Source organism: Amycolatopsis sp. DSM 110486 (genome assembly GCF_019468465.1).
Classification (GTDB): domain Bacteria; phylum Actinomycetota; class Actinomycetes; order Mycobacteriales; family Pseudonocardiaceae; genus Amycolatopsis.
On record NZ_CP080519.1, the window covers coordinates 6,001,674 to 6,113,420 of the forward strand.

Annotated in this window: 114 protein-coding genes and 2 pseudogenes (2 of these 116 running past the window's edge); 73 read left to right on the plus strand and 43 right to left on the minus strand. The window is 71.7% G+C overall.

Going from position 1 to position 111,747, the window contains the following annotated elements; translation table 11 throughout:
- The 5 genes from K1T34_RS29145 to K1T34_RS29165 all read left to right on the plus strand — a co-directional run.
- Nucleotides 1-646 carry the 3' portion of a bifunctional SulP family inorganic anion transporter/carbonic anhydrase gene (locus K1T34_RS29145; RefSeq protein ID WP_220237963.1) on the plus strand. It extends 1,529 nt beyond the left edge of the window, so 646 of the gene's 2,175 nt are visible here — the last part of the coding sequence; its start codon lies off the left edge, out of view; its stop codon occupies nt 644-646.
- Nucleotides 647-703: 57 nt separating this feature from the next.
- Nucleotides 704-1,423, plus strand: a complete 720-nt coding sequence (gene bioD, locus K1T34_RS29150) for a dethiobiotin synthase (RefSeq protein WP_220247475.1) — start codon at nt 704-706, stop codon at nt 1,421-1,423.
- 94 nt (nt 1,424-1,517) lie between these two features.
- On the plus strand, nt 1,518-2,540 hold the full coding sequence (bioB, locus tag K1T34_RS29155) for a biotin synthase BioB (protein WP_370643847.1): 1,023 nt from the start codon (nt 1,518-1,520) through the stop codon (nt 2,538-2,540).
- Nucleotides 2,527-2,733: a hypothetical protein gene (locus K1T34_RS29160; protein WP_220237965.1), complete on the plus strand. Its 207-nt coding sequence runs from the start codon at nt 2,527-2,529 to the stop codon at nt 2,731-2,733. The genes bioB and K1T34_RS29160 overlap by 14 nt, the downstream gene beginning before the upstream one ends.
- 56 nt (nt 2,734-2,789) lie before the next feature.
- Complete coding sequence (locus K1T34_RS29165; RefSeq protein ID WP_220237966.1) at nt 2,790-3,395, plus strand: DUF2567 domain-containing protein; 606 nt, start codon at nt 2,790-2,792, stop codon at nt 3,393-3,395.
- A gap of 4 nt (nt 3,396-3,399) precedes the next feature.
- Here the strand turns inward: K1T34_RS29165 and K1T34_RS29170 are convergent, their stop codons facing one another.
- Nucleotides 3,400-4,122 carry an LON peptidase substrate-binding domain-containing protein gene (locus K1T34_RS29170; protein ID WP_220237967.1) on the minus strand — a complete coding sequence of 241 codons (723 nt, stop codon included), beginning with the start codon at nt 4,120-4,122 and terminating at the stop codon, nt 3,400-3,402.
- A gap of 39 nt (nt 4,123-4,161) precedes the next feature.
- Nucleotides 4,162-4,797, minus strand: a complete 636-nt coding sequence (locus tag K1T34_RS29175) for an NUDIX domain-containing protein (protein WP_220237968.1) — start codon at nt 4,795-4,797, stop codon at nt 4,162-4,164.
- Between the two features lie 113 nt (nt 4,798-4,910).
- Between K1T34_RS29175 and nadA the strand changes: the two genes are divergently transcribed.
- From nadA to K1T34_RS29200, 5 genes are all read left to right on the plus strand, one after another.
- A complete protein-coding gene (gene nadA, locus K1T34_RS29180) occupies nt 4,911-5,921 on the plus strand; it encodes a quinolinate synthase NadA (protein ID WP_220237969.1) in 1,011 nt (336 codons plus the stop codon).
- Nucleotides 5,918-7,558, plus strand: coding sequence for an L-aspartate oxidase (locus K1T34_RS29185; protein WP_220237970.1), 1,641 nt, complete (start codon nt 5,918-5,920; stop codon nt 7,556-7,558). Before nadA ends, K1T34_RS29185 begins: the two co-directional genes overlap by 4 nt.
- The gene (nadC, locus tag K1T34_RS29190) at nt 7,555-8,454 is read left to right on the plus strand and encodes a carboxylating nicotinate-nucleotide diphosphorylase (protein ID WP_220237971.1); all 900 of its coding nucleotides are present in this window, start codon (nt 7,555-7,557) and stop codon (nt 8,452-8,454) included. The genes K1T34_RS29185 and nadC overlap by 4 nt, the downstream gene beginning before the upstream one ends.
- Before the next feature lie 72 nt (nt 8,455-8,526).
- Nucleotides 8,527-9,699, plus strand: coding sequence for a S8 family serine peptidase (locus tag K1T34_RS29195; protein ID WP_220237972.1), 1,173 nt, complete (start codon nt 8,527-8,529; stop codon nt 9,697-9,699).
- A 35-nt stretch (nt 9,700-9,734) separates the two neighbouring features.
- Nucleotides 9,735-10,064, plus strand: coding sequence for a hypothetical protein (locus tag K1T34_RS29200; protein ID WP_255637663.1), 330 nt, complete (start codon nt 9,735-9,737; stop codon nt 10,062-10,064).
- A 30-nt stretch (nt 10,065-10,094) separates the two neighbouring features.
- On the opposite strand, the gene K1T34_RS29205 is transcribed toward K1T34_RS29200, so the two are convergent.
- The 6 genes from K1T34_RS29205 to K1T34_RS29230 all read right to left on the minus strand — a co-directional run bounded on the left by K1T34_RS29205 (nt 10,095) and on the right by K1T34_RS29230 (nt 14,231).
- Nucleotides 10,095-10,457 carry a hypothetical protein gene (locus K1T34_RS29205; RefSeq protein ID WP_220237974.1) on the minus strand — a complete coding sequence of 121 codons (363 nt, stop codon included), beginning with the start codon at nt 10,455-10,457 and terminating at the stop codon, nt 10,095-10,097.
- On the minus strand, nt 10,454-11,755 hold the full coding sequence (locus tag K1T34_RS29210) for an alpha/beta hydrolase (RefSeq protein WP_255637664.1): 1,302 nt from the start codon (nt 11,753-11,755) through the stop codon (nt 10,454-10,456). The genes K1T34_RS29205 and K1T34_RS29210 overlap by 4 nt, the downstream gene beginning before the upstream one ends.
- 16 nt (nt 11,756-11,771) lie before the next feature.
- Nucleotides 11,772-13,073 carry a WXG100 family type VII secretion target gene (locus K1T34_RS29215; protein WP_220237975.1) on the minus strand — a complete coding sequence of 434 codons (1,302 nt, stop codon included), beginning with the start codon at nt 13,071-13,073 and terminating at the stop codon, nt 11,772-11,774.
- Complete coding sequence (locus tag K1T34_RS29220; RefSeq protein ID WP_220237976.1) at nt 13,070-13,468, minus strand: hypothetical protein; 399 nt, start codon at nt 13,466-13,468, stop codon at nt 13,070-13,072. The genes K1T34_RS29215 and K1T34_RS29220 overlap by 4 nt, the downstream gene beginning before the upstream one ends.
- A gap of 97 nt (nt 13,469-13,565) precedes the next feature.
- Complete coding sequence (locus K1T34_RS29225; RefSeq protein WP_220237977.1) at nt 13,566-13,865, minus strand: hypothetical protein; 300 nt, start codon at nt 13,863-13,865, stop codon at nt 13,566-13,568.
- 21 nt (nt 13,866-13,886) lie between these two features.
- Nucleotides 13,887-14,231: a WXG100 family type VII secretion target gene (locus K1T34_RS29230; protein WP_220237978.1), complete on the minus strand. Its 345-nt coding sequence runs from the start codon at nt 14,229-14,231 to the stop codon at nt 13,887-13,889.
- 225 nt (nt 14,232-14,456) lie between these two features.
- On the opposite strand from K1T34_RS29230, the gene K1T34_RS29235 reads away from it, so the two are divergent.
- The 3 genes from K1T34_RS29235 to K1T34_RS29245 all read left to right on the plus strand — a co-directional run bounded on the left by K1T34_RS29235 (nt 14,457) and on the right by K1T34_RS29245 (nt 17,761).
- The gene (locus tag K1T34_RS29235; protein WP_220237979.1) at nt 14,457-15,416 is read left to right on the plus strand and encodes a hypothetical protein; all 960 of its coding nucleotides are present in this window, start codon (nt 14,457-14,459) and stop codon (nt 15,414-15,416) included.
- A gap of 55 nt (nt 15,417-15,471) precedes the next feature.
- Nucleotides 15,472-16,935, plus strand: a complete 1,464-nt coding sequence (locus K1T34_RS29240; RefSeq protein WP_220237980.1) for a class I adenylate-forming enzyme family protein — start codon at nt 15,472-15,474, stop codon at nt 16,933-16,935.
- A gap of 454 nt (nt 16,936-17,389) precedes the next feature.
- Entirely contained in the window at nt 17,390-17,761 is a 372-nt protein-coding gene (locus tag K1T34_RS29245; protein ID WP_220237981.1) for a hypothetical protein, read from the plus strand.
- Between the two features lie 7 nt (nt 17,762-17,768).
- On the opposite strand, the gene K1T34_RS29250 is transcribed toward K1T34_RS29245, so the two are convergent.
- Nucleotides 17,769-18,248: a nucleotidyltransferase domain-containing protein gene (locus tag K1T34_RS29250; protein ID WP_220237982.1), complete on the minus strand. Its 480-nt coding sequence runs from the start codon at nt 18,246-18,248 to the stop codon at nt 17,769-17,771.
- Nucleotides 18,249-18,335: 87 nt separating this feature from the next.
- The gene (locus tag K1T34_RS29255) at nt 18,336-19,043 is read right to left on the minus strand and encodes a trypsin-like serine protease (RefSeq protein ID WP_220237983.1); all 708 of its coding nucleotides are present in this window, start codon (nt 19,041-19,043) and stop codon (nt 18,336-18,338) included.
- Nucleotides 19,044-19,293: 250 nt separating this feature from the next.
- On the opposite strand from K1T34_RS29255, the gene K1T34_RS29260 reads away from it, so the two are divergent.
- Entirely contained in the window at nt 19,294-19,734 is a 441-nt protein-coding gene (locus K1T34_RS29260) for a hypothetical protein (RefSeq protein WP_220237984.1), read from the plus strand.
- A gap of 292 nt (nt 19,735-20,026) precedes the next feature.
- On the opposite strand, the gene eccCa is transcribed toward K1T34_RS29260, so the two are convergent.
- Nucleotides 20,027-23,980, minus strand: coding sequence for a type VII secretion protein EccCa (eccCa, locus tag K1T34_RS29265; protein WP_220237985.1), 3,954 nt, complete (start codon nt 23,978-23,980; stop codon nt 20,027-20,029).
- Between the two features lie 135 nt (nt 23,981-24,115).
- On the opposite strand from eccCa, the gene K1T34_RS29270 reads away from it, so the two are divergent.
- Genes K1T34_RS29270 through eccD form a run of 6 tightly spaced genes read left to right on the plus strand, consistent with a single transcriptional unit; the run spans nt 24,116 to nt 29,584 of the window.
- Entirely contained in the window at nt 24,116-24,892 is a 777-nt protein-coding gene (locus K1T34_RS29270; protein WP_220237986.1) for a WXG100 family type VII secretion target, read from the plus strand.
- A 28-nt stretch (nt 24,893-24,920) separates the two neighbouring features.
- Nucleotides 24,921-26,018 carry a WXG100 family type VII secretion target gene (locus K1T34_RS29275; RefSeq protein ID WP_220237987.1) on the plus strand — a complete coding sequence of 366 codons (1,098 nt, stop codon included), beginning with the start codon at nt 24,921-24,923 and terminating at the stop codon, nt 26,016-26,018.
- Between the two features lie 3 nt (nt 26,019-26,021).
- The gene (locus K1T34_RS29280) at nt 26,022-27,374 is read left to right on the plus strand and encodes a hypothetical protein (RefSeq protein ID WP_220237988.1); all 1,353 of its coding nucleotides are present in this window, start codon (nt 26,022-26,024) and stop codon (nt 27,372-27,374) included.
- Nucleotides 27,375-27,381: 7 nt separating this feature from the next.
- Nucleotides 27,382-27,888, plus strand: a complete 507-nt coding sequence (locus K1T34_RS29285; RefSeq protein ID WP_220237989.1) for a hypothetical protein — start codon at nt 27,382-27,384, stop codon at nt 27,886-27,888.
- Nucleotides 27,885-28,208, plus strand: a complete 324-nt coding sequence (locus K1T34_RS29290) for a YbaB/EbfC family nucleoid-associated protein (protein ID WP_220237990.1) — start codon at nt 27,885-27,887, stop codon at nt 28,206-28,208. Before K1T34_RS29285 ends, K1T34_RS29290 begins: the two co-directional genes overlap by 4 nt.
- Nucleotides 28,205-29,584, plus strand: coding sequence for a type VII secretion integral membrane protein EccD (gene eccD / locus K1T34_RS29295; RefSeq protein ID WP_220237991.1), 1,380 nt, complete (start codon nt 28,205-28,207; stop codon nt 29,582-29,584). The genes K1T34_RS29290 and eccD overlap by 4 nt, the downstream gene beginning before the upstream one ends.
- On the opposite strand, the gene K1T34_RS29300 is transcribed toward eccD, so the two are convergent.
- The 3 genes from K1T34_RS29300 to K1T34_RS29310 are packed head-to-tail and all read right to left on the minus strand — an operon-like array spanning nt 29,581 to nt 32,092.
- Entirely contained in the window at nt 29,581-30,372 is a 792-nt protein-coding gene (locus tag K1T34_RS29300) for an SAM-dependent methyltransferase (RefSeq protein WP_220237992.1), read from the minus strand. The genes eccD and K1T34_RS29300 overlap by 4 nt on opposite strands.
- A gap of 13 nt (nt 30,373-30,385) precedes the next feature.
- Nucleotides 30,386-31,087, minus strand: a complete 702-nt coding sequence (locus K1T34_RS29305; protein WP_220237993.1) for a GNAT family N-acetyltransferase — start codon at nt 31,085-31,087, stop codon at nt 30,386-30,388.
- Nucleotides 31,088-31,117: 30 nt separating this feature from the next.
- Nucleotides 31,118-32,092 carry an Lrp/AsnC family transcriptional regulator gene (locus tag K1T34_RS29310; RefSeq protein ID WP_220237994.1) on the minus strand — a complete coding sequence of 325 codons (975 nt, stop codon included), beginning with the start codon at nt 32,090-32,092 and terminating at the stop codon, nt 31,118-31,120.
- Between the two features lie 97 nt (nt 32,093-32,189).
- Between K1T34_RS29310 and K1T34_RS29315 the strand changes: the two genes are divergently transcribed.
- Complete coding sequence (locus K1T34_RS29315; protein WP_220237995.1) at nt 32,190-33,530, plus strand: MFS transporter; 1,341 nt, start codon at nt 32,190-32,192, stop codon at nt 33,528-33,530.
- Here K1T34_RS29315 and K1T34_RS29320 read toward each other — a convergent pair.
- A complete protein-coding gene (locus tag K1T34_RS29320; RefSeq protein ID WP_370643396.1) occupies nt 33,485-34,570 on the minus strand; it encodes a type VII secretion protein EccE in 1,086 nt (361 codons plus the stop codon). The genes K1T34_RS29315 and K1T34_RS29320 overlap by 46 nt on opposite strands.
- 145 nt (nt 34,571-34,715) lie before the next feature.
- Here K1T34_RS29320 and eccB point away from each other — a divergent pair, with 145 nt between their 5' ends.
- Genes eccB through K1T34_RS29335 form a run of 3 tightly spaced genes read left to right on the plus strand, consistent with a single transcriptional unit; the run spans nt 34,716 to nt 37,505 of the window.
- Entirely contained in the window at nt 34,716-36,137 is a 1,422-nt protein-coding gene (gene eccB, locus K1T34_RS29325; protein ID WP_220237996.1) for a type VII secretion protein EccB, read from the plus strand.
- A 14-nt stretch (nt 36,138-36,151) separates the two neighbouring features.
- Nucleotides 36,152-36,835, plus strand: coding sequence for a response regulator transcription factor (locus K1T34_RS29330; protein WP_220237997.1), 684 nt, complete (start codon nt 36,152-36,154; stop codon nt 36,833-36,835).
- Nucleotide 36,836: 1 nt separating this feature from the next.
- Nucleotides 36,837-37,505, plus strand: a complete 669-nt coding sequence (locus K1T34_RS29335) for a response regulator transcription factor (RefSeq protein ID WP_220237998.1) — start codon at nt 36,837-36,839, stop codon at nt 37,503-37,505.
- Between the two features lie 374 nt (nt 37,506-37,879).
- Here K1T34_RS29335 and K1T34_RS29340 read toward each other — a convergent pair whose 3' ends face one another.
- A complete protein-coding gene (locus K1T34_RS29340) occupies nt 37,880-38,674 on the minus strand; it encodes a carbon-nitrogen hydrolase family protein (protein ID WP_220237999.1) in 795 nt (264 codons plus the stop codon).
- 84 nt (nt 38,675-38,758) lie between these two features.
- Between K1T34_RS29340 and hisD the strand changes: the two genes are divergently transcribed.
- From hisD to hisB, 3 genes are read left to right on the plus strand one after another with little or no spacing between them, the layout of a single operon-like run.
- Nucleotides 38,759-40,084 carry a histidinol dehydrogenase gene (gene hisD, locus K1T34_RS29345; RefSeq protein ID WP_220238000.1) on the plus strand — a complete coding sequence of 442 codons (1,326 nt, stop codon included), beginning with the start codon at nt 38,759-38,761 and terminating at the stop codon, nt 40,082-40,084.
- The gene (locus K1T34_RS29350; protein ID WP_220238001.1) at nt 40,081-41,199 is read left to right on the plus strand and encodes a histidinol-phosphate transaminase; all 1,119 of its coding nucleotides are present in this window, start codon (nt 40,081-40,083) and stop codon (nt 41,197-41,199) included. Before hisD ends, K1T34_RS29350 begins: the two co-directional genes overlap by 4 nt.
- Nucleotides 41,196-41,795 (plus strand): imidazoleglycerol-phosphate dehydratase HisB, encoded by a 600-nt coding sequence (gene hisB / locus K1T34_RS29355; protein WP_220238002.1) that lies wholly within the window; start codon nt 41,196-41,198, stop codon nt 41,793-41,795. The genes K1T34_RS29350 and hisB overlap by 4 nt, the downstream gene beginning before the upstream one ends.
- Nucleotides 41,796-41,828: 33 nt before the next feature.
- On the opposite strand, the gene K1T34_RS29360 is transcribed toward hisB, so the two are convergent.
- Nucleotides 41,829-42,332: a GNAT family N-acetyltransferase gene (locus tag K1T34_RS29360; RefSeq protein ID WP_255637668.1), complete on the minus strand. Its 504-nt coding sequence runs from the start codon at nt 42,330-42,332 to the stop codon at nt 41,829-41,831.
- 161 nt (nt 42,333-42,493) lie between these two features.
- Here K1T34_RS29360 and K1T34_RS29365 point away from each other — a divergent pair, with 161 nt between their 5' ends.
- Nucleotides 42,494-42,652 (plus strand): hypothetical protein, encoded by a 159-nt coding sequence (locus K1T34_RS29365; RefSeq protein ID WP_220238003.1) that lies wholly within the window; start codon nt 42,494-42,496, stop codon nt 42,650-42,652.
- Between the two features lie 27 nt (nt 42,653-42,679).
- On the opposite strand, the gene K1T34_RS29370 is transcribed toward K1T34_RS29365, so the two are convergent.
- Nucleotides 42,680-44,881 carry an MMPL family transporter gene (locus K1T34_RS29370; protein ID WP_220238004.1) on the minus strand — a complete coding sequence of 734 codons (2,202 nt, stop codon included), beginning with the start codon at nt 44,879-44,881 and terminating at the stop codon, nt 42,680-42,682.
- Between the two features lie 207 nt (nt 44,882-45,088).
- Here K1T34_RS29370 and K1T34_RS29375 point away from each other — a divergent pair, with 207 nt between their 5' ends.
- Nucleotides 45,089-45,664 (plus strand): TetR/AcrR family transcriptional regulator, encoded by a 576-nt coding sequence (locus K1T34_RS29375; protein WP_220238005.1) that lies wholly within the window; start codon nt 45,089-45,091, stop codon nt 45,662-45,664.
- Here K1T34_RS29375 and K1T34_RS29380 read toward each other — a convergent pair.
- Both K1T34_RS29380 and soxR read right to left on the minus strand, forming a co-directional pair.
- On the minus strand, nt 45,661-46,206 hold the full coding sequence (locus tag K1T34_RS29380; protein ID WP_220238006.1) for an RNA 2'-phosphotransferase: 546 nt from the start codon (nt 46,204-46,206) through the stop codon (nt 45,661-45,663). The genes K1T34_RS29375 and K1T34_RS29380 overlap by 4 nt on opposite strands.
- 61 nt (nt 46,207-46,267) lie before the next feature.
- A complete protein-coding gene (gene soxR, locus K1T34_RS29385) occupies nt 46,268-46,729 on the minus strand; it encodes a redox-sensitive transcriptional activator SoxR (protein ID WP_220238007.1) in 462 nt (153 codons plus the stop codon).
- Nucleotides 46,730-46,782: 53 nt separating this feature from the next.
- Here soxR and K1T34_RS29390 point away from each other — a divergent pair, with 53 nt between their 5' ends.
- Together K1T34_RS29390 and K1T34_RS29395 are read left to right on the plus strand one after the other, a co-directional pair.
- Nucleotides 46,783-47,469 carry a thiamine pyrophosphate-dependent enzyme gene (locus K1T34_RS29390; protein ID WP_220238008.1) on the plus strand — a complete coding sequence of 229 codons (687 nt, stop codon included), beginning with the start codon at nt 46,783-46,785 and terminating at the stop codon, nt 47,467-47,469.
- Nucleotides 47,470-47,474: 5 nt separating this feature from the next.
- Nucleotides 47,475-48,374, plus strand: coding sequence for a transketolase family protein (locus tag K1T34_RS29395; RefSeq protein WP_220238009.1), 900 nt, complete (start codon nt 47,475-47,477; stop codon nt 48,372-48,374).
- Between the two features lie 51 nt (nt 48,375-48,425).
- Here the strand turns inward: K1T34_RS29395 and K1T34_RS29400 are convergent, their stop codons facing one another.
- Together K1T34_RS29400 and K1T34_RS29405 are read right to left on the minus strand one after the other, a co-directional pair.
- A complete protein-coding gene (locus K1T34_RS29400) occupies nt 48,426-49,598 on the minus strand; it encodes an acyl-CoA dehydrogenase family protein (RefSeq protein ID WP_220238010.1) in 1,173 nt (390 codons plus the stop codon).
- A gap of 44 nt (nt 49,599-49,642) precedes the next feature.
- Entirely contained in the window at nt 49,643-49,837 is a 195-nt protein-coding gene (locus K1T34_RS29405) for a hypothetical protein (RefSeq protein ID WP_220238011.1), read from the minus strand.
- Nucleotides 49,838-49,977: 140 nt separating this feature from the next.
- Between K1T34_RS29405 and K1T34_RS29410 the strand changes: the two genes are divergently transcribed.
- The 4 genes from K1T34_RS29410 to K1T34_RS29425 all read left to right on the plus strand — a co-directional run bounded on the left by K1T34_RS29410 (nt 49,978) and on the right by K1T34_RS29425 (nt 52,756).
- On the plus strand, nt 49,978-50,862 hold the full coding sequence (locus tag K1T34_RS29410; protein ID WP_220238012.1) for a hypothetical protein: 885 nt from the start codon (nt 49,978-49,980) through the stop codon (nt 50,860-50,862).
- Nucleotides 50,863-50,904: 42 nt separating this feature from the next.
- The gene (gene hisH / locus K1T34_RS29415) at nt 50,905-51,525 is read left to right on the plus strand and encodes an imidazole glycerol phosphate synthase subunit HisH (protein WP_220247479.1); all 621 of its coding nucleotides are present in this window, start codon (nt 50,905-50,907) and stop codon (nt 51,523-51,525) included.
- Between the two features lie 71 nt (nt 51,526-51,596).
- Nucleotides 51,597-52,328 carry a bifunctional 1-(5-phosphoribosyl)-5-((5-phosphoribosylamino)methylideneamino)imidazole-4-carboxamide isomerase/phosphoribosylanthranilate isomerase PriA gene (priA, locus tag K1T34_RS29420; protein ID WP_220238013.1) on the plus strand — a complete coding sequence of 244 codons (732 nt, stop codon included), beginning with the start codon at nt 51,597-51,599 and terminating at the stop codon, nt 52,326-52,328.
- Between the two features lie 86 nt (nt 52,329-52,414).
- A complete protein-coding gene (locus K1T34_RS29425) occupies nt 52,415-52,756 on the plus strand; it encodes a DUF1330 domain-containing protein (RefSeq protein WP_220238014.1) in 342 nt (113 codons plus the stop codon).
- Nucleotides 52,757-52,799: 43 nt separating this feature from the next.
- Here the strand turns inward: K1T34_RS29425 and K1T34_RS29430 are convergent, their stop codons facing one another.
- From K1T34_RS29430 to K1T34_RS29440, 3 genes are read right to left on the minus strand one after another with little or no spacing between them, the layout of a single operon-like run.
- A complete protein-coding gene (locus K1T34_RS29430) occupies nt 52,800-53,186 on the minus strand; it encodes a PPOX class F420-dependent oxidoreductase (RefSeq protein WP_220238015.1) in 387 nt (128 codons plus the stop codon).
- Nucleotides 53,187-53,205: 19 nt separating this feature from the next.
- Nucleotides 53,206-54,135 (minus strand): hypothetical protein, encoded by a 930-nt coding sequence (locus K1T34_RS29435; RefSeq protein ID WP_220238016.1) that lies wholly within the window; start codon nt 54,133-54,135, stop codon nt 53,206-53,208.
- On the minus strand, nt 54,132-54,641 hold the full coding sequence (locus K1T34_RS29440; RefSeq protein ID WP_220238017.1) for a SigE family RNA polymerase sigma factor: 510 nt from the start codon (nt 54,639-54,641) through the stop codon (nt 54,132-54,134). Before K1T34_RS29440 ends, K1T34_RS29435 begins: the two co-directional genes overlap by 4 nt.
- Before the next feature lie 78 nt (nt 54,642-54,719).
- On the opposite strand from K1T34_RS29440, the gene K1T34_RS29445 reads away from it, so the two are divergent.
- The 13 genes from K1T34_RS29445 to K1T34_RS29505 all read left to right on the plus strand — a co-directional run bounded on the left by K1T34_RS29445 (nt 54,720) and on the right by K1T34_RS29505 (nt 63,687).
- Nucleotides 54,720-55,160, plus strand: a complete 441-nt coding sequence (locus K1T34_RS29445; RefSeq protein ID WP_255637671.1) for a GbsR/MarR family transcriptional regulator — start codon at nt 54,720-54,722, stop codon at nt 55,158-55,160.
- Nucleotides 55,157-56,242 (plus strand): FAD-dependent monooxygenase, encoded by a 1,086-nt coding sequence (locus K1T34_RS29450; protein ID WP_220238019.1) that lies wholly within the window; start codon nt 55,157-55,159, stop codon nt 56,240-56,242. Before K1T34_RS29445 ends, K1T34_RS29450 begins: the two co-directional genes overlap by 4 nt.
- A gap of 58 nt (nt 56,243-56,300) precedes the next feature.
- Nucleotides 56,301-57,074 carry an imidazole glycerol phosphate synthase subunit HisF gene (gene hisF, locus K1T34_RS29455; protein ID WP_220238020.1) on the plus strand — a complete coding sequence of 258 codons (774 nt, stop codon included), beginning with the start codon at nt 56,301-56,303 and terminating at the stop codon, nt 57,072-57,074.
- On the plus strand, nt 57,071-57,436 hold the full coding sequence (gene hisI, locus K1T34_RS29460; protein ID WP_220238021.1) for a phosphoribosyl-AMP cyclohydrolase: 366 nt from the start codon (nt 57,071-57,073) through the stop codon (nt 57,434-57,436). Before hisF ends, hisI begins: the two co-directional genes overlap by 4 nt.
- Nucleotides 57,433-57,795, plus strand: coding sequence for a DUF1304 domain-containing protein (locus K1T34_RS29465; RefSeq protein WP_220238022.1), 363 nt, complete (start codon nt 57,433-57,435; stop codon nt 57,793-57,795). The genes hisI and K1T34_RS29465 overlap by 4 nt, the downstream gene beginning before the upstream one ends.
- 68 nt (nt 57,796-57,863) lie before the next feature.
- Complete coding sequence (locus tag K1T34_RS29470; protein ID WP_370643397.1) at nt 57,864-58,532, plus strand: DUF3592 domain-containing protein; 669 nt, start codon at nt 57,864-57,866, stop codon at nt 58,530-58,532.
- Between the two features lie 329 nt (nt 58,533-58,861).
- Entirely contained in the window at nt 58,862-59,545 is a 684-nt protein-coding gene (locus K1T34_RS29475; protein WP_220238024.1) for a DUF3592 domain-containing protein, read from the plus strand.
- A gap of 143 nt (nt 59,546-59,688) precedes the next feature.
- Nucleotides 59,689-60,357, plus strand: coding sequence for a DUF3592 domain-containing protein (locus tag K1T34_RS29480; RefSeq protein ID WP_220238025.1), 669 nt, complete (start codon nt 59,689-59,691; stop codon nt 60,355-60,357).
- Between the two features lie 117 nt (nt 60,358-60,474).
- Complete coding sequence (locus tag K1T34_RS29485; RefSeq protein WP_220238026.1) at nt 60,475-61,293, plus strand: DUF3592 domain-containing protein; 819 nt, start codon at nt 60,475-60,477, stop codon at nt 61,291-61,293.
- A 96-nt stretch (nt 61,294-61,389) separates the two neighbouring features.
- On the plus strand, nt 61,390-62,037 hold the full coding sequence (locus K1T34_RS29490) for a DUF3592 domain-containing protein (RefSeq protein WP_370643398.1): 648 nt from the start codon (nt 61,390-61,392) through the stop codon (nt 62,035-62,037).
- Nucleotides 62,027-62,851, plus strand: a complete 825-nt coding sequence (locus tag K1T34_RS29495; protein WP_220238028.1) for a DUF3592 domain-containing protein — start codon at nt 62,027-62,029, stop codon at nt 62,849-62,851. Before K1T34_RS29490 ends, K1T34_RS29495 begins: the two co-directional genes overlap by 11 nt.
- Nucleotides 62,848-63,135 carry a hypothetical protein gene (locus K1T34_RS29500; RefSeq protein WP_220238029.1) on the plus strand — a complete coding sequence of 96 codons (288 nt, stop codon included), beginning with the start codon at nt 62,848-62,850 and terminating at the stop codon, nt 63,133-63,135. Before K1T34_RS29495 ends, K1T34_RS29500 begins: the two co-directional genes overlap by 4 nt.
- A gap of 3 nt (nt 63,136-63,138) precedes the next feature.
- Nucleotides 63,139-63,687 (plus strand): hypothetical protein, encoded by a 549-nt coding sequence (locus K1T34_RS29505; RefSeq protein ID WP_220238030.1) that lies wholly within the window; start codon nt 63,139-63,141, stop codon nt 63,685-63,687.
- Here K1T34_RS29505 and K1T34_RS29510 read toward each other — a convergent pair.
- Entirely contained in the window at nt 63,684-64,292 is a 609-nt protein-coding gene (locus K1T34_RS29510) for a TetR/AcrR family transcriptional regulator (RefSeq protein WP_220238031.1), read from the minus strand. The two genes, K1T34_RS29505 and K1T34_RS29510, sit on opposite strands and share 4 nt — an antisense overlap.
- A 96-nt stretch (nt 64,293-64,388) precedes the next feature.
- Between K1T34_RS29510 and K1T34_RS29515 the strand changes: the two genes are divergently transcribed.
- The 7 genes from K1T34_RS29515 (at nt 64,389) to K1T34_RS29545 (ending at nt 71,116) form a co-directional block, all read left to right on the plus strand.
- The gene (locus K1T34_RS29515; RefSeq protein WP_220238032.1) at nt 64,389-65,951 is read left to right on the plus strand and encodes an anthranilate synthase component I; all 1,563 of its coding nucleotides are present in this window, start codon (nt 64,389-64,391) and stop codon (nt 65,949-65,951) included.
- A gap of 82 nt (nt 65,952-66,033) precedes the next feature.
- Entirely contained in the window at nt 66,034-66,546 is a 513-nt protein-coding gene (locus K1T34_RS29520; protein ID WP_220247480.1) for a Trp biosynthesis-associated membrane protein, read from the plus strand.
- A 154-nt stretch (nt 66,547-66,700) separates the two neighbouring features.
- Nucleotides 66,701-67,510 carry an indole-3-glycerol phosphate synthase TrpC gene (trpC, locus tag K1T34_RS29525; protein ID WP_220238033.1) on the plus strand — a complete coding sequence of 270 codons (810 nt, stop codon included), beginning with the start codon at nt 66,701-66,703 and terminating at the stop codon, nt 67,508-67,510.
- A complete protein-coding gene (trpB, locus tag K1T34_RS29530) occupies nt 67,507-68,727 on the plus strand; it encodes a tryptophan synthase subunit beta (protein ID WP_255637672.1) in 1,221 nt (406 codons plus the stop codon). The genes trpC and trpB overlap by 4 nt, the downstream gene beginning before the upstream one ends.
- On the plus strand, nt 68,724-69,518 hold the full coding sequence (gene trpA / locus K1T34_RS29535) for a tryptophan synthase subunit alpha (RefSeq protein ID WP_220238034.1): 795 nt from the start codon (nt 68,724-68,726) through the stop codon (nt 69,516-69,518). Before trpB ends, trpA begins: the two co-directional genes overlap by 4 nt.
- A 49-nt stretch (nt 69,519-69,567) precedes the next feature.
- Nucleotides 69,568-70,395 (plus strand): MarR family transcriptional regulator, encoded by an 828-nt coding sequence (locus tag K1T34_RS29540; protein ID WP_255637673.1) that lies wholly within the window; start codon nt 69,568-69,570, stop codon nt 70,393-70,395.
- A 52-nt stretch (nt 70,396-70,447) separates the two neighbouring features.
- The gene (locus K1T34_RS29545) at nt 70,448-71,116 is read left to right on the plus strand and encodes a peptidoglycan recognition family protein (RefSeq protein ID WP_220238035.1); all 669 of its coding nucleotides are present in this window, start codon (nt 70,448-70,450) and stop codon (nt 71,114-71,116) included.
- Nucleotides 71,117-71,118: 2 nt separating this feature from the next.
- On the opposite strand, the gene K1T34_RS29550 is transcribed toward K1T34_RS29545, so the two are convergent.
- Entirely contained in the window at nt 71,119-72,483 is a 1,365-nt protein-coding gene (locus K1T34_RS29550; RefSeq protein WP_220238036.1) for a glutamine synthetase family protein, read from the minus strand.
- Between the two features lie 89 nt (nt 72,484-72,572).
- Between K1T34_RS29550 and K1T34_RS29555 the strand changes: the two genes are divergently transcribed.
- The 4 genes from K1T34_RS29555 (at nt 72,573) to lgt (ending at nt 77,503) form a co-directional block, all read left to right on the plus strand.
- Entirely contained in the window at nt 72,573-74,012 is a 1,440-nt protein-coding gene (locus K1T34_RS29555; protein WP_255637674.1) for an APC family permease, read from the plus strand.
- Nucleotides 74,009-75,148 carry an amidohydrolase family protein gene (locus tag K1T34_RS29560; RefSeq protein ID WP_220238037.1) on the plus strand — a complete coding sequence of 380 codons (1,140 nt, stop codon included), beginning with the start codon at nt 74,009-74,011 and terminating at the stop codon, nt 75,146-75,148. The genes K1T34_RS29555 and K1T34_RS29560 overlap by 4 nt, the downstream gene beginning before the upstream one ends.
- Nucleotides 75,145-76,320 carry a M20 family metallopeptidase gene (locus tag K1T34_RS29565; protein WP_220238038.1) on the plus strand — a complete coding sequence of 392 codons (1,176 nt, stop codon included), beginning with the start codon at nt 75,145-75,147 and terminating at the stop codon, nt 76,318-76,320. The genes K1T34_RS29560 and K1T34_RS29565 overlap by 4 nt, the downstream gene beginning before the upstream one ends.
- 91 nt (nt 76,321-76,411) lie before the next feature.
- The gene (gene lgt, locus K1T34_RS29570) at nt 76,412-77,503 is read left to right on the plus strand and encodes a prolipoprotein diacylglyceryl transferase (RefSeq protein ID WP_220238039.1); all 1,092 of its coding nucleotides are present in this window, start codon (nt 76,412-76,414) and stop codon (nt 77,501-77,503) included.
- 69 nt (nt 77,504-77,572) lie between these two features.
- Here lgt and K1T34_RS29575 read toward each other — a convergent pair whose 3' ends face one another.
- The 4 genes from K1T34_RS29575 to K1T34_RS29590 all read right to left on the minus strand — a co-directional run bounded on the left by K1T34_RS29575 (nt 77,573) and on the right by K1T34_RS29590 (nt 81,114).
- On the minus strand, nt 77,573-78,415 hold the full coding sequence (locus K1T34_RS29575; protein WP_220238040.1) for a hypothetical protein: 843 nt from the start codon (nt 78,413-78,415) through the stop codon (nt 77,573-77,575).
- Between the two features lie 14 nt (nt 78,416-78,429).
- On the minus strand, nt 78,430-79,236 hold the full coding sequence (locus tag K1T34_RS29580) for a hypothetical protein (RefSeq protein ID WP_220238041.1): 807 nt from the start codon (nt 79,234-79,236) through the stop codon (nt 78,430-78,432).
- Between the two features lie 629 nt (nt 79,237-79,865).
- Nucleotides 79,866-80,195, minus strand: coding sequence for a hypothetical protein (locus tag K1T34_RS29585; protein ID WP_220238042.1), 330 nt, complete (start codon nt 80,193-80,195; stop codon nt 79,866-79,868).
- Nucleotides 80,196-80,328: 133 nt separating this feature from the next.
- Nucleotides 80,329-81,114: an SDR family oxidoreductase gene (locus K1T34_RS29590; protein WP_220238043.1), complete on the minus strand. Its 786-nt coding sequence runs from the start codon at nt 81,112-81,114 to the stop codon at nt 80,329-80,331.
- Nucleotides 81,115-81,486: 372 nt separating this feature from the next.
- Here K1T34_RS29590 and gltB point away from each other — a divergent pair, with 372 nt between their 5' ends.
- The 4 genes from gltB (at nt 81,487) to K1T34_RS29610 (ending at nt 89,784) form a co-directional block, all read left to right on the plus strand.
- A complete protein-coding gene (gene gltB / locus K1T34_RS29595; protein WP_220238044.1) occupies nt 81,487-86,028 on the plus strand; it encodes a glutamate synthase large subunit in 4,542 nt (1,513 codons plus the stop codon).
- Nucleotides 86,021-87,529, plus strand: a complete 1,509-nt coding sequence (locus tag K1T34_RS29600) for a glutamate synthase subunit beta (protein WP_220238045.1) — start codon at nt 86,021-86,023, stop codon at nt 87,527-87,529. Before gltB ends, K1T34_RS29600 begins: the two co-directional genes overlap by 8 nt.
- 369 nt (nt 87,530-87,898) lie before the next feature.
- A complete protein-coding gene (locus K1T34_RS29605) occupies nt 87,899-88,213 on the plus strand; it encodes a hypothetical protein (RefSeq protein WP_220238046.1) in 315 nt (104 codons plus the stop codon).
- A 179-nt stretch (nt 88,214-88,392) separates the two neighbouring features.
- A complete protein-coding gene (locus K1T34_RS29610) occupies nt 88,393-89,784 on the plus strand; it encodes a class II 3-deoxy-7-phosphoheptulonate synthase (protein ID WP_220238047.1) in 1,392 nt (463 codons plus the stop codon).
- Between the two features lie 4 nt (nt 89,785-89,788).
- On the opposite strand, the gene K1T34_RS29615 is transcribed toward K1T34_RS29610, so the two are convergent.
- The 5 genes and pseudogenes from K1T34_RS29615 to K1T34_RS29635 form a co-directional block, all read right to left on the minus strand.
- Nucleotides 89,789-91,114: a wax ester/triacylglycerol synthase family O-acyltransferase gene (locus K1T34_RS29615; RefSeq protein ID WP_220238048.1), complete on the minus strand. Its 1,326-nt coding sequence runs from the start codon at nt 91,112-91,114 to the stop codon at nt 89,789-89,791.
- Nucleotides 91,115-91,961: 847 nt separating this feature from the next.
- Nucleotides 91,962-92,576, minus strand: a pseudogene (locus K1T34_RS29620) (hypothetical protein); the annotation flags it as partial.
- A 3-nt stretch (nt 92,577-92,579) separates the two neighbouring features.
- Nucleotides 92,580-94,082, minus strand: a complete 1,503-nt coding sequence (locus tag K1T34_RS29625) for a flotillin family protein (protein ID WP_220238049.1) — start codon at nt 94,080-94,082, stop codon at nt 92,580-92,582.
- Between the two features lie 47 nt (nt 94,083-94,129).
- Complete coding sequence (locus tag K1T34_RS29630; protein ID WP_220238050.1) at nt 94,130-94,339, minus strand: hypothetical protein; 210 nt, start codon at nt 94,337-94,339, stop codon at nt 94,130-94,132.
- The gene (locus K1T34_RS29635; protein WP_220238051.1) at nt 94,336-96,393 is read right to left on the minus strand and encodes a Stk1 family PASTA domain-containing Ser/Thr kinase; all 2,058 of its coding nucleotides are present in this window, start codon (nt 96,391-96,393) and stop codon (nt 94,336-94,338) included. Before K1T34_RS29635 ends, K1T34_RS29630 begins: the two co-directional genes overlap by 4 nt.
- Nucleotides 96,394-96,496: 103 nt before the next feature.
- Between K1T34_RS29635 and K1T34_RS29640 the strand changes: the two genes are divergently transcribed.
- Nucleotides 96,497-96,865 (plus strand): Rv2175c family DNA-binding protein, encoded by a 369-nt coding sequence (locus K1T34_RS29640; RefSeq protein ID WP_220238052.1) that lies wholly within the window; start codon nt 96,497-96,499, stop codon nt 96,863-96,865.
- Nucleotides 96,866-97,019: 154 nt separating this feature from the next.
- Here the strand turns inward: K1T34_RS29640 and K1T34_RS29645 are convergent, their stop codons facing one another.
- The 5 genes from K1T34_RS29645 to merB form a co-directional block, all read right to left on the minus strand.
- A complete protein-coding gene (locus K1T34_RS29645) occupies nt 97,020-97,808 on the minus strand; it encodes an LLM class F420-dependent oxidoreductase (RefSeq protein ID WP_220238053.1) in 789 nt (262 codons plus the stop codon).
- Nucleotides 97,809-97,811: 3 nt separating this feature from the next.
- A complete protein-coding gene (locus tag K1T34_RS29650; protein WP_220238054.1) occupies nt 97,812-98,735 on the minus strand; it encodes a phytoene/squalene synthase family protein in 924 nt (307 codons plus the stop codon).
- Entirely contained in the window at nt 98,732-100,210 is a 1,479-nt protein-coding gene (crtI, locus tag K1T34_RS29655; protein WP_220238055.1) for a phytoene desaturase family protein, read from the minus strand. The genes K1T34_RS29650 and crtI overlap by 4 nt, the downstream gene beginning before the upstream one ends.
- Nucleotides 100,207-101,298, minus strand: coding sequence for a polyprenyl synthetase family protein (locus tag K1T34_RS29660; protein WP_220238056.1), 1,092 nt, complete (start codon nt 101,296-101,298; stop codon nt 100,207-100,209). Before K1T34_RS29660 ends, crtI begins: the two co-directional genes overlap by 4 nt.
- A gap of 195 nt (nt 101,299-101,493) precedes the next feature.
- Complete coding sequence (gene merB / locus K1T34_RS29665) at nt 101,494-102,174, minus strand: organomercurial lyase (protein WP_220238057.1); 681 nt, start codon at nt 102,172-102,174, stop codon at nt 101,494-101,496.
- A 101-nt stretch (nt 102,175-102,275) separates the two neighbouring features.
- On the opposite strand from merB, the gene K1T34_RS29670 reads away from it, so the two are divergent.
- From K1T34_RS29670 to K1T34_RS29680, 3 genes and pseudogenes are all read left to right on the plus strand, one after another.
- On the plus strand, nt 102,276-103,160 hold the full coding sequence (locus tag K1T34_RS29670) for a methylenetetrahydrofolate reductase (protein ID WP_220238058.1): 885 nt from the start codon (nt 102,276-102,278) through the stop codon (nt 103,158-103,160).
- Between the two features lie 42 nt (nt 103,161-103,202).
- A pseudogene (locus K1T34_RS29675) lies at nt 103,203-104,874 on the plus strand (DUF885 domain-containing protein).
- 458 nt (nt 104,875-105,332) lie between these two features.
- Nucleotides 105,333-106,247, plus strand: a complete 915-nt coding sequence (locus tag K1T34_RS29680; protein ID WP_220238059.1) for a DMT family transporter — start codon at nt 105,333-105,335, stop codon at nt 106,245-106,247.
- On the opposite strand, the gene K1T34_RS29685 is transcribed toward K1T34_RS29680, so the two are convergent.
- Together K1T34_RS29685 and K1T34_RS29690 are read right to left on the minus strand one after the other, a co-directional pair.
- Nucleotides 106,186-106,758, minus strand: coding sequence for a GNAT family N-acetyltransferase (locus tag K1T34_RS29685; protein ID WP_220238060.1), 573 nt, complete (start codon nt 106,756-106,758; stop codon nt 106,186-106,188). The genes K1T34_RS29680 and K1T34_RS29685 overlap by 62 nt on opposite strands.
- On the minus strand, nt 106,755-107,279 hold the full coding sequence (locus K1T34_RS29690; protein ID WP_220238061.1) for a YbaK/EbsC family protein: 525 nt from the start codon (nt 107,277-107,279) through the stop codon (nt 106,755-106,757). Before K1T34_RS29690 ends, K1T34_RS29685 begins: the two co-directional genes overlap by 4 nt.
- Nucleotides 107,280-107,499: 220 nt before the next feature.
- Between K1T34_RS29690 and K1T34_RS29695 the strand changes: the two genes are divergently transcribed.
- From K1T34_RS29695 to K1T34_RS29720, 6 genes are all read left to right on the plus strand, one after another.
- Nucleotides 107,500-107,961 carry an SAV_6107 family HEPN domain-containing protein gene (locus tag K1T34_RS29695; protein ID WP_220238062.1) on the plus strand — a complete coding sequence of 154 codons (462 nt, stop codon included), beginning with the start codon at nt 107,500-107,502 and terminating at the stop codon, nt 107,959-107,961.
- The gene (locus tag K1T34_RS29700; RefSeq protein ID WP_220238063.1) at nt 107,951-108,718 is read left to right on the plus strand and encodes a maleylpyruvate isomerase N-terminal domain-containing protein; all 768 of its coding nucleotides are present in this window, start codon (nt 107,951-107,953) and stop codon (nt 108,716-108,718) included. Before K1T34_RS29695 ends, K1T34_RS29700 begins: the two co-directional genes overlap by 11 nt.
- Nucleotides 108,719-108,776: 58 nt before the next feature.
- On the plus strand, nt 108,777-109,433 hold the full coding sequence (locus tag K1T34_RS29705; protein WP_220238064.1) for a VOC family protein: 657 nt from the start codon (nt 108,777-108,779) through the stop codon (nt 109,431-109,433).
- A 212-nt stretch (nt 109,434-109,645) separates the two neighbouring features.
- The gene (locus tag K1T34_RS29710) at nt 109,646-110,527 is read left to right on the plus strand and encodes an oxaloacetate decarboxylase (protein WP_220238065.1); all 882 of its coding nucleotides are present in this window, start codon (nt 109,646-109,648) and stop codon (nt 110,525-110,527) included.
- Nucleotides 110,524-111,315 carry an SDR family NAD(P)-dependent oxidoreductase gene (locus K1T34_RS29715; protein ID WP_220238066.1) on the plus strand — a complete coding sequence of 264 codons (792 nt, stop codon included), beginning with the start codon at nt 110,524-110,526 and terminating at the stop codon, nt 111,313-111,315. Before K1T34_RS29710 ends, K1T34_RS29715 begins: the two co-directional genes overlap by 4 nt.
- On the plus strand, nt 111,312-111,747 hold the 5' portion of the coding sequence (locus K1T34_RS29720) for a GntR family transcriptional regulator (protein ID WP_220238067.1). 260 nt of this gene lie beyond the right edge of the window; only the first 436 of its 696 coding nucleotides appear in the window; the start codon lies at nt 111,312-111,314; its stop codon lies off the right edge, out of view. Before K1T34_RS29715 ends, K1T34_RS29720 begins: the two co-directional genes overlap by 4 nt.

Sequence of the window (111,747 nt, forward strand, 5' to 3'; positions counted from 1 at the left end):
CGTCCGCCTGCCCGGCCAGCGGACCCACCGCGGCGCCACGGAGTTCCAGCGCCGGGCCGCGCCGCTGCTGAAGGAGACGCTCTCGGGCCTCGCCGACGGCCAGCGCCCGCACACGCTGTTCATCACCTGCGGCGACTCGCGCATCGTGCCCAACCTGATCACCACGTCGGGGCCGGGCGACCTGTTCACCGTCCGCAACATCGGCAACCTCGTGCCGCCCGCGCAGGCCGACCCGTCGATGAACGCCGCCGTCGAGTACGCGGTGGGGGTGCTGCACGTGCGCGAGATCGTGGTGTGCGGGCACTCCTCGTGCGGCGCGATGGGCGCGCTCGCCGACGGGCCGCCGGCCGGCACGGCGCTGGAGGGCTGGCTGCGCCACGCCGAGCCCAGCCTGCGCCGCGGCGGCCCGGTCACGCTCGGCGGCGAGCTTCCCGCCCGTGAACCCGACCGGTTGGCCCTGCACAACGTGCTGCAGCAGCTCGACCACCTGCGCGCGTACCCGCTGGTCGCCGAGGCCGAAGCCCGCGGCGAGCTGCTCCTCACGGGCCTGTACTTCGACGTCGGCGCGGCCCAGGTCTACCTGTCCGACCCGGTGGCGGGCGCGTTCGTGGCGGCGGGGACGCCGGTCACCCCACATCGTGGGTGATCCCACCCGGACGTGGTGCGCACCGGGTGCGGGTGACTAAGTTGATGGCCCGTGACCATGCTGGTGATGACGGGGACCGGGACCGAGGTCGGCAAGACGATCACCACGGCGGCGATCGCGGCGCTGGCGCTCGGGCAAGGGCAGCGCGTCGCGGTGCTCAAGCCGGCCCAGACCGGGGTCGTGCCGGGCGAGGCGGGCGACCTCGACGAGGTCGTGCGCCTGGCCGGCAAGGGCGTGACCACGCGTGAGCTGCGGCGCTACCCCGACCCGCTCTCCCCGGAGGCGGCGGCTCGGCGCAGCGGCCTGCCGACGCTGGGCCCGGGCGAGATCGCGGCCGCCGCCACCGCACTCGACGCCGAGCACGACCTCACGCTCGTGGAGGGTGCCGGTGGCTTGCTGGTGCGCTTCGACGCCGACGGCAGCGGGCTGGCCGACGTCGCGTGGGCGCTCGGCGCGCCGATCGTGATCGTGGCCCAGCCGGGCCTCGGCACGCTCAACGCGACGGCGCTGACCGCTGAGGTCGCGACGCGGCGCGGCCTCAATGTCGTGGGTGTGGTGGTCGGCGCGTGGCCGGCCGAGCCGGATCTCGCGTCCGTGGAGAACCTGCACGACCTGCCCACCGCGGCAGGGGCACCCCTGCTCGGGGTGCTGCCCGGGGGGCTGGCGGCGACGGATCACGATACGTTCGTGGAACGGGCGCGCGCCGGGCTCTCGCCGTGGTTCGGCGGGGAGTTCGACCCGGAGGCTTTCACGCGGGCCGCTTCCGTGAATAAGTGACGGGCGTCGCAGCCCAGGCGGCGGGCTCTCAGGCACCATGACCGGAGAGCGCGTCCGTGCAGAAGTTCGACAGACAGGAGACGTCGTGACCGCAGTGGCGGGAAAGCCGGCCCAGGACATTTCGGACGTGCTGGCCGTCGCGCGCGAGCAGGTGCTCGAGCGCGGGGTCGGATTGTCTGAAGAACAGGTGCTGGCCGTGCTCCGGCTGCCCGACGAACGGCTCGGCGAGGCGCTGCAGGTCGCGCACGAGGTGCGCATGCGCTGGTGCGGCCCGGAGGTCGAGGTCGAGGGCATCGTCAGCCTCAAGACCGGCGGCTGCCCCGAGGACTGCCACTTCTGCTCGCAGTCGGGCCGCTTCCCCTCGCCGGTGCGCTCGGCGTGGCTCGACATCCCCGGCCTGGTCAAGGCCGCGCGCCAGACCGCCGAGACGGGTGCGACCGAGTTCTGCATCGTCGCCGCCGTGCGCGGTCCGGACAAGCGGCTGCTCTCGCAGGTCCGTGAGGGCGTGCAGGCGATCCGTGCCGACGGCAACGACATCCAGATCGCGTGCTCGCTCGGCATGCTCACCCAGGAGCAGGTCGACGAGCTCGTCGAGATGGGCGTGCACCGCTACAACCACAACCTCGAGACGGCGCGCTCGCACTTCCCGGACGTCGTGACCACGCACTCGTGGGAAGAGCGCTGGGACACCCTGCGGATGGTCGCCGAGGCCGGCATGGAGGTCTGCTGCGGCGGCATCATCGGCATGGGGGAGACCGTCGAGCAGCGCGCGGAGTTCGCCGTGCAGCTCGCCGAGCTGAGCCCGCACGAGGTGCCGATGAACTTCCTCATCCCGCAGCCGGGCACGCCGTACGAGAACTTCGAGATCGTCGAGGGCAAGGACGCGCTGCGCACGGTCGCGGCGTTTCGGCTCGCCATGCCGCGCACGATGCTGCGCTTCGCCGGCGGCCGCGAGCTGACCCTGGGCGACCTGGGCGCGGAGCAGGGCATGCTGGGCGGGATCAACGCGATCATCGTCGGCAACTACCTGACGAACCTCGGCCGGCCCGCGAGCGCGGACCTGAAGATGCTCGACGAGCTGAAGATGCCGGTCAAGGCCCTCAGTGACAGCCTCTGACCCACCCGCCTACTGCGTCCACTGTGGACAGGCGTCGCCCGGCGGCGCCGATCACGACGCCTGCCAAAACCCGCGCACGGCGCTCGAACCGCCGCGGTTCTGCGTGTTCTGCGCCCGCCGGATGGTGGTGCAGGTGACGCCCGTCGGCTGGACGGCGCGGTGCAGCAGGCACGGCGAGACCGCCAGTGGTTGACCGCGGGTGCTGACCGGTTACGCTCGGTCCGCACAAACGCAGGGAGGGAGTCCGGGGTGGTCGATTCCGCGGGCAAGGCAGCACACCGGTCGTCCGCCGTGGCCGACGCCTGGTCGGTGCCGAACCTCTTCTCACCGCACCGCGCGCGGCCGAAGGTCGTGGTGAAGGCCGACCTGCTGCCGGCCGTGAGCGTGCTGTCGACGGCGGGCCTGCTCGGCATCCCGCTCGGCTGGCTGTGGTCGCTGATGGCGCCGCCGCAGCGCGAGCGCGTGGTCACCGCCGACGGGCAGCGGGTGCCGCTGGAGCTGGAGAGCTGGCACCGCTTCGACGACCTCGCCATCTACGGCTTCCTGGCACTGGCCACGGGGCTGCTGATCGGTGTGATCGTGTGGCTGATGCGCGAACGCCGGGGCCCGGTCGTGTTCGTGGCCGCCGCCGGGGGCGCCGCGCTGGCCGGCTGGCTCGGCACGCAGATCGGCGTGGCGTTCGTGAACTCGAAGTACGCCATCGACACCGCACCCGCGCTGGGCGCGGTGATCTCGGCGCCGCCGCAGCTGGAGTCCGGGTGGATCTGGCTGGCGGCCCCGTTGGTGACCTCGCTCGTCTACGCGCTGCTCGCGGCGTGGAACGGCCGCGAGGACCTGGGCCGTCGGCTCGGCTGAGGCGCTAGTTGAGGTTCGCCGGCTTCGAGAAGTCGGCGAACTCGGTCGGCGGCAGCGGCACGGCGCTGAGCGTGTCCAGGAACCACGCCTCGCGGGTGAGCAGCCGGCAGACGATGCGCAGGCGCCGCAACGGGTGCGTCTCCTCCAGCAGCAGCTGGCGGTCTTCCAGCGGCAACAGGCAGTCGGCGGCGAGCTGGTAGGCGAGCTCGTTGACGTCGGCGTCGTCGTCCGGCGTGCTCCAGTCGTCGTCGTGCCAGGCGGCCTCGCAGTAGCGACGGTGGGCCGCGCGCGCGACTTCGCCGAGTCGTTGCCCCGGTTCGACCGCGCTGGCGGGCACGGCGTCGTCGGGCAGCCAGTCGACCACGCCCAACAGGTAGGGCGCCGACGTGCAGTCGAGCTCGCGCAGGCGGAAGCGCCGGGCGGCCTTGGTGACCACGTCGTAGCGCCCGTCCGGCAGCCGCTTCGCTTCGCGCAGCACGGTGCTGCAGCCCACGTCGTACACATGGTCCAGACCACGCACTTCACGCACGAGCGGGGCACGCAGCGAGACCACGCCGAACTCGCGCCCCGGCACGGCGCCGCCCACGAGGTCGGCGGTCAGCTGGCGGTAGCGCGGCTCGAAGATGTGCAACGGCAGGTGCGTACCGGGGAGCAGCACGGTCTGCAGTGGGAACAACGGCAGTGTCGCCGTCCCACTGGGGTTCTGCTCCTGCTCCGGCTCGGTCACGCGTCCACCGTACGGGTACCGGGGCACGCTCGCAGTCCATCACCTTTTCGGCGGCGGCTTGAGGACTGCGAACGGGTCTGTGATCTGCATCCCTTTGCCCGCGAAGGAGAACAGCGCCGCCGGGCGCCCGCCGGCCCGACCGGGTGACGCGGTGTCCCCGGTGGGCACGAGGAGTCCCCGACGCGAGAGCACGCGTTGCAGGTTCGTCGCCGACACCCGGTAGCCCAGCGCGGCGGAGTAGAGCCCGCGCAGGGCCGAGATCGTGAACTGCTCGGGCGCCAGGGCGAAGCCGAGGTTGGTGTAGCTGAGCTTCGAGCGCAGCCGGTCGCGGGCGCGCAGCACGATCGCCTCGTGGTCGAACGCGGTGCGCGGCAGCGCGGTCACGTCGTGCCACTGCGTGTCCTCGGGGATCTCCGGGTCGACGTCCGACGGCACGAGCCCGAGGAACGCCGTGGCGACCACGCGCGGCCCCGGCACGCGGTCAGGCGCGCTGAAGACCGAGAGCTGCTCCACGTGCTTGAGCTGGCGCACGTCGACCTTCTCGGCGAGCTGGCGGCGGATGGACGTTTCGACGTCCTCGTCGGGGCGCAGCCGGCCGCCCGGGAGCGACCAGCGGCCCAGGTGCGGGTCGAGCGCGCGGCGCCACAGGAGCACGCGCAGTGTGTCCGAGCGCACTTGCAGGACTGCTCCCAGAACCTCGTGGGCCAAGGGGGTCTGGGTGTTAAGATGACTTCGCACGGTTTTCGATTATAAGGCGAAAACCCGTCGACGGTCCAGGAGGGCCACACATGACCACCACGGTTGAGCAGAACCTGACTCCGTACGGCGGGGTCGAGGCGAACGCGGACTGGGCGGAGGAGGTGCGCGAGCTCGCTCGTCAGCGCGACGCGGTGCTGCTGGCGCACAACTACCAGGTCCCCGAGATCCAGGACATCGCCGACTTCACCGGCGACTCGCTGGCGCTGAGCCGCATCGCGGCGAGCAGCGACGCGTCCACGATCGTCTTCTGCGGCGTGCACTTCATGGCCGAGACCGCGAAGATCCTGGCGCCGCAGAAGACGGTGCTGATTCCCGACGCGCGGGCCGGCTGCTCGCTCGCCGACTCCATTTCCGGCGCCGAGCTGCGGGCCTGGAAGGCCGAGCACCCGGGCGCGGTCGTGGTGTCGTACGTGAACACCACCGCCGAGGTGAAGGCGGAGACGGACATCTGCTGCACGTCGTCGAACGCGGTCGACGTGGTGGCTTCGATCCCCGCTGACCAGGAAGTTCTCTTCCTTCCCGACCAGTTCCTCGGCGCGCACGTGAAGCGCATGACGGGCCGGCAGAACATGCACATCTGGGCCGGCGAGTGCCACGTCCACGCCGGCATCAACGGGGCCGAGCTGGCCGCGCGGGCCGAGGAGAACCCCGACGCCGACCTGTTCATCCACCCCGAGTGCGGCTGCGCGACGTCGGCGCTCTACCTCGCGGGCGAGGGCGTGGTGGCGCCGGAGCGGGTGAAGATCCTGTCCACCGGCGACATGGTGCACGCGGCTCGGGACACGAAGGCCCGCTCGGTGCTGGTGGCGACCGAGATCGGCATGATCCACCAGCTGCGCAAGGCCGCGCCGGAGATCGACTTCCGCGCGGTGAACGACCGGGCGTCCTGCCGGTACATGAAGATGATCACGCCAGCCGCGCTGCTGCGGAGCCTGCGCGAAGGCGCGGACGAGGTCCACGTGGACCTCGAGACCGCCGCCAGGGCGCGGGCCTCGGTGCAGCGGATGATCGAGATCGGGCAGCCCGGCGGCGGCGAATGACCACCCCGGTTAACGCTTCACAGGCGAAAACCCCGGCGTGGGAAGCCCGTGCGGACCTCGTTGTCGTGGGCAGCGGGGTGGCCGGGCTGACGGCCGCGCTGCGGGCGCAGGAGCTCGGCCTGCACGTGCTCGTGGTGACCAAGGCCGCGGTGTCCGACGGCAACACGCGCTGGGCCCAGGGCGGCGTCGCGGTGGTGTTGGAAGGCGAGCACGACCGCGACGACTCGGTCGCGAAGCACGCCGAAGACACCTTCACCGCGGGCGCCGGCCTGTGCGACGAGGACGCGGCACGATCGATCCTCGACGGCGGCCCGGCGGCCGTGGAGTGGCTGCGGGCCAGCGGCGCTCAGTTCGACGCCGGTGCCGAAGGCTTGGCGCGCGCTCGCGAGGGCGGCCACAGCGCGTTCCGCGTGATCCACGCGGGCGGCGACGCCACAGGCGCCGAGGTGGAGCGCACGTTGGTGGCGCAGGCCGGCGACCGGCGCGTGCCGGTGCTGCAGCACCACATCGCGGTCGACGCGTTGCTCACGCCCGTGGGTGAGGTGGCGGGCGTGACCGTGCTGGACCGCGACGGCGTGCCCGGCGTGGTGCGGGCCTCGGCCGTGCTGCTGGCCAGCGGCGGGTTCGGCCAGCTCTACCAGGCGACGTCCAACCCGGAGATCGCGACCGGCGACGGTCTCGCCCTTGCCTTGCGGGCGGGCGCGACCGTGGCCGACGTCGAGTTCGTGCAGTTCCACCCCACGGTGCTCTACACGCCGGGGGCTCGTGGCCGGTGCCCGCTCGTCACCGAGGCCGTTCGCGGTGAGGGAGCCACGCTCGTCGACGGCGCCGGCCAGTCGGTGATGGCCGGCGTGCACCCGCTGGGCGACCTGGCGCCGCGCGACGTCGTGTCGGCCGCGATCACCCGGCGGATGGGGCTGGCGCCGGGCGGGGTCGACGACCACGTTTTCCTCGACGCCACCGGCATTTCCGGCTTCGCGAAGCGGTTCCCGACCGTGCACGCGGCCTGCGCGGTGCTGGGCCTCGACCCGGCCGTGGACGCGATCCCGGTGACACCCGCGGCGCACTTCGCGTGCGGCGGAGTGGTGACCACTGTGGACGGACGGTCGAGCGTCACCGGGCTGTACGCGGCGGGCGAGGTGGCCCGCACCGGGCTGCACGGAGCCAACCGGCTGGCGTCCAACAGCCTGCTCGAAGGCCTCGTGGTGGGGCACCGCGTGGCGCAGGCCGTGGCCGCCGACCTCGCGGCCGGGCTGCTGCCGGACCCGTCGCGTGGGCGCTTGCCCTCGCGGACGTCGGCGCCGGCGGCCGAGCGCGACGCTTTGCAGCGCGTGATGAGCCGCTACGCCGCGATCGGCCGCGACGCCGATGGCCTGGCGGCGGCGGGTTCCGTGCTGGACCTGTCCACGCAGGACAGTCCGTTGTGGACGCACGTGGCCGTGGAGGACGCGGCGCTCACCGTGGTGGCGCAGGCGCTGCTCGCCGCGGCGGCGCGGCGCACCGAATCGCGCGGCTGCCACGTGCGGTCCGATTTTCCCGAGCGGGCAGAGGGCTGGCGGCGCAGCCAGCTCATCCGGCTCAGCCCTTCCGGCCAGCCCGTGCTGGCCGACCCGATCGCTCTGGAAGGTGTGGCATGACCGAGTTGTTCCCGTTTTCCGACGCCGTCTCACGCGCCCTCGTGGACGCGGGGCTCGAGGTCGCCGACGTCCGCCGCGTGGTGACCACGGCGCTCGAAGAGGACCTGCGGTACGGGCCGGACGCCACCACGGCGTCGACGGTCCCGGCCGACGCGCGCGCGGTTGCCGAGCTGACCCCGCGTTCGCCAGGTGTCGTGGCCGGGCTGCCTGTGGCCCTGGCGGTGTTCGACGCGGTGCTGGGTTCGGACTACGAGGTGGTGTCCAGCCGGCCCGACGGGTCGCGGGTGGCGGCGGGCGAGCCCGCGCTCGCGGTGCGGGGCACCGTACGCGGCCTCCTGACGGCCGAGCGGACGGCCCTGAACCTCGTCTGCCGCCTCTCGGGCATCGCGACGGCGACCGCCCGGTGGGTGTCCGAAGTGGAGGGTTCGGGCACGGCGATCCGCGACACCCGCAAGACGACGCCGGGCCTGCGGTTGCTGGAGAAGTACGCCGTGCGTTGCGGTGGCGGCGTGAACCACCGCATGGGTCTGGGCGACGCCGTGCTGATCAAGGACAACCACGTCGTCGCCGCGGGTTCCGTCACGGCCGCGCTGGCGGCGGCGCGCGAGCACGCGCCGGAGCTGGCGTGCGAGGTGGAGGTCGACAACCTGGCGCAGCTGGAGGAGGCGCTCGCCGCGGGCGCCGACGAGGTTCTGCTGGACAACTTCACGCCGCAGGACTGCGCGAAGGCCGTGGAGCGGCGCAACGCCGTTTCGCCGAAAACGCGGCTGGAATCCTCTGGTGGCCTCACCCTCGACCGTGCTAAGGCCTACGCTGAGTCCGGTGTGGACTACTTCGCGGTGGGGGCGCTCACGCACTCCTCGCCCGCGTTGGACCTTGGGATGGACCTGCGCTGAACCTGTTGCCGCGGCGCCCGCTCGACTAGAATCCCGTTGTCGGACAGCGAGATTCTCCGGGAGGGTGCCGCGGTGAGGTGGCCAGCCGTCTTCGCCGTGGCCGGTCTCGTGGCCGTGTCTTCCCTGTCTTCCGTCGGAGTCGCCGGGTCCGCGAGCGCGGTGGGGGCGTGCGCGAACCCGTCCGGCACCTACACCGGCGCCGTGTCGTGGGGCCAGCGGCTCGTCGACCCGCAGCGCCTGTGGCCGCTCACGCGCGGGGACGGCCAGGTCGTGGCCGTGATCGGCACCGGCATCGACGCGCAGAACGGCCAGTTCGCGCCCGGCCAGGTCCTCACCGGCCCCGGAACGGCCCCGTCCGACTGCGACGGCCGCGGCACCATCGCCGCGGGGATCGTCGCCGCGCAGCCTTCGGGGGAAACGACTTTCGTCGGCGTCGCACCGGGCGCGAAGCTCGTGCCGCTGCAATACGTCGACGCTTCGTCCCACGACGGCGGCGACCCGGGCGCTCTGGCGGGCGCCATGAACACGGCCCTCGACCGGGGCGCGGGGGTTTTGCTCATCGCGGTGCCGGCGGCTTTCGACAGCCCGGCTTTGGACGCGGCGGTCGCGCGCGCCCATTCCCGCGGCGCCGTCGTGGTCTCCGCCGCGGCCGCCACCCAGCAGGGCGCGCACACCTATCCCACCGCTTCGTCGGGTGTACTCGCCGTCGGCTCCACGAACCAGGCGGGCGCCCCGGTCCAGACCGAAGCCGGCGACTACCTCGGCGTCGCCGCCCCGGGCGCCGACCTCGTCAGCACCTCGGCCGGCGCGGGCGGCGCCGTCGCGCACCGCTGGCCGGTGACGGACCCGGGCCTGGCCGCTGCGTACGTCGCCGGCGTCGCCGCCCTGGTGCGCGCCGCCCACCCGGACTTCACGGGCGACCAGGTCGTGACCCGCTTGACGCTGACGGCCTCGCGCCCTCCGTCGGGCGGCCACGACCCTCGCCGGGGCTGGGGCGTCGTGGACGCCTACGCCGCCGTCTCGTCGACGCTGCCCGCTTCCGTCGCGGGCCCGGGCGGCTCGGTCGCTCCGATTGCTTTGCCTGCGGTCGTCCCTGCCCCGGCCCCCGTTGACGCCGGTGTGGACATCCCCGCCGCCGCCATCGCCCTCGGCGGGGTCGTCCTGGCCGCCGCCGCGGGCCTCGCCGTCGCCACCGTGCGCCGCGGCCGCCGCCGCTCGTGGCGCGCCTCCCGGTTCGGGTCTTGATTCCCGTGCCTCAAGGCCGCGTCCTGGTCATCGGCTTGGACCCCACCCGGCTCGACGGCTGGGACCCCGCCCCGGTCCAGGCCGCCATCGTGCGCGGCCAGGCCACTTTCGCCACCCACGGCCTGGAATCCGACCTCTGCCTCGTCGCCCCGGACGACAATCCGTTGTCTGCCATCGAATCCGCTCTGACCCGAGCCGACTACGCCTGCGTCGTCATCGGCGGCGGCATCCGCGGCTACGAGCCTTTGCTGGAACTCTTCGAGCAGGTCGTCAACCTCGTCCACCGCCTCGCGCCCGCCGCGGCCATCGCCTTCAACCGCACACCCGAAGACACCGCCGAAGCGGCCCTGCGCTGGCTGCGTTAGCTCCGCGGGGTCGGCGTGACGCCCGGTGATTCAGACCGGCACCACGCAGCGCGTCGAGCCGATGATCGCCACCCCGCCGCCGGCGCGGGCGACGTGGACGGTGAAGTCGGCGCCGTCGCGGTTGAAGCGGGCGATGAGTTCACGGGGGGTGCTGCGGTCGTGCGCGGACCAGCCCGCGGCTTCCAGCGAGGGCAGCACGGACTCCGCCAGCCGGTGTTCCGCGTCGCCGCAGTGGTCGAGTCGGACGCCGTACTGCCAGCACACCAGGGTGCCCGGGTGGGCGGGGTCGCAGTCGAGCTCGCCGGCGACGGTGGGGGTCACGTCGGGGCCGAAGGTGGCGGCGACGTCGTCGATGACGGCCGTGAGCTCGTGGGCCAGCAGCGAGAGGGTCATCGCTGCACCCCCGGCACCGTCGTGAGCGCGCCGCCGGTGAGGACGCCGTAGATGTTGGTCCACGAGTCGGAGCCGGGCTTGAGCACGTCGCTGTGCGAGGACAGGCCCCAGAGCTCGTTGCCGGCCGCGTCGTTGCCCGTCGTGAGGTCGGTGACGCCCGGGAACGTGTCGGGGTCGGCGCCGTGGCCGATGCCGGTCCACTCGGCGCCCCAGGCGTTGCCTTGGGCGAGCACGATGGGGTCGAGCGGCGCCGTCATCGAGAAGCGCTGCACGCCCGCCTGGCTCGCGGGCAGGTCGGCCGGGTTCCAGACGCCGTGGCCCATGCCCGCAGACTCGACGTGCAGCACGCGGTCGACGGCCAGGCCTTGTGAATCGGCCAATCCGACGGTCGCGCCGCCGTAGCTGTGGCCGATGGCGGTGATGGTCGCGGCGCCGCCGGTCTGGGTGTCGACCTGGCCGCGCAGTTCGTCGCCGAACGTCTTGAGGTCCGGGGCCATCGCCTGCGCGTAGCTCGCGTCCGGGCCCTCGACCAGGGGGTTCTGCGGGAAGTCGCCGTCGGCCCACACGACCATCGCCGTGCGGCCCGTCGGGTCGGCGGCCACGAGGCTGCGGCCGAGGTCGGCGTAGCCCTGGAAGTTGTCCAGCCGCGTGTTCACACCCGGCACGAACAGCCCGACGTTGCGCGTCCCCGGCTGGATCGAGCCCACGAGCTCGGCGATCCGGCCGTCGGCCGCGGGGTCGAACCGCAGGATCTGGCGGTTGTTCGCCAGAATGTCCTGGTACAGCGCGATCCTCCGCTGCGAGCTCGCGATGTCGTCGGCGCTGCCGCCAGAAGACTGAAGCTGTTGCAAACGCGTCTGCTCCGCCGTCAGCGCGTCCGAAACCTTGGTGCGGTTCGCAGCGATCGCATTCGCCCAGGTCCCGCTCGCCGCCGCCCCGACGGGGCCGCTCACCGCCGGCAGCGGATCCTCCGGCAGCAGCGACCGGTACGAAGCCGCCACCTGCTCGTCCGTGCGCCGGTAGCCCGCGGCCGACGCGGTGAGCCCGTTCTGCAGCACCTTCGCGCGCTGCACCTGTCCGTCGATCTTCTCGCCGAGCTCGGACAACGTCTTCTTCAACGTGGCGGCGCAGTCCGCCGAAGCGGACACCTGGCCGAAGGCCGTGGCGGGCACGGAAACCCCCGCCACGGCCTTCTGCGCCGTCTCGAGCGCGCCCGCGCGGCCGCCCAGGTCCGCCGCGGCCGCGTCGAGCTTGGCGGGAGCGACCCGGTAACCCCCGGAGTCCACTGCAGCAGTCACCGAGCCGTCCTCCCGATCAGTAGGTTTCCGGCTCTTCGCCGATCACCGACGGAGCCACGGGCGCCTGCTGGCCCCATACGTTCTCCGTCTCCACGAGCCACGCCGGGATCCGCCGTCCGGAGCCCATGTCACCGCCGGCTCCCATGCCCATCGGCATCATGGGCATCATCGGCATCGCGCTCTTCGCCGCCGCGCCCGCGGCACCGGCCGCGCCGCCCGCGAGTCCACTGAGGACGTTCGAAGCGCCGCCGTCGCCCGCGAGGCCGGAGTGCGCCGCCGGGGCGTCGCTGCCGCCGGAAAGGCCGCCGCCGCCGGGGATTCCGCCGCCGTCGAGCGAAGGCGCGTCACCGCCGCCGATCGGGATGCCGCCGCCGGCACCGCCCTCGGTGCCCGCGCCGCCACCGAGCTTCGTGCCCGCCGGCTCGTCCTTCTTGTCGTCGGAGTCCTTTCCGGACGCCCACGAAGGCACCTTCGGCATGATCGAGCCGAACCGCCCGAACGCCGCCGCCGAAGCCGCCGCGAGACCCGCGGTGAACATGTCGCCGAACAGCGGACTGCCCGAAGTCGCCGGGTCCGAGCCCGGAGCCCCCGGTGCGCCCGCCACCGAGCCGTCGGCCGGCAGCGGATGCGAGTCGTCTGGGGTGCCGACGACGAGACCCGGGTCGGCCAGGCCGTTGCCGGTCGCACCGCCACCGGACGCGCCGCCGCCGGCCGGGGGAGCGGCCGGCGTGTCGACCGCGTTGGGCGAGACGGGGATCGAGTCCTCGGCGGTGGTGTAGTTCGTGGCCAGGTTGGTCATGACCACGATCGCCTTGGCGTGCGCGGAACCCGCGGCGTTCGCGGCCTGCTGCTGCGCCTCGACGTCGGCGATCGCCTGCTGCCGCTGCTGGGCCGCGGCGGCGAGAGTGGCCGGCGACGAGTCGGACGGCAGCAACGGCGGGTTCACGGCCAGCGCGACCTGGCCGGGCGAGACGTCGGGCACCGAGACCGGCGGCGGCATCTCGGCCTTGGCCTTCACGAGCGCGTCGGCAGCGTCCTCGAGCATGTGCTGCATGCCCTGCGCGGTCTGCGCGACCTTGCGGATGCCGCCGACGAGGTCGGTGATCATGTGCGAGTACTGGTCCGCCGCGCCGCCGGTCCACTCGCCCGAGAAGTCCGACAGCTCCTTCGACAGGTTCTCGGCCTGCTCGTGCAGCCCGATCGCGGTGGAGTTCCACTGGTCGGCCGCGGCCTGGGCGCTGCTGGGGTCACCGGCCTGCAGCATCGCGTACAGCTGCTGGTGCGTGTACGCGGCGAAGTTGGTGTGCGCCCCGCTCATGCGTCCGTCCCCCCGGAGTTGTTCGAGCCACCGGACCCGAGGCCCAGCAGCGAAAGCAGCGGATCGAGCAGCCCGGTCTCGCTGCCCGACTGGTGCAGGTCGCCGGCCACCGACTGGTCCGCCTGCTCGTAACCGTCGGCGACGGTGGTGGTCACGTCCTGCGCGAACGTGATCGCGCTGCGGACCTGTTCGAGCAGCCCCCGCATCTCCGCGACGGCGGCGCGGTGGGCGTCGACGAGCGAGCCGGCTTCCCCGAACTCCCCGAACAGCAGCGGGTGGTCGCCGAGCGTGCTGAGGAAGTCGTTGGGCTTGGACATCGCGTGGATCTGGGTTTCCAGTTCCCGCACGAAGTCCTTCAGCGATTCGAGGTGAACGTAGTACGACTGGTCGTGCATCGGTCCCGGCCCTCTCGTGCATAACGGACGCTGGAAAGCCGGCCGGCCGGTGCGAGCGGGGGGTTTCCCGCACCGGCCGACCGACGTCGGGAGCGGATCAGGCGAACAGACCCTGGTTGCGGTTCTCCAGCTGCGACTGCAGGTCGTGGGCGTCGCCCACCTTGCCGCCGAACTGCGCGATGATCGCGACGATGTCGGCGGTGGCCTGCCGCAGCCGCGTCTCGGCCGCACGGGCGGCCTCACCGGCGGAGCTGCCGGAGGCGTACCACGTGGCCGTGATCGGCTGGAGGTTCTGGTGCAGCTGCTCGAGCTGCGAGGTCAGTGCCTTGGCCTTGGCGGCCAGCGACGCCGAGCTGTACTGCAGCGCGGCGAAGTTGATTTCGACGACGTCAGCCATCTTGCCGGTCCTCTCCGTGACTCAAAGGTTGAGGCGAGGGATCACCGAAGCGCCCTCGAGGTTGTGGCCGACGCTCTGGAAGCTCTGGTGCACGTCCGAGTCGCCGGTGTTGTAGTTCGTGTGGCTCGTGTGCACGAGCTGCGACATGGTGTCGAGCTCCTTCACAGCGGCCGTCATCTTCTCCTGGAGCCGGCGCTGCAGGTCCCAGAACGCCACGGCCTGGTCGCCCTTGTAGTTGCGCAGAGTCTCGGTGAGCTCCGACTCCAAGCTGGCCATGGTCGTCTTCGCGTTCGACGCGGTTTCCTCGAAGCCCTGGACGGCGCGCGTCATCGCAGCGGAATCTGCCTGGAATCCCGGACTGGACATGACGGGCCACCTCCTTCCCTCTCGCGGAAGATCCCGGTGCGCGAGAGGCTTGCCCCTGCCCGCGCGTTGTGAATGTCACGCTAGAAAACCCGGAGGTGTGGTCAAACGGCACAACTGCCGGTCGCGTTGACGGCACTATTACCTACACGGGGTGGGGCGCGCCCCACCCCGCGGACGGGGGCGCTCTCCAGTGCCCTTTCCCGCCGGTCTCGCGACCCTGAAGGCATGACGACTGGGGGAATTTCACTCGCTCGGCTGCACCGCCCGCTCGTGGTGCTCGCGGGGGCGATGGCACTGCTGCTCGTGGTGTCGGCGGTGGGGCTGGTGTTCGATGATCGCACGCTCGTCAACGCGCCGCTGTGGGCGAAACCGTTCAAGTTCGCGGTGTCGGTGGGGATGTATGCGCTGACGCTCGCGTGGCTCCTCACACTGCTGCGGCGCGGCCGGCGGGCCGGGTGGTGGATCGGCACGGTGTTCGCCGTCGGCATCGGGATGGACATGGCGCTGCTGGTGTGGCAGGTCGTGGTCCGCGACCGGACGCTGCACTTCAACAAGGCGACACCGAGCGACATCACGATCAACAACGTGGTGGCCACGGGCGCGTTCACGGCGTGGGGTGCTACCGCCGCGGTCGTCGTGCTGCTGCTGTTCCAGAAGTTGCCGGACCGTGCGCTGGCGTCGGCGCTGCGGTGGGGGACGGCGTTGTCGGCGGTGGGGATGGGCCTGGCGTTGCTGATGTTCACGGCGACGCCGGACCAGAAGGCGATGTACGCGGCGGGGGAGCGGCCGCCCACGTTCGGCGGGCACACCGTGGGCCTCGCCGACGGCGGCCCGGGCCTGCCGCTGCTCGGCTGGAGCACGGTGGGTGGTGATCTGCGGATCCCGCACTTCGTGGGCATCCACGCGATCCAGGCGCTGCCGCTGATCGCGTTGGGCCTGGCGGCGCTCGCGCGGCGGTATCCGGTGCTGTCGTCGGACCTCGTGCGCCGGCGGCTGGTGTGGACCGCGGTCGTCGGCTACGCGGGGGTGCTCGCTCTGGTGACGTGGCAGGCGTTGCGCGGCCAGTCGATCGTCCGGCCGGACTTCTGGACGCTGTCCGCGGCGGCGGGGCTGATCGTGGTGGTGACGGCGGGAGTGGCGCTGTCGCTGCGCTCACCGAGAGTGCATGCTCTGACGGAATTCTGAGATCTTTCGGGTAGGGATGGTCCTGCGTTTTCCGGGTCGGACAAAGGACGGTGCGATGGTCTTTCCGCAGGCGGTGCTGGACGCGCTCGGTTCGGAGCCGGACGCGGTGGCGTTCGAGCACGGCCCGCGGAAGGTCACGCGGGGTGAAGCGCGCGACCTGATCGGCCGCTTCGTCGCCGCCCTGCGGGGCGCGGGCGTCTCGCGCGGTGACGGCGTCGGGGTCGCCACCGCCGTGACGCCCGAGGGGTGGGCCGCGCAGATCGCCGCGCAGACGCTGGGGTGCCGCACCGTCGGCATCCGGGCGGGCCTGCCTGTCGCGCACCTGCGGACGGTGGTGGGCGACCTGGCGGCGGTCGTGGTCGACGAGGCCTCCGAGACGCCGGAACTGCGCGCGACGGCGGCGGGGGCGAAGATCCTGCGGGTCGGGCCGGAGTTGTTGTCGGTGTTCGAGGAACCCGTGCCGAGCGGGCGGCCGTCCGACATCGGCTGGGTGGTGTTCACCAGCGGCAGCACAGGGTTGCCGAAAGGCGTGACGTACAGCTTCGAAGCCTTGACGGCGCAGGGGATCGAGCAACGCCCTGAGGAGACGCCCGCGGATCTGGCCGCGCGGTACCGGCGTTTCCTGCTGTTCGGCACCTTGACGAGCGCGGTGATGATCACGCACTTGCGCTCGTGCCTGCTGGCGGGCGGGACGGTGGTGATTCCCGAGGCGTTGCCGGATTTCCCGTGGATCCTGCCGCGCCTCGACATCACGGCGGCTCTGACGACGGTGCCGCGGCTGTACAAGATCCTCGACGTGCTGCGGACTTCGTCGGTGGATGTCAGTTCCGTGCGGATGCTGGTGGTAGCCGGCTCGCCCGTCGCTCCCGGCCTGATGGCGGAGGCGTTTTCCCGCGTGGGGCCGGGAATGCAGCAGGCGTACGGCCAGACCGAGGTGGGCAAGCTGACCGTGCTGACGCCGGCCGACGTCGCCGCGTTCCCGGACGCGCTGGGCTCCGCGGGCCGCCCTTGCGCGGGCGTCGAGATCTCCGTGCGCGACTCCTCGGGGACTGACGTTGAGGCCGGCGCTTCGGGTGAGATCTTCGTCCGGTCGGCCGGCCAGTTCTCGGGCTACTGGGGCAATCCTTCGCAGACGGGGGAAGTCCTGCGCGACGGCTGGGTCCGTACGCAGGACATCGGCCACGTCGACGCTGACGGTTTCCTCCACCTGACTGGTCGGACTCGCGACGTCGTGATCGTCAACGCGGTCATCCACTACACCGGCCCGATCGAACGCGCCCTCGCCTCGCACGCCGACGTGGATCAGGCCTACGTCGTGGCGGCTCCCGACCCTTCCACCGGCGAAGCGGCGCACGCTTTTGTGGTCCCGGCTCCGGGGCGGGTCCCGGACGTGACCGAGCTGCGCGGTGTGGTGGCAGGGTTCGTCGGCGAGGCGGCGGCGTCGGTGAAGGTGATCGACGAGGTGCCGGTGGCCGCGTCGGGGAAGCCGGACGAGCAGGCGCTGCTGAAGCTGGTGTAGGGGTGCGGCCGATCTCGCTACTCAGGCGAGATTAGATTTCCGAATATCAATCAAGGTTGCGGCCGGCCGAGACATCTGGCTGCTCGCTTATCCGCATTTCGCTGCTGCTCTGAATTCCTCGTTGAGGGTGCTTGAGCCGTTTGGCGGCAACTTTCGAACGCGTGCCTGTCAGACGTCCGAGAAAAGAAATTTTTCCGTTATGACCGAGTGGCTATCGTTGTAGGGCTGCGAGGTGCAGCTATCGTCAATCGGCGGCAGTCCATTACGCGCATACATTTTAACCTGGATGGTATTAATGATCCGGTGCATTTTGCTGATAGTGGAATTGGCGTGGATCCGCGGGTCGACTATGAGGGATTGACCGCCTGGGAATTGAACCAGATCCGCCAGAACCCCGACTGTTGGAGTAGGGTGACCTTTTACCGGGGTGGTCGAGCGTTGGAGGAAAATCCCTTTGAGTGACGAACCGAAGACGTTGTGGTCGAGTGACCGAGATCTTCAGCTGTGGCACTACGGGGTCGGCCACTTGCAGCTGTCCTTGCGGACTCCGTGGTCGGACGACTACCCGGACGTCGTTCGACTGGCGTTCTCCAGTGTTCTGAGAGTCGAGTTGTCGACGCACTACCGCGGTCCGGTCCGGCTCCTGTTGGTTGATCGGCACGGGCCTTACCCGGAAGCATTGAGCAGGCCCGCGAAGCTCGTGGAGATCCACGGCGCCGACGCCGAGGGCTTTCTGGCGGCGGGCACGATGCGGATCACGCGCGAGACGCGCGAGGGCACAGTGCTCGAGGTCCTCGTGTCGGAGAACATGTCGTCGGAGTGGTAGCGACCGTTCAGGGCCGACCGAAGGCTGCGCGGAGGGCTGCGACGTCGGCGAGGTCGTGGGGCCTTGGTTCGTAGCCCTCGTGGAACAGAAGTTGTTGCGCCACCGACAGGCACGGCACTGTGACGCCGTCGATCTTCCCCGTGACGAAGCAGCCCACCGGGTAACGGAAAAGGCCGCCGGTGGAGTCGGCCTCTTGGGTGGCCGAGCCGTCGTCGGTGAAGTGCAGCGGGTGCAGGTCGAGAGAAGCGCCGTCGGGGCGGGTGAGGACGAAACGCACCGGGCGGAAGTTCGCGGACTCCGTGAAGTCGTTCAGCGCGGCCAGAACCGTGGGCTCCTCCTCGAACCGGTGCAGCAGGTCCAGGTCCGAATGCGCGCGGGTTTCGCGGCCCAGCAACGCATCGACACCCCAGCCGCCGGCGATCCAGGCGTGGCAGCCGGCAGCGCGCAGACGGGACAACACGTCCAAGGCGATCTCGGCGGTGAGCACGGAACCGAGTGTGCCGAACCGGCCCGGCCGGCGCATCGCAATAAACGAGCCGCCCGACGCGGCGGGCGGCTCGCTATTGCAACGGAGTCAGACGCCCGCGGTCTGCTTGATCCAGTCGCGGCTCGCGGCGACGCTCGCGTAGTTCTGGGTGCCGTTCTTGTCGCTGCCGGAGTTCTCGCCGGTGGAGCACACACCGACCTGCACGCCGTCGGCGAGCTGGGGGCCGCCGGAGTCGCCGTGCCAGGAGGCACCCGTGACGCCCTCGCTGGTGATGGCCGTGCCGTTGAACGCGTCGGTGCCCTGGCCCGTGACCTTGACGTCCGCGGTCTTCAGCGTGTCGGACGGCGGGTTGTTGCCCTCGGTGCGGCCCCAGCCGTAGATCTGGTTGGTGGCACCGGTTTCCGGGTCGGCGTCGCCGAGTTTCATGAACGTCGCCTCCACCGCGGACGACAGGTGCAGCAGCGCGATGTCCCCGTCGGGAGAGGCCTTCTGCTGGTCCACGGCCGCCTCGGTGCCCTGGCCGAGCGCCACGTTGCCGACCTTCACGTGCATGCCGGGGGCGTTCAGGCAGTGCTGCGCGGTGAGCACCCACTGCGCCGCGATGATCGTGCCGGAGCACTCGAAGCCGCCGAAGTCCGTTGCGTCGTCCCAGAAAACCTGCGCACCCCACGGCGCCGAGCCCACCGTCTCCCCGCCGATGATCCGCGGCCCGGCCGCGCTCGCCGCCCCCGCCGACACGACGCCGAACACCGCGGCCGCCCCGGCCACCACGGCCACTGCCTTCGCGAAACGCATGTAAGCCCCTCTACGTTGATGAAATGATTTCACCAACGTAGGCGGCATGTGGAAACTTGATAACCTACTTCAGTCGGGTCTCGCACCGACGGAAGTAGGGTGCTGACAACGTTGTGCCACCGGGAGATCGTGGTCGTAGGCGTGGACGATCTTGCCTCAGAGGTGTCCCGCGGTGAGGGGCGCGCACGGATTCGCGGTTGTGTGGGTCCGTACCGTTGGTTCTGGCGAAGGCGTTTGTTCGGGGGTCGTGATGAGTGAGTTCCGTTGGCCGGACTGGCTGCGTTGGCCGCGCAGACCGAACATGGAGCCGGTCATCGAGCCGGTCATCGAGCCGGTGGTCTGGCGGTCGATCAAGGTTTCCGCTGAAGCCCGGGCTTGGCCGCTCTGGGTCCACGACCCGAACCTGTCCGGTGTCGACAATGTCGACCCTGCCTCACCGGAACTCGGGCTGACCCCGGACCTGGCCCGCGATCTCACGGCCTGGCAACACGACTGGGACGCCATCTTCGACTGGGACGATCCAGGCTCGGCAGCCTTCCCCTCGGACGAGGCCGAACGACTCTTCGATGAACGCGGCTGGGAACTGGCCCGACGGGTGCGGCGCGAACTCGACGAAAACTGGGACGTGACCTACAGCAGCGGTTCGCCCAATGGCGAGGTCGACATCCGGAACCCGGCGACACCCCTCTGACATGACTCAACAGATACGGCTGGCCGATGCCTGAGTTTCATCGATGCCTACGCCTTGTGGTGGCGGGTCCCATTCCCTGCCGCCACAAGGAATGTCGTGCTGATCTCTTCAACTTCAATGTGATGAGGTCACGTTCCGTGATGGTGGTGCGCGAGCATCGCGAATGAAATCCAGCTGTACTGCGTGACCGGGGGCCCGCCCCCAGTGAGGGGTTCGATGCTCTCCTTTCGCGAGTGTCCGCCGACGGTCCGGAATTTCGCGTGAGTGACCGCAGTTCCGGCGACGGGCGGCCCTACGACTCCACGGGTTTCGTCCACGCCACCTGCACTAGCCCCGTGCCATGCCGACGCGACACCAGCGTCCCCCGGCCCGGGGGCTGCGGCGAAGGCTTCACATCCCCCAGCAACGGGCCCTCCTCCTTCGTGCCCGACATGATCAGGCCCGGCGAGCCCAGTTCCCGCACCCGCTGCAGCACCGGCTCGTACAACCCCCGCCCCGCCCCACCGGAAGCGCGGGCGATGATCAAATGCAGGCCGATGTCCCGAGCCTGCGGCAGGAACTCCAGCAACGGCAACAACGGATTCTTCCCCGAAGTAGCCACGAGTTCGTAGTCATCGATCAACACATACAGATCCGGTCCCCGCCACCAAGACCGCGAACGCAGCTGCTCCGGCGTCACATCCGGGCCCGGCAACCGGTTCCGCATCGCAGTCGCACACTGGCCCACCAGGTCCGTCAAGGTGTTCTCCGCGCCGGCGTAACCCAACAGGTGCGGCTGGTCCACGGCGCCCAAAAGGCCCCGCCGGTAGTCGCCGACCAGCATCAGTGCCTGGTCAGGAGTAAACGCGGCAGAGATGCCCGACGCGATGGCCCGCAGAAGAGAACTCTTGCCCGCCTCCACATCCCCGAACGCCAGGAAGTGGGGATCCGAAGAGAAGTCCAGGTGAACCGGCCGCAGGGTCGACTCGGCGATGCCCAGGACAACCCGCCCGGAGGGCGCCGCGGGAAGCGACTCCAGAGGCACCTCGGAAGGCAGCAAACGCACCTGCGGAGCACGAGAACCGGGCCATGCGGCAGTAATCCGACGAACCAGATCCAGGCCACCGGCACCGATCGTCTCCGGGCGCTGGTCACCATCGACACGCGGCAGGGCGGCGAGGAAGTGCAACTTGTCGGCAGTCAGACCACGACCAGGCCGATCAGCGGGAACGTTCAGAGCCACCTTGCGATCGATGGAAGAATCCGCCGGATCACCCAGACGCAGCTCGAACCGCGTACCGATCGCGTCGCGCAGCTGAGCCCGCACGCCGATCCACTGGTTCACCGTCACGATCACGTGGATGCCGAAACCCAGACCCCGCGCGGCAAGCCCGGTGATCTGTTCCTCCAGCTGCTCGTACTCCTGCCGGATCGTGGTCCAGTTGTCCACGAAGAGGAACACGTCACCGAACTCTCGGCCGTCGGTGCTCTCGACCAAATCGGCACGCCGAGCACGGAACGCGGCCATCGACTCCAGACCCTGAGCCGCGAAGAACTCCTCGCGCTGCTCCAGCAACGTCGTCAGTTCGGCCACCACACGCCGGCAACGCTGGGCATCACGCCGCGTCGCGTAACCCGAGACGTGGGGCAGGCCGGCGATCGGTGCCAACGCGCCGCCGCCCATGTCCAGCACAAAAAGCTGCACTTCCGAAGGGGTGTGGGTCAGGGCGAGCATCGCCGCGATGGACTTCAACAAAGTCGACTTGCCGCTTTGCGGTGCGCCCACGACCAGGGCGTTGCCGGCCGCGCCGGAGAAGTCGGCCCAGAGCATGTCGCGGCGTTGTTCGAAAGGTTTGTCCACCAGGGCGACGGGGATGGTCAGCTTGCCGTTGCCGCCCCAGCCCAGCGGACACAAGCCGCGAGCAACGTCCGTGCCCAGTGGTGGCAGGAGCTGGTCCAGGGTGGGTGGTTCGGACAGCGGCGGCAGCCAGATCTGGTGGGCCTCCGGGCCGCGGCCTTCCAGACGGGAAAGCATTGCGCCGATGATGGTTTCCCCGGTGCCCTTCTCGACCGTCTCGGCCACAGGAACCGACGCCGCCAGCGGCACCTCCACTGCCTCGAACGTGAACGGCAGCACCCCCACCTGCTGTCCGTCCTCACGCACGATCGTGCTGCGCGGCGGAAGCTCACCGGACACGTAAGCAGCCTTGAACCGCGTCAAAGTGTCGTTGTCGGACTTCAGATACGCCGACCCGGGCACCGGCGGCAGGTGATACGCATCGGCCACCCCGAGCACCGCCCGGCTCTCCGAAGCGGAAAACGTCCGCAGCCCGATCCGGTACGACAGGTGGGAATCGAGCCCGCGCACCCGGCCCTCCTCGAGCCGCTGCGAAGCCAGCAGCAGGTGGATCCCCAGCGAACGCCCCAGCCGGCCGATCGCCACGAACAGGTCGATGAACTCGGGCCGCGACGAAAGCAGCTCGGAGAACTCGTCGATGATCACCAGCAGCGACGGCAACGGCTGCAGCGGCACCCCGTCGGCGCGCGCCTTCTCGTAGTCGCGCACCGACGCGTAGTTCCCGGCGGAGTGGAGGAGTTCCTGACGCCGCAACAGTTCGCCGTTCAACGCGTCGGCCATGCGGTCGACGAGCGTGAGGTCGTCGGACAGGTTGGTGATCACCGCGCACACGTGCGGCAGCCCGGTCATGCCCGCGAACGTCGCGCCGCCCTTGAAGTCGATGAGCGCCAGGTTCAGCTTCTCCGACGAGTGCGTCACGGCCAGCGCGGTCACGAGCGTGCGCAGCAGCTCGCTCTTGCCCGAACCCGTCGCGCCGATCACCAGCCCGTGCGGGCCCATGCCGCCCTCGGCCGACTCCTTGAAGTCCAGCTCCACCGACCGGCCCTCAGGGTTCACGCCCAGGGGAATGCGCAGCCGGTCGCGGGCCGCGCGTGGCGCCCACGTCACGGTCGTGTCGGTGTCGCGCGGGTCGCCGATGCCGAGCAGCCCGGCCAGCCCGAACGTCGCCGACATCGGCTTCTCGCTGACCACTGCCGTGCCCTGGTACAGCGGCGTCAGCGTGCGCGCGAGCGCCTCCGCCGCGCCGCGGTCGAGCTGGTCGGGTGTGCCGAGGAAACCCAGCCGTGCCTCGGTGCCGCCGTCGAGCACGACCATGCCGAGCTGGTCGGGGGCCACGTGCAGGCTGAGCAGCTGCTCGTTCGACGCGGCGCGCGGCTGTTCTCCGCCGACCTCCAGCACGGTGATCCCGAGCCGGCCCTCCTCGGCGAGCAGCCGCGGCTCGCCCTGGGTGCCGCCGCCGTCGACCACGACCACCACGTGCGGGAGGTCCTGCGGCGTGCCCGGCCGGCGCGTGAACGCGGGACGGTCGCCCAGGTCCGGGCCCAGCAGCTCGGCCAGCTCCACCGGGCCGGACGCCACGAGCCGGCGCCGGCCCGTCGCGTCGGTCAGGGCGGGCGCCGTGGCGTGCGGCAGCCACTTCGCCCACTCCCAGTCGTGCCGCCGGTCCGGGGCCACGCAGAACGCGACGCGCAGGTCGGTGGGGGAGTGGAAGGTCACCAGCTGCGACAGCAGCGAACGCGTCATCCCGAGCACCTCGGGGCGCCGGCCCGAGAGCGTCGTCGCCGCGTACGAGCGCAGCGACACCGAAACCGGCAGGCCCTCCACAGTGGAGTACGTGCGGATGAAGTACTTGAGGTTCGTCGACGAGACCGGGTCGAGGTCCTCCAGCGGCACCGTCTGCGGCGCGCGCAACGGCGTCGCGAGCGGTTGCGGGCCGGTGGCCGCGCGCACCAGCGCGAAGTGCCGGTCGCCGCGGCGGCGATCCCAGTACTGGCCCGTCTCCACGTACGCCCACAGGTCGGCCGGGTCGGGCTGCTGCGCGATGAGCGCCGCGCGCTGCTCGTCGGCGACCGCGCGCACCTTCGTGCGCAGGCCGGCGAGGTAACGCTGGTAGTCGCGGCGCTCCTCGTTGATCTGCGCCTTCTTGGCCATCCCGCCGCGCCCGAGCGACATCACGACCATGCCGCCCATCGCGGTCACGAACAGAGCGCCGAAAATCCAGGTCATCACCCCGCCGTCGCGTCCGATGTAGACGAACGACATCGCGCCCATGCCGAGCATCATCGGCAGGAACATCATGAGCTGGACCAGCCCGCCCGAGCCGCTCTTGGGAAGCATCGGCGGGGACTGCAACATGATCTCCCCGGGCTGCTCGCCGAGCAGGTCCAGGCGGTCGACCGACGGGCTCATACCCCGTATTTTCGCCACCACCGCGGCCGTCCTGGTGGGTACTTTTGCCGTCCGCTCGCTGCCGGAAGCGCTTTTACGCTCTGCCGAGGCCACCCCCACGGGGGAGGCAGCACGCCGCACCCAGGAAGGAGAGCCATGGTCACCGCGGGCGAGTACCGGGCGGAACCCGAGGCCATGCGCTCGATCGTGGGCAACGTCGGCGGCATCGTCGCCCACGGGATCAACGCGGTCGCCGACCTCGAGAAACTCGTGGTCCAGCCGACGTCGTTCGCGGCCTTCGGCAGCGCCGTCGCGGCGGCCAACTCGGCGCTGCAGTCGACCCAGGTCACGGCCGTGCGCACGCTGTTGCAGCTGCTGCAGCAGATCAACGGCCTGGTCAAGACCAGCGCCGACGCCTACCAGGCGGCCGATGAGGCCGCGGCGAGCGGTTACGGCGGCGGCACCTCCACGGCGGCAGCGCCCTCGTCGTCGATCTGGGGCACCCCGCACGCCGGCGAGCTGGCCACCATCGCGATCAACGACAGCGCCGGCGCCCACGGCGAGCCGAGCTCCGTCGGCAACGTGCTGCGCTATCTCGGCGACGCCGACCTCGGCAAGCTGGGCGAGCACCCGATCACCGACGCCCGCTTCCACGGCGTCGCCGACTTCAACGACTGGCTCGCCGGAGACGCCGACAACCAGGCCCGGGTCGGCCTGATCGAGGTCTACGCCGGCACCGCGCGCACCTTCGGCGACGTGCCCGGCGGCGTGCACGCGGGCGACGTCGTGGTGGTCGAACCCCTGCTGTTCGCCGACTCCGGCCCGGTGATCGGCGTGGCCGGCGACGGCGGCGCCCTCTACAACCACGGACTCGTCGACCCCGGCCTCGGCGGCCTGGCCAAGCTCAGCGTCTACCGGCCCGCATCCGTCTGACTCCCGACTCCCGAGCAAGTGAGGTCCGATGCTGACATTCCCGAACTCCAGCGCGATGGACGCCACGGCGTCCTCGGGCGGCCCGATCACCACGCTGCCGCAGATCGTCACCGGCCAGCCGGAGCAGATCGCGAAGCACGTGCTCGACCTGCTGCACAAGGCGAGCGAGTTCGCGTCGCTCTACACCGAGCTGAGCAAGGCGGCCGACCAGCTGGGCAAGGTCTGGTCCGGCACCGCGTCGGAGTCGGCGCTGAAGAAGATCACCGATTCGCTCGACCAGCTCACGAAGATCATCGGCGTGATCGAGAAGGGCGCGCAGCTGCTCGGCGTGTCGGGCACGCTCGTGAAGACGGCGCAGGAGGCCTACCGTTCGGTGGTCTCGGCGGTGAACCCCACCGTCGCGTCGCTCATGTCGAACTGGTGGACCTACGGCGCCGCCGTGGCACTGTCCACGGCCACGAGTGCTTCGCTGAAGGCGTTCATCACGGCGATCGGCGCGCTGCTCAAGGCGCTCGGCGCGGGTGACCTCGCGAACCAGATCACGCAGGTCGCGCAGATCATCGGCGAGATCGAGAAGCTTTTCCACGGCGGTGACGCCGGTTCGGCCGCCGCGGCCGGCGCCACCGGCAACACGGCCGTGTCGAGCACCCCGGTCACCGCTCCGCAGGCGCCGCCGTCGGTGGCGAGCGCGGCCGGGCAGCAGACGATCGCCGGTGGCACCGGCGGCGGTGTGGGCGGTGGGGCGACGGCGCCGGCCGGGCAGCCGCCGTTCACCAACTACACGCCGCCCGCGCTGGCCGGGACCACGGGAACCACCCCGACCACACCGGTGACGGCCAACGGCACTCCGCTCGACCCGGCCAACAGCTGGATCGCCGTCGACCCGAGTACTTCGGCGCCGAGCACGACGCCGATCCAGCCCACCGCGCCCACCGCTCCGCCGGGCGGCACCGTCAGCCCGATCGCCCCCGCCGGCGCAGGAGAGGTCGTGATCCACACCGACCTGTCCACCGGCCAGTCGACCGTCGAGGCGCCCGCCGGCCAGGACCTCGACATCAACCTCGACCTCACCTACAACGGCCAGCACTTCCAGCAGCACGTCGACATCGACGCGAAGGGCGCCTAGGCCATGGCCGTCGACGCCTCCGGGGTCGTCAGCTCGGTCCTGTCGTCCTACCGGCAGGTGCTGGTCGAGTGCCAGCGTCGGGTCACGGGCGACCCGGCGGCGCTGAACACCGCTTCGCAGCAGTGCGGTACGCAGGCGTCGACGGTGTCCGGCAAGGCGACCGAGATTTCCCAGGCGGCCAAGGACCTGCACACCGACTGGGACGGCGCCGCCTACACCGCCTACGCCACGGCCGCGCAGAAGTCGGCCGACGAGCTCACCGAAGACGCCACCTTGCTGGCCGACCAGGCCAAGCGCCTGGCCTCTGCCGCGCAACTGCTGCAATGGGCCCGCCAGGCGCTCGACTCCGTGCTCGCGCAGTTCGACCAGTACGGCGCCCAGCTCACCAGCCAGGCCAAGGCCGCCAACCCCAACGCCGTCGGCGCGTTCATCTCCGCCGCGCGCCAGCTCGGCGAGCAGGCCGTCGCGATGGCGAAACAGGTGGCCGACGAGCTTTCCGAAGCGCTGGCACAGCTTTTCCCGCCCGAAGGAGTCGGCCGGCTGGAACACGAGCTGGGCAAGTGGAGCACGGGCGCGCTGAGCTGGCTCAACGGCGAACCCCTCGACGGGCGCAAACGGCCGCGCACCGTGCCCTCGTGGTTCGGCAACTCCGGCTGGAAGAAGCTCACCTGGGACGGCCTGCGGGGCACGCGCGCGCCGAAGAAGGCCGACACGCCCTTCGGCCAGCCGGAGCCGGAAACCTTGAAGGACAAGGCATTCAAGAACACCGAGATCACCTACCTCAAGACCAAGCACGACCAGGACGGCTTGTCTCCCGAGTACGACGGGAAGATCACCTCCGAAGGCTGGGACGCCAAGGCCTCGGGCCACGCCCAGCTCGCCGCGCTCGACAAGGACGTGGACGGCAAGCTCGAGTACGGCGTCGCGGAGGCCCAAGGGAAGGCCTCGGTCTTCGCCGGCGGTGAGGTGAGCGGTTCGGCGCAGCTGGGTGCCCACGGCTTGGGGCTGCACGGCAACGCGTTCGTCGGCGGCAAGGTCGAAGGCGAGGTCTCGGCCGACGTCGCGGGCGTCGGGGTCGGCGCCAACGGCACGCTGCAGTACGGCCTCGGCGCGCAGCTCGACGGCCAGGCCGTGTACGACGCGGGGCACATCAAGGTGAACTTCAAGGCGGGCGTCGCGCTCGGCCTCGGCGCGGGCGTGGGGGCCAAGATCGACATCGACCTGCCGAAGCTGGGCCACACCATTGGCGAGTACGGCGGCGCGGCGGTCGACGCCGTCGGCAGCGCCGCGAACGAGGCGGCGGACTACGTCGGCCACACGTGGGACGACGCCGTGAACTACGTGGGATCTTGGTGAAAACACCGTGACTGTCCCTGAAACCGTCTCGCTCCCGCTGGGTTTCGACGTCCCCGAGGGGTGGATGCCGCTCGACCCGGCGGGGGCGGGCGCGCCGGGCGTCGCGTTCGTCGCGGTGCACCCCGAAGCGGGCTTCACGCCCAACATCACGCTCGGCGTGCGTCAGCGCCCCGACCCGGCAACGCTGGCCGAGATCGCCGACGAGGCCGTGGAACGCCTGGGCCGCACCATGGCGCTGCTCGACGTGGTGAGCCGCCACGACGTCGGCGACACCACCGCACCCGGGCTCACGCAGGTGCTGCGCATGCGCACCGGCGAGGGCACGGATCTGGTGCAGACACAGGTGTTCCTCACCGTGCCGGGTGCCGACGGGCCGATCGCGCGCGTGGTGCTCGAGCTCGTCTTCACCGCCGAACCCGAGGCGGCGCAACGCCTCACGCCCGACTTCCGCCGATTCGTCGCCGGCGTGCACGTCCGCCGCAACCACCCCGCAGGAGAAGGAGAACAGCTGTGACCGACCCGTACGCCGTGCCGGACATGGACGAGCTGCTGGCGCAGGTCCGCCGGCAGACCGAAGAGGTGCAGCGCATCCAGCGCTCGGTCGAGGCCATGGAGGTCAAGGCGGCTTCGCGGCAGAACGAGGTCACGGTGTCGCTGCGCGGCGACGGCCGTTTCACCTCCATCGACATCGACCCGCGTGCGATCCGCGAGTACGACGCGCGCAACCTGTCGGAGATCGTGCTCGAGGCGGTGAACGCGGGCCTGCAGAAGCTGGCCGAGGCGAGCAGCGCGAAGTTCGCCCCGGTGATCGAGGCGTCCAGGTCCGTGCAGTGAGCGCCCCGGCGCTGGCCGGGTCCACCCGGCGCGTGACGATCGTGACGCCGCGCGCCCGCGTGGACGTCGCGCTGCCGCAGCAAAGCACGTTCGCGGAGCTCGTGCCGCAGCTCGTGCGGCTCGCCGGTGCGACGGGCCAGGCCGCGGCCGAGCACCCGGGGTGGGTGCTCTCGCGGCTCGGCGGCGCGCCGCTCGCGCTCGGGCTCACCGTGGCCGCCGCGCAGGTGCGCGACGGTGAGGTGCTGCACCTGACTCCGCGAGAACGTCCGCGCGGACCCCTGCTGTTCGACGATGTCGTGGACTCGATCGCCAGCGTCGGCGACGCCGCGTCCACCGCGTGGGGCCCTCGCATCGCGCGGCGCGCGGGCATCGCGGCGGCCGTAGTGCTGCTGGCGGCCGGTGGGCTGCTGGTGCAGGCGTCGACGGCGGGCAGCGTGCTGGCGCCGATCGCGACGGGGCTGTTGTCGCTGATCCTTCTGCTCGGCGGCGGCGCGTTGAGCCGCGCCTACGGTGACTCGGGCGCGGGTGCGGCCGGTGCGGTGGCGGGGGTGTTCGTCGCACTGCTGGCGGGGATGTCGATCCTGCCACCGCATGGCGTGATCTCCCTGTCGGCCGGTCCGTTGGCCGCGGGTTTGGCCGCGGTGACGGTGTACGGCGTGCTGGCCGCGGTGTCGGTGGCCGACCGGCTGCCGATTTTCGTGGCCATCACGGGTTCGGCCGGTCTTGGTGCGCTGACGACCGGCGTGGTGTTGCTGTCCGGGGTGACGCCGGTCGCCGCGGCGGCTGTCGCTGCGGTCTTGGCGACGGCGTTGGCGGCCGTGACGCCGATGCTCGCGCTGCGCCTGGGCCGGCTGCCGCTGCCGCGGGTGCCGGACGACATGGAATCCTTCCGTGCCGACGAACAGCCGTCCCTCGGCGCGGAGGTCATCGGCCGGACCACGTATGCGCAGATGTTGCTGACGGCGTTGCTCGTGGCTTTGGGTCTCGTCGTCGTGGCTTCGGCGGTGACGCTCGCCGCTTCGGGCGGGCCGTGGGAGGCGGGGCTGGCGGCTTTGGTGGGCGTCGCGTGGGTGCAGCGATCGCGTTCCTACGCGGGCCGGCAGCAACGCCTGGCGCTGGCCGGTTTCGGCGTGGTCACGGTGCTCACGGCCGGCGCGTGGCTGATCGCGACCGACAACCGCACGCTGCTTCTTGCTGCCGGCGCGGCTTTGCTGATCGCCGCCGTGGTCTGTCTGGTGTACGCGACGCGGGTGGCGAAGGGCGTGCGGTCGCCGTATTGGTCGCGTTTGCTGGACGTTTCCGAGTTCCTGGTGCTGCTGGCGTTGGTGCCGTTCGTGGGGATGATCGCGGGGGTGTACGAAGCCGTGCGTGGCTAGGTAGTCGCGGTCACGAAGTGGGTGCGGCCGGGGACGACGCCTCCGGGCTGGGGGTGGAGACGGCCGTGGTTCGCGTCCGCAGCGCCGGGGGCGGTGAGGTGGTCCGCGGTCCAGCCGCCGGCTCGGCACAGCGCGGCCGGGTCGTCGGAGCCGAACGGTGGTGGGAAACCGTTGTCGGCGCACCACTTGCGGTAGGGCTGCATGGCGGGGGAGTCGAGGCCGGTGGTGCCGGAGACGTCGGCGGCGAAGCGGCTGCCCGGCGCAGACAACTGTGCCGCGGTCTTCAGCAGCGCGACGATCTGGTCTTCGGCGAAGTAGAAGAACAGCCCCTCGGCGAGCCACAGCGTTCGCGCGCCGGGTTGGTAGCCCGCGTCGAGCAGAGGCGTGGCCCAGTCGGCGTTGAGGTCGGCCGCGACGGTGTGGCGGCGGCACCGAGGGGCGGCCTGCGCGAGGACGGGTTCCTTGGTGGCGAACACTTCCGCACGGTCCACTTCGTACCAGTCGAGCGTGGCCGGCAGGTCCAGCCGGTACGGGCGGGTGTCCAGGCCCGCGCCCAGCAGCACGACCTGCGTTACGTCCCGTGCTGCCGTGGCCAGGTCGTCGAACCAGCGGACGCGGACGGGGAGGTACGGGTTCTCGCCGCCGGTGGCGCGTTCGGAGGCGGCCATCGTCGCGAAGCCGCGCTCTCCGGCCAGTTCCCGGGCGAAGGGGTCGTCGAAGAGCCGGTCCGCGCGCTCGGACTCCCGAGCGCGGGCGGCGGCGATCCAGAAGGCACTGCCCACGGTCATGGCGCCAACCTACCTAGGACCACCAGGTGGCCGAGCCGACCGTCGTGAAGCCGAGGGATTCGTAGAGCGGTTTGCCGGGTTTGGCGGCGGTGAGGGTGACGGTTCGTCCGTCCACTTCGGACAGCACGGTGTGCATGAGGGCGCGGCCGACGCCGCGGGAGCGGTGGGCCGGCAGGGTCGTGACCCAGTAGAGGCCGACGGCCGCGCCGTCGTCGATGACGAGGCAGGCGCCGGCGGGTTCGGCGTCGCGGGTCACGAGCCAGGTGGTGACGCCGTCGCGCGCCAGCAGGGCGGGCGGGAAGACCTCGCCGCGGACGTAGGGCTGGTGGCGCCCGAGCGGAAAGCCGTGGACGACCACGTTTTCCACCGTCGCGAGCAGGTCTGGGGTCTCGACGCGGAGGGCGCTGCGCTCACCGAAGCCGGGGCCCGTGCGGGTCATCACGGGCAGCTGGCGCGACGTGAGGCCGAGCAGCGACATGTCGACAGTGCCGTACGCGTCTTCGACCAGGACAGTTGGCGCGTTCTTCGCCAGCTCGGTGAGCTCGGCGACGTCGTCGGCGCTCGGGGTGGCGGTCCTCAGCACGATCCGCATCCCGCTGCGCTCGCTGCCGTGCACGCACACGAAGCCGGGCCGCGTGGTCACGGCGTGGCCGCGGCTCTCGGCGACGATCGTCCAGAAGGCGGCCGCGTTCGCCACCGCGAGGTTGAGCGCCATGCGTTCGACCCTAACCGGCCGGTGGCACTCTCAGAAGGGCCGATTCAGGCCGGCGAACGGAGGGCCAATCGGACTGGCTGACTTGAGCGTCCGGAGCACCGGCGCCGTCTCGCAGGTGCGGATGCCGTCGATCGTGCCGAGGCGTTGCGTGAGGTACCGGTGCAGGTCGGACGCGTCGGTGCACAGGGCGTGGGCGAGCAGGTTGGTGGGACCGGTCGTCGCGGCGACGACCGCGAGCTCGCGGTGCCCGGCGAGCGTCGTGCCCACCGCGTCGAGGTCCGCCGGCGCGACGGCCATCCACAGCAGCGCCTGCGTGGTGGCGCCGAAGAGGCCCGCGTCGATCTCGACGTCGAAGAACAACGCGCCGGCCGCCCGCAGGTCCGCGAGCCGCCTTGCGACGACGGCGGGGGAGCGTCCGGTGGCGGCCGATAGCTCGGCCTGGCCGGCGCGGCCGTCTTGGCCGAGTGCGGTGAACAGCGGTGTGTCGGCTTCGGTGAGCGGGACCGGGCTGGGGCTGACTTCTTGGGTCAGCCGCGCTTGCTGCTCCTCGGTGAGCCCGTCGACGCGGCCCTGCCACGCGGACGGGCCGCCGAGGTAGGTGTGCAGCATCCGGTGCGCTGAGACGCCGGTGATGCCCGCCGTGCGCGGGATGTCGCGCAGCAGCAGGGAATGGTCCCGGTCGGTCGGCGTGACGACCACCGTGCAGATCTCGGTGCCGCCGCCGGCGAGCTTCACCCACGTCGTGTCCGTGCGGCGCACCAGAGCCGTGGCGACGCGCTGGGCCACGCCGGGCACCACGGTCAGCCGCACGAGCCACTGCGCCTGCCCGGTGCGGTGCGGGTCGGCGAGCCCGACCACGCGCAGGCCCGCCTCCGCGCGCAGCCGCCGGTAGCGGCGCGCGACGGTCTGCGTCGAGACGCCGAGCACCGCACCGATCCGGGCGAACGGCGCGCGGCCGTCGAGCTGGAGGGCGTGGACGAGAGCGCGGTCGAGGTCGTCGAGCATGGAGTAATTCTGCGCTCGATCGGGCACTGGTGGAATCTTTGTCCACAAATCGTCTTGTGGCTGGAACGATCTCGCTGCTCTCCCCAAGCTCGGTGGCATGCCGAATCACCACCGCTGGGCCGCACTCGCCGTCCTGCTCGTCGCCGAGGCGATGAACTTGCTCGACGCGACGATCGTCCAGGTCGCCGCACCCGCGATCCACGCCGAGCTGGGCGGCCCGGCGACCACGATCAGCTGGTACAGCGCGGCGTACACCCTGCCGTTCGCCTTGCTGCTCGTCACCGGCGGCCGCCTCGGCGACATCGCGGGCCGGCGCCGGGTGTTCCGGATCGGCGTGGCGGTGTTCACGCTGGCCTCGGCGGCGTGCGCGCTCGCGCCTTCGCCGGTGCTGCTGCTGGTGTTCCGCGCGATCCAGGGCGCCGCGGCCGCGCTGGTGATCCCACAGACCATCGGCCTCATCCGCGCAATGTTCGACGGCCCGGACCGCGCCAAGGCGCTCGGCGCGATCGGTCCCGTGATGGGCCTCGCCGCCGTGTGCGGCCCGGTCCTCGGCGGCGTCCTCACGCAGGCCTGGTCGTGGCGCGCGGTGTTCCTGGTGACGGTGCCGCTGGGGCTCGCGGTGTTCGCGGCCGCGGGGCTGCTGGTGGAAGACCGGGCTTCGGCGCGGCCGCGCCTGGACCTCGTCGGCACCGCACTCGTCGCGGCGGGTGCGGGCCTGGTCGTCTACCCGCTCGTGGCCGGCTGGCACCTCGGGATCTTCGCGGGTGGCTTGGTGCTGCTCGTGGTGTTCGGCTTTCACCAGCGTTGGCGCCGCGACCGCAGCCCCCTCATCGAAGCCGGCCTCTTCCGCGACGCGGGTTTCCCCGCCGCGCTGCTCACTTCCGTGCTGTTCTTCGCGGTGATGAACGGCCTCATGCAGGTCGTCGTGCTCCACCTCCAGGTCGCCGAACACGCCGGCCCCCGCACGGCGGGTCTGACGCTGCTGCCCTGGTCGGCCGGCCTCGCGGTGTCGTCCTGGGTGGCCGGCACCTACTTCGTGCCCCGTTTCGGAGGGCGGTTGTTGTTCGCCGGCCTCGCCCTCCTGGCGGCCGGCGTGGCGGGCCTGGCGGCGGCGTTCGCGGCCGGTTGGTCACCACTGGTGCCCCTCGCCGTCGGCGGCTTGGGGATCGGGCTGTTCACCGTGCCGTTCTTCACCGTGGCCCTGCACCGTGTGCGGCCAGAGGAAACGGGTTCGGCCGCGGGCCTGCTCAACGCGGTGCAGCAACTGGGCGCCACCCTGGGCGTCGCGTCTCTCGGCAGCGTGTTCTTCTCCGCGGGCGCGCCCACCGCGTGCTGGATCGCGGTGGCGCTGCTGGCCGCCGCCGCGGTGACCGGCGTCGGGATGACCCGCGATCAGGTCAGGGCGAGCGGGAGCGTCCGCCGGACCGCAGCTTCGTGACCCCCATGCAGTGGAACGGCCGAAACTCCTTGCACCACCGGCGTTTCCGCACCCGACCGGGCCCCTACGCGCAGCGTCACATCGATGCGTTCGCGGCCGCCCGGGGTGCGGCGCAGGGTGGCGGACGTGGCGGTGAACGCGGCTTCCGGCACGGAGAGGCCGAGGATGCGGGGCAGGTCGCGCGTCGAGCGGGGGCGGTAGCAGGACTGGGTGGCGCCGGCCCAGGACCAGGCGCGCCAGCCGTCGCCGTCGGTTTCCAGGGGTACCGGCGAGGCGGGGACGCCGAGGGCGACGCGCAGTTCCGCGGTCAGTTCGCCGGCTTCGAGCACAGTGGACGGATAGCCCGCCTCGGCCAGCGCGACCATCAGGCTCAGCGCCGCGCTCGCCGTGCTGCGCAGTGCGCCGAGCTCGCCGCCGCCGCGGGCGAGGGCGGCGATGGGGGCGTCTTCGGGGCGGTAGCGGACGGCGAGCCAGCGCGCGCGGTAGACCTGCGCGCCGCGGGGCACGGCCCAGGTGAGCAGCTGCACGGCGGCGAGCGGGATGTCGGTGCCGTGGAAGGACTTGCGCAGGATGGCGAGCAGCGCCTCGGCCGGGGGCTCGCTCGCGCCGGGCGTGAGGCGGACGATGGCGCTCCAGTCGCCGGCGACCTCGGCGACACCGAAGCGGTTGCCGGCGCGGTCCACGTGCTGGCGCACCCGCACGGGCCCGGCAACGCGGTGCAGCGGATCGGGGCTGTCGCGGCGGCTGTCGTGGCGCCGCAGCCGGTAACCGAGCCACGCGCCGGCCCACGCGGCGAAGTGGCGGCCGCCGACGCGCACCGACGTGGTCAGCACCAGCACCCCCGCGACTGAGGCCACGGCGATCCGCACCGGCTGCGCGACCCCATCCATGGCGAACACCAGCAGCACCGCGATCGCCGCGAGCTCCCACAGCCCGGCCTGCAGCGGCCGGACCGGCAGCAGCCACGGCAACGCGGCGGTGCCGGCCCGCGAAGCCGGCACGGTGACGGCCACCGGCGCCGGCGGTGCTGACACGGACACAGGCGTCCCCTTCCCCGGGCGGTACCGGCGACGCTAGCGCCCCACACACCGTCGCGTGGGCGTAAAAATTACCCTCGTCCTCCGCGCTCGTGCGCTCCTACGCTCGCGCCCGGAAGAGGCGCGAAGGGCAGGGGGCCGAAGCAGCGTGTGGACGCAGCGGGACCAGATCCAGGCCTACCAGTTCCTTCGGCGGAGGCTCGTCTCCGCGCTCGTGGCCGCCGACGCCAACCACCCCGTGTCGCCCAGCCGCCGGCTCGTGCTCGGCACGGTGCTGGGCCTGGCCGCAGCGCTGCTGGTGACGGCCGTGTTCGGCGTGATCGGCCTGCTCAACCCCTCGGGCGGCAAAGACTGGCTGGCCGGCGGCCACGTGATCGTCGAGGAGGGCACGGGCGCGCGGTTCGTGCTCGGCGCCGACGGCGCGGTGCACCCCGTCCTCAACTACGCCTCGGCCCGCCTGCTCGCGGGCGGCAACGGCGACGCGACCGTGTCCGTGTCCTCCACCGACCTCGGCGCCGCCCCGCGCGGCACGGAGATCGGCATCTCCGGCGCCCCCGACTCGCTGCCGGCCACGACCGCGCTCGTCTCGGCGCCGTGGACCAGCTGCAGCCGCACGACGCAGGACGCGCCCGCGTCGGCCGAACCCCTCGTGGCGGTGGTGCTCGGCGCGCCGGCCGCTGGAACGGAGCTGCCGCGGGGCTCGGGCGTGATCGTCCGGCTGCCCGCGGGCCAGCGCTACCTCGTCACCGACGGGCGCCGCTACCAGCTCAGCGACGAAGCCGCGGCCGCGCTGCAGTTCGACAGCTACCCGACCATCGCCGTGTCGTCGCGGTGGATCGACACCGTGCCCGCCGGACGCGACCTCGGCGAGATCGCCGTTCCCGGCGCCGGCGGCCCCGGTCCGCGCGTCGGCGGCGTCAACACCCGCGTGGGCGAGGTCCTCGCCGTGGTCGACGCCATGGCCAGCGCCGGCGACGCGAATTCGTACTACCTCGTGCACTCCGCCGGCCTCGAGCCAGTCGGCCAGACGGAGGCGAGCCTGCTCGTCACCACGCCCGACAACGAGTCCGCGTATGAGGGCAACCCGGCGCCGGTGCGCGTACGCGCGGCCGACGTCGCCGCGGTGCCGAAGGTCGCGGCTTCCCGGGCCGGCGGCGCGGACCCGGCCGCCTACCCGGACCGGATCCCCGGCAAGGCGCCGATCACCGGCTCGTCGGTGACGCTGTGCGCGCAGGGCGGGCGGATCTTCGTCTCCGCCGACGTGCCGGTGCCGCCGGGCGGGCGCGCGCTGCCCGTCACGACACGGCGCGACGCCCGAGTCGCCGACGAGGTGTACGTGCCGCCCTCGGGTGGCGCGGTCGTTTCCGACACCGGTTCCGGCACGACCTACCTGGTCACGGACCTGGGGAGAAAATATCCGGTCGCGACCGCCCCGGCGCTCGCCTCGCTCGGTTACGGTTCCGTGGCCAGGCAAGCGCTCGCGAGCGGTCTCCTGGCACTGGTGCCGACGGGACCCGCGCTGGATCCGGCCACGGCCGGGCAGCCGGTGCCGTCGGGTGGAACGGGGTGAGCGAGTCGGTGCACATGACAGAGGAACGGCCACGCGCCGAAGAGACGCAGCCCGCCCGGATCCGGGTGGCGGTGATCGAAGACCACCCGCTGTACCGGCGGTCGGTGGAGCGCGTGCTCGCCGAGTCGCCGGACATCGAGCTGGGGGCGGTCGTCGACTCCGTCGCGCGTTTCCACGTGGAACGCCAGCCACCGGGCTCGGTCGTGCTGCTCGACCTCGGGCTGCCGGGTGTCGCGGGCGCGGCCGCCGTGCTGGAGGTGTGCGAGCTCGGGCACCACGTGCTCGTGGTCTCGGCTCAGGCCGAGTCGGAGCAGGTGCTCGCCGCGATCTCCGCCGGGGCCAAGGGGTTCCTGTCCAAGGACGTGGACATCGACGAGCTGCTGACCGCCATCCGCGCGGTGGCCGAGGGCGGCTCGTACGTGTCGGCCGTGGTCGCCGGGATGATCATCAAGGACAACACCGAGCGGCCGGTGACGCGGCCGGAGATGGAGCTGTCGCCCCGCGAGGAGCAGGTGCTGCGCCTTGTCGCGGCGGGCGAGCGGGACATCGACATCGCCGCCATTCTCGACATCGGTGTCCGCACGGTGCGCGGCTACCTCGACCGCATCCGCGACAAGACAGGCGAACGCCGCCGGCCGGGCCTGGTGAAAGAAGCCATCCGCCGGGGGCTGGTGGGCGGCGCGGGAAGGACTTCCTGACATGACCGACGCTGGGGGAGGCGCCGCGGAGGAGCCGGCCGGGATCGACCGGATCCGCGTCGGCGTGATCGAAGACCACCCGCTCTACCGCGACGCCGTCGCCCGGGTACTGACCGAAGCCCCGGACATCGAGCTCGGCGCCGTCGCCGACTCCGTCGCCCGCTTCGCCGTGCAAGAGCAGCCGCCGGGCAGCGTGGTCGTCCTCGACCTCAAACTGCGCGGGGTCCAGGACGCGGCCGCCGTCCTCGAGGTCGGCCACATGGGCCACAAGGTCCTCGTCGTCTCCGCCCATGCCGAACAGCCCGAGGTCCTCGGCGCCATGCAGGCGGGCGCCAAGGGCTTCCTGTCCAAGGACGTCGACGGCGACGAGCTCCTGCGCGCCATCCGCACCATCGCCCAGGACAATGCCTACGTCTCGCCCACCCTCGCCGGCATGATCATCCAGGACAGCGAAGACCGCCACGCGGGCCCCAAGATCGTCCTGTCGGAACGCGAAAGGCAAGTCCTGCGCCTGGTCGCCGCCGGCGAACGCGACGTCGACGTGGCCGAGATCCTGAACATCAGCGTCCGCACCGTGCGCTCCTACCTGGACCGCATCCGCGACAAAACGGGCGAACGCCGCCGCGCGGGCTTCGTCCGAGTGGCCATCCGCGAAGGCCTGCTCCGCTGACCCTCCCGGCCTCGGCTCTCCCCTCGCCCCCCAACGCGGCATTGGTTGCGCTCAACGCACCGAACGCCACATTGGGGCGCTCTGGCCCCACCAAACCGCCGCCCGCCTGCCCAACTGACCATGCACCCTGGCCGCGTCCACCCTCACGACCGCCGCCCACCCACGCAGCGGAACCCTGCACCCAGACCCGCCCCGGCACCCCGATCCGAAGCCTTCTTGCGGACGGCTCACCGGCCGTCAACACAATCCAGCTTCGGGGTGCACACCCCACGCAACACGCCCCCGCGAGGACCGCATCCCCCGCACAGCCTCACGCAACACGCCCTGCGAGGACCAGAAACCGCACCCACCGCAACACGCCCCACGAAGGACCTCTAAAGCCTCCGATTCGCCAACGCCCCAGTAGCCCCCCGAGCCTTCCCCGCCACCGCCGGATCCACCTCCACCACAACCGTCTCCGGCGCATCCCCCAACTCCACCAGCACCCGCCCGAACCCATCCGCCACCACCGAATGCCCGATCCCCGTCGGCGCCTTCGGATTCACCTCGATCCCCGAAGCCGCCGGATCAGCCTGCCCACACCCCACGACCCAGCAACCCGAGTCCAACGCCCGCGCCCGCACCAACACCCGCCACTGGTCCAGCTTCCCGTCCCCAGCACCCCAAGAGGTGGGGACCAGCACGATGTCCGCGCCATCATCGGCAAGACTCCGGAACAGCTCCGGAAACCGCATGTCGTAACACGTAGCCACCCCGAACACCGTCCCCTCGACCTCAAACGTCACAGGGGTCTCACCCGGCGCCACCGTGTCCGACTCCGCGAACCCGAACGCGTCGTACAGGTGGATCTTGTCGTACCCCAGCCGCTGCCCGAGCCCGGTGATCAGCAGCGTGTTCCGCACCCGTCCGTCCTCGGCCGGCGTGAACATCCCCGCCACCACCAGCACCCCGTGCTCCTCGGCGATCGCCGACACGGCCGAGGCCCACGGCCCGTCCAGCGGCTGCGCGACCGGCCCCAGGGGTCGGCCGAAGCGCGCCATCGTGGCTTCGGGGAACACGACGATGCGGGCGCCGTCCGCCGCCGCGGCTTCGACGCCGGAGCGAACCAGTTTCAGGTTGTCCTCCGGATCGTCGCCCGAGTTGAGCTGGCACAACGCGATCCGCGGCACAGGGCACTCCCTCATCGTGGGACAAGTCGTCACCACCGAGTATCCCTGCCCGAAGCCCGAGAGCCACCTCGTACCCTGGTCACCATGCTGAACCGCACCGACCTGCGCGGGCAGGTCCCGACCGCCGCCGAACTGCGCGCCGCCCTGCCGCGCGCCGAATACGACGTGGACGCGGCGCTGCATCACGTTCGGCCGGTGGTGGAGGCGGTCCGCGACCGCGGTGTGGAGGCCGCCCTCGAGTACACCGAGCAGTTCGACAAGGTCCGCCCGGCGACCGTGCGCGTGCCCGTGGGCGAGCTCACCCAGGCCCTCGAAGCGCTGGACCCGCAGGTGCGCGCCGCGCTCGAGGAGTCGATCAGCCGCGCCCGCAAGGTGCACGCCGACCAGCGCCGCCAGGACGTGACCACGCAGGTGGTCCCCGGCGGCACGGTCACCGAGCGCTGGGTGCCGGTGGAGCGCGTCGGGCTGTACGCACCGGGCGGGCTGGCCGTGTACCCGTCCACCGTGGTCATGAACGTCGTCCCCGCGCAGCTCGCGGGCGTGCGTTCGCTGGTGGTCTGCTCGCCCCCGCAGGCGGCCTTCGGCGGCCTGCCGCACCCGACGATCCTCGCGGCCGCCGCGTTGCTGGGCGTCGAAGAGGTGTGGGCCGTCGGCGGCGCGCAGGCCGTGGCGCTGCTCGCGTACGGCGGCACGGACACCGACGGCGCCGAGCTCGCCCCCGTGGACATCGTCACCGGGCCGGGCAACATCTACCTCACCGCCGCCAAGCGCCTCGTGCGCGGCGTGATCGGCATCGACTCCGAGGCCGGGCCCACCGAGATCGCGATCCTCGCCGACGAGACGGCCGACCCGGTCCACGTGGCGGCCGACCTGATCAGCCAGGCGGAACACGACCCGCTCGCCGCGAGCGTCCTGGTCACCACGTCGGAGGAGCTCGCCGACGCCGTGGACAAGCAGCTCGCCGAGCGCGTCGCGGCCACCAAGCACAGCGAACGCGTCGGGCAGGCGCTGGGCGGCAAACAGTCCGGCATCATCCTGGTGTCCACTGTGGACGAAGGCCTGCGCGTGGTCGACGCCTACGCCGCCGAGCACCTCGAGATCCAGACCGCCCACGCCAGGGAAGTCGCCGGCCGCGTGCGCAACGCGGGCGCGGTGTTCGTCGGGGCCTACGCACCGGTGTCGCTCGGCGACTACTGCGCCGGCTCCAACCACGTGCTGCCCACCGGCGGCTTCGCGCGGCACTCCTCAGGCCTGTCGGTGCAGAGCTTCCTCAAGGGCATCCACGTGGTCGACTACAGCGAGGACGCGCTGCGCGAGGTCGCCGGCCGCGTCGTTGCGCTCGCCGACGCCGAGGACCTGCCCGCCCACGGCGAGGCCGTGACCGCGCGGTTCGCGGGGGAGGGCCGATGACCGAGGCGACCCCGGCCGTGCCCGGCGCCGAGGTGACCCTCGACGCCCTGCCGCTGCGCGAGGACCTGCGCGGCAAGAGCCCTTACGGCGCACCGCAGCTCGACGTGCCCGTGCGGCTCAACACCAACGAGAACCCGTACCCGCCGCCGCCCGAGCTGGTGGCCGACGTGGCCGAGGCCGTGCGCGCCGAAGCCGCTTCGCTGCACCGCTACCCGGACCGCGACGCCGTCGTGCTGCGCACCGAACTCGCCGACTACCTCACGGTGTCGACGCGCGTGGTGCTGTCGGAGGCGAACGTGTGGGCCGCCAACGGGTCCAACGAGATCCTGCAGCAGATCCTGCAGGCCTTCGGCGGGCCGGGCCGCAGCGCGCTCGGCTTCGAGCCGTCGTACTCGATGCACCCGATCATCTCCTCCGGCACGCGCACGGAGTGGGTGCCGGTGCCGCGCCGGCCCGACTTCACGCTCGACACCGCGCGCGCCGCGGAGCTGGTGGCCGAGCGGCAGCCGGACATCGTGTTCGTGACGAGCCCGAACAACCCCACCGGTGGGTCGATCCCGCTGGAGCAGCTGCGCGGGGTCCTCGAAGCCGCGCCGGGCATCGTCGTGGTGGACGAGGCCTACGCCGAGTTCTCCTCGCAGCCCAGTGCGGTCCGGCTCATCGCCGAGTACCCGGCGAAGCTGATCGTCTCGCGCACCATGAGCAAGGCGTTCGCCTTCGCCGGCGGACGGCTGGGTTACCTCGCGGCCGCGCCGGCCATCGTGGACGCCCTGCAGCTCGTGCGCCTGCCGTATCACCTGTCCAAGCTCACGCAGGCCGCCGCGCGCGCCGCCTTGCGCCACGCCGACGCCACGCTCGCCACCGTCCACAAGCTCTCCGCCGAACGCGACCGCGTGGTGGAAGCCTTGCTGGGACTCGGGTTCACCCCGGTGCCGAGCGACGCGAACTTCGTCCTCTTCGGACAGTTCGCCGACGCGAAGGCGAGCTGGCAGTCCTACCTGGACCACGGCGTGCTGATCCGCGACGTCGGCATCGAAGGCCACCTGCGCGTGACCATCGGCACCCCGGAAGAGAACGACGCGTTCCTCGAGGCGAGTAAGGAAGTACCGCGATGACCCGCATCGGCAAGGTGGAACGCACGACCAAGGAGTCGTCGATCCTGGTCCAGCTCGACCTCGACGGCTCCGGCCAGGTCGAGATCTCCACCGGCGTGCCGTTCTACGACCACATGCTCACGGCGTTCGGCGTGCACGGCTCGCTGGACCTCAAGGTCGAGGCGACCGGCGACATCCACATCGACGCGCACCACACCGTCGAGGACACCGCCATCGTCCTGGGCCAGGCCCTGCGCCAGGCCCTGGGCGACAAGAGCGGCATCCGCCGCTTCGGCGACGCGTGGATCCCCATGGACGAAACCCTGGCCCACGCGGCGATCGACGTCTCGGGCCGCCCGTACTGCGTGCACGTGGGCGAGCCGGAGCAGTTCAACACGTTCACGATCGGCAACAACTACCCGTTCGTGCTCACGCGCCACGTGTTCGACTCGCTGTCGTTCCACGCGCAGATCGCGCTGCACGTGCGCGTGATCCACGGCCGCGACCCGCACCACATCGCGGAGGCGGAGTACAAGGCCGTCGCGCGGGCTCTGCGCGCTGCCACGGAACCCGACCCGCGAGCGGCCGGGATCCCGTCCACGAAGGGCGTGCTCTAGGGAAAGCTCCTCCGGGGCCGGTACAACGCCTGACTAGATCTCGAGGTGCGAGTCGACGCCGCCGTCGTGCAGGTCGACGTTCGCACCGACGGATTTCATCAGGCGTTGTGCCGCCTTGTTGTCCGTGGTGGTCGAAGCGACATACCGGCCTCCGCCGCCTTCGCGGGCCGCGTCGATCAGGGTCTCGGTGACCCACTTGCCGATCCCGCGGCCCCTGGCCCAGCGGGCGACCCAGACCTGGGCCTCGATCTCGACCGACTTGCCACGGTGGACGGGGTGCAGCCGCGCGCCGCCGACGATGGTGCCGCCGACCTGGATGGTCCAGGCCGAGGTGGTCGCCGTCTCCGGGTCGAGCGAATTCCGGCGGTGGAACACCAGGAACGCCTCACGCCGCTCGGGGGTCCAGCCCGGTGGGCCGTCCATCGGCGGCAACACCTCGAGCGGGTCGGCGCCCTCGACCGCGACGTCGAGCAGCCGGACCAGGGCCTGCTCGTCCAGCGGGGTCAGGACGATCTCGGCATCGGCGGCTCCGCTCACCCGGAGAGCTTGCCACGTCGAGCCGCCGAACGCGATGCCCGGGGGTCCGCAGAACGAGGGAGACGTGGGTCACGTGCTCGACGCCGACTCCGCATCGGAGAGCGCCGCGGCCTCGCTGCCCAGTCCTGGCCGGGTGGAGGTCGTGTGGCACGCTGAGCTTCGTGAGCAAAGAGATTGTCGCCATCCTGCTGCTGGCGCTCGCCGGCTTCCTGGCCGGTGGCGTCTACTCCACGTGGAAAACGGCGAAGTTCATCGCCGTGGCCCTGGGTGTCGCGGCACTGCTGGCGATCGGCGGCGCCGTCGCCTGGCTGGTCGGCTGAGCGACCCGCCAGACGGACGGCGCGGCTTCACACGCGGGCGGGCTCGCGCTCGTCGTCACCGCGGCTGCCGCGGGAGTCGGACGCTTCGAGCGCCTTGGCCAGGCCCTCACCCTCCACGTCGACGTTCGGCAGCACCTTGTGCAGACCGCGCGGCAGCCACCAGGCGTGGCGCCCGAGCAGCGACATCACGGCCGGCACGATCGTCATCCGGATCACGAACGCGTCCACCAACACGCCGAACGCGAGCGCGAAGCCGATCGACTGGATCAGTGTCGACTCCGCCAGCACGAAGCCCGCGAACACGCTGATCATGATCAGGGCCGCGGCCGTGACCACGCGCGATCCATGGCGGAAGCCGGTGACCATGGCCTCCTGCGGGTCGGCGCCGTGCACGTGCTCCTCGCGCATCCGCGTCACCAGGAACACCTGGTAGTCCATCGCGAGTCCGAAGAGGACACCGATGAGCAGGATCGGCAGCATGCTCATGATCGGCCCGGTCGACGCGACGCCGAGCAGGTCGGTCAGCCAGCCCCACTGGAACACCGCGACCACGGCGCCGAACGTCGCGACCACCGAGCCGAGGAAGCCGAGCGTCGCCTTCAGCGGCACGACGATCGAGCGGAACACCAGCATCAGCAGGATGAACGCGAGCCCGACGATCAGCGCCAGGTAGGGGATCATCGCGTCGGACAGCTTCTCGGACACGTCGATGTTCGCGGCCGTCTGGCCGGTCACGGCGAGGCTCGCGCCGGTGGTCTCGTGCAGCGCCTCGGACTGCGAGCGGATCGCCGCCACCAGGTCCTCGGTCTGCTTGCTGCTCGGCCCGCTCTTCGGGATCACGGTCAGCAGCGCCGTGTCCCCGTCGGCGTTCACGCGCGGCGGCGTCACCCCGGCCACGTCGGGCAGTGTGCTGATGCCCGCGACGGCCTGCTTCAGCGACTCGGGGTCGTGGTTCACGCCGGTGTCGACGACGACGAGCAGCGGGCCGTTGGCGCCGGCACCGAAGCTCTCGCTCACGAGGTCGTAGGCCTTGCGCTGTGTGGAATCGGGCGCCGCGGTGCTGTCGTTGGGCAGGCCGAGCTGCATGCTCAGCGCCGGGATGGCGACCACGACGAGGCCGGCGAGCGCCGTGAGTAGCACGGGCCAGCGGTGCCGGGCGACGAACCGGGCCCAGCGCTCGCCGTGCGAAGCCTTGTCCGTCTTGCGGCGCAGGCGGATCCGGCCGCCCATGACCCGGGTACCGGCGAAACCGAGGATGGCCGGCAGCAGCGTGAGCGCGATGAGCACGGCGATCGCGACGGTCGCGGCCGCGGCGATGCCCATCTGGCCGAGGAACGGGATGCCGACCACGGTGAGCCCGGCCAGGGCGATGATCACGGTGAGCCCGGCGAACACCACCGCGGACCCGGCCGTGCCCGCGGCTCGGCCCGCGGCCTCCTCGGGTTCTCGCCCGATGCTGAGCTCGTGCCGGTAGCGGGAGACGATGAACAACGCGTAGTCGATGCCCACGGCGAGCCCGATCATCAGGGCCAGCACCGGGGTGTTGGAGTTCAGCTCGAGCGAACCCGAGGCCAGCATGATGCCCGCCATGCCGATGCCGACACCGATCAGCGCGGTGAGCAACGGGATGCCGGCGGCCAGTAGCGATCCGAACGTGATGATCAGCACGACGGCCGCGACGGCCACGCCGAGGCCCTCGGTGGCGCCGGTCGCGGGCATCGCCTGCACCGCGTCGCCGCCGAACTCGACTTCGAAACCGCGCTGCTTGGCGCCGTTCGCGCTGTCGAGCAGCGCCTGGCGGTCGCTGTCCGTGAGCTCGAAGCCCTTGACCTGGTAACTCACCTGGGCGAGTGCCACACGGCCGTCCGGCGAGATCGACTTCGCCTGGAACGGGTCGGCCACGCTCGAGACCTTCGGTGCCGTCTTGAGGCTCGCCACCGTCGACTCGACCGCGGCCTTGCCGGCGGCGTCGGTCACGGTGTGGCCCTGCGGGGCCGCGATCACGACCCGCGCGGTCGCGCCACCGGCCGCGGCCTGCGGGAACTTCGCCTGGAGCTGGTCGATCGCCTGCTGTGACTCGGTCCCGGGGATCGTCACCGAGTCCGAGAGCTGGCCGGACAGCGTGAGCGCGCCGATGCCGAGCGCCACGAGCACGGCCGCCCACACGGCCGAGACGAGAGCGCGGCGCCGGAACGACAACCGGCCGAGCCGGTACAGAAATGTCGCCACGAGTGTTTCTCCGTTTCGCCCGGATAGGGCCTTCGTCACACGAACCAGTGATTCCGAAGCTAGCCGATCGGCAAGGAGGCTGCCAAGCCGATCGGCAAGTATGTGACTAGCCGCACGGCTAGGAGTTTGCTTGTCGATCGGCAAGTATCTCGGTTTGCCGATCGACTAGCTGTCACGTACGCTTCCTGGGCTTGACGAGGAGGAACGATGACTACCGCCGCCCCGGCAGAGGACACTCGGACGCGGCTGCTCGGCACCGCGCTGCGGCTGTTCGCCGAACACGGCGTGGAGGGCACGTCGCTGCAGATGATCGCCGACGCGCTCGGGGTGACCAAGGCGGCCGTGTACTACCACTTCAAGACCAAGGCGGAGATCACCGAAGCCGTCGCGGCGCCCGCCATCCGCGAGCTCGACCACATCGTGTCGGAGGCCGCGAAGCAGCGCCGCCGCGGCACGCAGGTCGACTACCTGCTCGAGGGCTTCGTGGATCTGGTGGTGCGCCACCGCGTGCTCGTCGCGCTGTTCTCCAGTGACCCGGGCATCAACCGCGCGATCGAGAACTCGACGCGCGGGATGGAGGGCTTCAAGAACGCCCTCATCGAAATCCTGGCCGGGCCCGAGCCCGACATCTCCTCACGGGTGGCGGCGCTGGTCACGCTCACCGGCCTCGCCATGACGGGCGGCTCGCCGGACATCGCTCAGCTCGACGACGAAAGCTTGCGCCGCGAGCTCGTCGACGCCGGCCGCCGGCTGCTCGGCCGGCCCCGCCGGCACCACGACTAGTTCTCGGTCAGGTACTCCGGCGCGACGGCGGCGGTCAGCCACACGCCGTTCGCGCTGCGTTGGAACTCGTGTCCCGCGACGGCCATTTCGCCCGCGGCAACGCGAAGGACCACCGGACGACCGTGCCGGGCCCCGACCGCGAGCGCGGTTTCGACGGCGGCCGACAGGTGCACGGCGTGGCGGCGCATCGGCCGCAGTCCTTCGGTGTAGATCGCGGGCAGGAAGCGCGTCGCGGTGCCGTGGTAGAGCGCCTCGGGCGGAGCGAGGCGCTCCAGACCCAGCTCGACGCTGACGCTGTGCCCCTGGTTCGCGCGGATCCTCGTTCCGCTCCCGTCGAAGGCGAAGCGCTGTTTGTTGTTGCGCTCCACCACTTCCGCCAGCTCGGCCCGGCTCACCCGCACGCCGTGGGCGCGCAGCGCCGCCAGCAGCTCGTCGACCCCGACCCAGCCGGCGGCATCGAGCGTGAGGCCGATCGACTCGGGTTCGTGGCGCAGGTGGTGGGAAAGCCGCTTCGAGACGCGGATCATGTGTTTCTCATCCATAACGGCTCAAGTGACCCATATCCGCGCCCGCGCCACAACGGAAATTCGGCCGCGGGGAAGCTCAGATGCCGCCCTCGGAGACCGGGCGCAGCTTGCTCGCGCCGGGGCCGAAGCGGGCCAGCTCGTCGTCGGCGTTGTACAGGCTGCAGCTGCGCAGCGAGAGGCAACCGCAGCCGACGCAGCCGGTGAGGCGGTCGCGCAGGCGCTGCAGGGCGTCGATGCGCGCGTCGAGCTCGTGCTGCCACTCGCGCGAGAGCCGCGCCCAGTCGGCTTTCGTGGGCGCGTGGTCGGCGGGCAGCGTGGCCAGCGCGCCGCTGATGTCCTCCAGCGAAAGGCCCACGCGCTGCGCGGCCCGGATGAAGGCGATGCGCCGCAGCACCGAACGCGGGTAGCGGCGCTGGTTGCCGGCCGAGCGCTCGGACGTGATGAGCCCCTTGTCCTCGTAGAACCGCAGGGCCGTGTGCGGAACGCCGCTGCGTTCGGCGACCTGCCCGATGCTCAAGTGCTCCGCCAACCTCGTCATTGGTCCAGGTTAGCGCTTGACCTAGACATTGGTCGAGGTTGCACGGTGGGAACATGACCACCACAGCAACGGCATACGCGGATCTGCCCAGGCTGATCTCGCTGATGACCGGCGACGACAAGCACCAGGCCGCGGCGGAGTCCACAGTAGACGTTCTCTGGGTGCTCTACGACCGCGTGCTCGACATCTCGCCCGAAAACTTCCACGACCCCGGCCGTGACCGGTTCCTGCTCTCCAAGGGACACGGACCGATGGCCTACTACGCCGTGCTCACCGTCAAGGGTTTCCTCGACGAGGCCGAGCTCGCCGACTGGTCCTCGGCCCGCTCACGGCTCGGCCACCACCCGGACCGCAAACGCGCGCCCGGCGTCGAGATCTCCAGCGGTTCGCTGGGCCACGGCCTGCCGATCGCCCTCGGCACCGCGCTGGGCCTGCGGGCGCGCGGCTACGTCAGCCGCGTGGTGACCCTCGTCGGCGACGCCGAACTCGACGAAGGCACCAACTCCGAAGCGATCGTCGTCGCCGCGCGCCTGGGCCTGGACAACCTGACCACCGTGGTCGTGGACAACCAGTCGTCCACGCACGGCTGGCCCGGCGGCATCGCGCGCCGGTTCGAGGTCGAGGGCTGGGCCACGCGCACCGTCTCCGGCCGCGACCACGAAGCGCTCTACGACGCGTTCACCACCGAACACCCGGGGCGCCCGCTCGCCGTGGTCGCCGTCGTCGAACCGAAGGGCTGACGAACATGCCGACCACTGTGAACATGCGCGAAACCTTCCTCGCCACCACCGAGGAGATCGTGGACGCCGACCCGGATGTCGCAGTCGTGCTCGCCGACATCTCCGCCGCCCAGCTCGCCGGTGTGGCGCGGCGGCACCCGGACCGGGTGGTGAACGTCGGCATCCGCGAGCAGCTGCTCGTGAGCACGGGCGCCGGGTTCGCGCTGGCCGGCCTGCGCCCGATCATCCACACGTTCTCGTCGTTCCTCGTGGAGCGCGCGTTCGAGCAGATCAAGCTCGACCTGGTCCACCAGGACGCCGGCGCCGTGCTCGTGTCCTACGGCTCGTCCTACGACATGCCGGCCGAAGGACGCACGCACCAGTCGCCGGGCGACGTCGCGCTGATCGACTCCCTGCCGTGCTGGTACGTCCACGTGCCCGGCCACCCCGACGAGGCCCGCCGCCTGCTGCTCGACTCCGTGCCCGGCGACAGCCGCGTGTACCTGCGGCTCTCGGCCGACCAGAACGCCGAACCGCACCTCGGCGTCGGGTTCCAGCGGGTGCGCAGCGGCAGCAACGGCGTCGTGCTCGCTGTGGGTCCGACGCTCGACCGGGTGCTCGCCGCGAGCGAAGGCCTCGACGTGACGGTGCTGTACGCGTCGACGATCCGCCCGTTCGACGCCGCAGGGCTGCGTGCCGCCGTGGGGGACATCGCCGACATCGTGCTCGTGGAGCCGTACCTCAAGGGCACTTCTGCCTACCACGTGAGCGAAGCGCTGCGAGACGTTCCGCACCGCCTGCTGTCGCTCGGCACGCTGCGCGACACGGAGGTCCGCACCTACGGGAAGCGGGCCGACCACGACCTCGCGCACGGCCTCGACGCGGGCTCGATCGCGTTGTCCCTCAAGGACTTCCTGCGACCGTGAGTCTCGGGTCGCCGGGGCTGGGGGTCCCGGCGACCCGTCCACTCCGGACGGTCAGCGGAACGCCGCGATGCCCGTCACCGACTGGCCCAGCGACAGCGCGTGCATCTCCTCGGTGCCCTCGTACGTCAGCACCGTCTCGAGGTTCGCCATGTGCCGCATCACCGGGTACTCCAGCGAAATCCCGTTGGCGCCCAGCATGGAGCGGGCGGTGCGGGCGACGTCGAGCGCCGAGCGGACGTTGGCCAGCTTGCCGAAGCTCACGTGGTTGTGGTGCAGCTCGCCGGCGTCCTTGAGCCGGCCGATGTGCAGCGCGACGAGCCCTGAGCGGTTGACCTCGACCAGCAGATCGGCCAGCTTGCGCTGCGTGAGCTGGAAGCTCGCCAGCGGCTTGCCGAACTGCTCGCGCGTGAGCGTGTAGTCCAGCGCCGTTTCGTAGCAGGCGCGGGCGGCGCCGACGACGCCGAACAGGATGCCGTAGCGCGCTTCGTTGAGGCAGGACAGCGGGCCGCGCAGGCCACGCACCTCCGGGAACGCCGCGGATTCCGGCAGCCGCACGCCGTCGAGCACGAGCTCGGCCGTGAGCGACGCGCGCAGCGAAAGCTTGTGCTTCACCTCGTTGGCGGTGAAGCCCGGGGTCGACGTCGGGACCACGAAGCCGCGGATGCCCTCGTCGGTCTGCGCCCAGACCACGGCCACGTCGGCGACGGTGCCGTTGGTGATCCACATCTTCGTGCCGTTGAGCACCCAGTCGGAGCCGTCGCGCACCGCGCGGGTGCGCATGCTGCCCGGGTCGCTGCCGGCGTCGGGTTCGGTGAGGCCGAAGCAGCCCAGCGCCTCGCCGGCGGCCATCTTCGGTAGCCACTCCTGCCGATGTTCCTCGCTGCCCCAACGGTGGATCGCGAACATCGCGAGCGAGCCCTGCACGGAGACGAAGCTGCGCAGGCCGGAGTCGACGGCCTCCAGCTCGCGGCACGCGATGCCGTAGGCCACCGCGCTCGTGCCGGCGCAGCCGTAGCCCTCCAGGTGCATGCCCAGCAGGCCGAGCTGCCCGAAGCCCTTGGCCAGGTCACGGGCGGGCAGCGAGCCCGACTCGTACCACTCGGCCACGTGGTCGAGGAGCTGGTCGCGGGCGTAGTCGCGGACCGCGTCCCGGATGGCCCGATCCTCCTCGGCCAGTCCTGCGTCGAGATCGAGGAAGTCGTGTGGATCCGGGTTCTTGCTCATCGGCTGCTCCTACTGGCTCGCGTCGACGCGGTGCGAGCAGGAAATCACAGATGACCCCGGTTCCAGTGCGTGGGATTCATCACGTTCTCTTTGCGAGCGTCACGAGAACGACATGCCTCGACGTGTGCGCGGGAGGGTTGCGGAGGGATCACCAGCGTCGTGAACTGCGGAAACGGCACGCTGTTGATGTCGTCCCGCCACGCTTCGAACATCTGGCAGAGGAGGTCCGACTCGGACATGTCTTCCTCTTCCCTCGTCCGGGGGCGCCGGCGGCGCCTCAGCCGAACGGGTGAATACCCAGCGGGGCCTCCGGTGAAACGGGGTCGCGTGCAAAAATTCGCGGGCCGCCGCCAAGGTCACGTTCGCGAAGGAGCGAACCATGCGTCTGTCGACGTCGGCGGCGAAAGCCCTCGTAATGTCCACCGCGGCTGTTCTGAGCTGCGCTTCCCTTGCCACGGCGAGCCCCGCCGCTTCCCTCGGCGGCTGGCGCCAGACCGGGAAGGTCTCCGTCGCCAACTCCGTCAGCGGCGAAGGCATCACCACGCTGCGGCTGCCGGGCCAGGCGCCGCAGACGGTCTACCGCAACGGCACCACGATCCCGCAGCCGCTGAAGGACGAGGGCTGGGGTCACGTCGGCGACCCGGACTCCCTGCGCGGCTACACCTTCGACGTCTACCAGGACACCGTCACCAACCCGGCGGTGTCGAAGATGTACCTGGTCACCTCGCCGTCCGGGCAGACCACGGAGTTCGTGCACCCGCTCGCGGCCGACGAACCCGCGCCCAACGCCAACGCCCAGGTCGCCGTGAGCCCCGACGGCCAGTGGCTCGTCTCGGGCGCGCTCGGCGACGCGACGGAGCTGTTCGTCTCGCCCACGCCGTTCCTCAACCACCGCGCCCCGCGCGTGGCCGGCGACCTGCCGCTCGCGGCGCGGATCCGCCTCGACCACCCGATCCGGGCGGCCCAGGGCTGCGACTTCGTCTCGGCGACGCGCCTGCTGTGCGCGACGTCGGACTCCAACAACGACCTGTACCCGACGAGCTACCAGCTCCTGCAGGTCGACCTGCCCCACGCGCTCACCGGCCACGACGTCCGGGCGCACGTGAAGGAGCTCGGCCAGCTGCCGCTGTCGAGCACCTGCGCCGGCGCGTTCACCCCGGAAGGCGTGGACTACGACGCGCCGACGGGCACCCTGCGCGTGGAGGTCGTGCCGCCCGCGCCCTGCAACACCGTGACGGACGTCTACTCCTTCCGCCGCGGCTGACGTGCGCTCCCGCCCCGGGACTAGGCTTGCCGTGTGTCTCGTGTGGTGATTCTCGACTACGGTTCCGGCAACCTCCGCTCAGCCGAACGCGCCGTCGCGCGCGCGGGCGCCGAGGTGGAGGTCACCGCCGACCCGCATGCCGCGCTCGAGGCCGACGGGCTGGTCGTGCCCGGGGTGGGAGCCTTCTCCGCCTGCATGGCGGGGCTGCTCGACGTGCACGGGAACCGCATCATCGGCAAGCGCCTGGCCGGCGGCCGTCCCGTCCTCGGCATCTGCGTGGGCATGCAGATCCTCTTCAGCCGCGGCGTCGAGCACGGCGAGGAGACCGAGGGCACGGGGGAGTGGCCCGGCACTGTCGAGCGCCTGCACGCCGACGTGCTGCCGCACATGGGCTGGAACACCGTGCGCGCGCCCGAGGACTCGCAGCTGTTCGCCGGTATCGACCCGGAGGAGCGCTTCTACTTCGTGCACTCCTACGCGGCGCGCGAGTGGGAGCTGGAGTCCGGCCTTGCCGGGCGGCAGCCGAAGGTGACCTGGGCCAACCACGGCGAGGACTTCGTGGCGGCGGTGGAGAACGGCCCGCTGTGGGCCACGCAGTTCCACCCCGAGAAGTCGGGCGACGCGGGCGCGAAGCTGCTGCGCAACTGGCTGGCCACTCTCTAGTCCGGCCTGGTTCGGTGCGGTAGGTCGGCCCGGTGGTCCGGCACCGTGACCGGCGCCTTTACGCTGTCGCGGTGACTTTCACGCTCTTTCCCGCAGTTGATGTGGCCGATGGCCAGGCCGTCCGACTCGTCCAGGGCGAGGCCGGGACCGAGACGTCCTACGGCAGCCCCCTCGACGCCGCGCTCGCCTGGCAGCGCGACGGCGCCGAGTGGATCCACCTCGTGGACCTCGACGCGGCCTTCGGCAAGGGCTCGAACCGCGAGCTGCTGGCGGAGGTGATCGGCCGCCTCGACGTCCAGGTGGAGCTCTCCGGCGGCATCCGCGACGACGCCTCGCTGGAAGCCGCCCTGTCCACCGGCGCGCGGCGCGTGAACCTGGGCACCGCCGCCCTGGAGGACCCCTCCTGGACCGCCAAGGTCGTCACCACGTACGGCGACCGCGTCGCCATCGGGCTGGACGTCCGGATCACCGAGGCCGGCCACCGCGTCGCGTCCCGCGGCTGGACCTCCGACGGCGGCGACCTGTGGGAAGTCCTGGAACGCCTCGACCGCGACGGCGCCGCCCGCTACGTCGTCACCGACGTCAGCAAGGACGGCACCCTCAAGGGCCCGAACCTCGACCTCCTCCGCGAAGTCGCAGCCCGCACCGACGCCCCCGTGATCGCCTCGGGCGGGGTGTCCAGTGTGGACGACCTCAGGGCACTGGCCGGCCTGGCCTGCGACGGCATCGAAGGCGCCATCGTCGGCAAGGCCCTCTACGCCGGCGCCTTCACCCTGCCGGAGGCACTGGCCGCCGTCCGCTAGTCATTACCCCGCGGGTAATCGACGTGGTTACGTCTTCTCGGCAGGATCGGTTCTCGACAGGGACCGATCCGACCGAGGAGACAAAGATGACCGCCTACGCCATCGCCCACCTTCGCCAGCCTGGTGTGATCCACCCCCAGGTGGGTGAGTACCTGCGGCGCATCCAGTCCACTTTGGACCCGTTCGGGGGTCGGTTCCTGGTGCACGGAGCACAAGCGCAGGTCGTCGAGGGGGTGTGGCCGGGGCCGATCGTCGTGGTCGCCTTCCCGGACCTGGGCCGGGCCCGGGGCTGGTACGACTCGCCCGACTACCGCGAGATCCTGCCGCTGCGCACCGACCACCTGGTGGGTGATGTGGTGCTGGTTGAGGGCGTGGAGCCGGGGCACGACCCGGCGAAGCGGGCCGCGGGGCTGATCGACGCCGGATGAGCGGTGCCCGGTGAGCGGTAGCGGCGAGCCCTTGCCAGGGCACTCAGCCTTCGTCGAGCTTCACGGCGATCCCGATCGTGCGCTGCGGGCCGCCGCGGAGCTTGCTGAAGAACATCGACACCGGCCCGACCAACGGGTAGTGCCGCCGAATCGCCTTTCGCACCCGCTCGGTGCCGGCGTCGTCGAGCAGCCGGGCGGTGCCGGCGACCGTCGGGCCGTGGGTGCGGCCGCGGACGTCGCCGGCCTGGACCTCCACCCGCCCACTGTTGCGAAGCCGCTTGACCTTCCCCGCCTTCCGCTCGGAATAGACCAGCAGCTCGTCGCCGTCGAGGCCGAACCACACAGCAGTGGGGACAGCCCGCCCATCGCGGCGGAACGTGGTGAGCACGACGTACTTCTCACCGGCGAACCGGTCCAGCTCCGTAGGCATGTGTCCACAGTAGCCGGATTCAGGACCCGATCCAGCCGTAGTCAGGCGACGGATCGACCACCACAGCGCCGGCGACCGCGACCAGCTCAGCGCGCGGCACCTTGCCGGAGACGGTGAGCCAGCGGCCGGAGGCCAGGCGCACCGTGACCAGGTCCGCCGCGGCGGCGCCGGGGACACCGCGGACCGTGACCGGGACCGACCCGCCGAGACCAGGCGACGCCGCCCCCACCGTGACCCGCACCGGCGCAGCCTCCAACGTCGTCGTCGCTTCCCCGGCACTGATCCCGCTCACCGTCGTCGCCGTCTCCCGAAGCCCGGCCGGCAGTGGCCCGAACCGCGCCTCTCCCCGAATCGGGATCGGCCGGCTCTCCGAAACATCCTCCGCAATTCGCTGTGCGACCGCCTTCGCCGACGGCACCGCATCGACCTCGGCCCGCAGCACATGAGTCTCATCCGGCGACCAAGTCAGCACCGCCGACGTCGCCGATCCGGTCAGCATCGCGACCCGCCCGTGCACCAGCACCTGGTCACGCACCGCGGCGATGCGCAGCGCGGTCGCGGACCATTCGGGATCCTTCGTCGAGAACGCCGTCAGCTCGATCCGGCTCGGCCCGGCGAACCACCGACGCACTTGCGGTGCCGTTTCCGGCCCGGCCGACCGGTACTGCTCCGTGAACCCGTCGGGCAGCCACCCTGGCGCATACCCCAGCACCGGCTCACCTGCGGCAGGCGGCACCCGCGAGGGCCACGTGGCCACCACCGACACCCCGACCGTCACCGCGGCCACCGCGGCGGCCACCGCGACCAGCGCCAACCTCGGCCGCCTGCGCCTCGACTGGCGGGCGCGGACCAGCGCGTTGCGGACCTCATGACCGTCGGGAGCGCGTTCGGCGAGCCGTTCGAGGCTGTCGCGCAGCAGCGTCTCGGTGTCGCGGGCGGGCTGGCTCATTCTCCGGCTCCGGTGGTCAGGGCGGTGGGCAAGGGGTACGCCGTGGCGCGCAGGGTCGCGAGCGCGCGCGAGATCTGGCTTCGCACGGTGGAGGTGGCGCATCTGAGGAGGTCGCCGATCTCCTCGTCGGAGTAGTTCTCGTAGTAGCGCAGCACCAGCGCCGCGCGCTGCTTGCGCGGCAGCGTCGCGAGGCGGGCCAGCATCTCGTCACGCTCGTCGTAGGCCACCGACGGGTCGGCCGTCGGCGGGCTGATCGCGTCGAGCACCTCGTGGCTCGACGGCACCACGCGCCGGACCGCGCGCCGCCGCCAGGACAGGTACTCGTTGGTGACCATCCGGCGCACGTAGGTGGGCGGCGAGTCGATCTTCGCCCAGCGCTCCTGGGCCCGCAGCAGCACGTCCTGCACGATGTCCTGCGCCAGGTGCGGATCGTCGGTGAGGACGGTCGCGTAGCGCAGGAGTCCGTCGAGGCGCTCCGCCACGAACTCGTCGAAGCTGGTGGTCACGCTTTCTCAGACGCGCGAGGGGCCAGTTCTGATGCATTCCGAGCGAATTTCAGTGATGACTAGCCTATGCTGACACGCATGGACGACGAGGTGCTCGAGTGGGTCGAGCGGGTCGCGGACTTCCTCACGCAGGAGTACGGCCTGCCGCCGATCGCCGGGCGCGTGCTCGGCTGGCTGATGGCGTGCGACCCGCCGGAGCAGTCGGCGGCGCGGCTGGCCGAGGCGGTGGGCGCGAGCCGCGCGTCGCTCACGACCAACCTGCGGTTGCTGCTCGACGCCGGGCTGGTCGGCAAACGGCTCGGCCGCGGCGAGCGCACCGCCTACTACCGCGTGGACGATGACGCGTGGCAACGCGTGATCCGCCGCCGCATCGCCACGCTGGGCTCGTTCCGCGACATCACGAACGCCGGCATCGAGCTGCTCGAACGCGACGGCGCCCGGGCGGCGCGCGTCCGCAGTGCCGACGCGGCGTTCGCGTGGCTGGCCGAAGCGTTCGCGGAAGCCGGCGAGCCGAAGTGAAGGCTGTGGTGGTGGGCGGTGGGATCGGCGGGCTGACGGCCGCGATCGCGTTGCGCCGCACCGGACACGAGGTCACAGTGCTGGAGCGCGCGCCCGAGCTGCGGGAGATCGGGGTCGGGCTTTCCCTGGCGCCCAACGCGATGCGGGCGCTCGACGCGCTGGGGATCGGGGAGCGGGTGCGGAAGCACTCGGCTCCGTCGGAGGTTACGGGCACACTGCGGACGTCGTCGGGCCGGTTCCTGCGCCGGTTCCGGGAGGGGCGGGACGAGCCGCTCGCCGCGTTCCACCGCGCGGAGCTGCACTCGGCTTTGCTGGCGGAGCTGCCGGAAACCTTGGTGCGCACAGGGATTGAAGTAACTGATCCATCCGAAGTGGACGCGGACGTGATTGTGGCGGCCGACGGTGTCCACAGTGGATTCCGCTGCCGGGCATTCCCTGGCGCACCCGAACCGGGGTTTCGCTACACGGCCTGGCGTGGCGTCACCGAACCGGGTGCGGCGCCGCCGGTGCGCGGCAGCTTCACCATGGGCCGCGGCGCGTACTTCATGATCCACCCGCTGCCCGGCGACCGCGCCTGCTGGGCCCTCGGCGCCGCCGAGTCCACGCCCGGCGTGCGCTACCCGAGCGAGCACGCCGAGGTGACCCGCCGCGTGGCGGACTGGCCGGCCGAGGCCCGCGAGCTCGTGGCGGCGACGCGGCCGGACGCCGTGCTGCACAACGACATCCTCGACCTCGACCCGCTGCCCGCGTTCACGAGCGGACGCGTCGCGCTGCTCGGTGACGCGGCTCACGCCGTGCCGCCGGACCTCGGCCAGGGCGCGTGCCAGGCGATCGAGGACGCCGTGGTCCTCGCCGCATCGCTGCGGGCCCACCCCGTGCCCGAGGCGCTCGCCGCATACGACGCCGCGCGCCGCCCGCGTGCGGCGTACGTCACGAAGCAGGCGCGCAGCAAGGCGGCGGCCGACACGGCGTCGGCGTGGTGGCTGCACGCGCTGCTGGCGGTGACCGTGCCGCTGATGCCCGCGTCGGTGATCCGGCGCCAGGCCGCGCCCTTGTGGGACTGGACTCCGCCCGTCCTCTGAGCACCTGTGCGCCGACCGGGCGGGCGGACCGTCGCAGGTGGACGGCTACGCTGGTGGCATGGCTGTGGCGGTGAGGGTGATCCCGTGTCTGGACGTCGACGCGGGTCGCGTGGTGAAGGGCGTCAACTTCGCCGATCTGCGCGACGCCGGCGACCCGGTGGAGCTGGCCCGGCTGTATGACCACGAAGGCGCCGACGAGCTGACTTTCCTCGACGTCACCGCGTCGTCGGGCAACCGCGAGACCACCTTCGACGTGGTCCGCCGCACGGCCGAGCAGGTCTTCATCCCGCTGACGGTCGGCGGCGGCGTGCGCTCCAACGACGACGTCAACCGCCTGCTGCGCACGGGCGCAGACAAGGTGAGCATCAACACGGCCGCGATCGCGCGCCCGGAGCTGCTGCGCGAGGCGTCGCGCCGGTTCGGGGCCCAGTGCATCGTGCTGTCGGTCGACGCGCGGCGCGTGCCGGAGGGCGGCGAGCCGACGGCGTCGGGCTTCGAGGTGACCACCCACGGCGGGCGCCGCGGCACGGGCATCGACGCGGTCGAGTGGGCGGCGCGCGGCGAGGAGCTGGGCGTCGGCGAGATCCTGCTCAACTCGATGGACGCCGACGGCACCAAGTCCGGCTTCGATCTTTCCTTGATCGAGATGGTCCGCCGCGCCGTGCGCGTGCCGGTGATCGCCAGCGGCGGCGCGGGCGCCGTCGACCACTTCCTGCCCGCCGTGGAGGCCGGTGCGGACGCGGTGCTCGCGGCGAGCGTGTTCCACTTCGGACAGCTGAAGATCGGCGACGTCAAGGGCGCCCTGCGCGAAGGCGGGGTCATCGTCCGATGAGCCTCGACGCAGACCTGTCCCAGCGGCTCAAGCGCAACTCCGACGGCCTGATCGCGGCCGTCGTCGTGGAGCACTCGACGTCCGACGTGCTGATGATGGCCTGGATGAACGACGAGGCCCTGGAGTCCACCCTCACCACCCGGCGCGCGACCTACTGGTCCCGCAGCCGCCAGGAGCTGTGGGTGAAGGGCGAGACCTCGGGCCACGTCCAGCACGTCCGCGAAGTGCGGATCGACTGCGACGGTGACACAGTGCTCCTGCGCGTGGACCAGACCGGCCCGGCCTGCCACACGGGCACCCACACCTGTTTCGACTCCGCGGAGCGCCTGCTCCTCGCCGACGAGAGTGAGAACACCCCGTGACGGTTGTCGCGAACGTGCTGGTGGGGCTGGTCGCCCTCATCCACGTATACATCGTGGTGCTCGAAATGTTCCTCTGGACGACCCCGCGCGCCCGCGCGGCGTTCGGCACCACCGAGGCGTTCGCGCAGGAGAGCAAGGCGCTCGCCGCGAACCAGGGGCTCTACAACGGTTTCCTCGCGGCGGCCCTGATCTGGGGCCTCATCGCGACCGACCCGACGGGCTTCCAGTTCAAGCTCTACGGCCTGGCCTGCGTGATCGTCGCCGGCCTGTACGGCGCCGCGACGGCCTCGAAGCGGATCCTGCTGGTGCAGGTGCTGCCGGGCGTCCTCGCGCTGGTGTTCGTGCTGCTGGCGCGCTGACCGCCGACCTGGCCCGCGAGACGCGGCGGCTGCGTGCCGTCGCCTGGCGGGCGTGGGCGCTCGCCGCGGTGTGGTGCTTGGTTTCCGCGGGCGGGCTCATCGCGGTGCTGGGCGTCCTCCACTCGGCGGACACCCTGCTGGCGACCGGCACGCGCGTGCCGGGGACGGTCGTTTCCGTCGCCACTCCGCCGAAGGGCACGCGCTGGATCGACGTGTCCTACCGTGCCGACGGCCGCACGCTGACCGAACGCGTCGACCGCAGCTCCACGGCCGCCTACACCCCGGGCGAGCGCGTGACGGTGGTCTTCGACCCGGCCGACCCGGCGCGCGTCCGCACGACCGCCGAGGACGGCCTGAGCGAGAACGGCCTTGGCTTCGCCTGGATCGGCGTCGGCCTGGTCCTGCTGTGCTCCCTGGTCGCCGCGGCGGGCGCCGTCGGCTGGTCCCGCCGCTCCCGCGCCGTGCGCCGCACGGGCTGGCAGGAGGGCACGGCCACCGTCGTCCTCGCGCCCTTCACCGGCCGTGGCGTGAACCCGCCGTACTTGCACGTGCGCCCGCTTTCCGGCGAGGCCGTGCGCCTGCGCGCCGTGCCGTCCACCCACGGCGCCCGCTTCCTGCGCACCTACACCGACCGCCCCGCCTGGCTGGGCGGCACCGGGTCCGCGTCGGTGATCCTCTTCCGCCACGGCTGCGGCGAAGCGCCGTACGCCGTGCCGGCCGTGGTCGCGCGCGGGTGAGCCGAAACGCCGGACGGTCCCGTTCGGTTGCCTTCGTCGGCGGTGGTTTCGATCGCAGCTTTTCCCCTGGTGGAGCGCGATTTCCCGGTCGTACCCTCTCCTGATGGACCTGGGGAGGACCGGCCGGAGCGAACGCCCCGGCGGTGACGACGACCAGTCTCTTCCGGTGGACCGGGCCAACGCCGTGGTCCGCCTCGGCCGGGCCGGGGCGACGCCGATGAGCGGGCCGGCGCGGCCTCGCAAACAGCCGCGAGCACCGGCGGGCCAAGCGGCTTGCGGAGCAGCAGCGGAAGTGGGACGGCGCGGTCCACCGCCGGTTCCGGCGTTCCGTGCGGACCGCCGTGGCGTGGCTGGTCGTGCTGCTCACCGGGGGCACCGGTGTCCTGCTGACGGGCTTCGCCGGCGAAGCGCTCCTGACCCGCGGCGCCCGCGCGGACGGCGAGGTGACGGCCGTGAGCGAAGAGGTCGTGATCGTCGACTACGTGGTCACCGGGGTGAGCCTGCGCGCGGTGATCGACCACATCTCCGACCACCGGTACGTCGCGGGGGAGACCGTGCCGGTGTTCTACGACCCCGCCGACCCGCACACCGCGCGCCTGCGCGACGACGTGAACCTGAGCCTCGGGATGATGGCGCCGTCCCTCCTCCTCGTCCTCACGAGCCTGGCCGCGATCCCGATCGAGGTCGCCTACGTGGTGGGCTGGGCCCGCCGCCGAGGCTCGCCCTGGTACCCCGCCACGGCGATCGTCCTGCCCCTGAGACTGCGCCCCGACGCCCCGGAGGTGTTCCACACACTGGAGTTCGTCCTCCCCGGCGGCGTCACCATCGAGGCGAAGACCACCTCCGTCCTGCCCCGCCGGTACGCGTTCCTCCGCCACCGTGGCCGGCGAGAGGTGTGGGTCTCCGGTTCCGGCCGCACGCTCGCCGTGGTCCTGCCCGTCGGCCCCCGCGACGGCGAGCCGTCCGCGATCCCGTTTCGCCTGGCGTCCACCTCGAAGTGGACGCTCGCCTGAACCACGCGCCGCTGTCGTACGCTTTGGCCGTGGCCCTGGGGAAGACCAACGAAAACGCCGGCGAACCGCTTCGTGCGGCCGCGGACTCCGCGTCCGAGGACCGCGCGCTGCGCCGGCAGTTCTGACGGGCCGTCGGCTGGGCCGTGCCGTGCGCGCTGGTCGTGCCGGCGTCGGCACTGGGCATCGGGTGGCAGGACCTGCGCGCCGACTGGCTCCTCGACCACGGCGACGAGGCCACCGGCAAGGTCGTGGCGGTCCACACGCCCCGGGACGGCGACGGCACGCCCACCATCACGGTCTCCTACACCGCCGCCGGCGTCCCCGAACAGGCCGAGATCAACCGCGACTCCGACCGCGAATACGAAGTGGGCGAACCGATCTCGGTGTTCTACGACCCCGCCGACCCGGCCCGTGTGCGCACCGAAGACGAACAGAACGTCGGCGACGGGTGGATGGCGGTGTTCTCGGTCCCGCTGATCTTCGTGGCGATTCTCCTGCCGTTGACGATCACCCTCGCCGTGGGCTGGGCGCGTCGCCGCCGGCTCGCCCGCCGCACGGGTTGGCGGCCCGTCCGCATCCAGGCCCACGATCGCGCCGACCACGCGCAGGTCGTCCGCTTCACCGTCGGCGGCCGGCGGGTCGTCGCCCGTACGACGTCGCTGACGCGCGTGCTTCGTGAGGGGAGCCGCCGGGCCGGCGCGAGGGTCGCGGGGTCGGGCCTCCGGTTCGTTTTGGTGCTGCCCCGCGGTTCCCGCCGCGGCGGGCCACGCGTGGTGGCCTTGCGCGCGTTCGATCCCCGCCGCGGCGGGTGACTGCCGAGGGGACCGTCAGCACGCTCGATGGGCCCTCTCGGTTGCCTTCCCGGCCGGTGTTCTGAATCGCAGCTTTTTAGCTGGTGGAACGAGATTTCCCGGTCGTACGCTCTCCTGATGGATCTGGGGATGACCGGCGCGGGCGAAACCCCGCGCCAAGAAGACGACGAACCTCTCCCAGCCCGCACCGGGCGGCTGCCGAAGCCGGACCCGGTGATCTTGGACCGGGCCGTGCGCTCGCGGATCTGGCACGCCCTCGGCGCGGCCGCGCTGTGGGTCCTCGTGGTGGCCGCGACGATCGTCGGCTCGTCCGTGCTCTTCGACCGGGCGGACCGCCTGCTCACGGACGGGGTGAAGGTGCCCGCGCGAGTGGTCGCCGTGGAGGACGGGAAAACCGGGGCCTATCTCGTCGTGGACTACCTGGCACCGGGCGTCGAAGGCAGGATCGACCTCGACTCCGGTAACCGGTACTTCGTCGGCGAAGTCCTGACGGTGTACTACGACCCGGCCGATCCGGCGCACGTGCGCACCACGGAAGAGCCCAACGGCGACGACTCCTGGGCCTTGGGCTCGGTCGTCGTGGTCGTTCTCGAGGCGGGCGCGCTCTCGTGGGCCGTGGCGTACCCGGTCGTCCTGGACCGGCGCCGGCGGATCGCGCGCCGCTCCGGGTGGCGACCGGTCAAGGTCACGTCCCTGCGCAACGGCACGTACGTCCTGAACCACGCCGGCCGCGAACGGACGTCGGCCCGCGTCGTCACGCTGCTGCGCGGTCGTTACGAGTACTTGGCCAAGCAGCCCGTCTCCGCCTGGGTAGCCGGCGAAGGCGCCCGCCTGCTCCTCGTGGCCCCGCGCGGCAACCGCCTCTACGCCATCCCCCTCGGCCGCAGCCCCGGCTGGTCCCCGATCCTGCCGCCACGCCGGGGACGGAGCCGATGACCGGGGGACCGGACCCGGCCGCGTTGAACCGCGCGGTACGCCTGCGGATCCGGCGCGCCGTGGCAGCCGCGGTGCTGTGGGCGCTCGGCGGCGGCGGTGGGGCCTCTCGGGGCGCAGCTGGTGGATGCGTTGTCCGACGCGCTTCTCGGGCAGTGGGTGGCCGTGCCCGCGCGGGTGACCGCGGTCGACGACCACCCGCTGCGCGGATCCCCGTACCTCGCGGTGGACTACCTCGGCTGGGGGACGGCCCGGCAGGCGACGATCGACCACGACTCCGACACGCGGTACTTCGTCGGCGAAGTCCTGACGGTGTACTACGACCCGGCCGACCCCGGGCGTGCCCGGACCGACGACGACCGCAACGACGGTTTCGCGCTCGCGCTGCTGGGCGGCGTGACCCTCTGCTCGCTGTGCTGCCTCCCGTGGGCGGTGGTGTTTCCCGTGCTCCTGGCACTGCGCCACCGGGCCGCCCGCCGCTCCGGCTGGGAGCCGGTCGAGGTCACCGCGTTCAGCGACGGGTCGCTGGTGCTCGCCGGCCGGGAGCGCACGGCGACCGGCACCAGCACGGTCACCCGCCGCCGTTGCCCGTACCTCGAAGGAAAACCCTCCCGAGGCTGGGTCGCCGGCGAAGGCCGGCGCCTGGTCCTGGTGATCCCGCGGGGCACGGGCCCGTTCGCGATCCCGCTTCGCCGCCTCAAACTCCAGCCGCGGAAAACCCCAGGGGGACAGCACGATGGTCGCTGAAGACCAGCCCGCGAGACGGCCGCGCGCCAAACGGCATCGCCACCAAACCCGCCGGCAACGCGCCGAACGGGGACCCGCCGACCCCACGGGGTGGGATCGCGCGCTGCGCAAGCGGTTCTGGCGCGCGGCCGCCGCGGCGACGGCGTGGTTCCTGATCATCCCGGTGGCGGTCACCGTGATTTCCTTGCTGCACAACAGGTCCACCTGGCTGCTCGACCACGGCACGAAGGTCGAGGGGCGCGTGGTCGCCGTGTACACCCCGGCGCGGGGCGCGCCGACCGTCACCGTGGACTACCCCGTCGGCGACGTCCTCGCACAAGCGGTGATCAACCGCGACTCGGACGACGACTACGTCGAGAACGAGCGCGTCCAGGTCTACTACGACCCGGCCGATCCGCAGCGCGTGCGGACCGACGACGAGGAGAACGTCACCAACGCGGGGATGGCTTTCGCCGTGATCCCGATGCTCGTGGCCTTGCTCGTCTTCCCGTGGCTGATCGCGTACACGCTGGGCTGGGCCCGCCGGCGCCGATGCGCCCGCAAGTCGGGCTGGGAACCCGTCACCGCCGTCGTTTTCGACTCCTCGGGTGGCTACCAGCTCCTGCGCCTCGACTTCCCCGATGGCCGGCGGCTCGCCGCCCGCACCGTGGCGGCGCTGCGCGGGCGCTACTCCTTCCTTCGCAACGGGCCGGTCGAAGCGTGGGTCTCCGGCGAAGGCCGCCGCTTCACCCTCGCGCCGCCACACCACGCGAAGGGGCCCTACGTGATCCCCCTGCGCGTCCCGCGCGGATCACGATGGCCGGCCGGCCGATGAGCCCCGAAGCGGACGAGACAGCCTGGAACCGCGTGCTGCGCAGGCGATCGTGCCGATCCGTCGCAGCCGCCTTCTTCTGGCTCCTCGTCCTGGCTTCGACGGTGGGCGGCATGATCGCCCTGGACGCTTCCGCGGACGCGCTGCTCGTGAGCGGGATGCGCGCGGTCGGCCGGGTGGTCGGCGTCGCGGACCCGCGCCGAGGGACGCCGACCATCACCGTGGACTACACCGTGGGTGTCACGCCCCGGGAAGCCGTCGTCAACCGGGACTCCGGGCTGGCCTAGCACGTGGGGGATCTCGTGTGGGTCTACTACGACCCGGTCGATCCGCAGCACGTGCGCACGGCCGAAGAGCGCAACCACAGCGACGCCTGGAAGTGGGGCCTGGTCTCCCCGGCGCTCGTGGCGCTGGTCTTCTTCCCCTGGGGCACGGTGTTCGCGGTGCGCTGGGTCCGCCGGTGGCGTGCGGCCCGGCGGTCGAGCTGGGTGCCCGTCACGGTGACCGACGCGACGCCCGAAGCGGCGCACCAGGCGCTGGCTCTCAAGGTCAACGACGCGGGGCGGCTGAGGGTCCGGACCCTCTCGATGCTGCCCGGCCGCTACACCTTCCTGCAGGGCCCCGAACCGACGCGAGCATGGATCGGCGGCGCGGGCTCGGCCACGGTCCTCGTGCTCGCCCGGGGCCGCGCAGAGCCCGTCCCTGCCCGATCCCGGTCCGCCCGCAGCTGGGCTGGACCTGGCCGGCCGGCCGGTGAGCGGCGGGCCGCGACGGGCGATGCTGTTCGTGTCGGGGCGGAGGCGGTCTCGATGCAGACGATCAACACCCGCCGGACCTAAAGCCCCAGATCCCCCGTCAGATACCGCTGCAGGTTCGGCGCGATCGCCGTCACGAGCGTTTCGACTTCGGCCGACGCGATCGGCTCGAAGCGGGCGATGTAGCGGACCATGCCGAGCCCCACGACCTGCGAGGCGCACAGCGTGGTCCGCAGCCCGGGCTGGTCGGAGCCGATGTGGCCGATCACCTCGGCGAAGAACAGCGAGAAGAAGTCCCGCAGCACGGTCGCGGCCAGCTCGTGGCCCGCGACGCTGCGGATGAGTGCCTGGAACGTGTCGCCGCCGGCGCCGTCCCAGCGGGTGACGAAGACGCGGACGATCCGTTCGCCCAGCTTGTCGTCGGGGCCGTCGCGCAGGGTCGCGAGCAGTTCGTGCGGGGAGAACGGCAGCTCCAGCACGGCCTGGGCGAACAGGCCCTCCTTGCCGCCGAACCAGTGGTTGACCATGGCCGCGTCGACGCCGGCGCGCGCGGCGATCGCGCGCACAGTGGCGCGTTCGTAGCCGTGTTCCGCGAACACCGCGCGCGCGGCCTCGATCAAGGCGGTCCGGGTGTCCTGCCCGGCGGGCCGGCGGCCGCGCCTGCGGGAGGTAGTGTCTTCGGTGCTCACGGGTCCACTATGACTCGTCGCCCCCTTGAATTCAACAGGTGCTGAATTCAAGGGCCGCCCAAGGTCCGCCGAGGCCCGCGCGGCACAATGGGGCCCATGGTCAGCTCAGCAGCCGGCAAATCCACCGGGCCCGGCCCGGTCAGCCCCTCGCGCGCCGAGTTCCGCGCCCTCGCCGAAGGCCGCCGCGTGATCCCCGTGGTGCGCAAGGTCCTCGCCGACGGGGAGACCCCGCTCGGGATCTACCGCAAGCTCGGTGCCGACCGGCCCGGCACGTTCCTGTTCGAGTCGGCGGAGAACGGCAAGTCGTGGTCGCGCTGGTCGTTCGTGGGCGTGCGCAGCCCGGCCGCGCTGACCGTGCGCGACGGCAAGGCCGTGTGGACCGGCACGCCGCCCGTCGGCCTGCCCACCGAAGGCGACCCGCTGCAGGTGCTGCGCGCCACCGTCGAGGCGCTGCACACCGAGCCGCTGCCGGGCCTGCCGCCGTTGACCGGCGGCATGGTGGGCTACATCGGCTACGACGCCGTGCGGTGGCTGGAGAAGCTGCCCGAGCTCGCCGAGCGCGACCTCGACATCCCCGAGCTGACCATGCTCCTGGCCACCGACCTCGCGGCGTTCGACCACCACGAGGGCACCGTCACGCTGATCGCCAACGCGGTCAACTGGGACGACTCGCCCGAGCGCGTGGACGCCGCCTACGACAGCGCGCTGGAGCGCCTGTCGGCGATGACCGAGCAGCTGCGCGTGCCCGCGCCGCCGACCGTCGCGACGTTCGACCGGCCGGCGCCGGAGTTCAAGCGCCGCCGCACGAAGGAAGACTTCCACGCCGCCGTCGACAAGGCCGTGGAAGCGATCAAGGCCGGCGAAGCGTTTCAGGTCGTGCCCTCGCAACGCTTCGAGATCGAAACCGGCGCCGACGCGCTCGACGTCTACCGCGTGCTGCGCAACTCCAACCCGAGCCCGTACATGTACCTGCTGCGGCTGGAGGGCTTCGACATCGTCGGCTCCAGCCCCGAGTCGCTGGTCACCGTGCGCGACGGCCGAGCGACCACGCACCCCATCGCGGGCACGCGCTGGCGCGGCGCCGACCCGGAGGAGGACGCGCAGCTGGCCAAAGACCTGCTGGCCGACGAGAAGGAACGCGCCGAGCACCTCATGCTCGTCGACCTCGGCCGCAACGACCTGGGCAAGGTCTGCCGCCCCGGCAGCGTGCACGTGGTCGACTTCTTCCAGATCGAGCGCTACAGCCACGTGATGCACATCGTGTCCACCGTCACCGGTGAGCTGGCCGAGGGCAAGACGGCGTTCGACGCGGTCACCGCCTGCTTCCCGGCCGGCACGCTTTCGGGCGCGCCCAAGGTGCGCGCGATGCAGCTGATCGAGGAGCTCGAGCCCGTGCGCCGTGCCCTGTACGGCGGCGTCGTCGGCTACCTCGACTTCGCGGGCGACGCCGACACGGCCATCGCCATCCGCACCGCCCTGATGCGCGACGGCGTGGCCTACGTCCAGGCCGGCGGCGGCGTGGTCGCCGACTCCGTAGCCGACTACGAGGACACCGAGTCGCTCAACAAGGCGCGCACGGTGCTCTCGGCCGTCGCGGCGGCCCAGACCATGGTCCCCGCGGGCGAGCTCGATCCAGCCGAGGATTCCGCCGGTGTCTGAGCAGGGAGAGCCGGAACCAGCGGGCCCGCGGCAGTCCGAGCCGGTACAGACCGAGGCCAAGCCCTCGCGCCGTCCACTGTGGATGATCGTCGTCGGCCTGTTGCTGGGCGCGCTCGCGTTGTGGGGCGCCTCCAAGCTCGCGTGGTTCGCCGAGTTCCGCGACGGCGGCGTGCTCGGTACGCAGCTCTACACCGAAGACGGCGAGCAGCGGGCCACGGCGCTTGTGCCGCTGGCGTTGCTGGCGCTGGCCGGCGTCGCGGGCGTGATCGCGACCGGCGGCTGGGCGCGGCGGATCCTGGGCTTGGTGCTGGCGCTGGCGGGCCTCGCAGGCGTCTGGACCGGCGTGAACGGCGTCAAGTTCAGCGGCTGGGCGCCCGGATTGCCCGTCACCGAGATGCTTCTCGGCCGCGGGCTGGCCGTGCTGGGCGGAATTCTCCTCGTCGTCGCGGGGTTGGTCGCAGTCAAGGGTGCGGGCGCCGCGCGGCGGCTCGGCACCCGGTACGCGGCGCCGGGCGCCCAGCGCGCCAAGCGTGATCCGGACATCGAGCTGTGGGAGGCGCTTTCCGAGGGTGAGGACCCCACCGCGAGCAGGTGAGCGCCGGATACCGAAGCGCATTCGGAGCAAGGCGTGCACCCGGAACGGGCCGGTCTTCGAGCGGGGGTTAGCATCGTTTCGGCGGGAAGGGGAAGGTTTTTGTGAGCGAACTTGCGATGGGATCGATGAATTCGCCGACGGACGGGTGCGCCCGGTGAGCGTGCTCGAAGACATCGTCGCCGGTGTGCGGGAGGACCTCGCCGTGCGCGAGTCCGTGCTGCCCTTCGACGAGCTGAAGGCCCGCGCGGCCAAGGCCCCGGCACCCCGAGACGTGATGGCCGCCCTGCGTGAGTCGGGCATCGGCGTGATCGCCGAGGTGAAGCGGCGCAGCCCTTCCAAGGGCGACCTCGCCGTGATTCCCGACCCCGCCTCCCTGGCCAAGGACTACGAGGACGGCGGCGCGCGCGTGATCAGCGTGCTCACCGAGCAGCGCCGCTTCGGCGGCTCGCTCGCCGACCTCGACGCCGTGCGCGCGGCCGTCGACGTTCCCGTGCTGCGCAAGGACTTCATCGTCAGCCCGTACCAGGTGCACGAGGCGCGCCTGCACGGCGCGGACATGGTGCTGCTGATCGTCGCCGCGTTGGAGCAGAACGCGCTGGCCGCGCTGCTCGACCGCGTCGAGTCGCTCGGCATGACCGCGCTCGTGGAGATCCACAACGCCGAAGAGGCCGACCGCGCCCTCGAGGCCGGTGCCCAGGTGATCGGCGTCAACGCCCGCAACCTGCACACGCTGGAAGTCGACCGGGACGTGTTCTCCCGCCTCGCCCCGGGGCTGCCGTTCGAGGTGTTCAAGGTCGCCGAGTCCGGCGTCCGCGGCCCCGGCGACCTGATGTCCTACGCCGGCCAGGGTGCCGACGCCGTGCTGGTCGGCGAGGGCCTGGTGGCCTCCGGCGACCCGAAGGGCGCGCTGGTGAAGCTCGTCACCGCCGGTTCGCACCCCGCCTGCCCGAGGCCGTCGCGGTGACCGAGGAGCACAGCAAGCACGACCCGGACGAGCGGGGCTACTACGGCCCCTACGGCGGCCGGTTCATGCCGGAAGCGCTGATCGGCGTCGTCGACGAGGTCGCGGCTGAATACGAGAAGGCGCGCCGCGACCCGGAGTTCACCGGTGAGCTGCGCCGCCTGCTCAAGGACTACGCGGGCCGCCCGTCGCTGCTCACCGAGGCCAAACGCTTCGGCGCGCACGCCGGGGGCGCGCGGGTGTTCCTCAAGCGCGAAGACCTCAACCACACCGGTTCGCACAAGATCAACAACGTGCTCGGCCAGGCGCTGCTCACCAAGCGCATGGGCAAGAAGCGCGTGATCGCCGAGACCGGCGCGGGCCAGCACGGCGTGGCCACGGCCACCGCGTGCGCGCTGCTCGACCTCGAGTGCCTGGTCTACATGGGCGAGGTCGACACCGAGCGCCAGGCGCTCAACGTCGCGCGCATGAAGCTGCTCGGCGCCGAGGTCGTGCCGGTCAAGACCGGTTCCCGCACGCTCAAGGACGCGATCAACGAGGCCTTGCGCGACTGGGTGACCAACTCCGAGACCACGCACTACCTGTTCGGCACCGCCGCGGGCCCGTACCCGTTCCCGATGATGGTGCGCAACTTCCACAAGGTCATCGGCGAGGAAGCGCGCGAGCAGATCCTGGAGCAGGCCGGCCGGCTGCCCGACGTCGTCGCCGCGTGCGTCGGCGGCGGTTCCAACGCCATCGGCATCTTCTCCGGCTTCTACGACGACCCGTCGGTGCGGCTGGTCGGCCTGGAGCCGGGCGGCGAGGGCCTCGACGGCGACCGCCACGGCGCCACGCTCACCAAGGGCACCCCGGGCAACCTGCACGGCGCGATGTCGTACCTGCTGCAGGACGAGGACGGCCAGACGGTGGAGTCGCACTCCATCTCGGCCGGGCTCGACTACCCGGGCGTCGGCCCGGAGCACGCGTGGCTCAAGGACTCCGGCCGCGCCGAGTACCGCCCGGTCACTGACGCCGAGGCCATGGACGCGTTCCGGCTGCTCTCGCGCACCGAAGGCATCATCCCGGCGATCGAGTCGGCCCACGCGCTGGCCGGCGCCCTGGTGCTCGGCCGTGAGCTCGGGCCCGAGGGCCTCATCGTCGTGAACCTCTCGGGGCGCGGCGACAAGGACATGGACACCGCGGCCAAGTGGTTCGGCCTCGTGGACGGGGAGGACCAGTGAGCGCGCTCGACGACCTGTTCGCGGCGACGCGGGCGGAAGGCCGGGCCGCGCTGGTCGGCTACCTGCCCGCCGGATTCCCGTCGGTCGACGGCTCGAAGGATCTCCTGGCCGCCACCATCGACGGCGGTGCGGACCTGCTCGAGATCGGCGTGCCGTACTCCGACCCGGTGATGGACGGGCCCACGATCCAGGCCGCCGCCGAGTCGGCGCTGGCCGGTGGGTTCAAGCTCAAGCGGCTCTTCGAGGTCGTCGAGTCGGTGTCGGCGCGCGGCGGCAAGGCCGTGGTGATGACGTACTGGAACCCGGTGCACCGCTACGGCGTCGATCGCTTCGCGCGCGACCTCGCGTCGGCGGGCGGGCTGGGCATGATCACGCCGGACCTGATCCCCGACGAGGCCGCCGAGTGGACGGCCGTGTCCGAGACCCACGGTCTGGACCGGATCTTCCTGGTGGCGCCGTCGTCGTCGGAGGAGCGCCTGGCGCTCACCACCGCCGCGTCGTCCGGCTTCGTCTACGCCACGGCGGTCATGGGCGTCACGGGCGCCCGTGACGCGGTGGGCGTGCACGCGGAGGACCTGGTCCGCCGCACGCGGGCCCACACGCACCTCCCGATCGGCGTCGGCCTCGGCGTCCGCTCCGGCGACCAGGCGGCCCAGGTGGGTGGCTTCGCCGACGCGGTGATCGTCGGGTCGGCCCTGGTCACGGCCGCAGCCGAGGGCAGTGTCGACGGGGTGCGGAAGCTGGCGGAGGAGCTCGCGGAAGGCGTGCGCCGGGCTCCGGCCCGGGCCTGACTTCGGCGTTCTGCTCCGGGGGCCACCTGTCGCTGGCACGATGCGGGCCATGACCCGCACCGCCCGTCGCATGTTCGACCTGCTCGAACCGATCTGCCTGGTCACCTTCTTGTCCGACGAGTGCAACGACGAGCTGGCCGCGCTCGGCCACCGCACCTACTGGGACGGTTACTTCGCCAGCCGCGCCGCTCCGCTGGGGCGCGTGCCGGCGCAGGTCGTGCACGCGGCCTTCTACAACTTCGCCGACGGCGAGGTCGAGCGGCACATCCCGAGTGCGTGGGAGACGATCCCGCCCGAGGCCTCCTTCGCCGCGCGCGAGCGAGGCAGCGCGGCCTCGTTGCGCCGGATCCTCGGTGAGGAGCTGGCTTCCTCGCCGGGTTTGGTACGCGCCGCCGAGCTGACGACCCAGGCCGCGGTCAACACGCCCACCGCGGGCCGCGTGATGTTCGCCGGCATGCGCGCCCTCCCGGTGCCCACCGACCCTGTCGCCCGCCTGTGGCACTCGGCGACCATGCTCCGCGAACACCGCGGTGACGGCCACATCGCCGCCCTCCTCGCCGCGGGCATCGGCGGCACGGAAGCCCACGTGCTCTCGGCGCTCGACATGGGCATCCACCCCCCGGAATCCTTCGGGCGTGTCCAGCACCTGCCGAAGGCTCGGCTGGCTGCGGTCATGGCCGGCCTGCGCTCACGCGGCCTCGTCGACGCGGCGGGCCATTTCACCGACGCGGGGCGCGAGACCAAGCAACGCATCGAGACCCTGACCGATGACCTCGCCGCGGCGCCGTACGACACGTTGTCGCCCGCCGAGCTCGACGAGCTGATCGCCGCACTCGAGCCGATCACGGCGAAGGTGGTGGCCACGGGGTCACAGTGACGAACGGGCCATTTGTATGGATCATGTACGCCCACCACCGACCCTCGGCGGCATGACCTTCACCCACCTCCCTCGGCGTTCGTTCCTCCGTGGCGCCGCCGGCCTCACCGCCGCGACCGCCGCGGGCCTGATCCTGCCTGGCCTTGCCCGAGCAGCCGGGCAAAGCCAACGACAAGAGCCCCGCATCTACAGCTGCGCCGAATGGGGTGCCCGGCCGCCCGCCGATCCGTTGACGACGCTCGACCACCCGGCGAACCGCGTGCTCGTGCACCACATCGCGTGCCCCAACAGCACGGACTATTCGCTGGCCCACGCGTTTCAGGTCGCGCGCGACGACCAGGCCGACCACATCGACAACAACGGCTGGTCCGACACCGGTCAGCACTTCACGATCTCCCGCGGCGGCTACCGCATGGAAGGCCGCCACGGCAGCCTCGACGCGCTGCGCAATGGCAACCAGATCGTGCGCGCCGCACACTGCCCGGGCCAGAACGACAACGCGATCGGCATCGAGAACGAAGGCACGTACACCTCGGTCGAACCGCCGCAAGCGCAGTGGGATTCGCTGGTCGTCTTCATCGCGTACGTCTGCGAGCAGTACGGCATCCCCGTCGAGGAGATCAAGGGCCACCGCGACTACTACAACACCGAATGCCCGGGCGACAAGCTCTACGCGAAGCTGCCGCAGCTGCGTGCGGAAGTCGGCGGCCTGCTCGGCTGAACTCAGTGGAGCCAGCGCATCACGTCGCACAGCTCTTCGGCGTCGAGCCCGCCCAGTTCGTCGATCTCGCCGCGGCGCACGTCCATCAACGTCGTCGCCAGTTCCGCGCCGAAGGCCGATTTCAGCACGTCGTCGGCGACGAACGCGGCCACGGCCTGCTCCAGTGAGCGGGGGAGGCGCACCACTCCCGCGGCGGCGGCGTCCCCGGCCGACAACGTCCCCGGATCCACCTCCACCGGCTCCGGCAACCGTGTCGCGGAATCGAGCCCCGCGATTCCCGCGAACAGCAACGCGGCCACGACCAGATACGGGTTAGCCGTGAGATCAAAACACTTCACTTCGAAATTCGCGGCTGTGTCCCGTTTCCCCGCCGGGCCGCGCACCAACCGCAGCGGTGCTTCCCGGTTTTCCAGGCCCCACGCGGTGTACACCCCGGCCCAGTGGTGCGGTTCGAGCCGCAGGTAGCTCACGACCGACGGAGCCCCGACGGCCAGCAACGCCGGCAACCGCCCGAAAATCCCCGCGGCGAACGACTCGGCGACCTCGCTCAGCCCGAACACCCCGGCGCCGCCGGCGCACAGGTTCCGCTCGCCCTCCCACAGGCTGCAGTGCACGTGCCCGCCGTTGCCCACGCCGCCGGGCGCGAACTTCGGCGTGAACGACGTTTTCAACCCGTGGTTCACCCCCACCGCGCGGATCGTCTCCCGCGCCAGCACCGCGACGTCCGCAGCCCGCACGGGATCGTCGGCGGCCACGGAAACCTCGAACTGCCCCGCCGCGTATTCCGGGTGCACCTGCTCGACGCCGAGGCCCTGACTGTCCAAAGCAGACACCAGATCCCGCACGTATGCCGATTGCTCGGCCAGCCGCGAATACCCGTACGCGGGCCCCGCCACCGGCGCCCCGCCCGGCCCGGCGACCACCCACTCGAGCTCGAACGCCATCCGCGCCGAGTACCCGCGGCCGGCCAGTTTTGCCACCGCCGTCGCCGCCAGCGCCCGCGAGTCCTGCGGGTGCGGCTCGCCTTCCTGGTCGTAGCGCAGGGCCGGCGCCCACGCCCACCCCCGCTGCGCGTCGAGCACCGTGAGCGCGTCGAGGTCCGGGTGCAGCCGCAGGTCGCCGACGGGGCCGAGCGAGTACGCGCCCGACGTGATCGTGTCAGTGCACAGGAAGAAGTCGAACGAGTTCGACGCGCCCACGCCCCACGCCGCGACCTCGGCGAGCCGGCTCACCGGCACCGCCTTCACACGGGAGATGCCGGAGTTGTCGACGAAGGTCAGCGCCACCAGCTCGACCCCCGAACGGCCCAGCAGCGCAGCCTCCTCGGCACCCCGCCTGGAAAGTTCAACCCGATCGAGCTGGCTCATCCTGCCCCCGCGATGTTCACTGTGTAGTTCACGCCGTCGTCCTCGGCGGCCGTGGGACCACCTGCTGCTTCCGGACGAAGGAGCGCATCGTGTCAGACATCGTCGAAACCCGTCCAGCGCTGCGGCGCACCCTGTCGGTGTGGCAGGCCGTGGGCCTGTCCGTGGCGCTCATGGCGCCGAGTATGGCCGCCAACATCAACCCCCAGCAGACCGCGGCCGCCGCCGGGCGGGCCGTGCCGCTGGCTTTCCTGCTCTCGGCCGCCGGCGTGCTGCTGGTCGCCTACGGCTTCGTCCGCCTCTGCCAGCACTACCACCACGCGGGCTCGGTCTACGCGTTCGTCGGCGCGACGCTCGGCCCGCGCGCCGGTGTGGTGTCCGGCATCGGGCTGCTCGGCACGTACACCTTCTACGCCGTGGTCACGAGCTCGGCCGCGGGCACGCTCGGCACGGCGTTCCTCACGCAGGTGGGGATCTGGCCGAACCCGCCCTGGTGGGGGCCGTTCGTGCTCACGGGCGTCGCGCTCGTCGGCAGCTGGCTGCTCGCGGTGGCGCCCGCGCGCCGAGGCACGTCGACGCTGCTCGCCGTGGAAGGCGCGACGATCGCGGTGATCCTCCTGGTCACCGCCGTGATCCTGGTCCGCCTGATCGCCGGCAACGCACCCAACGACGCCCACTTCACGATGTCCGTGTTCACCTTCACGCCGGACATCGGCCTGTCCGGCGTGTTCCTCGGCGCCGTGTTCGGCTTCCTGTCCTTCGCGGGCTTCGAAGCCGCCGCGACGCTCGGCGAGGAGACCCGCGACCCGCGCCGCAACATCCCGCGCGCCATCCTCGGCACGGCCATCTTCGGCGGCGCCTTCTTCGTGATCGTGACGGCCGTGGAGATGATGGCGTTCCGCTCCGACGCCCAGGCCTTCCACGACTCGCCCTCCCTGCTCGGCGACCTGGGCAGCACGTTCGTCGGCTCGTGGGCCGGCGACGTGATCAGTGTGGGCGCCGCGATCAGCGCGTTCGGCTGCTGCCTCGCCTGCGTGGTCGGCGGCTCGCGCCTGCTCTTCGCCCTGGGCCGCGACGCCTTCGACGGCCGCGGCATCGGCCGCACGTCCCCGAAGGGCACACCGGTCATCGCCGTCACGACCGTCGCCCTGGCGGCCGCGCTGATCATCGTCGTGTGCGCCGTGTTCTTCGGCGCGACGGCGGCGGACACCTTCGCGTGGTCGGGATCCATCGGCACGTTGATCCTTTTGGTCATCTACCTGCTGACCACCCTCGGCGCCATCCTGTTGCTCTTCGTGCGCCGCCGCATGCACGTCCCGTGGTGGCACCTGATCTTCCCCCTCGGCGCGCTCGCGCTGCTGGGCTACACGGTGTACGTCAACGTCGTCCCCTACCCGACCGAGGGCCCGGCCCGCTGGTTCCCCGTCGCGGCGGGCGCGGTGCTCGTGCTGGCCGTGGTCTTGGTCCTCGCGGCGCCCGGCTTCGCCCGTAGGGTGGGGGAACGGCTGGGCGTCACCGAAGGAGGCCGATGAGCGAGGTGCTGGACTTCGTCGCGGAGGCGCCGCTGGTGGACCACCACTGCCACGGAGTGGTGACGGGCGAGGTGGAACGCGAGGGCTTCGAGCGGATGCTCACGGAGGCCGACGCGGTGTCGCCGCTGGGAACGTCGCTGTTCGACTCGCTCATCGGGCTCGCCGTGCGCGAGCGGTGCGCGCCGGTGCTCGACCTGCCGAAGCACGCGCCGGCCGACGAGTACCTCGCACGGCGAGCGGAGCTGGGAGCCGACGAGGTCAACCGGCGGTTCCTGCGCGGCACGGGGACCACCGACTTCCTGCTCGACGGCGGTTTCCAGCCCGACGAGCTCACCGGCACCACCGAGTTCGCCCGCCTCGCCGGCGCCCGTGCCCACGACGTGGTGCGGCTCGAGCAGGTCGCCGAGGACGTGGTGCGCGCCGGCACGACCGCGAGCCGGTTCGCCGCGGACTTCGAGGCGGAGCTGGAAAAACGAGCGAAACACGCGGCCGGGGTGAAGTCGATCGCCGCGTACCGGGTGGGGCTGGAGCTGTCGGGTGAGCGGCCCGACGCCGTCGAGGTGGTCGACGCGGCCGGGCGGTGGCTCTCGCGCTTCGGGGCCGGGCTGGGGCTGCGCCTGGCCGACGAGGTGCTGCACCGCCACCTCGTCTGGACGGGTATCGACCTCGGGCTGCCCGTGCAGTTCCACGTGGGCTACGGCGATTCCGACGTGGACCTGCACCGGTGCGATCCCTTGCTGCTCACCGGATTCCTGCGTGCCACGCGCGAGACGGGCGTGCCGATCCTGCTGCTGCACAACTACCCGTTCCACCGCAACGCCGCCTACCTCGCGCAGGTCTTCGAGCACGTCTTCGTGGACACGGGCCTCATCACGCACAACGCCGGCTTCCGCGCGCCGGCGATCCTGGCCGAGACGCTGGAGCTCGTGCCGTTCGGCAAGCTGCTGTTCTCGACCGACGCGTTCGGCCTCGCGGAGCTCTACCACCTCGGCACAACCCTGTTCCGCCAAGGACTTTCCGACTTCCTGCGGTCCGCTTTTGCCGCCGACGCACTGTCCGAAGTGGACGCGCGGCGCCTCGTCCGCCTCGCCGGCCACGAGAACGCCACCCGGATCTACCGCCTGGAGCCCCGATGACCGACCTGGCCGCGCGCTGGCGTGCCGCTCTCGCCGACGAGCTGCCGGATGCCGTCGAGCTGCGCCACCGGCTCCACGCCGACCCGCGCGCGTCCGGCGACGAGGAGGACACCGCGCGCGTGGTGGCCGCCGCGCTGGGCGCCGGCGAAGGGGCGCGCGTCGCCAAGACGGGACGGCTGGTCGAGCTGCCCGGCGAGCACGCCGGCCCCGCCGTCGCACTGCGGGCGGAGATGGACGCGTTGCCGATCGTCGAGCGCACGGGTGCGGCGTGGGCCTCGGACTCCGGACTGATGCACGCGTGCGGCCACGACGTGCACCTGGCCGCGCTGGTCGCCGTCTGCCGGGCGGCGCGGCGCGTCGGCGTGCCGCGGCGGCTGGTCGCGGTGCTGCAGCCGCGTGAGGAGACGTCGCCTTCGGGCGCGCTGGACATCGTCGAGTCGGGGGCACTGGAGGAGCTCGGCGTGGACACCGTCATCGGCGCCCACGTGCAGCCGCGGCTGGCGCACAACGTCGTCTCGGCCGCGCCCGGGCCGGTGAACGCGTCGACCGACGAGTTCGAGATCGTGCTCCACGGCCAGGGCGGCCACGCGGGGTACCCGCACCTCGTGCGCGACCCGGTGCTGGCGCTGAGCCAGCTCGTGGTGAGCCTGCAGCAGCTCGCGAGCCGCCGGATCGACCCCGTGCACGGCGCCGTCTGCACGGTCGGGCGCATCCACGCCGGCACGGCCGCCAACGTCGTCCCGAACACCGCGACCGCGCTCGGCTCGCTGCGGCTCATGCGCGCGACCGACCGCGTACACGCGCTGGAGGTGCTGGCCGAGATCGTGCACTCCACCGCCCGCGCGTACGGCTGCACCGCCGACCTGCAGATCAGCCCGTGCGAGCCCGTGCTGGTCAACGACCCGGCGCTCGCGGCGGCCGCCCAGACCTGGCTGCTCGACGGCGGCGCCGACGTCGACGTGGACTTCCGCTCCTTCGGCGCCGATGACTTCGCCCACTACTGCGGCACCGGCACCCGCGGGCTGATGCTGTTCGTCGGCCTCGGCGACACCGCGGGCGCACCCAGCCTGCACGACGAGGTGTTCCTGCCCGAGGACGCCGCCGTCGGGCAGGTCGCGCGGGGCCTGATGGCCGGGTACCTCGCCGCTCTGCAGCCGGGCGGCTACGAGTAGTCACCTTCGCGACCGGACCGTGACCGGTCCTTCACGAACCCTTCGGCGGCGCCCTCACCACACCGGAGCATTGACGCGCTACGGTGACCGCGTGTATTCCGCCTCGGCAGCCTTCCTGGCCACGATCCCGAGCCCCGACCGCGGTGTGTGGCACCTGGGGTTCATCCCGATCCGTGCCTACGCACTGTGCATCATCGCCGGCATCATCGTGGCGATCTGGTGGGGAGAGCGCAGGTGGGCCGCGCGCGGGGGCACCAAGGGGACCGTGATCGACGTCGCGGTGTTCGCCGTGCCGTTCGGCCTCGTCGGCGGCCGCCTCTACCACGTGATCACCGACCCCGAGCTGTACTTCACGGCCGGCAAGAACCCGTGGAACGCCTTCGCCATCTGGGACGGCGGCCTCGGCATCTGGGGCGCCATCGCCCTCGGTGGCGTCGGCGCCCTGATCGCCTGCCGCCGCAAGGGCATCCCGCTGCCGGCGCTGGCCGACGCGCTCGCCCCCGGCATCGTCACGGCCCAGGCCATCGGCCGCATCGGCAACTACTTCAACCAGGAGCTCTACGGCGCGCACACCGACCTGCCGTGGGGCCTGGAGATCTACCAGCGCATCGACCCGGCGACCGGCTTGCCCGATGCCCTCACCGGTGTCGCCGTGGGCCACGTGCCGCTGGCAGACAGCCCGGTGCACCCGACCTTCCTGTACGAGCTGATCTGGAACCTGCTCGTCGCCCTCGTCGTCGTGTGGGCCGACCGCCGCTTCAAGCTCGGCCACGGCCGCGCGTTCGCCCTGTACGTGGCCGGCTACACCCTCGGCCGCTGCTGGATCGAACTCATGCGCACCGACACGGCCAACCACATCCTGGGCCTGCGCGTGAACGTCTGGGTCGCGATCCTCGTGTTCCTGGGCGCGGTGACGTTCATGATCTTGGCGAAGAAGAAGGGCCCGCGCGAGCTGCCCGAGACGCTGCACAGCCGCGGGGACGAACGTGACGCGGTCGCGGAGCCTTCTGAAGCTTCGGGCTCTGCGGATTCTGCGGAAGCGGCTGAGTCTTCCCCGTCGGAGTCCGCTTCGGACACCGCCGCCCCACCGTCCGAACCCGACGCGGACACCCGCGACGAAATCACAGTCGACGCAGGGTCCGCTTCCTCCGGTTCGGATCCGGACAAGCCTGAGAAGTCCTGACCCTCGGTTTTTCACCACGCACGAGGTCCCCGGCTCGAAGTCGAGCCGGGGACCTCGTGCGTTGCGGGGTCAGCCGAGCGGCGAGCCGCCGAAGTAGTCGTCGTCTCCGGCGGAGCGGTCTTCGCCGCGGGGGCGGCGCGGGGAGGGCGGGTCCTGGCGCTTCGGGGTGCCGCGGCCGGCGAGGGGGTTGGTGAACTCGTCGTCGTCCGGGGTGGTGAAGCGCGAGCGCGGGTCCTCGTACCGGGGTACGGCGTGCCGGCCCTGGTCCGGCCCGGGCGAAGGCGGCGAATGCGGCGAATGCGGTGCCGGAGGCGCGGGCGGTGCCGACGGCTTGCGGTCGGCCAGCGGGTCGGCGAAGTCGTCGTCCGGCGGGGGAGCGCTGTGGCGGCCGGGCGGCGGCGGAGCCGGGCTCGACGGTGAAGCGCTGCTCGCCAGCGGGTCGTCCGTCGAGAAGCCCTTCGGCTCCTCCGCGGCGGCCGGGTAGGTCGAGCGGTTCGAGTCGGCGAGGAAGTCGCGCGAGCCCGTGCGGGCTTCAAGGACCTCCTCGGGCGACAGGCCCTCCTGCATCTCCTCGTACATGTCCTTCGCGTCGCCGAGCTTGGCGTCGGCCAGGGCGCGCACCTCGGGGTCGGCGAAGGCCTTGCCGGACGCGACGTCCTTCCACGTCAGCTCGCCGGCGTCGACCTTGCGCTTGACCAGGCGCAGCGCGGCCGGGGCGTCGGGCTTCGACGCGGCGGTCTTGAGCGCCTCGATGCGTTCGGGGGTGTCGGTCTGCGGCAGTGGCTTCAGGCGGATCTTCTCGAGGTCCTTCAGCAGCTGCCGCGACTTGCTCACGGTGCTGTCGAGCGCCGATTCCGCCTCGCGGATCTCCGGCGTCTTCCACGCGTCCTGCGCGGGGGTGGGCCGTGACATGACGGCGGGTCCTCTCAGTCGTCGATGCGGCCGCTGATCCGGCCGCTGCCGGAGTGCGCCGGGGTACGGCTCTTGCGGCTGTCCCAGTAGTCCTTGTTGTCCTCGTGGTTGCCGCGGGACTCCTCGACGCCGTCCTTCACGGAGTCCTTGATGTCGCCCACGTCGCCGGCGATGTCGGAGGCGTTGTCCTTGATGTCGCCGACGTCGCCCGCGATGCCCTTGCCGATGTCGATCACGTCGGAGACGCTGCCGACGTCCTTGATCTTCGCCAGCTGCGACCCGATGTCCTTCACCGAGTTCCACAGGTCGCCGACCTTCTGCACGATGTCCTTGATCATGTCGATGATCGAGATCAACGAGTTGATGAGCGGCAGGATCTCCGACAGCCCGGTGATCGCGTCGGCGATCCACCCCGCGATCGGCACGCACGCCTCGGCCGCCATCACCAGCAGCCGGTCGATCAGGCTCTTCAACAGGTCGAGCGCCTTGGCCGCCAGCTTCTGCGACGTGTCCGACAGCAGCTCGAACCCCTTGGCGATCAGCTCCGCGATCCCGGCCTCCGCGGCCAGCCCCGCGCGCCATCCGAGGTCCACGTACGCCTTGTGCGCCAGCGACGCCGGGCCCGACCAGCTGTCGCCGAGGATCTTCTCGTTCCCCACCATCACGGTCGAGAACGCCTTCATCGCCTCGGCGATGTTGCGCCACGCCTCGGCGTCGGCGGAGATCTTCGAGAAGTCACCCGTGATCGGCTCGATGAACATCTGCGTGAGCGTCTGGCCGGTGATCTGCTGGAAGATCCACTCGACCGCCATGACCTCCACGCCGGCTTCCTTGACGAGGTCCTGGATGTCCTCGCCGGACGTGTCCTCGGGCGGCTGGAGCTGTTCGCTGATCGAGCTGCCCTCGTCGAACCCGCTCGGCGATGTGGCGGCAGCGCCCGGATCCCCGCCTGACGACGACGGGGAATCGCCACCGTCATCGGAGTCGTCGTCCGAGTCGTCGTCTTCGTCCTCTTCTTTCTTCTTCTTAGGCTTTTCCTCTTCTTCATCATCATCGTCATGGTCGGGCGGTTCCGGAGGCGGACCGCCGGAACCGCCGTGCCCGCCGGGACCAGGAGGGTCGGGCGGACCGCCGGAACCGCCGTGGGGAGGGTCGGGCGGGGGCCACGGACCACCACCTCCGGGAGCTACGCGAGGACCATCCTCTTCACCGTGTGGTTGGGGTGAGCCACTGTGTCCTCCGGCCGGCGTGCCGGGGGTGTGCTGCTGCGGCGGCGAACCCGGCCGGTTCGGCGGCGTGTTCGGGTGCGGCGGCGGTGTGTTCGGGTGCCCTTGCTGGGGCGTGGCAGGGTGCGTCGGCGTGTGGTGCGTCGTTCCGCCGGACCCGCCCGGGTGGCTGTGCCTGGCCATGTCGTTCCCCCTCGGTGGTGGTCGGAGTCAGTGGTGGGTGGTCACTTCGCGCCGACCTCGTCGATCGCGATGCCGAATTCCTTGAGGATCGCGGCGACCTGGCCGTCGTGGTGGTCGTAGGAGTCGGCGGCGGAGCGGACGCCCTGGCTCAGCGAGGTGAGGCGGTTGTCGCCGAAGTCGAGGGTGCTGCCGTAGAGGTTGCCCACCAGGTCCACCACGGGCTGCAGCAAAGCGAACAGGCCGGTGAAGCCCGACTTGTCGCACGCGGTGGTGCGCATGTAGTCCTTGATCTTGCCGACCTGGGCGTGCAGCCCGTCGACGACGTCCGCGTACTCGCGCATGACGTCGGTGTGTACGTCGAAGTCCGACACCGATTCCCTCCCCGTGATCGTCGGTCGACGAACACTATGGCAGGAAGTGATCACCCAGCGTGGGGTGTTTCGGGAAATCCACCGGATAGGAAATCGAAATCCGACAAATCAGACAAGTGTCTACAAAGGACGATCAGAGGTCCGGCAGCCCGAGCTCGAGGTTCGGCGCCTGGAGCCCACCGTCCACTTCGAGTACCTTGCCCGTCACGTACGCGCCGGCCGGCGAAGCCAGGTACAGCACCGCCGAAGCCACGTCCTCCGCGGAACCGATGCGCTGCAGCGGGGTCGCGTTCTCCATCTTCACGCGGATCTCTTCGTTGCCCGCCACCAGTTCCAGTGCCGACGTGAGCACCGAACCGACGCAGATGGCGTTCACGCGCACCTTCGGCGCGAGGTCCACGGCGGCCAGCCGCGTGTAGTGCGACAGCGCGGCCTTCGCCGTGCCGTAGGCGAGAAAGCCGCGGCCCTGCACGCGGCCCATGATCGACGAGATGTTGACCACCGCACCGCCGCTTTCGAGCAGTGCCGGGGTCGCGGCGACGGTCAGCGCGTGGGCGGTCGCGACGTTGAACCGGAACGCTTCCTCGAGGAAGTCCGTCGTCGACTCGGTGAACGGCCTCGGGTACGTGCCGCCGACGTTGTTGACGACGATGTCAAGCCGTCCGAAAGCGGCCAGGGCTTCCGAAGCCAGCGCGCCGGCCGCGGCCGGGTCCGACAGGTCGGCCGCCACCACATGCGCGCGGCGCCCGGCCGCGGCCACGCTGGCAGCCACCTCGTTCAGCTGGGACTCGGTGCGCGAGGCGATGACCACGTCGGCGCCCGCCTCGGCTAGCGCCACGGCGGTGGCCGCGCCGATGCCGCGACCGGCGCCGGTGACCACCGCGACCTTGTCCGTGACGCGGAACCGATCGAGGATCATGCGGCGGACGCTAACACGTTTCACCGGCGAGCGGCATCGGTCACACAGGTGGTCGCGCGAGCCGGGAAGACCCCAGGAAAACGGCCGGAAACGGCTGTGTCAGGCCGGATGCGTAAAAGCCCGGTTACACTTGACGGCAACCGCCCAGATCCGATAGTTAGCTAAGCGAACGACCTGGGTGCCATCAGGAACTACGTCGTTCCGCGCAGCCAGATCGTTACCGTTCACCGCCGTCCGGGGCGCTCTGAGGTGCTGCTCCGGTGTTTCCCAGGTGTTAAAGTCGCGCTAACAAGCGGGCCATCGTCGTCCCGTGCGCTCCCCACGGCCGGTTCGCCGGTCTCGCACGAAGACGACGAAGGAGGTCCCTTTTCCATGATCTTCTCCGCCATTCCCGGCAAGCAGGGTCTCTACGACCCGGCGACCGAGCTGGACTCCTGCGGTGTGGCCATGGTGGCCGACATCAAAGGGCGCCGCTCCCACGGCATCGTCGCCGACGGGCTGACCGCGCTGGCGAACCTCGAGCACCGCGGCGCCGCGGGCGCCGAACCGACGAGTGGTGACGGCGCGGGCATCCTGCTGCAGCTGCCCGACGAGCTGCTGCGCGCCGAAGCCGGCTTCGTCCTGCCTCGAGCGGGTGCCTACGCGGCCGGTATCGCGTTCCTGCCCGGCGACGCCGAGCAGCGCCGCAAGGCCGTCGAGCTGGCCGAACGCATCGCCGCCGAGGAAGGCCTCGACGTCCTCGGCTGGCGCGAGGTCCCCGTCGACGCGGACCGGGCCGGAATCGGTCCCACGGCGCGTTCGGTGATGCCGCACTTCGCCATGCTGTTCGTCGCGTCGCCGGGCGGGGAAGCCGGGCTGGAGCTCGAACGGCTGGTCTTCTGCCTGCGCAAGCGCGTGGAGCACGAGAGCGTGGCCTCGGACTGCGGCACGTACTTCCCGTCGCTGTCAGCGCGCACGATCGTCTACAAAGGCATGCTCACCACCGCGCAGCTGCCCGCGTTCTTCACCGACCTCACCGACGAGCGGCTCGAGAGCGCGATCGCCCTGGTTCACTCGCGTTTCTCCACCAACACGTTCCCGTCGTGGCCGCTCGCGCACCCGTTCCGGTTCGTGGCGCACAACGGGGAGATCAACACCGTGCGCGGCAACCGCAACCGCATGCGCGCCCGCGAGGCGCTGCTGGAGTCCGACCTGATCCCGGGCGACCTCGCGCGGCTGTACCCGATCTGCTCGCCCGACGCGTCGGACTCGGCGTCGTTCGACGAGGTGCTGGAGCTGCTGCACCTCGGTGGCCGGTCGCTGCCTCACGCCGTCCTGATGATGATCCCGGAGGCGTGGGAGAACCACGCCACGATGGACCCGGCGCGGCGTGCGTTCTACCAGTTCCACGCGAGCCTGATCGAGCCGTGGGACGGCCCGGCCTGTGTCACGTTCACCGACGGCACGCTCGTCGGCGCGGTCCTCGACCGCAACGGCCTGCGTCCGGCGCGCTGGTGGCAGACGGTCGACGGCCGCGTGGTCCTCGCCAGCGAGGCCGGCGTGCTCGACGTGGCCCCCGGCGACGTCGTGGCGAAGGGCCGCCTCAAACCGGGCCGGATGTTCCTCGTGGACACCGAGGCCGGCCGGATCGTCTCCGACGACGAGGTGAAGTCGGCGCTGGCCGCGGAACAGCCGTACGAGGGCTGGCTGCACGCCGGGCTGCTGAAGCTGGCCGACCTGCCCGACCGCGACCACGTGGTGCAGAGCCACGACTCCGTGCTGCGCCGCCAGCTCGCCTTCGGCTACACCGAGGAAGAGCTCAAGATCCTGCTGGCGCCGATGGCCGCCAAGGGTGCCGAGCCGATCGGTTCGATGGGCACCGACACCCCGGTCGCCGCGCTGTCGAAGCGTTCGCGGCTGCTGTACGAGTATTTCAAGCAGAACTTCGCGCAGGTCACCAACCCACCGCTCGACGCGATCCGCGAAGAGCTCGTGACCTCGATGGCGCGCATCATGGGCCCGGAGCGCAACCTGCTCGCGCCCGGCCCCGCGTCGTGCCGGCACCTGAACCTGCCGTACCCCGTCATCGACAACGACGAGCTCGCCAAGCTCATCCACGTCAACGACGACGGCGACCTGCCGGGCTTCGCGTGCAGTGTCCTTTCCGGACTGTACGAAGTGGACGGCGGGGCTGAGGCGCTGGCCGCCGCGATCGAGCGAGTACGCCGTGAGGCGTCGGAGGCGATCGCCGCCGGGGCGCGCACGCTCGTGCTCTCCGACCGCGACTCCGACCACCGGATGGCGCCGATCCCGTCGCTGCTGCTGGTCTCCGCGGTGCACCACCACCTGGTGCGCACCAAGGAACGCCTGCGCGTCGCGCTCGTCGTGGAGACGGGCGACGCGCGCGAGGTGCACCACATCGCCGTGTTGCTGGGCTACGGCGCCGCCGCGGTGAACCCGTACCTCGCGTTCGAGACGATCGAGGACATGATCGCCCAGGGCGCGATCACGGGGATCGAGTCGGGCAAGGCGATCCGCAACTACGTGCAGGCGCTCGTGAAGGGCGTCCTGAAGATCATGTCGAAGATGGGCATCTCCACCGTCGGCGCGTACACGGCGGCGCAGGTGTTCGAGTCGCTCGGCCTGAGCCAGGACCTGCTCGACGAGTACTTCACCGGCACGTCGTCGAAGCTCGGCGGCGTGGGGCTCGAAGTGCTGGCCGAGGAGGTCGCGGTGCGCCACCGCCGCGCCTACCCGGACAACCCGACCGACCGTGTCCACCGTGGACTCGACACCGGCGGCGAGTACGCCTACCGCCGCGAGGGCGAGCTGCACCTGTTCACGCCGGAGACGGTGTTCCTGCTGCAGCACGCGTCGAAGACCGGGCGCGAAGAGGTCTACCGCAAATACACCGAAGAGGTGCACCGGCTCTATCGCGAGGGCGGCGCGCTGCGCGGGCTGTTCAAGTTCCGCGACAGCGCGCGCGAGCCCGTGCCGCTCGACGAGGTGGAGCCCGTCGAGGCGATCCTCAAGCGCTTCAACACCGGCGCCATGTCGTACGGCTCGATCTCGGCCGAGGCCCACGAAACGCTCGCCATCGCGATGAACCGCATCGGCGGGCGCTCCAACACCGGTGAGGGCGGCGAGGACCCGGAGCGCCTCTACGACTCCGAGCGCCGCAGCGCGATCAAGCAGGTCGCGAGTGGCCGGTTCGGCGTCACGAGCGAGTACCTCGTGAACGCCAGCGACATCCAGATCAAGATGGCGCAGGGCGCGAAGCCGGGTGAAGGTGGCCAGTTGCCGCCGAACAAGGTGTACCCGTGGATCGCGCGCACGCGGCACTCGACGCCCGGCGTCGGGCTGATCTCGCCGCCGCCGCACCACGACATCTACTCCATCGAGGACCTGGCGCAGCTCATCCACGACCTCAAGAACGCCAACGAGCAGGCCCGCGTCCACGTGAAGCTGGTGTCCTCGCTCGGGGTCGGCACGGTCGCGGCCGGCGTTTCCAAGGCCCACGCCGACGTGGTGCTCATCTCCGGGCACGACGGCGGCACCGGCGCCTCGCCGATGAACTCGCTCAAGCACGCCGGCACGCCGTGGGAGATCGGCCTCGCCGAGACCCAGCAGACGTTGCTGCTCAACGGTTTGCGCGACCGCATCACGGTGCAGGTCGACGGCGCCATGAAGACCGGGCGCGACGTGGTGATCGCGGCGCTGCTCGGCGCCGAGGAGTACGGCTTCGCGACGGCCCCCCTCGTCGTCGCGGGCTGCGTGATGATGCGCGTCTGCCACCTCGACACGTGCCCGGTCGGCGTCGCGACGCAGAGCCCCGAGCTGCGCAAGCGGTACACCGGCCAGGTCGAGCACGTCGTGAAGTTCTTCGAGTTCGTGGCCCAGGAGGTGCGGGAAACGCTGGCGCAGCTGGGTTTCCGCACGCTCGACGAGGCCATCGGGCACGCCGAGGTGCTCGACACGGCCGAGGCGCAGGCGCACTGGAAGGCGGCCGGGCTCGACCTGAAGCCGATCTTCGAGGTCCCGACCGAAACGCCGTACGGCGGGGCGAAGCGGCGCGTACGGGCGCAGGACCACGGCCTGGAGCACGCCCTGGACCGCACGCTCATCCAGCTCGCCGAGGCGGCGCTGGAAGACGCGCACCCGGTGCGCCTCGAACTGCCGGTGCGCAACGTGAACCGCACCGTCGGCACGCTGCTGGGCTCGGAGATCACCCGCCGCTACGGCGGTGAAGGCCTGCCCGAGGACACGATCCACGTGCTGCTCACCGGTTCGGCCGGGCAGTCGCTGGGCGCGTTCCTCCCGCGCGGCATCACGCTCGACATGGTCGGCGACGCCAACGACTACGTCGGCAAGGGTCTCTCGGGCGGCCGCATCATCGTGCGGCCCGACCCCGAAGCCGTGTTCTCCGCCGAGCGTCAGACGATCGCGGGCAACACGCTCGCGTACGGCGCCACGGCGGGCGAGATGTTCCTGCGGGGCCAGGTGGGCGAACGCTTCTGCGTGCGCAACTCCGGCGCCACGGTCGTCGCCGAGGGCGTCGGCGACCACGCCTTCGAGTACATGACCGGCGGCCGCGCCGTGGTGCTCGGCCCGACGGGCCGCAACCTCGCGGCCGGCATGTCCGGCGGCACCGCGTACGTGCTCGACCTCGACCGCGCCAAGGTCAACGGTGACATGGTGGATCTGTCCGTGCCGGGTTCCGAGGGCCTGGCGTGGCTCAAGCAGATCGTGCAGCAGCACCACGACCTGACCCGCTCGGCGGTGGCCGCGTCGCTCCTCGGCGACTGGACGCGGCGTTCGGCGGCCTTCACCAAGGTGATGCCGCGCGACTACCAGCGGGTCCTCGACGCGGCGAAGGCAGCTCGCGCTGACGGCCGCGACGTCGACGAAGCGATCATGGAGGCCGCTCGTGGCTGACCCGACGGGTTTCATGAAGAACCGGCGCGAAGAGCCGAAGAAGAGGTCCAAAGAGGACCGTCTCGCCTCCTGGGGCGAGGTCTACGCCGATGTCGAACCGGCGCAGCGCAACGAGACCGTGCGCACGCAGGCCTCGCGCTGCATGGACTGCGGCATCCCGTTCTGTCACTCCGGCGGCACGGGTTGCCCGCTCGGCAACCTGATCCCGGAGTGGAACGACCTCGTCCGCCGCGGTGACTGGGCCGCGGCGAGCGACCGGCTGCACGCCACCAACAACTTCCCCGAGTTCACCGGGAAGCTGTGCCCGGCGCCGTGCGAGGCCGGCTGCGTGCTGTCGATCTCGCCGCTGTCGGGCGGGCCGGTGGCCATCAAGCGGGTGGAGGCGACGATCGCCGACCAGTCGTGGGAATCCGGGTACGTGCAGCCGCAGGTGTCGGAGGTGTCCTCGGGCCGCCGCGTCGCCGTGGTCGGCTCCGGGCCGGCCGGGCTCGCCGCCGCGCAGCAGCTCACCCGCGCGGGCCACGAGGTCACGGTGTTCGAGCGCGACGACCGCCTCGGCGGCCTGCTGCGCTACGGCATCCCCGAGTTCAAGATGGAGAAGAAGGTCCTCGACCGGCGCCTCTCGCAGCTGCGCAAGGAAGGCACGCGGTTCGTCACCGGCTGCGAGGTCGGCGTGGACCTGACGGTGGAGGACCTGCGCGAGCAGTTCGACGCCGTGGTGCTCGCCGTGGGCGCGCTGCGCGGCCGCGACGACCAGACCACGCCGGGCCGGGAGCTGCGCGGGGTCCACCTCGCGATGGAGCACCTCGTGCCCGCCAACCGGTTCGTGGAGGGCGACGGCCCGTCGCCGATCGACGCGGCCGGCAAGCACGTGGTCGTGATCGGCGGTGGCGACACCGGCGCCGACTCCTACGGCACGGCCACCCGCCAGGGCGCGCTGTCGGTGACGCAGCTGGACCAGTACCCCGTGCCGCCGACGAGCCGCGACGACGACCGCTCGCCGTGGCCGACGTGGCCCTACATCCTGCGCACCTACCCGGCGCACGAGGAGGCCGGCGAGCGCAAGTTCGCCGTGGCCGTGAAGCGGTTCGTCGACGACGGCGCCGGCAACGTCAAGGCCCTTGAGCTGCAGCAGGTCCGCGTGATGAAGGACCCGGAGACGGGCCGGCGCGAGGTCGTGCCGACCAGCGACGAGGTCGAGGTGCTGCCCGCCGACCTGGTGCTGCTGGCGATCGGCTTCGAGGGCGTGGAGCGGATGCCGCTGCTCGACGGTCTCGGCCTTTCCCTGACGCGGCGCGGCACTTTGTCGTGCGGCGCCGACTGGCAGACCGGGACGCCGGGCGTGTTCGTCTGCGGCGACGCCCACCGCGGCGCGTCGCTGGTGGTGTGGGCCATTGCCGAGGGGCGGTCCGTGGCCAATGCCGTGGACGCGTTCCTCATGGGCGACTCGGACCTGCCGTCGCCGGTGCACCCGACGGCGTTGCCGCTCGCCGTGGTCTGACCCCTCGTCCTCCAGGCCCCACGTTCTGCAGGCCCCCAGCGCAATGGCGCGCTGGGGGCCTGTTTTTCAGCGGTGCCCTGGCGCGGGTGAACTTCCCGGCACACACGGTGGTCGCCGCTGACCGTCGAGAGTGGAGCTTCGGCAAGACCGGTGCCGTTTCGGTGCTCGACCACGGCAAGCTGAAGCAGGTCGTGAAGAACCTGCCGTCCGCGGCCGGGACCGACGGCAGGGCCGGCGCCGGCCCCGCGGACGTCGAGTTCGTCCGCGGCACCATGGCGATCCTCGGCCAGACGCTCAACATCGACCCGAAGACCGGCGCCAACCTGTTCGGTGCACAGGGCGACGCCTTGGGCCGGCTCTCGTTCATCGATGGCAAGAAGCCCAAGCTGGGCCCCGAAGATCTACGCCGACGGGCTCACCGCGCTCACCGACCTGGCGTTCGACCGCAAGGGCCGGCTGCTCGTGGTGACCTTTGCCAAGGACGGCATCGCCGCGCCGCCCTCGGACGGCGTGCTGACGCGGATCGAGAAGAACGGCAAGAAGACCGTGCTCGCGTCCGCCGGCCTGGCCCAGGCCACCGGCCTCGCGATCGACGGCGACGACGCGTACATCGCCAACCACGGTACGTCGCCGAGCACGGGAAAGCCGTCGGGCTCGATCGAGAAGCTGACGGTGCGCAACTGAGGCCCGGCTCCGGGCGGACGGGGCCGTTCTCCCGGAGCCCGCCGTCGGCGGTGGGCGAAACGTGAAGCAGATTTCTCGTCGCGGCGACCCGTCGCGCTGTACCTGCCAGGACGAACCGGACGTGTGACCCGCGCCGCCCTCCCGGAACCACGCGGGCGGCGAACCTTATCCTGGGAGCCGTGAACTGGACAGTGGACGTTCCCGTCGACACGCTTCCCGAGCTCCCGCCGCTTCCGCCCGAGCTGCGTTCGCGCCTCGACGCGGCCCTGGCCCTGCCCGCCGCGCAGCAGCCCGAGTGGCCTGACGTCGAGCTGGCCAAGCGCGTCCGGGGCGTGTTGGAGAGCGTGCCGCCGATCACCGTGCCCGCCGAGATCGACCGGCTGCAGAGCAGGCTCGCGATGGTCGCGCGCGGCGAGGCCTTCCTGCTGCAGGGCGGCGATTGCGCCGAGACGTTCGAGTCCAACACCGAGCCCCACATCCGCGCCAACCTGCGCACGCTGCTGCAGATGGCCGTGGTCCTCACCTACGGCGCGAGCCTGCCCGTGGTGAAGATGGGCCGCATCGCCGGCCAGTACGCGAAGCCTCGTTCGGCGGCCACCGACGCGCTGGGCCTGCCCGTGTACCGCGGCGACATCATCAACTCGCTGGTGCCCAAGCCCGAGCTGCGCGTGCCCGACCCGGGCCGCATGATCCGCGCGTACGCCAACGCGGGTGCCGCCATGAACCTGGTCCGCGCCCTCACCGGCGCCGGCATGGCCGACCTGCACCAGGTGCACGACTGGAACAAGGACTTCGTGTCGGCCTCGCCGGCGGCGCAGCGCTTCGAAGCGCTCGCCAACGAGATCGACCGCGGCCTGCGGTTCATGAACGCCTGCGGCGTCACCGACACGTCGCTGCAGTCCACCGAGATCTTCGCCAGCCACGAGGCCCTGCTGCTCGACTACGAGCGCGCCCTGCTGCGCCTGGACAACGCCGACGCGGCCAACCCCAAGCTGTACAACCTGTCCTCGCACTTCCTCTGGATCGGCGAGCGCACCCGCCAGCTCGACGGTGCGCACATCGCGTTCGCGGAGCTGCTGTCCAACCCGATCGGCCTCAAGATCGGCCCGACGACCACGCCCGAGCAGGCGCTGGAGTACGTCGAGCGCCTCGACCCGCGCCACGAAGAGGGCCGGCTCACGCTCATCTCGCGCATGGGCAACGGCAAGGTCCGCGAGGTGCTGCCCGCGATCGTCGAGAAGGTCGAGGCCTCGGGCCACAAGGTCATCTGGCAGTGCGACCCGATGCACGGCAACACGCACGAGTCGTCCACCGGCTACAAGACCCGCCACTTCGACCGCATCGTCGACGAGGTGCAGGGCTTCTTCGAGGTGCACCACAAGCTCGGCACCTACCCGGGCGGCATCCACGTGGAACTCACGGGCGAAGACGTCACCGAATGCCTCGGCGGCGCCCAGGAAATCTCCGACGTCGACCTCTCCGGCCGCTACGAAACCGCCTGCGACCCGCGGCTGAACACCCAGCAGTCGCTCGAGCTGGCGTTCCTCGTGGCGGAGATGCTGCGGGGCTGAGTCCCTAAACGGTGTTCAGCAGCACCGCGGTGGACTTCAGCACCGCGTCGCGCAGGCCGCCGAGGTCGGGGACGGCCTCGGCGTTCGCCTGGAGTCCGATGTGGACGCCGTCGCGGTAGGTGGCGACGGCGATGCCCACGGCGTGGCGCGGGGCCAGCGGCACAAAGGGGTACACCTGCGCCAGGGGCGCGCCCGCGAGGGTGAGGCGCGCGGCCGGTAGCGGCACGGTGGTCACGACCAGGTCGAACAGCAGCGGCGTGGCCAGCCCGGCCGTTTTCGTGCCGAGGCGGTGCAGCACCGTGGGCACGCGGTCGGCGAGCAGCGGGAACGCGCCGGCGCCGCGGGCCGGGCCGGCGGCCTTGTTGCGGGTCATCGCGCGGCACACCAGGTGCAGGCGCTCGACGGGGTCGTCCTCGCCGATCGGCAGGTCGCACAGGTAGCCGGACAGTTTGTTGCCGCCGACCTGGCCGCTCGAACGGCCGCGCACGCTCACCGGGATCAGCGCCCGCAGGGTGCGCCCGTCGGCGCGTTTGCCGCGGTTGACCAGCCACTCGCGCAGCGCCCCGGCCAGCACGGCGAGCACGACGTCGTTGCCCGTGCCGCCGTGTGCGCGGCGGATGCGGCGGATGTCGGCGGTGGGCAGCCGCACGAACCCCAGGCGCCGCTCGGCCGACGCGGGCGCCGATACGGGCGACAGGGGCGGCCGCGCCGCACGGACGAGCGACGTCGCGATCCCGGCCGTCTCCCCGGCGTGCGCGAGGGTGTCTTTCACGCTGTCTTTCACGCTGTGCAGCGCCGAACGCGGCCGCGGGATCGGCGCCGGTCCGGACGCACGGGCGAGGGTGCGGTCCGCGACGGCCAGGCCGTCGAGCAGGCCGACGGTCACCGCGTACGCGCCTTCGCCGTCAGTGAGGGCGTGGTGCAGCTTGAGCAACACGGCGAAACCACCCTGGGGCAGCCCGGTCGCCACGGTCAGATCCCACATCGGACGGCTCGTGTCGAGCGGTTCAGCGATCCACTGCGCGGCGAAGTCCGTGAGCGGGTCGGGGTCGTACAGCGTGCTCAGCTCGTGGTGGTGGATATGTTGTGCCGCAACGAAATCCGGATCATCCGACCAAGTCGCGGAACCGGGCGGAAACAGCTCGGTGCGCATTTTTCGGCGCAGCTGCGGCATTTTTTCCGCGCGCGACGCGAGCAGCGCCGTGAGCTCCGCGCCGTCGGCTCGCCCGCGAGAGGTGAACACCAGTACCGCACCCATGTGCATCGGCGCGGTTTCGCTTTCCAGGCACAGGAACGCGACGTCGAGCGGGCTGAGCGGGGTACGAACCATCGCGACCGTCCTCGTGCGGCTGGGCAAGAGTGGGATGCGCCCCACGACACCACCTTGACATGACGGGAGGGTGGTCACCGTGTTTCGCGGGCGCTAACGACCCGCGGTTTCACTCACCCGGGTCACGCGCACCCCACCGCCGCGCCCACCCACCCCGTGCCGGCTTCTCCTCCTTCGCCGGCCTTGACGGCTGCGGCAACGCGGGCGGCTGCGCCACGGTGAGCGCTTCGCCGGGCGACTGCGGTGCCGACGGCTGGGGGAGTGGCGCGGGGGTGTGAGTGGCGGCGTTGCGCTGGGGCAGGGGCGGTGTATCGCCGGCCGACTGCGGCGGTGCCGGCCGGGACGGCTGCGGGAGCGGGTCGGCTGCGGCGGGTGTGGGCAGCGCGACTGTCGGGCTGTCGTCGGTGTTGCGGCGGGAAAGTGGTGGGGGCTCGGCGGGCGGGCGCGGAGGTGCCGTCTGCGCGGGGTGCGGCGGTGGCTCGGCCAGGCCGTTCGGGGGGTGTGCGATGAGTGGGCTGCCGGCGCGGGTGGGGGTGCGCCGGGGCAGCGGTGAGGCCGTGCCGGGCGGGCGCGGTACCGGGCGGTCAGGGCCGAGGGCGACGTTGCGGCGGGGGAGCAGCGAAGCTTCGCCGGCCAGGCGCGGAAGCAGCACCGAGGGAGACCGTTGCGGCAGGCGCTCGCCGGGTGCGGCGCTGTCGGCAGCGTCGCGGCGGGGAAGTGGCTCGGCGGACTCCGGGGCCCGCACCGGAAGCGCGCCGTCGGCCCCGGAACCGGAGGCCACACCAGGAGCCGCACCGGAACCGGAAGCCACACCAGGAGCAGCACCGGAATCCGCGGCCGCGGCGTTCCGCAGCGCCACCCCGTTGCCCGGCCGCTTCGGCAGCCCAGGCCACAACTCCCCGGCCTCCTCCGCCGCCGCCCGAATCGCCGCGCCGTCCAGCTCCGTGTGCGTTTCCTTGATGTCGCGGTCGAGCCACTGGATCACCAACGTGAACGGCCCGTCCCCCGGCAATGGCCACAAGAAGATCTGGTGGTCCAGGTGGAACTGCGTCCCGCCGCCACCCACGGCGCGCAGGACCGGCTGCGCGGGCTCCGAAGCCGACGGCACCGAGATCGACTCGGAGCTGGCCCGGCTCCCGTCCGGGTACAGCACGCCGACGAGCAGCGCGTTGTAGTCCGGGATCCGCCGGTGGTCGATGAGGGAGCCGCTGCGGCCCTCCTGCAGGCTGTCTCGCGAGTACACCGCCAGGCGCAGCGTCAGGGCTTCCGGCCAGACCTCGATGCCGCGCAGGGCGACGATCGTGCGTTCGGAACGGCCGAGCGGCCGCGCCCACGGCAGGAGCGCCGGGACGATGTGGTCGTTCGGCGGGCCCATCCACGGACGGCCCTCGTAGCCGAACAGCTCCTGCTCCCGCACGGGGAACAGGGGGCGTTCACGAGGACCGTCCGTGAAGAAGCTCATGGGCTACTCGCGCGGGGAGAGGTCGCCGTTCGACAGCGCCTGCTCCGAGCCCGTGGGGGCCGACGGCTTCGAGGGGCTGCCCATGGCGTCCATCAGCTGGCGGGCCAGGCCGAGGCCCGTACCGCCGAGCGACAACGCCTTGGTGAACATGTCCGACATCCCGTCCGCGCCGTTCAGGACCACCATGTGGTCGACGTTACCGAACGCCTTCGCGCCGGCCTCGACGATTTCCGGCCAACGTTCGGCCAGCTGTTGTGCTACCACAGCTTCCTGGTTCTCCGCCAGTGCCGCGGCCCGCGCCTTGATGGATTCGGCCTCCGCCAGACCGCGAGCCCGGGCCGATTCGGCCTCAGCGAGACCCCGCGCCTTCGCGGCTTCCGCCTCCGCCAGACCGCGAGCCTGGGCGGCCGCCGCCTCGGCCTCGCCGGTGGCGCGCGTGGCCCCCGCCGACGCCTCGGCCCGCGCCTTCGTGGCCTGGGCCTCCGCCTCGGCGGCCGTCTTCACGCGCGTTGCGTCGGCCGCGGCCCGCAGCTCGGTCTCCTTGGCCTCGGCCTGCGCGCGGGCGATCTGGGCGTCGCGGTCGGCGTCGGCCGTCGTGCGCGTCTCGTACGCCTTCGCGTCGGCCGGCTTGCGGACCTGCGACTGCAGCCGCTGCTCGGCCAGCGCGGCCTCCAGCTCGGCCGCCCGAGTCTCCTGGACCACGACCTCCTGCCGCGCCGTCGCCTCGGCCAGCGGGCCCGACTGGCTCGCCTTCGCCTTGGCCTGGTCGACCTCGGCCTGGTAGCCGGCCTGCTTGATCTGGCTCTCCCGCATCGCGCCCGCCTTCTGCGCGGCGGCCACCTGCTCGGCCTGCGTGGCCTCCTGGTCGCGCTGCGCCTCGGCGATCCGGGCCGAGGCCGCGATGGCCGCGGCGTGCGGCTTGCCCAGGTTGAGGATATAGCCGGACTCGTCGTCGATCTCCTGGATCTGCAGCGAGTCGACGATCAGGCCCAGCTTGATCATCTCCGTGGCCGACGACTGGCGGACCTCGCCGGTCAGCGCGTCGCGGTTGTGGATCATCTCCTCGATGGTCAGCCCGCCCACGATCGAGCGCAGGTGGCCCGAGAACAGCTCGTGGATGGTGTCGTTCATGCCCTTCTGCTGGTCGAGGAAGCGGCGGGCGGCGTTGGCGATCGAGGCGTAATCGTCACCCACCTTGTAGATCACCACCGCCCGCACGGTCACGGGCAGGCCCTGCTTGGTCACGCAGGACACCTGGAGGTTGACGCCGCGCGTGTCGAGCGAGAGTCGCCGGGCGGTCTGGAAGCCGGGGATCACGTTGACGCCCCGGCCGGTCACGATCTTGAACCCGAGGCTGTCGGCGGTCTCGGTGCGCTCCACCCGGATCCCCCACCCGGAGATGATGAGCGCTTCGTTCGGCTCCGCGACCTTGTACAGGATTCGCAGAAGCCCGAAGAGCACGATCACGGCTACCACCGCGATCACGACGATGAGCCAGATTTCCATAACCCCTCGCAGCCCGATTTTCGGTTGTTGGTAGCTCTTCGACGCCGCTAAGGCTTCAGCGGTTGCCACCGTTCCACGTAAACCGTTCGCGGGGGTTCGAAATCCACCACAAGGACCTGAGTGCCGGTCGGGAAGCTCACCTCGGGGTCGGCCGCGTAGGCGTAGAAGGCCTCGGTGCCGCCGCGGACGCTGAGCAGCACCTCACCGATCAGGCCGGGGCCGACGGCGCCCGTGACGCGGCCTCGGTTGCCGATCATCCGCCGAAGCCCTGAATCTTCACCTTCGTGCCCTTCGGCACCAGCGAACCCGGTTGCGGGTCCTGCTGGAAGACGAAGTTGAAGCCGCCACCACCGTGGCCGCGGCCACCGCCGCCGCCCTGCTTGTCGACGTCGAGCCCGGCCTGCTTGAGGATCTTCTCGGCCTCGTCGAACTGCTTGAACCGCACGTCGGGCACCTGCACGGCGTTGGAGACGAAGACCCTCACCTGCTTGCTGCCCGGCGTGTTCGCCGGCGGGTCCGTCCGGGTGACGCCGCCGGCGGGGATCGTCTGCGAGAACTCCTCGCCTCCGTCCACCGGCTGGAACCCGGCCTGCTGCAGCAACTGGAACGCCTCGTCCTTCGGCCGGCCCGTGACGTCGGGCACGGGTGGGAGCGGTTCCGGGCCCTTCGACAGGACCACGGTGACCTGGCCGCCGATGTTCACCGGCGTGCCGGCCGCGGGGCTCACGCTCACGACGGTGCCCTGGGGCGCGGTGTCGCTGAACGCCGGTGTGCCCTGCGTGACGTTGAGCTGCTGGCCCTGGATCGCCTTCGTCGCGTCGGCCAGCGAGGTGCCGACCTGGATGTTCGGCACCACCGGCTTGCCCTTGGACACGACGACGGAGACGTTCGCGTCCTTCTCCAGCTGCGTGCCCTCGGCCGGCGTCACCTTGACCACGGTGTTGGCCGGCACGGTGTTGCTGAACTCCTGGCTGTACTGCGGCGTCAGGTTCGCCGCGCGCAGCTTGTCGCCGGCCTCGGCCTGCGTCAGGCCCACGAGCTTCGGCACGGCCGACGTGGTGGGCGCCGATTCGCTGAGGATGAACGCGAACGCCCCGATCAGCCCGCCCAGCACCAGCACGCCCACTGCGATCAGGGCGAACATCTTCCGCCGGTCGCGCGGTTTCGGCTCGCCGGCCGGCGGACGCGGGCGCCGTGGCGGAGGCGGGGTGGCCGGCGGGGGCACCGCGACCTGCTGCGTCGGCATCGGCTGGCCCGCGGGCGGCGACGGCGGCGGCCCGACCGGGACCGCCCGGGTCAGCGCGCGCGTGCCCTGCGGACCCGAGACCGGCATCGTCTGCTCGGTCACCGGGATGCGCGGCATGGTGCGCTCGGTGTCGGACATGCGGTCGCCGTCCGGCGGCGGGGGCACGGGCACCGGCACGACCGGCAGGCCCAGCTCCGTGCGCACGGCCTGCAGCTCGGCCAGGAACACGCCGGCGTCGGCCGGGCGCAGCTCGGAGTCGCGACGGGTGGCGCGCAGGATGAGGTCGTCGAGCGCGGGCGGCAGGTCGGGCCGCAGCTCGCTGGGGCGCGGCACGTCGTCATTCACGTGCCGGTAGGCGACCGACAGGGCCGTGTCGCCGGTGTAGGGCGCCTGGCCGGTGAGCATCTCGTACAGCAGGATCCCGGCCGAGTACACGTCGCCGCGGGCCCCTGTGACGCCCGTGGTGACCTGCTCGGGGGAGAGGTAGGCAACGGTGCCCAGGATGACGCTCGAGCTCGTGGTGCCCGCGCTGGCGACCGCGCGCACCAGGCCGAAGTCGCCGACCTTGACCACGCCGCCCGACAGGGCGCCGCTGCTGCGGCCGACGAGCACGTTCTCGGGCTTCACATCGCGGTGCACCAGCCCGGCGGCGTGCGCGGCGGCCAGGGCCGACAGCACGGGCTCGGCGATGCTCAGCGCGAGCGCGACGTCGAGCTTGCCCTGCTCGGACAGCAGGTCGCGCAGCGTCCCGCCGTCCACGAGCTCCATCACGAGGAACGCGAGCCCCGCGTCCTCGCCGGGCGGGACGTCGAAGCCCTGGTCGTGCACGGCCACCACGTTCGGGTGGTGCAGCTGGGCGGCCGAACGCGCTTCGCGCACGAAACGGTCCACGAACGAGCGGTCGTCGGCGAAGCGGGGATCCATGATCTTGATCGCGACCGCGCGGTCCAGCCGGGTGTCCATCCCCCGGTAGACCGACGACATCCCGCCCTGGGCGAGCAGCCTGTCCACGCGGTAGCGGCGTTCGAGCAGCGTGCCGACGAGGCTGGGGTGCGTGCGTGTCACGGCTGGCTATCGTACGGAACCACGCCCGCGTGGGTGAGGTGAGGCGGCGGGTCACCCGTGCGTACCAGTCGGGGAAGCGGTCGAATGTGGCACAGTGTCACGTGTGAGTGGGATTCCTGTCGCCGATGACGTCCTCGACTCCGCTGTCACCGTCCTTCCCCTGAACCAGGTGGCGGCCGTGCTCGGGATCTCGTCCAACAAAGTGCGCCAGATGCTGCGCGACGGTCATCTGATCGCCGTGCGCCGCAAAGGTGACCTGTACGTGCCCAGCGACTTCTTCGTCAAAGACGGAGTGGTCAAGGGCCTGGCGGGCACCATCACGGTGCTCGCGGACTCGGGGTTCAGCCGCACCGAGATGCTGCGCTGGCTCTTCGCGGCCGACGACACGCTGCCGGGCATGACACCCGTCAACGCGCTGCGGACGAGCCACGGCACCGAGGTGAAGCGGCGCGCCCAGGCCATGGCTTTCTAGGCTTTTCGCCTGATTCGCTCCGCGCCGGTCCGACCACGCGAGGTGATCGATCACGGCCTGCCGACGGCCGCCGTGTCCGCTGTCCGAAAGTTCTGTCCGAAACGCCCGAAGGCCTCCCCGCTCGCGCGAGGAGGCCTTCGGCGAACTTCGCGTGTCAGCCGTTGCGCTTGTCGCGCCAAGCGACCCAGTTCTTGAGGGCCGTGAGGTCGTAGTCGGGACCGCCGACGCCCACCGTGAACGTGCTCACGCCCAGCTCGACGAGCTTCGGGCCGAGCTCGTCCGGGTCGCCCTGCACACCGCAGGAGCGCTCGATCTCGAGCGGGTCGCGGCCGAGGTCCGCGCAGTGCTGGTCGAGGATCTTCACCTTGCGCTCGACGACCTCCGGGTCGCCGAAGCCGTGCCAGATGTCGGCGTGCTTGGCCACGAGCTTGAGGGTCTTCTTCTCGCCGCCACCGCCGATGAGCACGGGGATCTTGCGCGTCGGCGCCGGGTTCAGCTTGCCCAGGCGGGATTCGATGCGCGGCAGCGACTCGGCGAGGTTGTCGAGACGCCCGCCGGCGGTGCCGAACTCGTAGCCGTACTCGTCGTAGTCCTTCTCGAACCAGCCCGAGCCGATGCCGAGGATGAGCCGGCCGCCCGAGATGTGGTCGACGGTCCGGGCCATGTCCGCGAGCAGCTCCGGGTTGCGGTAGCTGTTGCACGTCACCAGCGCGCCGATCTCGACCCGGGACGTCGACTCCGCCCAGGCGCCGAGCATGGTCCAGCACTCGAAGTGCATGCCGTCGGGATCGCCGTAGAGCGGGTAGAAGTGGTCCCAGTTGAAGACGATGTCGGCGCCGATGTCCTCGGCCGCCGAGGCGGTGCGGCGGATGGTGTCGTAGTCGGCGTGCTGCGGCTGGAGCTGGAGCCCGATTCGCAGCCGCCGGTTCGAAGCGGAAGTCATGGCTCAGAGCCTACGCACGCGGCCGCGGGCCCACACGGTGAGCAGCTGCGGCGCAGCCACGGCCAGCCGGCGGCCCTTGCCGACGACCGCGCGCCGGTTGAGCACGTCGTAGTCCAGCGCCTCGATCTCGTCGAGGATGCCTTCGTACAGCGTGATCGCCGTCCGCACGCAGGGCCGGGATTCGGGACGCAGCAACGGAATTCCGGCTTCGGCGCGCCGGTACACCGCGCGGGCGCGCGACACCGCGACGGCGAGCGCGCGCCGCACGCGCGGGTCGGGCAGCCCGCGCCGGCGTGCTTCCACCAGCAGTTCGCGATCCACGCCGAACACCGAAAGTTCTTCCACGGGAAGGTAAAGCCGGCCGCGGTCGAGGTCTTCGCCGATGTCCCGTAAGAAATTCGTCAGCTGGAACGCCTCCCCGAGCGCCGCGGCGCCGGGTTCGGCTTCCGCCAAGGGACCGATGGTGCCGAACACCGGCAGCATCTGCAGCCCGATCACGCACGCCGAACCGTGGACGTACTCCGCCAGATCCGCGTACGTGGCGTACTCGGTGACGGTGAGGTCCATCCGCATCGAGTGCAGGAACGCGTCCACGAGCTCACGCCGGATGCCGTAGCGGCGCACGGTGTCGGCGAGCGCGGCCAGCACCGGATCGGCGGGCGCGCCCCCGTCGTAGACCTCGTCGACCATCCCGGCCACGTTGTCCAGCGCCGCCTTGGGATCGGTGCCGGGTTCGGGGTTGTCCACGAGCTCGTCGGCCATGCGCGCAAAGCCGTACAGCGCGTGCGCGGCCGGCCGGGCGCGCGCCGGCAGGAGCCGGGTGGCGAGGAAGAACGTGCGGCCGTGGTGGGCGTTGATGCGGCGGCATTCGGTGTACGCGGCGCGCAGGCCGGGGTCCGAGATGCCGGCGGCGTCCAGTTCTGTCACCGGCCGGTGATCCTTTCCGCGGCGAGACGTCCGGAGATCAGCACCGGCGGGATGCCGACGCCGGGGGTGGTGCCGCAGCCGGCGAGCACCACGTTGCCCGCGGCCCGCACGAGGTTGGCGGGCCGGAACGGGCCGGTCTGGGTGAACGTGTGGGCCAGCGAGAACGGTGTGCCCGCGGACATTCCGCGCGCGGCCCAGTCGGCGGGGGTCACGACCTCGTCGACGGTGAACTCGTCGGCGAACCCCGTGAGCCCGCGGGATTCCAGCGTGCGCAGCAGTTCCGCGCGGTAGGCGGGGCCGACGCGCGGCCAGTCGATGCGGCCGCGGCGCAGGTTCGGCGCGGGCGCGAGCACCGACACGATCTCGCCGCCGTCGCCCGCCAGCTCCGGTTCCGTCGCGGTGGGACGTGTGACGAGCAGCGAAGGATCGCTCATCAGCCGGCCTTCGCGCACGACCTCGGCGAACGTCCGGTCCCAGGCGCGGCCGAAGAAGATCGTGTGGTGCCCGAGCTGCGGCCACGACCGCTTCGCGCGCCCGTGCAGGACCACGGCCGAAGGCGAGTAACGCAGCGGAAGCACCCGGCTGGGCCGGGCGCCCAGCAGCCGGTACGCGGTGCCGAGCTCTGTGGCGAGCACCACCGCGTCGCACTCGATCCGCTCGCCCGAGCGGGTGCGCACGGCCCGCACCCGCGACGACACCCGTTCCAGCCATGCCGCTTCGGTGCCGAAACGCAGGTCGGCGCCCGCTTTCGCGGCGGCCGCGGCCATCGTGCGCGCGACCGCGCCCATGCCGCCGCGCGGGTAGTAGACGCCGCCGACGGTGTCCATGTACGCGATCACGCCGTACGCGCCGAGCGCCCGCGCCGGGTCCAGCCCCGCGTAGAGCGCCTGGAAGGAAAACAGCCGGCGCACGCGTTCGTCGCGCAGGAACCGCGCGACTTTCGGGCCGAGCCGCCCGAACCCGCCCAGCGCGGCGAGCTTCACCAGCTCCGGGCGCGCGAGGTCGAGCGGTGAATCGAAGTTGGCGCCGATGAAGTGGTCCTTCTGCGCCGCGTACAGGTCGGTGAGCCAGCGCCGCAGCGCGCGATAACCGGCGGCCTCGGCGGGGCCGGCGAACGCGCGGATCTCGGCCTCCATCGCGTCGCCGTCAGTGCGCAGCGCGAGCGTGCTGCCGTCGGCGAAGCGGGCGTGGTAGGCGGGGTCGAGCTGGGTGAGCGGCAGCGTGTCCGCCAGCGATTCGCCGACGGCGTGCAGCGCCTCCTCCACCAGTTCCGGCATGGTCAGCACGCTCGCGCCGGTGTCCACGACGTTGGCGCCGAAGTCCTGCTGCCCGGCGCGCCCGCCCGGCACCTTGCCCTGCTCCAGCAGCGTCACGCGACGGCCCGCGCCGAGCAGGTGCAGCGACGCCGAAAGACCGGCCAGCCCCGCTCCGACCACCACCACGTGGTCGGTGGGTCCGGAGACGGTCTTGGTCACGAGGTCCGCCGCGTCGCCTTGCCGACGAGGTCGGCCAGCGCGGCCGGAGCCGGCTCGGCCAGGTGCGCGCGCTCGAGGGCGGCCATCGCCGAGGCGGTGAGGTCGTCGATGCGGTGCTCCACGGCGTCGACCGCGCCGACGCCGGTCAGGGCTTCGCGCACGGCGTCGACGGCCGTGTCGGACAGGTCGGCCTTGCCGATGGCGCCGGCGATCACCTTGGCGGCGGTGCGGTCGCCCCGCTCGTCGGCCAGCTGCAGGCCCAGGGCCACGAGCAGGGTGCGCTTGCCCTCGCGCAGGTCGTCGCCCGCGGGTTTGCCGGTCACGGACGGGTCGCCGAACACGCCGAGCAGGTCGTCGCGCAGCTGGAACGCCACGCCGACGTCGCCGCCGAACTCGAGCAGCGTGTCGACGAGCCGGTCGTCGGCCCCGGCGAGGGCGGCGCCCAGGTGCAGCGGGCGCTGCACGGTGTAGGCGGCGGTCTTCAGCCGGTCGATGCGCAGCGCGGCCTCGGGCGACGCGTCGCCGACGGCCTGCGTGCGGACGTCGAGGTACTGCCCGGCCAGCACCTCCGTGCGCATGGCGCGCCAGGCCGGGCGGGCCTTCGCCAGCGTCTGGGCGGGCAGCGGGGCCTCGGCGAACATGTCGTCGGCCCACGCGAGCGCGAGGTCGCCGACGAGCACCGCCGTGGCCAGCCCGAACGTCGCGGGCGAACCCAGCCAGCCGTGGTCGGCGTGCACCTTGGCCGACGCGACATGCACGGTCGGGTTGCCGCGGCGCGAGTCGGAGGAGTCGATGAGGTCGTCGTGGATCAACGCGCACGCCTGGATCAGCTCGAGGCTCGCCACGACCTGCAGCGCGCCCTCGGCGGCTTCCCCGGACGCCGCCCCGCCGGCTCCGCGCCAGCCCCACCACGCGAACGTCGGCCGGATGCGCTTGCCGCCGCACATCACGAAGCCCGACAGCACGTCGATGCCCGCCGCGACACTCGGCTCCGTGCGCACGATCTCGTCGCCCGCACGGTCGAGGAACGCGGTCAGCGCACGCTCGACGTGGGCAGGCAGATCGTCGTCGAAACCGGGCACGTCCATGCCGCCATCATCCGGGGCGCGGGCCCGGCCGGTCGCGCCGGGTGCCCCCGATGTGGCGCACGAGACGCCGGATGCGGCTGACCGCCCGCGGGTGCTCAGGCCCACCCGGCCTGGCGTCGTCCTGGTGGTGGGCATCGGCGGCCGGGTCCCGCCCGCCGACGTGATGCCGGGTCTCCGGGAGCCCGGCAGGCCCGCTCAGCCGGTCCAGAACTCGCCGGGCAGCCCGGCGGCGGTGAAGTACGCGGCGGCTTCGGCCGGTTCCCGGCGCTGGTAGCCGTACTCCAGCCGCCCGGCGTACCAGCCTTCGGCCAGGCGCCACAGAGCCGGGAGGTCGAGCACGGCGCCCTTCTCCATCCCCGTGCGCTCGGTCCATTCGTCCACACAGGACTCGCCGCAGAACAGGCGCTGCACGGAACACGTGTGGCGCACGTCGTCCCACATCCGGGCGGTCGGCACGGGGAAATGGGCGACCTGCGGCCCTTCAGGCGGCGCTTCGCGGCTCACGACGAGGGCCGTGGGCTCGGTGCAGCACGGGCAGCGCGTGGCGACCAGCACTTCGGGCTCGGCGCGCACCAGGTGCGGGATCGCGAACGAGTCCCACGCGCAGCCGCCCCACCACAGCGTGCGCTCGCCCATCACGGAGAAACCCAGCGGAATCGCCGCGAACGGGTGGGCCAGCACCACGTGCTCGCACTCGTCGAGGACCAGGTGGCGGGCGTCGGCGAGGCGGTGCAGCGCCTGCTTGGCCACGGCGAGCGAACCGTGGGCCGCGTCGGCCAGCTCCGGTGCTGTGGGCGCGCGTCCGTGGGCGGCGAAGGCCTGGTACACGGCCACTCGCACGTCTTCGTCCCAGGCGGTGTCGTCTTCGCGGCTCATGACTGGCTCCTCGCCGGAGGGTGCGAGTCCGACGGTACCCGTGGCCAAGGCCACGCGCCGCGGCTCCCAGCGTCCGGTTCCGCCCACTAACATGTCCTTTCATGACGTCGGTGATCGAGCGGTTGCAGGGGGACGGGCCCCGGTTCTCCATCGAGTTCTTCCCGCCCCGCGACGAGGCCGACGAGGCTGTGCTGTGGCGCTCCATCCGAGAGCTCGAGCCGTTCGACCCGGCGTACATGTCGATCACCTACGGCGCGGGCGGCTCGAGCCGCGACGGCACGATCCGCAGCATCGCCCGCGTCGCCACGGAGACCACGCTCTGCCCGATGGCGCACCTGACCGCAGTCGACCACTCGGTGTCGGAGCTGCGCAACGTGATCGGCTGGTACGCGGCCGTCGGCGTGCGCAACATCCTCGCGCTGCGCGGCGACCCGGCAGGCGAGGTCTACGGCGACTGGGTGCCGCACCCCGAAGGCCTGACGTACGCCGAGGAGCTGGTGGAGCTCATCCGCTCGCTGGGCGACTTCTGCGTCGGCGTGTCGGCGTTCCCCTACGGCCACCCGCGGTCGCCGGATCTGGAGTCGGACACCAAGTACCTCGTGCGGAAGTTCCGCGCCGGGGCCGATTTCGCCATCGCACAGCTGTTTTTCGAGGCCGAGGACTTCCTGCGGCTGCGCGACCGCGTGGCCGCCGCGGGCTGCGACGCGCTGGTGCTGCCCGGCATCATGCCGCTGACCACGCTGCGCACCCTGCACACCACGATCAAGCTCTCCGGCGCGCCGGCGTCGCAGCGGCTGCTCGACCGGCTGGAACCCCTTTCGGACGATCCGAAGGCGTTCCGCGCGGCCGGGATCGACGCTGTCACCGAATTGGGTGAGAAACTGATCGCCGAAGGCGTGCCGGATCTGCACTTCTACACGTTCAACCGGTCCAAGGCCACGCGCGAGGTGGTGACGCGCCTCGGGCTCGTGCCGGCGCGCGCGTAAGTCCGTACCCCCGGCAGGGCCCAGGCCGGTACGGTTCGGCCCATGGCTTCCACCGAACACAGCGTGCACGGGATTTCCGACCGGTACGTCGACGACTACGCGGCCGTGGACCCGGTCGCCGCCACCATGCTCGGCGTCGCGGGATACGACGACCAGCTCACCGATTACTCGCCCGCCGGCCACGCGGCCCGGGCCGCGCTCGCGGCGAAGGCGCTCGCGGAGGTCACCGCCGCCGAGCCCGCCGACGCGGGGGAGCGGGTCGCGAAGGCGGTGTTCACCGAGCGCGTGGGCCTGGACGTGGAGATCCACGACGCCGGTCTCGACGTCGCCGCGCTGAACGTGATCGCGAGCCCGGTGCAGGACCTGCGCATGGTGTTCGACCTGATGCCGATGGACACGCCCGAGCAGTGGGCCGACATCGCGGCCCGCCTGAAGAAGGTGCCCGACGCACTCGCGGGGGTGCGCGCGTCGCTGCTGACCGCGGCCGACGCGGGGCGTGTGTCGGCACTGCGGCAGGTGGGCAAGGTCGCCGAGCAGTGCGAGACCTACGCCGGCCTCGGCGAGGGGCCGAGCTTCTTCACCGGCCTCGTGGGCAGCGCCGGCGAGGTGGGTGCTGCGTTGTCCGGCGACCTGCGGGCGGGCGCCCGCGCGGCCGACGAGGCGTTCGCGGAGTTCGCGGGCTTCCTCCGCGCCGAGCTCGCGCCGAGGGCTCCGGCCAAGGACGCCGTGGGCGAGGACGTCTACCGGCTGTGGTCGCGCTACTTCATCGGTGCCGAGCTGGATCTGCGCGAGGCGTACGAGTGGGGCTGGCACGAGTTCGCCCGCATCGACACCGAGATGCGTGCGGTGGCCGAGCGGATCCGCCCGGGCGCGTCCGTCGCGGAAGCCGCCGAGGCGCTCGACGCCGACCCGCGCTACCGCGTTCAGGGGCGTCCGCAGTTCGAGGCCTGGATGCAGTCGCTGTCCGACGAGGCCCTGAAGTCCTTGCGCGGCAAGCACTTCGACATCCCCGACCGGCTCATGGCGCTGGAGTGCCGCATCGCCCCGCCGGGCGGCGGCGTCGGCGCGTACTACACCGGGCCGAGCGAGGACTTCACCCGTCCGGGGCGGATGTGGTGGTCGCTGCCGGCGGACAAGGACGAGTTCACCACCTGGCGCGAAGTGTCCACTGTGTACCACGAGGGCGTGCCGGGCCACCACCTGCAGATCGCGACGGCCGTCAACCAGGCCGCGTCGCTCAACAAGTACCAGCGGCTCATGACCTTCATCTCCGCCCACGGCGAAGGCTGGGCACTGTATTCCGAGCGCCTCATGCAGGAACTCGGCTACTTGTCGGACGACGGCAACCTCCTGGGCATGCTCTCGGAGCAACTGTTCCGCGCCGCCCGCGTCGTGGTCGACCTCGGCATGCACCTGGAACTGGAAATCCCGCGCGGCACGGGTTTCCACGAGGGCGGACCTCGGCCTGGAGTTCCTGCTCACGCGCACCATCACCGACCAGGCCCACGTCCGCGACGAGATCGACCGCTACCTCGGCTGGCCCGGCCAGGCCCCCGCGTACAAACTCGGCGAACGCCTCTGGCTCGCCGCCCGCGACGACGCTCGCCGGCGGCTGGGGGACGCGTTCGACATCAAGCAGTTCCACACGCGGGCGCTGGAGATGGGCGGGATGGGGCTGGACACGTTGCGGGAGCAGCTGGCTTTGCTGAACTGAGTCGCCGGGGTTTCCGCGCGGGGTGTCCAGCCTGGTTTGCCCGCGCAGCCCCGAATTCCCGAGTTGTCCACAGCTGCCTCGAGTTGTGGACAGCTCGGCCCCAGATCGGCTCGACGCCGGGTTTTGTCGGTGGGGGCCGATAGAATGGACATGGGCGCGCCCCCCTCGGGGAGGGCGGGGGAGGTCCGCCGCTGGTGGTGGCCTTGCAATAGGGCTGCGAGCGCCATCTTCCCTTGCTCCACCCCAAAACCCATGGCCCCACCATCGCCCCACCCCCTAGACTCCCGCCCGTGCACCGGATCTTCCTCGTCACCCCACCCCCCGCGCTCTGAGCGGGGTGGTGTCCGCCGCGTGAGTCCGCCACAGGACCCCGCGGCTGATCAGTGCTGCACGAAACTGCACGAAAAACCGCCCCGCGTCGTCGATGTCCGAAATCCTTCGACGCTGGAGCGTTGTCCATGTCTGTTGTCCTGTCCGAGCGCGCCCGTGGGTCGGTCGCGCTCGTCGTCGCCGGGGTGTTGTGGGGGACCGGGGGGTTGGCCGGGTCGTTGCTCGGGCAGCTCGCCGGGTTGCACCCGCTGGCCGTCGCCGCGTATCGGTTGCTGCTGGGGGGTGCGGCGGCGATCGCGGTGTCCGGCAAGGGGATTCCGCGAACGCGCACGCAAATCAAGCGCGTGCTCGTCGTCGGCGCGTTGTTCGCGTTTTTCCAGACGACCTACTTCGCCGCCGTCGCGCTCGGGTCGGTCGCCACGGCGACCATGACCACCATCGGCGCCGCGCCCGTCATGCTGACCATCGCCACGGCGATCCGGAAGCGCCGGGCACCGCGGTCCTGGACCGTGCTGTCGGTCGTCGGCTCGCTGATCGGCCTGGTGCTGCTGTCCTGGGAGCCGCACGTCGAAACGTCGAATGCAGCCATCGTCCTGGCCCTCGCCGCGGCCGCCGGGTTCGCCGTCCTCACCACCCGCCCGGTCGACGACCCCCTGGCCACCACCGCGTACGGCTGCCTCACCGGCGGCCTGCTGCTCGCCCCGGCCGCCCTCACGCTGGGCATGGCGCTGCCCGCCCGGCCCGACGTGCTGCTCGTCGCCGTCTACTTCGGCGTCGTGCCGACTGCGCTCGCGTACGCCGCGTACTTCAAGGGCCTCACCACGGCCCACCCTGTGCTCGGCGCGCTTTCGGCGCTGCTCGAACCACTCACGGCGACGATCGTGTCCGTCGCCTTCCTCCACGAGCACCTGAGCCCGCAGGCCTGGGGCGGCGCGGCTCTCCTGACCGCGGCGCTGGCCGTCGGCTACTGGCGCCCGGAACCTACTTCGGGTCGAGCGGCAGCGGACGGCCGAGGATCGCGAACGGACGCGGGTCGCCCGTGAACTGGTAGTCGCGCAGCACGTCGAGGAAGCCGGTGCGCCGGTACAGCTTCCACGCCCGGCTGGTGCCTTCGGGCGTGGACAGCAGCACGTGGGCGTTCGGGACGCCGTCGAGCAGCCGGCGCAGCAGATCCTCGCCGATCTGCTTGCCCTGGCTCTCGGGGCGCACGTGGATCTCGGTGAGCTCGAAGTAGTCGCTCATCCACCGCTCGGCCTCCTCGGGGCCGGAGCGGCGGGTGAGGCCGTGGCGCACCTGCTCGTGCCACCACTGCCCGGCGCGGCCCTTGTACCCGTAGGCGAGGCCGAGCAGCACGTCGTCGGCGTCGAGGGCGGCCACGCAGCGCCAGCCCTCGCGCAACGCGTGGGTGAGCCACATCGGCGCACGCTGCTCGGCCGTGCCTTCGGGGTACTGCATGGCCTTCACGTAGATGGCCAGGGCTTCGGGCAGGCGTGTGCGGAACTCGTCCGCGGACAACTGCACGTATCGGGAACACCCGGAGGACATGGCGGTCACGGCTGTCCATCCTCCACTCCCGCCGCGAGCGCGCCCGGGGTGCCCCCGGTCAGCTCGACGAGCCCGTCGAACGTCGTCGGGAACACCGACTTCGGGTGCCCGGCCGCGGCCCACACCTCGTCGTACGCGCGCAGGGCCGTGTCCACGAGCGTCACGAGCCGCCGGGGGTGCCCGACGGGGGCGACGCCGCCGATGGGCTGGCCGGTGTGCTCACGCACGAAGTCCGCGTCGGCCTTGCCCACCTCGGCGAGGCCGGCGAGCGCGGCCAGACGGGCCGGGTCGGCTCGGTGCGCGCCGGAGGTCAGGGCGAGCAGGGCCGTCTCCTCGCCACCGGCCGTGCGGGCGCGGAACACGAGGCTGTTGGCGATCGCGCCGACCTCGACCCCGAGCGCTTCGGCGGCCTGGGCCGCGGTGCGGACCTCGGCCGGCAACACGCGCACACCCTCGGCGGCGGCCTGCTGGCCTGCTTCGCTCAGAGCGGCTGTGACCTTGGCGACGGCGGGATGGTCGAGGGAGCTCATCCGGTTATGAGATCACGCCGACGGCACCGTGTCCCGCACCACGTCCCCGGATTCCACCGGCGGGGTTGAGAGAACGCGGCACCGGGGGTTACTCTGGAAATCGTTCGAACAGACGTTCGACATCCGGTGAGTGTTCACCGGCAGGTGCCCGGCGAGGGGCGGGGGAAGCGCCCCGCAGCCGAGCACCTGCCGGACTCGCCCGAGCGGGAGGAGGGTCGTCATGTCCGTCTCGGTCGTGTCCCCTGACCCCGGGCAGCCCCAGCTGCCCCTGTCGCTGCGCCCGCCGGCACCCCCGGCGGCGGCCACCCTGCTCGCCCAGGCCAAGCGTGGTCTGGCCGACGCCGAAAACGAACGTGATCCCGCCGAGCGGTTCATCGGCGCCTACCTCTCGGCTCTGCGCGGTGCGGCGGCGGTGCTCGCCGTGCGCGGTCGGCCACGCCGGGGCCGCGGCCGTCCCGCCAGCGGCTGGGTGCTGCTCGACGCCGTGGCGCCGGAGCTGCAGGAGTGGTCTGCCTTCTTCGCGGCCAACTCGGCCACGCGCGCGGCCGCCGAAGCCGGCATCACCGGAAAGGTCACGGCCGAGTCGGCCGCGAACCTGCTGCGCGCCACCGGTCTGTTCCTCGAGCTGGTCCGCCGGCTCGTCCACGGCCTGCCCATCTCCGGCCAAGCCCATGTCGCGTGAGCTCGGTCCGGTCGACCACGGCCGGTTGCTCGAAGCGCTGGAGATCGAAGCGCGCGTGCTGGGGGAGGTGGCGCACGCGGCGTCGGCCGAGGCGCCGGTGCCCACGGCCCCCGGCTGGACGCTGGGGGAGCTGCTGCGCCATGTCGGCAGCGTCCACCGCGTTACCCTCGGCTGGCTGCGCGAGGGCCACAAGCCCGCGCAGTGGCAGCGCATGCCGCGCCAGGACGAAACGGTCGCGGAGTACTACGCCTCGGGCTGCGACGCGCTGATCGCCGAGCTGGCCGCCCACGACCCGGCCGACCACGCGGCCACCTGGTGGGCTGCCGACCCGACCTACGGCTTCTGGCGCCGCCGCACGCTCCACGAAACGCTCGTCCACCGCGTCGACGCCGAGCGCGCCGCCGGCGTCGACCACCCGGCCGTGCCCGCCGACCTCGCCACCGACGGCGTCGACGAGGCCCTCACCCTGTACTTCGGCCACAAGCTCGCCCTGCTCGGCCTCACCGGCACCCGCCACGGCACCGTCGGCATCCGGACCGGCGGGCACAGCTGGATCGCCCGCGCAGGCCCCGAAACCATGGACGCGTGGCGCTGCTCGCCCGAGGAGGCCCAGTCCGCCGACGAACTCGTGAGCGGCGACCCGGCCAACGTCTACCTCTGGCTGTGGGGCCGCGCCGCCCCGACCGCCGTCGTCTCCTCGCGCGGCCACGACCTGGCCGCCCAACTCTGGGCCTTGCTGCGGCTGGCCACCCGCTGAACCGGAAAGTGGGGAAGCTTCCCCGGTTCCTGTCGGTGGTCGCCGCTACCTTCGGCTCATGACGACGCCCCGCCGGACCGTCGACAGCCTGATCTTCGACAGCCTCGCCGTCGACGCAGTGCGGCCCCTGGACCTCGCCGGGTTCTGGGCCGCGCTGCTGGGCTGGCAGCAGCACGGCCCGGACGTGCGGCCCCCGGACACCGACGGCTGCGAGTTCGCGCTCGCCTTCGTCCCCGAAACGACCGCCAAAACGCACAAGAACCGGCTCCACCTCGACCTCGCCAGCCGCACCCTCGGCCACCAGCGCGAGGTAGTGGCCGAGGCTCTTGCGCTCGGTGCGCGGCTGGTGGACCTCGGTCAGGGCGACGTCCCTTGGGCGGTTCTCGCCGATCCCCAGGACAACGAGTTCTGCGTGCTGGAGCCCCGCCCCGAGTACGCCGACACGGGCGCTCTCGCCGCGCTCGTCGTGGACTCCCGTGGCCCCATCGGCCTCGCCGGCTTCTGGTCGGCGTTGATCGGGTGGCCGGTGACGTCGACCCTCCCGGAGATCACCGGTGTGCGCAGCCCTTCGGGGCGCGGGCCGGCGATCGAGTTCCTGCTCTCGTCGGACGCCAAGCACGGCCGCAATCGCCTGCGCCCCGTGCTGCGCACCTCACCGGGTGAGCCGGCCGAAGCCCGCGATCCCGAAGGCAACGAGTACACGCGCACGCCCTGAAAGTGCACGGTTTCGGTACTGCCGGGAGGACGTCGGTCGGCGAATTCCTGCGCACGATGCTGGAGTCGCACGCGCGGCGAACCTGACCGCGCGGCCGCTTCCGGCGTGAACCCACCGCCGCTGACCACCTTCGCGGCCACCACCCTGCCGATGGCTATTGTCCGACAATCGACAGTTGACTGCCTCACCGTCGAGCAATGACAGTGTGCGTCATGGTGACCAGCAGTGATCACGGAGTCCGCGCCGTCCGAGCGCGGATGCGGGAGCTCCTCGCGCGGCCCGGGTGTGTGGTGGCGCCCGGGTGTCATGACGCGCTCGCGGCGCGGATCGCGCAGGACGAGGGGTTCGAGGCCGTCTACCTGTCCGGCAACGCGGCGTCCGCGGGGCTGCTCGGGCGGCCGGACGTCGGGCTCGCGGATCGGCACGAGATGACCGAGCGAGCACGCTGGGTGACGAGTTCGCTCGATCTCCCGGTGCTCGCCGACGCCGACGCCGGGTACGGCGACAGCCACGCCGTCGCGCGCACGGTGCGCGAGTTCGAGGCGGCGGGCGTTGCCGGGATCCACGTCGAGGACCAGGATCTGCCCAAGCGCTGCGGAGCGATGGAGGGCGTCCGGATCGTCCCCTTCGAAGACGCCGTCGCGAGGCTGCGCGCGGCCCTGAAGGCCCGCACTGACCCCGACTTCCTCATCATCGCCCGCACCGACGCGCTCGCCCTCGGCGACGAGGCCGAAGCCGTGCGGCGGGCCGAGGCGTTCGCCGAGGAGGGCGCCGACCTGGTGATGGTCGAGGACGTCCGGTCCGAGGATCAGGTGCGCCGGCTGCCGAAGCTGCTGCCCGGCGTGCCGCTGCTGTTCGACGCGTTCGAGGTGTGGCCCTGGACGCTGCGGGACACGGCCGAGCTCGGCGAGCTGGGTTACAAGATCGCGATCATGTGCCTGTCCACCACGCTCGCGTACGCGCAGGCCGCCCGCACGGTCCTGCGCGCCATCCGCGACGAGGGGTCCACTCGCGGCGTACTCGACACCCTCATGCCGCTGGCCGAGTACGAACGCGTGCTCGGCATCGCAGAGTTCGAGAGCGAGGCGAAATGACCGTCACCCTCGTCACCGGCGGAGCCGGCGGCTTCGGCCGCGAGATCGGCGCCCGCCTGGCCGCCCGCGGCGACGACGTTGTGCTCGTCGACCGCGGTGACGCCGCCGCGGCCGCCGCCGAGCTGCCGCGCAGCCCGGGGCAGCGCCACCTCGGCCTGCACTGCGACCTGCGCGACGAAGGTTCCGTCGCCGCCGTCTTCGCCGTGACCGAACGCGAGCTCGGCAGCGTGGACACGCTCGTGAACAGCGGCGGCGTCCGCGAAATCGTCAGCATCCTCGACATCACCCTGGCCGAGTGGGACGACGTGCTCGCGACCAACCTCACCGGCACCTTCCTCACCTGCCGTGAGTTCGCCCGCCGCGCGGTGTCCGAAAAGGACGGAAAACCCCGCGCCATCGTGAACATCGCCTCGGTCGCCGGCCTCACGGGCATCAGCAACCGCCCGGCGTACTCCGCGAGCAAACACGGCGTCATCGGCCTGTCTCGCAACCTTTCCACGGATCTGGGCCGCTTCCGCATCCGCGTGAACGTGGTCGCGCCGGGCACGATCCGCACGCCGATGACCGAGAGCTACTACCACGACCAGGACTTCGTCGACTCGCTCACCGCCGTCGTGCCGCTCGGCGCGGGCGGCACGGCCCGCGACGTCGCCGACGCCGTCGCTTTCCTGTCCGGCCCGGAGAGCGGCTTCATCACCGGAGCCGTGTTGCCCGTCGACGGCGGCTGGTCGGCGGAGAAGAGCTACAGCGTCAACACCAACAGCGCCTACCACGGGAACAACCGATGAGCGGGCTCCTCGAACGGCGGACGCTGCGCCAGCAGCTCGTGGACAGCCTCCGAGCCGAAATCGCCTCCGGTGAGCTGGGCGCGGGCAGCGCGCTGGTCGAAAACGCGCTCAGCGAACGGTTCCAGGTCAGCCGCGGCACGGTCCGCGAGGCGCTGCGCGAGCTGCACGACCAGGGTCTGGTGGTGCAGCGGCCGCGCACCGGCACGTTCGTGCGCCGGCTCAGCCCGGCCGACATCACCGAGATCTACGACGTGCGCGCCGCGCTGGAAGGGCGCGCGGCCGTGGCGATCGCGCGCTCACCCCTGTGGGACGACTACGCCGACCAGCTCGAACGCCACGTCGACGAGATGCACCGCGCCCGCGCCGGCACGTTCCTCGACCGCATCCGCCTCGACCTCGAGTTCCACCGCCTGCTGTGCAAGCTGTCCGGCA

Coding starts and splice junctions, on each gene's coding strand:
- bioD (WP_220247475.1), top strand. CDS start 704: ATGCTGGTGATGACGGGGACCGGGACCGAGGTCGGCAAGACGATCACC.
- nadA (WP_220237969.1), top strand. CDS start 4,911: ATGACCACCACGGTTGAGCAGAACCTGACTCCGTACGGCGGGGTCGAG.
- K1T34_RS29185 (WP_220237970.1), top strand. CDS start 5,918: ATGACCACCCCGGTTAACGCTTCACAGGCGAAAACCCCGGCGTGGGAA.
- nadC (WP_220237971.1), top strand. CDS start 7,555: ATGACCGAGTTGTTCCCGTTTTCCGACGCCGTCTCACGCGCCCTCGTG.
- K1T34_RS29205 (WP_220237974.1), bottom strand. CDS start 10,457: ATGACCCTCTCGCTGCTGGCCCACGAGCTCACGGCCGTCATCGACGAC.
- K1T34_RS29215 (WP_220237975.1), bottom strand. CDS start 13,073: ATGAGCGGGGCGCACACCAACTTCGCCGCGTACACGCACCAGCAGCTG.
- K1T34_RS29220 (WP_220237976.1), bottom strand. CDS start 13,468: ATGCACGACCAGTCGTACTACGTTCACCTCGAATCGCTGAAGGACTTC.
- K1T34_RS29225 (WP_220237977.1), bottom strand. CDS start 13,865: ATGGCTGACGTCGTCGAAATCAACTTCGCCGCGCTGCAGTACAGCTCG.
- K1T34_RS29230 (WP_220237978.1), bottom strand. CDS start 14,231: ATGTCCAGTCCGGGATTCCAGGCAGATTCCGCTGCGATGACGCGCGCC.
- K1T34_RS29235 (WP_220237979.1), top strand. CDS start 14,457: ATGACGACTGGGGGAATTTCACTCGCTCGGCTGCACCGCCCGCTCGTG.
- K1T34_RS29240 (WP_220237980.1), top strand. CDS start 15,472: ATGGTCTTTCCGCAGGCGGTGCTGGACGCGCTCGGTTCGGAGCCGGAC.
- K1T34_RS29255 (WP_220237983.1), bottom strand. CDS start 19,043: ATGCGTTTCGCGAAGGCAGTGGCCGTGGTGGCCGGGGCGGCCGCGGTG.
- K1T34_RS29260 (WP_220237984.1), top strand. CDS start 19,294: ATGAGTGAGTTCCGTTGGCCGGACTGGCTGCGTTGGCCGCGCAGACCG.
- eccCa (WP_220237985.1), bottom strand. CDS start 23,980: ATGAGCCCGTCGGTCGACCGCCTGGACCTGCTCGGCGAGCAGCCCGGG.
- K1T34_RS29270 (WP_220237986.1), top strand. CDS start 24,116: ATGGTCACCGCGGGCGAGTACCGGGCGGAACCCGAGGCCATGCGCTCG.
- K1T34_RS29275 (WP_220237987.1), top strand. CDS start 24,921: ATGCTGACATTCCCGAACTCCAGCGCGATGGACGCCACGGCGTCCTCG.
- K1T34_RS29280 (WP_220237988.1), top strand. CDS start 26,022: ATGGCCGTCGACGCCTCCGGGGTCGTCAGCTCGGTCCTGTCGTCCTAC.
- K1T34_RS29300 (WP_220237992.1), bottom strand. CDS start 30,372: ATGACCGTGGGCAGTGCCTTCTGGATCGCCGCCGCCCGCGCTCGGGAG.
- K1T34_RS29305 (WP_220237993.1), bottom strand. CDS start 31,087: ATGGCGCTCAACCTCGCGGTGGCGAACGCGGCCGCCTTCTGGACGATC.
- K1T34_RS29310 (WP_220237994.1), bottom strand. CDS start 32,092: ATGCTCGACGACCTCGACCGCGCTCTCGTCCACGCCCTCCAGCTCGAC.
- K1T34_RS29315 (WP_220237995.1), top strand. CDS start 32,190: ATGCCGAATCACCACCGCTGGGCCGCACTCGCCGTCCTGCTCGTCGCC.
- K1T34_RS29330 (WP_220237997.1), top strand. CDS start 36,152: ATGACAGAGGAACGGCCACGCGCCGAAGAGACGCAGCCCGCCCGGATC.
- K1T34_RS29335 (WP_220237998.1), top strand. CDS start 36,837: ATGACCGACGCTGGGGGAGGCGCCGCGGAGGAGCCGGCCGGGATCGAC.
- hisD (WP_220238000.1), top strand. CDS start 38,759: ATGCTGAACCGCACCGACCTGCGCGGGCAGGTCCCGACCGCCGCCGAA.
- K1T34_RS29350 (WP_220238001.1), top strand. CDS start 40,081: ATGACCGAGGCGACCCCGGCCGTGCCCGGCGCCGAGGTGACCCTCGAC.
- hisB (WP_220238002.1), top strand. CDS start 41,196: ATGACCCGCATCGGCAAGGTGGAACGCACGACCAAGGAGTCGTCGATC.
- K1T34_RS29375 (WP_220238005.1), top strand. CDS start 45,089: ATGACTACCGCCGCCCCGGCAGAGGACACTCGGACGCGGCTGCTCGGC.
- K1T34_RS29380 (WP_220238006.1), bottom strand. CDS start 46,206: ATGGATGAGAAACACATGATCCGCGTCTCGAAGCGGCTTTCCCACCAC.
- soxR (WP_220238007.1), bottom strand. CDS start 46,729: ATGACGAGGTTGGCGGAGCACTTGAGCATCGGGCAGGTCGCCGAACGC.
- K1T34_RS29390 (WP_220238008.1), top strand. CDS start 46,783: ATGACCACCACAGCAACGGCATACGCGGATCTGCCCAGGCTGATCTCG.
- K1T34_RS29395 (WP_220238009.1), top strand. CDS start 47,475: ATGCCGACCACTGTGAACATGCGCGAAACCTTCCTCGCCACCACCGAG.
- K1T34_RS29400 (WP_220238010.1), bottom strand. CDS start 49,598: ATGAGCAAGAACCCGGATCCACACGACTTCCTCGATCTCGACGCAGGA.
- K1T34_RS29405 (WP_220238011.1), bottom strand. CDS start 49,837: ATGTCCGAGTCGGACCTCCTCTGCCAGATGTTCGAAGCGTGGCGGGAC.
- K1T34_RS29410 (WP_220238012.1), top strand. CDS start 49,978: ATGCGTCTGTCGACGTCGGCGGCGAAAGCCCTCGTAATGTCCACCGCG.
- K1T34_RS29425 (WP_220238014.1), top strand. CDS start 52,415: ATGACCGCCTACGCCATCGCCCACCTTCGCCAGCCTGGTGTGATCCAC.
- K1T34_RS29430 (WP_220238015.1), bottom strand. CDS start 53,186: ATGCCTACGGAGCTGGACCGGTTCGCCGGTGAGAAGTACGTCGTGCTC.
- K1T34_RS29435 (WP_220238016.1), bottom strand. CDS start 54,135: ATGAGCCAGCCCGCCCGCGACACCGAGACGCTGCTGCGCGACAGCCTC.
- K1T34_RS29445 (WP_255637671.1), top strand. CDS start 54,720: ATGGACGACGAGGTGCTCGAGTGGGTCGAGCGGGTCGCGGACTTCCTC.
- hisF (WP_220238020.1), top strand. CDS start 56,301: ATGGCTGTGGCGGTGAGGGTGATCCCGTGTCTGGACGTCGACGCGGGT.
- hisI (WP_220238021.1), top strand. CDS start 57,071: ATGAGCCTCGACGCAGACCTGTCCCAGCGGCTCAAGCGCAACTCCGAC.
- K1T34_RS29485 (WP_220238026.1), top strand. CDS start 60,475: ATGGATCTGGGGATGACCGGCGCGGGCGAAACCCCGCGCCAAGAAGAC.
- K1T34_RS29495 (WP_220238028.1), top strand. CDS start 62,027: ATGGTCGCTGAAGACCAGCCCGCGAGACGGCCGCGCGCCAAACGGCAT.
- K1T34_RS29500 (WP_220238029.1), top strand. CDS start 62,848: ATGAGCCCCGAAGCGGACGAGACAGCCTGGAACCGCGTGCTGCGCAGG.
- K1T34_RS29515 (WP_220238032.1), top strand. CDS start 64,389: ATGGTCAGCTCAGCAGCCGGCAAATCCACCGGGCCCGGCCCGGTCAGC.
- K1T34_RS29520 (WP_220247480.1), top strand. CDS start 66,034: ATGATCGTCGTCGGCCTGTTGCTGGGCGCGCTCGCGTTGTGGGGCGCC.
- K1T34_RS29540 (WP_255637673.1), top strand. CDS start 69,568: ATGACCCGCACCGCCCGTCGCATGTTCGACCTGCTCGAACCGATCTGC.
- K1T34_RS29545 (WP_220238035.1), top strand. CDS start 70,448: ATGACCTTCACCCACCTCCCTCGGCGTTCGTTCCTCCGTGGCGCCGCC.
- K1T34_RS29550 (WP_220238036.1), bottom strand. CDS start 72,483: ATGAGCCAGCTCGATCGGGTTGAACTTTCCAGGCGGGGTGCCGAGGAG.
- K1T34_RS29560 (WP_220238037.1), top strand. CDS start 74,009: ATGAGCGAGGTGCTGGACTTCGTCGCGGAGGCGCCGCTGGTGGACCAC.
- K1T34_RS29565 (WP_220238038.1), top strand. CDS start 75,145: ATGACCGACCTGGCCGCGCGCTGGCGTGCCGCTCTCGCCGACGAGCTG.
- K1T34_RS29575 (WP_220238040.1), bottom strand. CDS start 78,415: ATGTCACGGCCCACCCCCGCGCAGGACGCGTGGAAGACGCCGGAGATC.
- K1T34_RS29590 (WP_220238043.1), bottom strand. CDS start 81,114: ATGATCCTCGATCGGTTCCGCGTCACGGACAAGGTCGCGGTGGTCACC.
- gltB (WP_220238044.1), top strand. CDS start 81,487: ATGATCTTCTCCGCCATTCCCGGCAAGCAGGGTCTCTACGACCCGGCG.
- K1T34_RS29605 (WP_220238046.1), top strand. CDS start 87,899: ATGGCAAGAAGCCCAAGCTGGGCCCCGAAGATCTACGCCGACGGGCTC.
- K1T34_RS29615 (WP_220238048.1), bottom strand. CDS start 91,114: ATGGTTCGTACCCCGCTCAGCCCGCTCGACGTCGCGTTCCTGTGCCTG.
- K1T34_RS29625 (WP_220238049.1), bottom strand. CDS start 94,082: ATGGAAATCTGGCTCATCGTCGTGATCGCGGTGGTAGCCGTGATCGTG.
- K1T34_RS29630 (WP_220238050.1), bottom strand. CDS start 94,339: ATGATCGGCAACCGAGGCCGCGTCACGGGCGCCGTCGGCCCCGGCCTG.
- K1T34_RS29645 (WP_220238053.1), bottom strand. CDS start 97,808: ATGACTTCCGCTTCGAACCGGCGGCTGCGAATCGGGCTCCAGCTCCAG.
- K1T34_RS29660 (WP_220238056.1), bottom strand. CDS start 101,298: ATGGACGTGCCCGGTTTCGACGACGATCTGCCTGCCCACGTCGAGCGT.
- merB (WP_220238057.1), bottom strand. CDS start 102,174: ATGAGCCGCGAAGACGACACCGCCTGGGACGAAGACGTGCGAGTGGCC.
- K1T34_RS29670 (WP_220238058.1), top strand. CDS start 102,276: ATGACGTCGGTGATCGAGCGGTTGCAGGGGGACGGGCCCCGGTTCTCC.
- K1T34_RS29680 (WP_220238059.1), top strand. CDS start 105,333: ATGTCTGTTGTCCTGTCCGAGCGCGCCCGTGGGTCGGTCGCGCTCGTC.
- K1T34_RS29690 (WP_220238061.1), bottom strand. CDS start 107,279: ATGAGCTCCCTCGACCATCCCGCCGTCGCCAAGGTCACAGCCGCTCTG.
- K1T34_RS29695 (WP_220238062.1), top strand. CDS start 107,500: ATGTCCGTCTCGGTCGTGTCCCCTGACCCCGGGCAGCCCCAGCTGCCC.
- K1T34_RS29700 (WP_220238063.1), top strand. CDS start 107,951: ATGTCGCGTGAGCTCGGTCCGGTCGACCACGGCCGGTTGCTCGAAGCG.
- K1T34_RS29705 (WP_220238064.1), top strand. CDS start 108,777: ATGACGACGCCCCGCCGGACCGTCGACAGCCTGATCTTCGACAGCCTC.
- K1T34_RS29710 (WP_220238065.1), top strand. CDS start 109,646: ATGGTGACCAGCAGTGATCACGGAGTCCGCGCCGTCCGAGCGCGGATG.
- K1T34_RS29715 (WP_220238066.1), top strand. CDS start 110,524: ATGACCGTCACCCTCGTCACCGGCGGAGCCGGCGGCTTCGGCCGCGAG.